Here is a 115,343-nt window from a genome sequence, read left to right as displayed (position 1 = left end):
CAGTTAAATATGTTTTTTCCAGTCTGCAGCATACTGCTGAATCAGCTGACAGGTCTCATCAAATACAGATTGATCATGCCGATAGGGATCAGCCACATTCTTACCTTGCCAGTGCCCGAGGCGGAAGGTCTTGCCTTTCGCAAATGGCCAAGCTTGTTCGATGTGCTTTTGCTGATTTTGACTCATGACCAAAATCAAATCTGCCTGTTTAATTAATTCTGCGTTCAGCTTGCGCGCAACGTGTCCAGACATGTCAATGCCTAAGCGCTGCATGCACAGCTGCGCTTTTTCATCTGCTGAATGGCCAGTAAGTCCGGAGATTCCCGCGGAATGAATGCGCAAAGCGGGATATTCCTGTTTGAAAAAATATTCCGCCATGGGGCTTCTGCAAATATTGCCAATGCAGACCACCAAAATATTATTAATCTGCATTATTGTCCCAAACGGTCCATATTATAAATCATGTTGGAGAATGGAATAACTTGGTTGATAATCCGCTGCCAGCGCGCCAAGCCTGAAGCATCTACATAAATAATATCGTTGCTGCGCAGCTTGAACTGATTGGCAAGGCCAAAATCGCCAATGCTGGTGAGATTCAAATGATAAATTTCAGTCATCGGATTGCTTGGACTGCTGCGCACCACATAAATTTTTCCGCGGCTGGCAGATAGTGGATTCAAACCTAAACTTTCACCTAAAGCATCGCTCAAAGTCATGCCTTGGTCGCGCATCGGCAGAGACTGGTTTTTGCCGGATTCGCCCATGACATAAACTTTTTGATTTTCCCGGGAATTGACGTAAATCGTGTCATTCGGCTGAATCAGCAAATTATGCAGAGAGTAGCCAGCCTTTTCCAGCTCAATACTATTTAGGTTATAGGTTTGCCCTTGGCGCACTAAAGTGATGGAGGTGTTATCGCCGTATTGGGTATTGACGCCGCCCGCCATGCCTAAAGCGCTATAAATGCTGACAGGCTGATCACTCAAAGAAAATTGCCCGCCTTTCATGACGTTGCCTTGTACCGAAAAACGCTGCCCCTGATATGATAAAACCCGTGCAACTACGTCTGGGGTTTTAAGGTAGCGTGAGAGCTGGCTGCGCAATTCCTGATTGACTTGATTTAAAGTTTTGCCGGCAGCCTTATAACGGCCGATAACCGGAAATTGAATATAGCCTTGCTGATCAATCTGGTAGCCGTTGGAATTAATGGCTTCTTCGTTGTTTATTGTATTGGTTGGCGGGGTGATTTCCGGATAGGCCCATAAATAAATGGATAAGATATCGCCAGGGCTTAAGCGGTAATTTTTATGTCCAGCATGAAATAAATTGGCATAACTTTGCTGATTGATTTGAGCTGGCTGTACAGCCGCTAAGCTCTCCTGAGTAAGCTGTACTACGTTGACTTGAGTTCCTAAGTCAGTTTGGTAAACACCTTCACTGGGCAAATCATAGGTCTGCAGGCCTGAAGTTATGGCGCAGCCCGTCATTCCTAGACTTAATGCCAACATAATGCTGTAACGGTAGTAACTCACTCGAAATCCTGTTTTATAAAAATAATAAGTTGCTTAATTAGGCTGAATATACCCAAAATATAAATTTAAAACGGTATGATTTTATACCAGCATTGTTATGGAATATACCATAAGATGCCGCTGATTCGCACGCATTTTAAGTATACAGCTTGCACTGGTTTAATTATGTATCAAAAAATAGTTGAACTGTTTATTCATAGCCTTATTGAAAAATAATATGAACTATCTTAGGCGGTTATGGAATCAGGCTTGATTCAAAATGCGGAGAATCCTCTGAATAAGCCAGTATTATAAAGTTGATTGAATGTTTGAATTAAAAAATATTAATAAAAATAATACATTAAGTGCGGTTTTGGTTTTTGTGCAGGCAGTGGGGTGGATATCTGCTGTGCTCAATCAGGATGTTTCTAAGAGCAGCGGTTATTGTATTTGTGCCGAATGCTTGGATTTTTTTATCTCCTAGATAATGAATTAAACTGTTTGCCTTCTTGTATAAATTATGTGACATAAGCTGCAATTATACTTCAGCTGGTCATTTATTTTGGATGGATTATGCAGCGGATGCCATTCAGATTGCATGGTCTGTATTGATGCAGTTAGCGGGTGGATAGAGATTTGAAATATTTGCCGCGCTTTCTAAATTTTTGAGGAAGTGTGTATTTTAGAATGGTTTTGTACAAAGCGCTTCATCATTAATTGATCGGCTTTATTATAATGAATCTGCCGGGTTCTCATTCTTTGGCGGATTTCAACAGTTTGCAGGGTTCGGGATTTTGAATTTTCATAATATTTTACAACATCATTTAGATCTGATTTCTGCTATATTATAAGGCTCTTTACAACGTAACGATGAATCACAATACATCGATGGCACAGGCTTTATATGTTACAACTATCTGAACTGAAAATAGCAATTATTGGGCTAGGTTATGTTGGTTTGCCGTTAGCGGTCGAGTTTGGAAAACAGGTGCCAGTGGTTGGCTTTGATATCCATCAAAAACGCATTGATGAGTTGCAGAGCGGACAGGACCATACTTTAGAAGTATCTCCAGAAGAATTAAAACAAGCGGCTTTTTTAAGCTATACCACTGATTTGCAGCAGCTGAGCGGCTGCAATTTTTTCATTGTGACCGTGCCAACGCCAATTGATGAATACAAGCAGCCTGATTTAAGCCCTTTGGTCAAAGCCTCAGAGAGCATTGCTAAAGTGCTGAAAAAAGGCGATATCGTGGTTTATGAGTCAACCGTCTATCCTGGCGCGACAGAAGAAGTGTGCATTCCTGTTTTAGAAAAAAACTCAGGACTTAGCTTCAATCAAGATTTTTATGCAGGCTACAGCCCTGAGCGGATCAATCCCGGTGATAAATTGCACCGTGTCACCAATATTCTGAAAATCACTTCTGGCTCAACGCCAGAAGTTGCCGAATATGTCGATCAAGTTTACAACTTGATTATTGAAGCAGGCACGCATAAAGCGGCCAGTATCAAAGTAGCAGAAGCGGCGAAAGTGATTGAGAACACGCAGCGTGATGTCAATATTGCTTTAATTAATGAGCTGGCGCTGATTTTTAATAAAATGGGCATTGATACTGAAGCCGTGTTAAATGCTGCCGGCACAAAATGGAATTTTCTGCCGTTTCGCCCCGGTTTGGTGGGCGGTCACTGTATTGGCGTTGACCCGTACTATTTAACCCATAAGGCGCAGGCCATAGGTTATAACCCGGAAATTATTTTAGCGGGCCGCCGTTTAAATGACGGCATGGGCGCTTATGTGGTGACCCAGCTGGTCAAAGCCATGCTGAAAAAACGCATTCAGGTTGAAGATGCCAAAGTCTTGATTTTAGGCTTAAGCTTTAAAGAAAACTGCCCGGATATCCGCAATACCCGCATTATTGATATTGTGAATGAACTGAAAGAATATCATGTCAATGTAGATGTGCATGACCCTTGGGTGGATGCGGCTGAAGCGGAGCATGAGTACGGCATTCAGCCGATTCAAACGGTTGAGCAAGGCCAATATGATGCTGTGATTTTAGCGGTTGCGCATGAGCAGTTTAAAGCGATGGGCGCGGCAGAAATCCGCGCTTTGGGCAAGGCTGAACATGTGCTGTATGATCTGAAATATGTCCTGTCAGAGGCTGAATCAGATATCCGTTTATAAGCGTGCTGAAAGGAAAGATCATGAATACTTTTGAAACCGTCTGCATGCAGTTGCAGCAAGCTCCTAAAACGTGGCTCGTGACAGGCGTAGCAGGCTTTATTGGTTCAAATTTGCTTGAAACCTTGCTGAAGTTGAATCAAAACGTTGTCGGTCTGGATAACTTCGCGACAGGCCATCAATATAATCTGGATGAAGTTCAAGGCTTGGTGTCGAAAGAGCAATGGGCGAAATTCAAATTCATTGAAGGCGATATCCGTCAGTTTGACACTTGCCAAAAAGCCTGCGCCGGGGTGGATTATGTGCTGCATGAGGCTGCATTGGGTTCTGTGCCGCGTTCGATTGCAGATCCTATCGCCACCAATGAAACCAATATCAGCGGTTTTCTGAATATGCTGACAGCGGCGCGTGATGCCGAAGTGAAAAGCTTTACCTATGCGGCCAGCAGTTCGACCTATGGGGATCATCCTGCATTGCCGAAAGTGGAAGAAAACATTGGCAATCCGCTGTCACCTTATGCTGTGACAAAATACGTGAATGAACTGTATGCAAGTGTTTTTGCGCGTACATACGGTTTTAAAACTATTGGCCTGCGCTACTTTAATGTCTTTGGCAAACGTCAAGACCCGAATGGGGCTTATGCCGCTGTAATTCCAAAGTGGACGGCAGCCATGATTGCCGGCGATGATGTATTTATTAATGGTGATGGTGAAACCAGCCGTGATTTCTGCTTTATTGATAACACTGTGCAAGCAAATATTTTGGCAGCCACAGCTTCAGATGATGCGAAAGATCAGGTATACAATGTCGCGGTCGGAGATCGGACCACATTGAATGAATTGTTTAATGAGATTAAATCTGCATTAAATGAAAATGGGATAGTGTATTTAAAAGACCCGGTTTATAGAGAGTTTCGCGCGGGTGATGTCCGCCACTCACAAGCAAGTATAGAAAAAATAGAGAAATATTTGCAATTTAAGCCTGATTTTAATATCAAGCAGGGCATTAAAATTGCTATGCCTTGGTATGTTAAATTTGCATAAATAAGATGAAAGAAGTAAAAAACTTGCTGGGAAAGGCAAAATGGCTTATTGGTGGAAATTTTGTATTTGCCTTTTCTCAGTGGGTTATTTTAATTCTATTCGCCCGGTTAACCAGTCAGGATAATTTGGGGCAATATTCATTGGCCTTGGCCATCGCGGCGCCATTATTTGCGATTAGCAATTTACAGCTGAGGCCTTTGTATATTTTGGATGTAAATAGCCAGAAAAAATATGCATATTCGCAATTTTATTATTTAAGAATAATCGCTTCTTTTTTAGCGTTGATTTGCTGTTTAATTTGGGGATTGGCTTCTCATCTATCCTTTTGGGTTTTGCTGCTGGTAAGCCTGCTGAAGTTTTTTGAATCATATTCAGATATCATCTATGCTTACTATAATGCTCATGATAAAACCAAATTAATAAGTAAATCATTGTTTTTTAAGGGTTTATTTTCTATTGTAGCTGTTTTTGCAGGGCTGTATTATTTTGACTTTCACACCTCTTTAGTTTTATTTTTAAGCGTTTATTTTTTTGTTTGGGTATTTTTAGATAATTTATATATATTAAAAACCAAGGAAATTCATTCTTTCAATTTAAACCTCAGCATTCTCCGTTCTGCTATTCCTATGGGAATCTCTTTGGGGATCGTGACACTGCAAAGTACAATTCCCAGATTGTTTTTAAATAAATATTCTGGAATTGAATCTGTCGGTATTTTTACTGTGCTGAGTTATTTCATCATTGTCGGCAGTATTTTTATTAATTCTATTTGCCAGTATCTTAGCCCTAAAATTACTAGCGCCTGGAATACAAACATAGCTGATTTTAAAAAATATTTAATGACCGCTTTAGCAATTGCGGGGGGGCTCGGTGTCCTCGTGATTATTGCAAGTGTAATCTTAGGCGAATACATTTTAAATTTAATCTATGGAAATGCATATGCTGTTTATGAAAGAGAATTAATCTTAATCATGTGCGCGGGCCTAGCGCTCTATCTGTCCACTGTATTGGGGTATACATTGACAGCCATCGGCATTATCAAGCAGCAGGTATACTTATTTTCAGCCTTATTAATTTTAACGCTGTTCGTTTCATACTTGTATATTCCACAGTATGGACTGACCGGTGGAATTTATACATTGATTATCAGCTATATTTTTCAGTGCCTGCTTGCATTTTCGATGATTTTCTTCCATTTAAAAGGTAAGCAAAAATGAAAGTGATGTTGCTGATTACTGGTTTAGGAATGGGAGGGGCAGAAAAAGTTGTGTGTGAACTTGCGGATAAATTATATGAATCCGGTCAGGAAGTCTGTCTGGTTTATTTCACTGGAGATATCGTAAGAAGGCCAGTTCATCAAAATATTAAGCTGTATAAAATACCGCTGAGTTCTGGAATTTCGGCTTTTAAGTCGATCTATTCATTGCTGAAGCTGGTAGATCAGGTGCAGCCTGATGTCATTCATGCGCACATGTTCCATGCCAATATTATGGCGCGTTTGGTTAAACTTTTCAGAAAAAGCGTTCGGGTTATTTGCAGCTCTCATTCCAATTTTGAAGGAGGGCGGCTGCGCATGGCCACTTACGCCTTGACGGAAAATTTATGCGATGTGCATACCAATGTAAGCGATAATGCTTCAAGGGCCTTAATGCAGGCAGGGGCGGTTAAAAATAAAAAAATCATGACCGTTTATAATGGCATTGATTCAAACCGCTATAAATATGATCCGGATTTAAGGGCAAGCACCCGCCAGCAGCTGAAAATTGCTGATGATGCAAAAATCATTATGACGATTGGACGGATAGATACTCCAAAAGATTATCCAACCTTATTAAAAGCATTTAAGATTGTTGCGGAAAAAGAAAAAAATGCATTTTTATTAATCGTAGGCGATGGTCCGAAAAAACAAGAAATGGAAAATTTGGCAAATGTCTTGGGCATAGAAAATCGCCTGCAATTTCTTGGAATCAGAAATGATATTACAGCGCTTTTAAATGCTAGTGATGTATTTGTTTCTTCATCAGCATGGGAAGGATTTGGGCTTGCAATATTAGAGGCTATGTTATGCGAGCGTCCAATTGCAGCAACTGCAACGGATGGCGCTGTTGAATTGCTTCAATCCAATTTGGTCGAAATAGGAAAACCTGAAGCGCTTGCCCAAATGATAGAAAATTCATTGCATAGTGTGCAGAAGAATTGGGTTTATCCTAAAGCGGAAAGTTTTGATTGGAAATATATTTTAACTCAATGGTTAAATCTTTATAAGGGTAATGCTGGTAAATGAATTTTCAGCAGCATTAATCCTATAGGAGGTAAATCATTTTTAGATGCTTGCTGGGGTGTTTTTAACATTTGTTGATACTTCTTTTATTTCCCCTTTTTATTATTCAGCATTCCCCGTGTGCCGCCGCTTTCAAAGCAGGGAATTGCAGTTTGCAGCTATGAAAGGGCTGATGCGGGCCTGTCTGTATAAAGTTATGCAGGCTTTTTTGTTATATAATTGATTGTCATATCTATTTTAATAAAATAAATAGTCTTCAGCATAACTCTATACTTTAGATGCTCACAATGGCTGGACGTTTTCTCTTTTTATTCGATGTATTATTTGGATTTTGTCATCTGTAACGGCTTATAATCTGAGGGGTAGAAGTCATTAATTTAGATTTTATGGTGCATGTAAAATGGTTTTTTGTATAATTTCTAGCTACCTTCCTTCAGTTTTAAATTTCCGTGGAAAGTTGTTAGAGGCTATACATGCGCAAGGCTTTGAAATTCATATCTTGTCGCCAGATTTAGAGCAGTTTGCCGCAGAGCATAAGCAACTGGAAAATTTTGGCTATTATGTGCATGCAATACCTATGCAGCGAACAGGCACGAATCCGATAGCGGACTTGAAAACACTTTGGGCTATGCGTGCAATCATTACAAAAATAAAGCCGGATTATGTGCTTGCCTATACGATCAAACCGGTTATTTACGGAACTCTTGCCGCATGGCTGGCTAAAGTTCCGCAGAGGTTCGCATTAATTACAGGCTTGGGCTATGCATTTCAAAATGTAGAAGCCGAAGGCGGCCGCAGTATTTTTCAAAAGCTGGTGCATGGTTTGTACCGGCAAGCGCTTGTCCGCAGTTCCAAAGCATTTTTTCAAAATCCTGATGACTTGGCGCTTTTTAAACAGCTGAATTTAATTACTCAGGCGACCCCAGCTGTTGTAGTAAACGGGTCTGGCGTGAATGTTTCAGATTTTAATGTTGTGCCTTTGCCCTTAGATAATACCCATCAAATTAGAATTTCTTTTTTGCTGATTGCCCGTTTATTGGGTGATAAAGGTGTCAGGGAATTTGCGGCCGCAGCGGCAATCATTAAACAGTCAAATCCTGAAGTGGAATTTAATTTGGTGGGCTGGATTGATGAAAATCCCGCTGCCATTTCTCAGCACGAGCTGGATCACTGGGTGGCCGATAAGACCATCAATTATTGGGGTAAATTGTCGGATGTCCGTCCTGCAATTGCCGAGAGTTCTATATATGTGCTGCCTTCATACCGTGAAGGCACGCCGCGTACGGTTTTAGAGGCTATGGCAATGGGCCGCGCAATTATTACCACAGATGCGCCAGGATGCCGTGAAACTGTTGTGGATGGGGAAAATGGCTATTTAGTTCCTGTCAAATCTGTTGAAAGCTTGGTTGAGGCCATGCGTAAGTTTATTGATGATCCCGAGCTTGCTGAAAAAATGGGTCAACGCTCCAGGGAAATTGCTTTGACTAAGTATGATGTGCATGAAGTGAATAAACATATGATGACGGAAATGGGATTAATCTAAATGCTTAAACGTTTATTAGACATCGTCATTGCTTCAATTGCGCTTATTCTGCTGTCACCGCTCTATGCTTTTGTTGCTTATAAGGTGAAGAAGAATTTAGGCTCACCGGTGCTGTTCCGGCAAGTGCGTCCGGGCTTAAATGGCAAGCCCTTTGAAATGATCAAATTCCGCACCATGAAAGATGCGGCGGATGAGCAAGGAAACCCGCTGCCGGACAGCGAGCGGTTAACGCCATTCGGCAAAATGCTGCGTTCCAGCAGTTTGGATGAAATGCCTGAACTGTGGAATGTGATCAAAGGCGATATGAGCGTGGTTGGCCCGCGTCCGCTCTTGATGGAATACCTGCCTTTGTATAATGAAGAGCAGGCAAAGCGCCATGATGTGCGTCCTGGGATGACCGGCCATGCGCAAGTGAATGGCCGCAATGCCATTGGCTGGGAAGAAAAATTCAAGCTGGACACATGGTATGTGGAAAATCAGTCCACTGTGCTGGATTTTAAAATCATGCTGAAAACCGTTCAGAAAGTGATTGCAAAAGAAGATATCAGTGCTGAAGGTGAGGCCACTATGACTAAGTTTACGGGCACAAAGCAGGATCAGCACCATGACTGAACTGTATGCAATTTATGGTGCATCCGGTTGCGGACGCAGTTTGATGCCTGTTGCCAGAGAACAGTTGGCGAGATTGAAAATAAAGGCTGAGATCGTTTTTATTGATGATGGTCTAAAAGCGCCGGCAATGGTGAATGGTCATCGCGCCTTAAATTATGACGATTTTAAACAGATCGCTGCGGAAAATAAATTTGTTTTAATTGCCATCGCAAACGGCAAAATCCGTGAAATGCTGGCAAATAAACTGGAACAGGACCAAATTGCACTTTGGTCAATTAAGGCAAATAATACCGTCACTATGGATGATGTCTCTGTTGGAGCCGGCGCTGCATTGAGCCCTTTTGTCATCATTACCTCCAATATCAAAATTGGTAAATGTTTCCATGCCAACTTATATAGCTATGTTGAACATGACTGTGTCATTGGCGATTATGTGACATTTGCCCCAGGCGTAAAGTGCAATGGCAATATTCATATTGAAGACCATGCTTATATTGGCACAGGCGCGGTGATTAAGCAGGGCACGCCAGACAAGCCGCTAGTCATAGGCAAAGGCGCTGTGATTGGCATGGGCGCGGTGGTGACGAAAAATGTTCCTGCAGGCGTGACGGTAGTCGGCAATCCTGCCCGAATTTTAGAGAAGAAATAAAGATTTTTAAAATCTTATCTAGGAATTGAATATGTTAAACACTGCATTTGAACCATGGCCAAGCTTTACGCAAGAAGAAGCTGATGCTGTTTCTCAAGTATTGCTGTCGAATAAGGTGAACTATTGGACGGGTCAGGAATGCCGTGAATTTGAAAAAGAATTTGCTGCATTTGCAGAGACAGAATATGCAGTGGCTTTAGCCAACGGCACTGTGGCATTGGATGCCGCATTAAAAGCTTTAGGTATTGGCGCTGGCGATGATGTGATTGTCACCTCCCGCACATTTTTAGCTTCTGCCAGCTCCATTGTGACGGCTGGCGCGAACCCTGTATTTGCCGATGTGGAATTGGACTCACAGAATATTTCTGCACGGACCATTGAAGCCGTTTTAACGCCGAACACCAAAGCCATTATCTGTGTGCATTTAGCAGGCTGGATGTGCGATATGGATCCAATCATGCAGCTGGCTGAAGAAAAAGGCATTTACGTGATTGAGGATTGCGCGCAGGCGCATGGCGCAAAATACAAAGGCAAGTCTGCGGGTTCTATTGGACATATTGGCGCATGGTCTTTTTGCCAGGATAAAATCATGACCACGGGCGGTGAAGGCGGTATGGTTACAACCGATAACGAAGCGCTGTGGAAAAAAATGTGGTCTTATAAAGACCACGGTAAAAACTTTGACAGCATTTACAACAAACAGCATCCGCCGGGATTCCGCTGGCTGCATGATTCTTTTGGCACCAACTGGCGCATGATGGAAATGCAGGCTGTCATTGGCCGCATGCAGCTGAAAAAGATGGCTGAATGGACCAAAGTCCGCAATGAAAACATGCAGCGAATTTATAAAGCGTTTGAAAATACGCCTTATGTAACGGTGTATCAGCCTACTGAAGAATACATGCATGCTGCATATAAGTGCTATGTGCAGGTGAATACGGAGCAGCTGCCGGAAGGCTGGTCGCGTGACCGCATGATGAATGAAATTTCTGCTTTAGGCGTGCCCTGCTTTAGCGGGTCGTGTTCCGAAGTTTATTTAGAGCATGCCTTTGACAATACGCCCTGGCGTCCGGCAGAGCGCCTAAAAAATGCGCAGCATATGGGCGAAACCAGTTTAATGTTTTTGGTTCATCCGACGTTAAGCAATGGCAGCTTGACGAAAACTGTTGATGCTATTCAAACCGTAATTACGCGTATATCAAACGCTGATGGCGTATAATTGCGCTTTGATGTCACTTAAACTCCCTTCGAGCCCTTTGTGAAAGACTTAATTCGATTAATCGCATCTTTGCCGCGCCGCCAAAAACAAATTGTTCTGGCGGTGATGGATCTTTGTGTCTTGCCGCTGATGATGTGGCTGGTGTATGCCATTCGCCTAGCCAAGCCCAATGTTCCGGTCATGCAAGGGCTGGATTTTTGGTACATCTATGTCGGTTTTTTTGGCGTTGCGGTTTTTGCTTTATTAAGTGTTTACAGCGCCATTGTGCGCTCGTTTAACGAAGATTATCTGCTGCGCATTTCCATTGCGGTATTCATCCAAATTGTTGGCTTATATGCCATTAAAAAGCTGGATCTGGCCTTTATTCCCATGAGTATTCCGCTCATGTACGGTTTTGTGCTGTTTTCATGGATGTGGTGGAGCCGTGCGGTGATACGTTATGCCACGCTGAAAACTTTTGCGAAAAGGCAGAACCGCAAGCGGGTTGCCATCTATGGCGCAGGCTTGGCCGGACAGCAGATTGCAGAAGCCTTAAAGCGCTCAGACGATTATTTGCCGGTGTGCTTCATCGATGACAAAGCTTCGCTGCATGGCCAGTCTTTAAGCGGATTGAAAATTTACCCGCCTAAACGCGCAGCGAATAAACTCGGCAGCTTTGGCATAGAAGAAATTTTACTGGCGATGCCTTCCGTTGGCCGTGCGCGGAAAAAAGATATTATTGAGTCTTTTGAATCCGCTGATGTCAAAATCATGGAACTGCCAGGCGTGACGCAGCTGGTGGATGGTCAGGTCAGTGTATCTGATATTAAGGAAGTGGATATTATTGACTTGCTGGGCCGTGATCCAGTTCCGCCTAAGCCTGAATTGCTTGAAAAGAATATTAAAAATAAAGTGGTGATGGTGACTGGGGCAGGGGGGTCAATTGGCTCTGAGCTTTGCCGCCAGATTGTCAAGCATCAGCCAAAAATGCTGGTGCTGTTTGAGATGTCTGAGTTTGCCCTGTATTCGATTGACCGAGAATTGCAAGACAAAGGCACTCAGGTGGTTCCTGTATTGGGTTCGGTCACAAATCAGCAAAAATTGGAACGTATATTGCAGCAGTATGCAGTACAGACTGTTTACCATGCAGCTGCGTATAAGCATGTCCCTTTGGTCGAGGCGAATCCATTTGAGGGCATTTATAATACATCCATTGGTACAGCGCGCAGTGTCGATGCGGCAGTCAGTCAAAATGTTGAAACTTTTGTTCTGATTTCTACGGATAAAGCGGTGCGCCCGACCAATATCATGGGCGCGTCTAAGCGCATGGCGGAGCTGTACTGTCAAGGATTGGCTTCTACACAGCCTAAAACCCAAATCAGCATCGTGCGTTTTGGCAATGTGCTGGGGTCTTCGGGGTCCGTCGTGCCTTTATTTAAAAAGCAGATTGCTAAAGGCGGCCCTGTAACGGTGACTCATCCTGATGTGACGCGTTACTTTATGACTATCCCTGAAGCGGCGCAGCTGGTGATTCAGGCGGGCGCAATGGGTACAGGCGGTGATGTGTTTTTGCTGGATATGGGCGAGCCGGTTAAAATTGTTGATTTAGCGAAGCAGATGATCCGTTTAAGCGGCTTCTATCCTGTTGATGATCAGGGAATAGGGGATATTGCCATTCAGTTTACAGGGCTAAGGCCAGGTGAAAAACTGTATGAAGAGTTATTAATTGATGCAGATAATGTAGAACAAACAGATCATGAACGGATTTTAAAGTCATTTGAAGTTTTTTATTCTTTTGCTGAAGTTATGAATACATTTAATGAATTAGAAAGATTGTGTTTGGATGAAAAGAATAAAGATGCATTAATTTCTATATTATTAAAATATGTTTCTGGATTTAATAGTTCATAAGCTTTTGATTTAGATGGTTAATATTTATATTTTTTTAAAATTTCTACTAGAGGTTCAGGGTGATCTTTTCAATAAATTAAATGTAATAAAATGTGTGGATTTAGCAGAATTAATAATGAGGCTTAATATTGGGTTTGATAATATTATTAGAATCTTGGTCGCTTAATTCATTTACTATAAATTTAGATAAGGATTTGACGTACAAAAAGTTCTCCGTGTTTTTGGAACACGGCCGGAAGCAATTAAAATGGCTCCTTTAGCATTAGAATTACAGCAGCAGTTGAATTTTGACACAAAAGTATGTGTAACTGGTCAGTACTGTCAAATATTAGATCAGGTATTGGAACCTTTTAATTTAAAGCTTTGATTTTAATTTGATGAAGCTTGTTCAAACACATTATTGATGTGGTTTGTGGTGTTTAAAAGGGCTAGAAACTGTATTTGCAGAGTGACTGCCGGATGTTGTTTTGGTGCATGGGGACACTGCAACGTCTTTTGCCGCTTCTTTGGAGCATATTATCATAAAGTAAAAATTGGGTATGTTGAGGCAGGCTTGCGTACGGGGGATATTTATTCGCCATGGCCTGAGGAAGCAAACCGTAAATTAACACGTGCCTTGGCAAATTATCATTTTGCACCGACACAATCATTTTATAATAATTAAATTAAAGAAAATATTAATCTTGAAAGTATTAAGATTTCAGGAAATACTGGGATTGACGCATTATTAAAAGTCAAAGAGAAAGTTGAAGAAGATCATAGAATTATTGCGAATTTTAATACGCAATTCAGTTTTTTAGATGCAAACAAAAGTTGATTTTGGTAACAGAGTATCAAAATAAAAAATGATGTTTTTACTATTAAAAAATGTAATTAATTTCTTCATGAATAGAAATAATAAAATAATATCTGTTATATTAGGCGCGGTTTTTTTATTTATTTGATTATAGACATAAATACATAACATAAGGCTTCGTGGAATGTTACAGCTTTCTGAATTGAAAATAGCAATTATTGGACTAGGTTACGTGGGTTTACCACTGGCCGTGGAATTTGGTAAAAAAATTCCAGTCGTTGGTTTTGATATCCATCAAAAACGTATAGATGAATTACAAAGTGGGCAGGACCATACTTTAGAAGTTTCACCTGATGAATTAAAGCAAGCAACACAGTTAAGCTATACTACTGATTTACAGCAACTGCATGATTGTAATTTTTTCATTGTGACTGTACCAACGCCAATTGATGAATATAAGCAACCAGATTTAACACCCTTAGTAAAAGCGTCGGAAAGTATTGCTAAAGTGTTAAAAAAAGGCGATATCGTGGTATATGAATCTACGGTATATCCAGGTGCGACTGAAGAAGTGTGCATTCCAGTTTTAGAAAAAAATTCAGAACTGGTATTTAATAAAGATTTCTATGCAGGCTATAGTCCGGAGCGTATTAACCCAGGTGACAAACTGCACCGCGTGACCAATATTCTTAAAATCACCTCAGGTTCAACACCTGAAGTGGCTGAATATGTAGACCAAGTTTATAACTTAATTATTGAAGCAGGTACGCACAAAGCAACTAGCATTAAAGTTGCTGAAGCGGCTAAAGTTATTGAGAACACACAGCGTGACGTCAACATTGCGCTGATTAATGAATTAGCATTGATCTTCAATAAAATGGGTATTGATACTGAAGCAGTACTGAAGGCTGCGGGCACCAAATGGAACTTCTTACCATTCCGTCCGGGTCTAGTGGGTGGTCACTGTATCGGTGTTGACCCGTACTACTTAACCCATAAAGCACAAGCCATTGGTTATCACCCAGAAATTATCTTAGCGGGCCGCCGTCTGAATGATGGCATGGGTGCTTATGTAGTGACTCAGCTGGTTAAAGCGATGCTGAAAAAACGCATTCAAGTTGAAGATGCTAAAGTGCTGATTTTAGGCTTAAGCTTTAAAGAAAACTGCCCAGATATTCGTAATACCCGCATCATTGATATTGTGAATGAGCTGAAAGAATACAATGCTAATGTCGATGTTTATGACCCTTGGGTAGACGCAGCTGAAGCTGAGCATGAATATGGGATTAGCCCAATTTCAAGTTTAGAAAATGACAAATATGATGCGGTGATTCTGGCCGTTGCGCATGAGCAGTTTAAAGAAATGGGTGCTGAGAAAATTCGTGCATTGGGTAAAGGAGCACATATTTTGTATGACTTGAAATATGTGTTATCTCAAGCCGAATCTGACATTCGTTTATAATTTTAAGGAAAAAGAAGAGAATGAGCCAATATCAAGCTATATGTGAGCAATTAAATCAAAAACCAAAAAATTGGTTAATCACTGGTGTTGCAGGCTTTATTGGCTCAAACCTTTTAGAAACTTTACTTAAGCTCAATCAAACCGTGATCGGTTTAGATAACTTTGCCACAGGACATCAGCATAATTTGGATGAAGTGCAAAGCTTAGTCACTGCTGAGCAATGGGCGAATTTCCATTTTATTGAAGGCGATATTCGAAATCTTGCAGACTGCCAAAAAGCCTGTGCAGGTGTGGATTATGTCTTGCATGAAGCAGCGTTGGGCTCTGTACCGCGTTCCATTGCCGATCCAATTACCACTAATGAAACCAATATCAGTGGTTTCTTAAACATGCTCACTGCGGCACGTGATGCAGGTGTTGCCAGCTTTACTTATGCAGCCAGCAGTTCAACCTATGGTGACCATCCTGCATTGCCAAAAGTGGAAGAGAATATCGGCAATCCGCTTTCACCTTATGCGGTAACAAAGTATGTGAATGAGCTTTATGCCGATGTATTTGCACGTGCATACGGATTTAAAGCAATTGGCCTGCGTTACTTTAACGTGTTTGGTCAACGCCAAGATCCAAATGGTGCTTATGCGGCAGTGATTCCGAAATGGACGGCATCGATGATTGATGGTGAAGAAGTCTTCATTAATGGTGATGGTGAAACCAGCCGTGATTTCTGCTTTATTGACAACACTGTTCAAGCCAATATTTTAGCCGCGACAGCATCGGATGAAGCAAAAAATCAGGTGTACAACGTGGCAGTGGGTGACCGTACCACGCTCAATGAGTTATACCGTGCCATTCAAGTGGCGCTTGCTGAAAATGATGTTCAATTTGACCGTGATCCTGTGTACCGTGAATTCCGTGCGGGTGATGTACGTCATTCACAAGCCAGCATTGCCAAAATTGAGCAAGGCCTGGGCTATGCGCCACAGTTTAAAATTGTCGAAGGCATTCAATTGGCCATGCGCTGGTATGTGAGTAGTGTTGAGTAATACTATTATTAATTTTTTTGAATTTGGATTAAATATTAAAAAGTAATTTGGCGTAGTTATTGATGAAATTATATAAAATAATAGCACATGTGGGAGGAAGTGTTGCATTTGCTGCAATGCAGTGGCTAATATTAGTTTTTTTATCAAAATATGTTGGGATTAATGAGGCTGGTTCGTTTTCATATTTTTTAGCATTTTTTACACCATTAGCTATATTTTGTGCATTTAATTTTAAAAGTGTGTATAGTGCGGATTTAAGTGAAAAATATCAATTAATCGAATATGAATCGCTACGAACGATTTTAAATTTATTTTACATATCAATAAGTATTATTTTTCTTATTAGTCAGAATGATTATTTTTTAATTGGATTGATGGTTTTTTTAGTTAAGTTGATTGAAGTTAATGCTGATTTAATATATGGAGAATGGGTCAGAAAAGGTGAGTCTCAGCTTTTTGGATATTCAAAATTAATTAAACTGACTTTATTTTTAATTATGTTTTATTTTTTGTATCTATATGGATATGAAAAATATTCATATTTTATTTATCCTTTGGCATTTATTTTTGGATATTCATTTTTTGATTTAAGATTAACAAAAATACAGTATAAATTCAATTGGGATAAAGTCAGACCAATTTTTATAGGTGTTTTGCCATTTGTTTTAACCTCGTTTTTGATAAGTTTTAATACGTCAATACCTAGATTTTATCTAAATTATTTTTTTGATAAGAGAATAGTCGCAGAATTTATGTATTTGACTTATTTTACAACAATAATGTTGTTGCCATTAACATCGTTATATCAAGCTATTTTACCAAAGATAAGAAAGCATACATCTAAGGTCTTTAAAATAACTATAATATATAATTTATTATTTATTACTGGTTTTTGGTTTTTATGTGATTTTGTTTTAGAGGAGATATATAATTACTATGGCGTAATTTCTAATGATATAAAAATTTTAATAATGATGTCGATGGTAATGCAAACATTAGTGGTTTTTGTAAATATGCTTTATGTGTCTAGCATGAAGTTTAAAAAAATTTTTAAAGTAACATTGATGAATACTTTTATTGTGGCGATTTTGAATTTTATTTTTATTAAGTTTTTTGGATATGTTGGTGTATATTATGCTTCAGTAATATCTTCTTTTCTTTTATTAGTGAATCTATGTGTTAATTATCTAAAGGATAAAGTAAATGAAGTTTAGGCAAGCTGTGAAATCTGATTTTATGAAGTCTTACAAGATATTCACATTATCTAATTCTATAAAATTTTTAATCAATCCTGCTACAAGAGTTACTTTATTTATTAGATGTGCCCAATTTTCGCCAGGATTTCTCTTTTGGATATTTCGAAATTTTTTAATCACATTTTTTAATATAGATTTTGGAAAAGGTTGTAAAATTGGATATGGTTTAAGAGTTCCTCACCCTATTGGAATAGTATTTGGTGGAGGTAGTATAATCGGTAATAATTTTACAATTTATCAAAATGTTACGATTGGTAATAAGAGGGATTATTACCCTAAGATAAATGACAATGTTACTATATATTGTAATAGTGTGGTGGTGGGTAAAATAGTTGTAGAAGATAATGTTATTATTGGTGCTCTATCATTTGTAGATAAATCTCTTGATATGGGAACAATCGTAAGATAATGAATATAGTAGTGCATAAAAATAATATTGTATTTGGCATAGTGTCTAGTGCATTATCTGCAATAATGGTAGGTGTAGACTTTGTGTATATTGCTATACCATTTTTTTTAGGAATGCTCAGTCTGCTAGAGGCAGTCAGTTTAGGAATGAAAAAAGGTGGTTCATTATTTCATCCCTATGTCTTTGTGTCTTTAGTGCTAGTGTGGGTGTTAATTTTATCTCCTATTGTTTCAATATATTATAAACAGTATTTATTTTATTCTCCTAAAGAAATAGATTGGAATAAGTGGGTTTATATTTGTTTTTGGTTTTATTTTTTTGTAGCTGTTTTGCATTATATATGTGGTTTAATTTTTTTAAAAAAAGTTGAGACTAGTAAAGTAGATTATAAATTAAAAAAGAAAAGTGCTTTATTTATTTGTTGCTTTTTTCTATTATTTTCAATGGCATGTCAGGTACTTGTTTATGCTAAGTTTGGCGGAATAACAGGTTACATGACAACATGGACTGAAGATAGAAGTGAGTTTGATGGTTTAGGTATGCTTTTCATGTTAGCAGAGCCTTTCCCTATTTTAGCTTTATTGTCATTGTGTTTGTTCGTAAAGAAAGAAAATTTGAAAAATCCATTATTATTTGTTATTTCTATTTTTTTAATATTTTTTATATTAAAGCTTTTATTTGGTGGTTTTAGAGGAAGCAGAAGTAATACGATTTGGGGGTTATTTTGGTTTGCAGGTGTAATTCACATTTATTATTTTAAACTTAAGAAGACTCATTTAATTGTTGGATTAGTTTTTCTAATATTATTTATGAATTTATATTCAATTTATAAGAGTTTTGGTGTAGATGCATTCTCTATGCAATATTCCTTAGAAGATACTGGACGTTTTGAGGATAATCCAACAATTACTATTCTTTTAAATGACTTTTCACGAGTTGGTCTGCATTCTTATATGCTTTATCAGTATTATGATTTTGGATTCTATGACATTAAATTTGGTCAGACATATCTATCAACAATAAATAAAATTTTACCGCTATGGGGTGAATTTGATTTATATACTAAAAACTCAGCTGGATCTGAGATTTTGTATGATAAAAAATCAAGTCTAGTTTTTCAGGATTTTTATAACTCAAGGATTTATGGTGCTTATGGTGAAGCCTTCTTAAATTTTGGACCTATAATTGCTGTATTTGTTTTTGGACTGTTTAGTACGCTTATAGCGTTCATGGATAATTTTACTAGGCGAATTAGTAAGTCAGATCCTTATTTATTATTAATTCCTTTTTTGTCAAATCTTTGCTTGATGAGTCTTTTAGCTGATTCAGATAATTTATTATTTTTCTTTTTTAAGAATGGATTTTTAGTAATTTTATTTTTATTTTTAATAAAGAATTTTGCAATGATAAAGAAATATGGTGTTTAAGTGAAAAAAATAGCTGTTAGCCTTGAACATAGGTTTTATGAATATGATGGTAAGCTTTATACAAAATTAGCTTTTCCTTATACTTATTGGTGTGATTATTTAAACTATTTTGATCAGGTTACAGTTGTTGCGCGCGTAAAAAATGTAGATACATTCACTAGTGATATGGTACGCGTAGACGGAGAAAATGTTTCTTACGAAAAGTTAGTTTATTTTAGAGGAATGAAACAATTTCTTTTAAAATCACCATTCATTATTGCAGCAATTTTTAAGGTTGCATTAAAGCATAAGTTTTTTTTATTACGTAGCGGAAACTCAACTAATTTTCTTTGGTTATTTTTATTTTTATTAAATAAACCATATTTAAGAGAGTATCCAGGTAATGTAAAAGAAGGCATGATAGGTGTTATTGGAGAAAAGCTATGGGTCAAAGCATTAGCAAATATATTAGACGGCTTGGCAAGGTTTCAAGGTAAATTTTCGAAAGCGAACAGTTTTGTTAGCCAGTATTGTAAAGATCTGTATAGCAGTAAACGACCGAGTTTTATTTTTTCAAGTTTCAAATTCAGTGAAATTAATTGTAAAAAATTGGATTATAAAGTACAAAACAAAATCAAGATCGTATCCTTAGGTCGTCTTGAAGGGGAGAAGGGACATGCATCACTTCTTCAGGCTATTCACTTGTTAAATCAGGAAAATATTGAAATACATTTAATTGGTGATGGAGCACAGAAAAAAACCTTAGAAGCGTTAGCAGAGCAACTCAGTATTAATGTTGTTTTTTATGGTGCATTAACTGATCGAGATAAGATTTTTTCTATTCTAAATCAGGGTGATATTTATGTTATTCCATCTTTAACTGAAGGAATGCCTAGATCGCTTCTAGAAGCAATGGCAATTGGTTTGCCATGCATTGGTTCTACAGCTGGAGGTATACCCGAAGTTCTGGCTAAAGATGTTACGTATGAGCCTAATAATATAAAAGAATTGGCTAGCCTAATTGAGAAATTTGGTGATGCTGAAGAGTTAAGACAATTTAATGGGTTGAAGAATCTAGAATTTGTTTCTCATGAATATGGCGAAGCTAAGTTGCTTGAACAGAAGAAATCTTTTTGGAGTAAGGTTTATGAGTAATTTACTTAAAGAAATTCATTATCAATTTAGATTTGCATTACCAATTTGGTTTTTTTTATTATTAATGAATTTCTTGCCTGATATTGGGCCAATTATTAGATTGCGAGGATTATTAATATCACTATTTTTGCCAGGCAGACCTAAAAAGTTACTTATAGGTAGGGATGTGACTTTATTATCAATAAATAAACTTAGACTTGGAAAGGATGTTTATATAGCAAAAGGCTGTTGGTTGAATGCAGTTGGCGGAATTACTTTTGAAGATGAAGTAATATTGGCTCCTTATGTTGTAATGTCATCTACAAATCATGGATTTAAGGATGGTTCAGTAAAAAGAGGTGGCTCTCATCCGGCGCCAATTGTTATTAAGTATGGGACATGGATTGCAGCCCACTCAGTTATTGCTGCAGGTACAATCGTTGGTAAGGGTAATATTATTGGGGCTAACTCGGTTGTTACTAAAAACACACCAGATAACGTTATTATGGCTGGACTTCCTGCAAAGGTTGTTAAGGATAGAGTTGATAATCCTTCTTCTATATCTTCTAAGCATGATGTGGTTGTTAAGTAATGAAAAAAATTTGTTTTATAATGACGGATTCTTCACAATTTAATATTCTATGTCGAGATCAATTAGAATATTTTACTAATGAAAAAAAAATTGATATCACATTGGTTTGTGGTAATTGGTCAAATGAATCTGAAAAATTAAAATCAAGAAATGTTGGGAGAGTAATTATTTTTCCCATAGAAAGAAATATATCTTTAGTAAAAGATATATATATGCTTTTTAGGTTAGTTTTTTTCTTTATTTTTAATCGGTTTGATGCTGTTGTTTATTCTTCTCCTAAAGGTTTATTATTGGGAAGTCTATCTTCATTTTTAGCTTTTCACCCTAATAGAATTGCATTAGTACGAGGGAGAGCGTATGAAAATTTTAAAGGGAAAAAAAGATGGTTCTTTGCATTACTAGATAAAATTTGTCTAAGAATATCAGATAAAGTAATTTTTATTTCTAATACAATGCGCATTGACTATATTGAGGAAAAAATTTTACCATTATCGCAAGCTGCTGTTATTGGGAAAGGTTCTTCAAATGGTGTAAACACTGATAAGTATTTTCCTGTAAAGAAAGATATCGATAATAATTTTAATATTTTGGTTATTGGACGAGTGTGCCGCGATAAAGGAATTTTTGATATCTATGAAGTCTTATCAAGATTGAAGTCTAGAGACAATTTAAGTGTTAAAATTGTAGGACGTGTTGAAGATATTGAATCTGAGAATATGTTAAAAAAAGTTCTTAGTGATTTTAATTGTGTAGAATATTTTTCTCATACTCAACAACCTCAAAAATATTTTCAACAGGCAGATTTACATCTTTTTTTAACGCATAGGGATGGTTTTGGCAATGTTGCAATAGAGGCTGCATGTTGTAGTGTGCCGACTTTTTGTTATGATATTAGCGGGTTGAAGGATAGTGTTGAACAAAACATATCTGGAATAAGATTTAATTTTCAAGATTTCGATGGTATCTCACAAGCAATTGATGAAGCAATGTTAAATAAAACATTATTTCTGAATAATTTTAATAATGCATCAACATGGGCTAAGACTAACTTCTGCAGTTATAAAGTATGGGATCAGTATTTGGATTTCTATTTAGATAGTTCCAAAAAATAATTTATAGTTATAAAGGATATTTTTGTGAAACGTTTTATAGATATTGTATTGTCTTTAATAGCCTTAATTGTGCTTTCTCCAATTTTTCTTATCGTTGTTTTTAAAGTGCGCAAAAATCTGGGTTCACCTGTATTTTTTTATCAGGAGCGCCCAGGGCAAGATGCCAAAATCTTTAAAATGATTAAATTCCGATCCATGCTGGATGCTGTAGATAAACATGGAAATCCATTGCCTGATGGTGAGAGGATTACGCCGTTTGGGCATAAATTGCGGTCAACAAGCCTGGATGAAATGCCTCAGTTAATCAACGTGCTGAAAGGCGATATGAGCATTGTCGGCCCGCGTCCTCAGATGAAAGATTTTCTAGATCATTATACTGCAGAGCAAATGCGCCGCCACGAAGTGAAACCCGGCATGACGGGGCTTGCACAAGTAAGCGGGCGCAATAATTTATCGTGGGAAGAGAAATTTGCTTTAGATGTGGCCTATGTTGAGAATCAGTCCATTTGGCTGGATTTTAAGATTATGTGTAAAACGGTCAAAGTCATGGTCGCTAAAGAAGGGATTAATGCGCCAGATCAAGAAGTGGGCGCCGCGCGTTTTTCTAATCAAGAAATGACAGAGACAGAGACAGGCTCTAAATAGTATCATTGAATACTTTAATTTTTAATTCAGTAAAATTAGTATGATTAAAAAAGCGGTTCTCCCTGTTGCTGGTTTGGGAACGCGTTTTCTGCCCGCCAGCAAATCCATTCCCAAAGAAATGGTGACTGTTGTGGATCGCCCCGCCATTGATTATGTGGTGAAAGAGGCTGTTGCTGCAGGCATTGAGCAAATCATTTTGGTGACGCATTCATCAAAGGCCTCTATTGAAAATTATTTTGACCGTAATTTTGAATTGGAAGCTGCTTTGGCTGCCAAACATAAATCCGAAATGCTGCACGAAATTGCCAATATGCTGCCGGCGCATGTCAGTGTGGTCAGCGTGCGCCAGCCGCAGCCATTAGGCTTGGGCCATGCTGTGCTATGCGCGAAAGAGATTGTCGGTGATGCGCCCTTTGCTGTGCTGCTGCCGGATGTTCTGGTAAAAAATACAACGGCTGAGAGTGATCTTTCTCGCATGATTCAGCGTTTTGATGTGTCGCAGGCGGCGCAAATCATGGTGGAGGCCGTTCCGGAAAATCTGGTTGATCAGTACGGCATAGTCGATGTGAGTGAGCCTCCTGCCGAAGGTCAAAGTGCCGTGATGCAGGGCATTATTGAAAAGCCCGCAGTCCATGCTGCACCTTCAAATTTAGCAGTAGTTGGGCGTTATATTTTGCCTGCAAAAATTATGCAGCTGCTGGAACAGACGCCTAAAGGCGCAGGCAATGAAATCCAGTTGACCGATGCGATTGCCATCCTGCAGCAAAGCGAGGTTGTGGAAGCTTACCGGATGAGCGGCCAGACTTTTGATTGCGGCAGTAAAATAGGCTACTTGAAAGCAGTATTGCATTATGGGGCAGATCATCCACAATTGGGAGATGCTTTCAAAGCGCTGTTGAAAGATATACCTCTATAACGCAAAAAAGGAGTGGCGATGAAAATTGCCATATTGGGAAAAACGCTGTATGCCATGGTGATGGCGGGCCTGCTGGCGGAATGCGGTCATGAGGTTTACTGTGGCCAAGCTTTCGAAACAAATGCAGAATCGCAATGCTTTCAATATGATGAAGCGGTTATCCGGCTCTTGCAGGCGCAGCATCAAAAAGGCTTTCTTCACTATTGCGATCTGGCAGGCCTCCCGATCGATATTGATATTTATCTGTTCAGTTTCAGTCCCAATGAAGAAGATCAAGCAGTCGAAATTTTACAGCAGCTGCAAAAGCGGCCCATGATTCATCCCAAATTAATGTTGAACGCCTCAACGCTAGGGCTGCATGGAACTGAAAAATTGAAACATTATATGCCGCAGGATGATTGGGTTTATATGCCTGATATTGTGCAGGAAGGCAATGCGATTCTCAGTTTAACGCAAGCCAAGCAGCTGGTGGTGGGCTGTGCGGATGAACGGGTGCAAAGTGTCGTTCGAGAGTTTTTGCGGCCTATTTTCCCAAGACAATACCAATATTTATTTATGCCGGTGCTGGATGCTGAATTTACCAAATTCAGCATATCAGGCATGCTGGCGACCCGCATCAGCTATATGAATGATATGGCGCTGGTGGCCGAAAAGCTGGGTATTGATATTGAGCATGTCCGCCAAGGCATGGCTGCAGATAGCCGCATCGGCGCTTCATATTTATATCCAGGCGCGGGCTTTGGCGGCGAAAATTTTTCTCACGATATTGTGACGCTGGCGCATACCGTGTCTACAACGGGCGTAAAAAGCCAGCTGCTGGCACAGGTTTGGGAGATTAATGAACAGCAAAAAGAGCTGCTGTTTAGAAAACTCTGGAATTATTTCCAAGGCGACTTAGCCGGCAAAATTATTGCCGTTTGGGGCGCTTCATTTAAAGAAAATACATCCAGAATTGAACAGTCGCCAATTCATACCATGCTGAAAGCCTTATGGGCGCAAGGCGCAATTGTCCAATTGCATGATCCTCAGGCATTGCCGGAAATTCAGCATCTTTATGGAACACGCGCTGACTTGATTTTATGCCAGGATCAATACGCCGCTGCGCGAAATGCAGATGCATTATGCTTACTTACTGCATGGAAGCAGTATTGGAGCCCGAATTATTCTGAATTGCTCAAAATAATGAATCATCCATTAATTTTGGATGGGCGCAATATTTATCATCCAGACTATGTGAAAGCAAAAGGCTTTGCTTATATGGGAGTTGGCCGCTAATGGCAGTACAGCCGCTTAGGGGCGCCTCAGCTGACTCAGAGCAGTCCGTTCAGCAACTGAATGCGCTGCAGGCGAATTTTCGAGAACGCCACTTATCCGAGCTTTTTGCAGAGGATGCTTTGCGGTTCAGCAAGCTTTCTTTACAGATTGATCAGATTGTGCTGGATTACAGCAAGCACCGGATCGACGCTCAGGTGATGCAGGCGCTGATCAGCTGGGCGCATTCGCAGGATCTGCAGGCATGGGTTAAAAAGCTTTTTTCCAATGCTGAAATAAACCCGACTGAACAGCGTGCGGCAATGCATTGGGCTTTGCGGCTGGACAGCGGCAGTGCTGAATATCCTGAATTATCTCGGCAAGTGCATCAGCAGCTGGACCGGATGTATGCGCTGGTAGAAAAAATTCATGCGGGGCAATACCGCGGCGCTTCGGGTGAAGTCATTCAGGATGTCGTAAATATTGGAGTTGGCGGTTCAGACTTGGGCCCGCTGATGGTGACGCATGCGCTTTCAGATTTTAAGGTGCAGACTGCGAAACCTTTAGGAATTCATTTTGTTTCGACCATGGATGGCAGCCAGCTGTCCGACCTGCTGCATAAGCTGCGCCCTGAAACGACTTTATTTATTATTTCATCAAAATCATTTGGCACGATCGATACGCTATCCAATGCGCAAACGGTTCGCCTGTGGCTGGAAAAAGCGCTGGGCAGCAGTGCGCAAATATTGAAGCATCATTTTATTGGCATTTCGACCAAAGCTGAAAAAATGACCGAGTGGGGCATTGCCGCTGAAAACCAGTTTCTGCTTTGGGACTGGGTGGGCGGCCGCTATTCACTTTGGTCATGCATCGGCCTGCCCATTGCATTAACCATAGGGGCAGAGGGCTTTAAGCAGCTGCTTGCAGGCGCGCATGCCATTGATCAGCATTTTCAGCACGCGCCGTTTGAGCAAAATATCCCGGTATTAATGGGTTTGCTGGGCGCTTGGAATAATAATTTTTTAAATATTCAGACCCATGCAGTATTGCCGTATGACGGCCGGTTAAAATATTTTGCCGCTTATTTACAGCAGCTGGAAATGGAGTCGAATGGCAAGTCGACGCAGCGCAATGGCGAAAAAGTCACTCTGGATACCTGCCCCATTGTCTGGGGAGAAGTCGGGCCGAATGCGCAGCATGCCTTTTATCAATTGCTGCATCAGGGAACGCATGCCGTCAGTTGCGACTTTATTGCGCCAGTGCGCCGCTATACGGCGCAGCAGTTTACGTATGTGGATAATGCGGAAGCTTTGGCTTTACAGCATCATCTAGCGTTATCAAACTGTTTGGCGCAGTCGCGGCTGCTGGCCTTTGGCAATCAGGCATTGGAAACAGGCGGGTTAACGGGGCTGCCAGCGTATAAGCAGTATGCCGGCAATCAGCCCAGCAGCACAATTTTACTGCAGGAACTCAGCCCATATACTTTAGGCATGCTCATCGCGCTGTATGAGCATAAAGTTTTTGTACAGTCTGTGCTTTGGGGGATTAATCCCTTTGATCAATGGGGGGTAGAAAAAGGCAAGGAGATTGCCAATCAGCTGCTTCCAGTATTAAATGGCGATCAGCAGGACGTTTCCGGTTTAGATGCTTCGACTCAAGGTCTGCTGCAGATATTATTAGGAAAGGCACATGGCTAAAATATTAGTAACCGGCGGTGCAGGCTATATTGGCTCACATACCTGCGTAGAACTGTTAAATTCAGGCCATGAAGTGATTGTTCTGGATAATCTGTGCAATAGTTCCGAAGAGTCTTTGAATCGCGTGCAGCAGATTAGCGGAAAACCCTTAACTTTTGTACAGGGCGATATTCGTGATGCGCAGGCTTTAGATCAGGTTTTTCAGCAGCATCCGATTGATGCAGTGATTCATTTTGCCGGCCTCAAAGCGGTCGGCGAAAGTCAGCAAATTCCGCTGGCCTATTTTGATAATAATATTTCCGGCTCTATTCAGCTGGTGCAGGCCATGGAGCGTGCTGGGGTATTTAATTTAGTGTTCAGCTCATCGGCAACCGTTTATGATGAGGCGAATGCAGCGCCTTTAAATGAAACCATGCCGACTGGCATGCCAAGCAATAACTATGGCTATAGCAAGCTGATGGTGGAACAGCTGTTGCAGAAATTAGCTGTGGCTGATGAACGCTGGTCGATTGCCTTGCTGCGCTATTTCAATCCAGTCGGCGCGCATAAGAGTGGCCGCATTGGTGAAGATCCGCAAGGCATTCCAAATAACCTGATGCCATATGTGACTCAAGTTGCCGTGGGCCGCCGTGAAAAACTGTCTATTTTCGGCAACGATTACGAGACTGCTGATGGCACAGGCGTACGTGATTATATTCATGTGGTCGATTTGGCGCGCGCTCATTTGTGTGCCTTGAATAATCGCCTGATGGCCAAAGGCTGCCGGGCCTGGAATATTGGTACAGGTCAAGGCTCATCTGTTCTCGATGTCGTGAAGACGTTTGAGCGGGTCAATCATGTGCCCGTTGCCTACAGTATTGAGCCGCGCCGTGAAGGAGATGTGGCGACTTCATTTGCAGACAATGCGCGCGCTGTGCAAGAGCTGGGCTGGAAGCCGCTATATGCTTTAGAAGATATGCTGGCGGACAGCTGGAATTGGCAAAAGCAGAATCCAGCGGGTTATAAAAATTGACGGCCCCAAATAAAATGGGAGCAGAAGCCCCCATTTTATTCTTCACTCAAGATTAGCCCTGAATCAATCTGGTCAATTCATCGACATAATCTTGCATTGGCTTAGGATTTTGATCTGCGCGGCTTTCAATATTCAAGCGCAGCAAAGGTTCCGTATTGGAAGCGCGCACATTGAAACGCCAAGCGCCAAAATCAAGACTCACGCCGTCTGTGTGATCAATGGCGGGCTTTTGCTCAGCATAATAATCAAAAATCTTTTGGATGGTGAGCTGCGTATCGGCCACTTTAAAGTTGATTTCACCCGAGCAAGGGAACTTTTCAATCATTCCTTCCACCAGTGAAGACAGTGTTTGCTGGGTTTCAGACAATACAGAAATGGCCAGCAACCAGGGAATCATGCCGCTGTCGCAATAGGCGAAATCACGGAAGTAATGATGGGCGCTCATCTCACCGCCGTAAACGGCATTGTGTTCACGCATTTTTTCTTTGATGAAGGAATGGCCTGATTTGGATTGAATCGCTTCGCCTTGGTATTTTTCGACAATATTGAAAGTATTCCAGACCAAACGCGGGTCATGCACAATTTTCTCACCTGACTGCTTCAGCAGGAAGGCTTGAGCCAATAAGCCGACAATATAATAGCCCTCAATGAATTGGCCCTTTTCATCAAACAGGAAGCAGCGGTCGAAGTCGCCATCCCAGGCAATACCCATGTCAGCGCCATGCTGCAGTACCGCATGACGGGTACTTTCACGGTTTTCCACTAAGATTGGATTAGGGATGCCGTTTGGAAAAGTGCCGTCTGCTTCATTATGAATTTTAATCAATTCAACAGGAATATTCAGCTGTTTAAATTTTGCTTCAATGGCATCAACCACATGGCCTGCTGCGCCGTTGCCGGCATTCATGACTAATTTCAGCGGGCGGATTTTTGCAGGGTCAATATAGGTCATCAAATGTTCAATGAACTCAGGCAAAATATTGTATTTGCCAGTTGTGCCTTTCGTCACAACATCAGCAAATTCGCCAGATTCAGCCAGAGCTTGAATCTCTTTCAGGCCAGTATCGGCACTGATGGGGCGGGCATTTTCACGCACCAGTTTCATGCCGTTATAGTCCATGGGATTGTGGCTGGCGGTGACTTCAATGCCGCCCTGCACATCCAAATGGAATGCGCCGAAATAGACTTCTTCCGTGCCTGTCATGCCAAGGTCAAGCACATTAACGCCCGCGTCATTTAAGCCTTTAATCGCCGCCTGTTTCAAATCTTCGCTGCTTAATCGGATATCGCATCCGATCACGATGGTTTTGGGCTGATAAATCTGACCATAGGCGCGGCCAATGTTATAGGCAATCTCCTCATTAAGTTCAGTGCCGAGTTTGCCCCGAATATCATAAGCTTTGAAACAGGTCAGTTGGGTCATCATTGTTCTCATCTAATAGGCATAAAAAAGGCTGGAATAACCAGCCTTTTCAGTTTTTATGGTCTGTACTTATTCTACAGTTACAGATTTGGCTAAGTTCCGAGGCTGATCCACATCAGTGCCGCGCAGGACGGCAACATGGTATGACAGCAATTGTACTGGAATACTGTAGACGATTGGAGCCAAAACAGCGCTGATATTCGGCACATGTACGACATGCTGGCGATCCTTGCCTTTAATGCCGCTGTTGACATCGGCAAAGACAAACAATTCACCGCCGCGCGCCTGAACCTCTTCCATATTGGATTTCAGCTTGTCCAGCATGTCATCTTGCGGCGCCAGAATCACCACCGGCATGTCATTGTCGACCAGCGCCAATGGGCCGTGCTTCAACTCGCCGGCAGCGTAGCCTTCGGCATGAATATAGGAAATTTCTTTCAGTTTCAGCGCGCCTTCCAATGCAATCGGGAATTGCGTGCCGCGGCCTAAGAATAAGCAATGCTGCTTTTCTTTAAACAATTCAGACAGGCGCAGAATGGCTTCATTGTTTTGCAGGGTATCCAAAATCACTTTTGGCGTATGCCACAATTCAGCGGTAATGGCTGCAATTTCTTCAGCAGAGATGGTGTTTTTGACCTGGCCAATTTTCAGGATCAGCAGCATCAATGCCGCCAATTGAGTGGTAAAGGCTTTGGTTGATGCCACCCCAATTTCAGGGCCTGCCAGAGTCAGCAGGCTGTGGTTGGTTTCACGCACCATTGATGACGTTGCCACGTTGCAGATGGTCAGGGTTGAGATGCTTAGGCCTTTGGCCGCGGCGCGCTTTTGCGTGTCGCGGAGCGCCGCTAAAGTATCTGCCGTTTCACCAGATTGGGAAATGCAGATATACAGCGTGCTGCCGACAATCACAGGTGAGCGGTAACGGAATTCGCTGGCAATCTCAACTTGCGCAGGCACATCAATCAGCTGTTCAAACCAGTATTTGGCAATCATGCCGGCATGGTAGCTGGTGCCGCAGGCAATAATTTGCACTTGCTGGATTTGGCTGAAATCCGCTTCTGCATTTTTCAGGAAGTCCGCGCGCAGGCTGTTGCCGTTGAGGGCTTGAGAAATCGTTTGCTGAATCGCTTCCGGCTGTTCATAAATTTCTTTCAGCATGTAATGCTTGTATTCGCCTTTAGAGGCGTTGCTGACAGTTGCATCCAGTTCTTTCACTGGACGCTCAACACGCTTGCCGTCAGCAAAGACTTCAATGCTGGTGCGGGTCAAGCGGGCAATATCGCCTTCTTCCAGATAGATAAAGCGGTTGGTGATCGGCAGCAGCGCCAGCTGGTCAGAGCTGATGAAGTTTTCGCCAATGCCGACGCCAATGACCAGCGGCGAGCCTTCACGGACCGTAATCAATTCATTAGGGTGGTCGGTATGCACAATACCCAGCGCATAAGCGCCTTTCAGCTGCGGCACCACTTGGCGCACAGCTTCCAGCAGGCTTGGGGTAGATTTCAGCGCATCATTGACTAAATGCGCAACCACTTCAGTATCTGTTTGTGAAGTGAAAACATAGCCCAGCGCTTCAAGATCATCTTTGAGTTCTTGATAATTTTCGATGATGCCGTTGTGCACCACAGCCACATTGCCTGAAACATGCGGATGCGCATTGTTTTCAGTCGGTTTGCCGTGCGTTGCCCAGCGGGTATGCGCTATGCCGAGCGAGCCTGCAATATGCGATTCATTCACGGCTTGTTCAAGATTGGCCACTTTCCCGACGCGGCGTTCGCGCAGCACATGGCCGCCGTTAATCAGCGCAACACCCGCTGAATCATAGCCGCGGTATTCAAGGCGCTTTAAGCCTTCAATTAAAATATTTGTAATGCTGCGTTCAGCAATGCCGCCGACAATACCACACATAGTAAAACCCTCTTATTTCTTAATCTTTTGCGGACGCGGATAATCTTCTTTGACAAATTGTTTAGAGCGTTCTACGGCTAAGCAGTTGTCAGCGACATCACGGGTAATGGTTGAACCGGCGCCGACGGTCGCGCCGTTGCCAATTTTCACAGGCGCAACCAGCGAGCTGTTGGAGCCAATAAAGGCGGCATCGCCGATAATGGTTTTGAATTTGTTGGCGCCGTCATAGTTGCAGGTAATGGTGCCTGCGCCAATGTTAGAGCCGGCGCCGACTTCAGCATCGCCTAAGTAGGTGAAGTGATTGGCTTTAGAGCCCAATCCAATGCTGGAATTTTTCACTTCAACAAAGTTGCCGATATGCACTTCATCCGCCAGTTTTGCCCCTGGGCGCAAGCGGGAGAAGGGGCCAATCTGAGTATTTTCACCCACAATGGCGCTGTCAAATACGCTGTATGGCTGCACTTTGGTGCCTGCGGCGATGGTGGTGTTTTTAATCACGCAGCCTGCGCCGATTTCAACGTTATCGCCAAATGCGCAGTCGCCTTCAATAATGACATTGATATCGATGCGCACATCTTGGCCGACAGTCAGCTGGCCGCGCAAATCGAAGCGGCTTGGGTCAATGAGATGCACGCCTTGCTGCATCAGCAGCTTGGCTTGATAGGTTTGGAATTCACGTTCTAAAGCCGCCAGCTGTACGCGGTCATTCACGCCTTCAACTTCAAAAGCGCGCTCGGGTTCTACCGAAGCCACTTCTAAGCCGTCTGCAATCGCCATCGCCACGATATCCGTCAGGTAATATTCACCTTGTGCATTGCTGTTGGATAAGTTCGGCAGCCACTCATGCAGTTTGGCATTGCTGACACAGTAAATGCCGGTATTGATTTCTTTAATTTGGCGCTGTTCATCAGAAGCGTCTTTATGCTCCACAATGGCTTGGATTTTGCCGTTTTTACGCACGATGCGGCCATAACCTGATGCATCAGGCAGGGTCAGTGTCACTAAGCCGATGCCGGTATGTTGCGCGGCATCCAGCAGTTTTTGCAGGGTTTGCTGGCTAATGCAAGGCACATCGCCGGATAAAATCAAAGCTTGGCCGTCTTTCGGCAGCACAGGCAGGGTGACTTTAACCGCATGGCCAGTGCCTAACTGCTCAGCCTGCTCCACCCACTGCACGTGTTCATGCGCAAACTCATTTTGAACGAGATTCCCGCCATGTCCGTAAATTGTAATAATATTATCAGCTTGAAGTTTTTTTGCAGTCTCGATGACATGGCCAAGCAAAGGACGGCCAGCAAGCGGCTGAAGGACTTTTGGCAAGCTGGAACGCATGCGTGTCCCTTTACCTGCTGCGAGAATGATAACGCTAGTAGACATGTCAGATCCTAGGAGTATTTATCATATAGACGTGAAATAAAAATAAATGCAGATACAGAGCGCAGCCCAAATACCGGCAATGATATCATCCAGCATAATGCCGAAACCGCCGCCAACCTGACGGTCAATCACACTGATCGGCCAAGGCTTCCAGACATCAAACAGCCTGAATAGGCCAAATCCGATGAGTGCCCAGAACCAGCTCATGCTGCCCAGATAAATCAAAGGCAAGAAGGTAATGGATTGGCCGGCAAATTCATCCCATACAATCCGGCCATCATCGTGGACACCCATGACTTTGGCCGTTTGACCGCAGATGTAGATGCCAATGAGCGACATTAGAATAATCGCAATAATGGTGCCGGAAAAGCCAATTGCAAGCCAGAGCGGAATGAACAGTAAAGCAAATGCGGAACCGAAGGTGCCCGGCGCCTTGGGCGCCAGGCCAGAACCAAAGCCAACACCGCAAAACACGATGCAGCGGTCCCGCCAGCTCATTTGCTTGAAGTTGATTGCCGGTTTATGCAAAATGTTGATACCCATGAAATTGAATGGAACAATTTACGCCATTCTGTAAATAAGTTAATCCCAAATTTTGGGTAATTTGTCCAATAATTGTAAGATTTACATCTAATTTTTGCTGCATTAGCAGCTGATAGTTGTGCGGGCTTATTGTAAAGCATAACTCATAGTCATCGCCACCGGCTAAAGCCAGCTGCCATTTTTTTTCTTGTTCTAATTTTGCAACTTCAGGAGAGACGGGAAGGCTTTCCAAATGCACAATTGCGCCCGCATTTGAGGCATCCAAAATATGCCCTAAGTCTTGCGCTAATCCATCTGAAATATCAATCATGCTGGTGGCTAAGCCTTTCAGCTGTTGACCCAGCTGGCAGCGCGGAGAGGGATAGTCCAGGCGCTTTTGCAGCGGATGGCCCAAATGCCGCAGGCCGTAAGCGGCGTCACCAACCGTGCCGCTGACGCAAATGAAATCACCGGGCTGCGCGCCTGAACGGGTCACCGCTTTGCCGGATTCAATCCAGCCGAGCGCCGTCACGGTAATTGTCAGGTGGGGGCTTTGTGTCGTATCGCCGCCAATTAAACTTACGCCAAATTGATCGCAGCAATCGTATAAGCCCTGACTGAAGCCTTTGAGCCAGCCGTGATCAATTTGGGGTAAGCTCAATGCCAATAAGATGCTGTGCGGTTTCGCGCCCATTGCGACAATATCAGATAAATTGACGGCAACAGATTTCCAGCCAATGGCATGTGGATGTGTATCGAGGGGAAAATGCCAGCCAGCAACCGAAGTATCGGCGCAAATGACCAATTGTTGCTGTGGTGGAGGGGTGAGCAGGGCTGAGTCGTCCCCAACACCTAAATCGACAGAATTTGCATTCTTGCGGTTGAAATAGGTGTCGATAATTGAGAACTCAGCCATACGCGCAAATCAACTTAAATTATTGAGCTTGCTGCTTTTCTGCTGCACGTAGAGTCGTTGCTAAACGGTCCAATACACCATTGATGTATTTATGGCTGTCTGCGCCGCCAAAATGTTTAGCCAGTTCAATCGCTTCGTCTAAAACAACGCGGTATGGAATTTCCAGATGCTCTTTCAATTCATAGGCGCCAAGACGGAGCGCCGCCCGTTCTACGCCGTCCAGCGCAGAAAGTTCGCGGTCCAGTACAGGAATTAAGAGCGCATCCAATGCTTCATGATTGGCAACCACTTGAGTCAACAATTCATGATAATAGCTTAGATCCACTTTGTGCATGGCATTTTCCACACGCGTGCGTGCTTCAATCTCATGCACTGGATTGTGGCTCATCTGCCATTCATAAATTCCTTGCACAGCAAAACGACGTGCTTTGCGTTTTGCTGCATAAGTTGCTTGAAGTGTTTGCGACATAGCGTTAAATAGCCTTTAACAAGTTAACCATTTCAATAGCAGTCAAGGCAGCTTCGCCGCCTTTATTGCCTGCTTTTGTACCCGAGCGTTCAATCGCTTGTTCAATGCTGTCCGTAGTCAATACACCATTAATCACCGGCAGGCCAGTATTTAGGCCAACCACGCCTAAACCTTTCGCGCATTCGCCAGCAACGAAATCGAAGTGAGGCGTGCTGCCGCGGATCACTGCGCCGAGCGCAATCACGGCATCAAAACGTTCAGTTTCCGCTAATTTTTTAGCCACCACTGGAAGTTCCCATGCGCCTGGTGCATGAACAACAGTGATATTATCCTCTGATACGCCATGACGTTTCAATGTATCAATTGCACCGTCCAGCAGATGTTCGACAACAAAGCTGTTAAAACGGCCAACCAGGATCGCGTAACGGCCTTCGCTCGCGAGATGTAACATACCTTCAATACGGCGAACTGCCATAGCAACCTCGATTATTTCTCTGATGTTTGGTTTGCGGTGATATATTCCACCACTTCTAAATTAAAGCCTGACAGCGCATTGAAGCGTAAAGGTGAGCTCAACAGCTTCATCTTTTCGACGCCTAAGTCACGCAGAATTTGCGCGCCCACGCCAATGGTTTGGTACTGCTGAGACAGCGCGGCGCTAGATTTGGTCGGTTTTGGCGAACACAGGCTGTCTAGGGCTGGGCCCAAGTCCTGCAAATGGCGCTGGCCAATCCAGACTAAGACGCCGCGGTCGCTGTTGGCGATTTCTTTCAGCGCTTTATCTAAATTCCAAGCGGGTTCGCCGTCTTGCTTGTTGATTTTCAGCAAGTCGCGTGCAGGGCTGAAGCCGTGTACACGGACTGTGGTGACACCTGCTTTAGGCTCACCTTTCACCAGCGCCAAATGAATATCCGGGTTGCCGATTTCACGGTAGCGGAATAATTCAAAGGTGCCGTATTCAGTATCCAGTGTTTGCTGGTCAATACGTTCAACCGTCTGCTCATTGGTCATGCGGTAATGAATCAGATCCGCAATGGTGCCGATTTTCAGGCCGTGTTTTTCTGCAAACACTTCCAAGTCAGGGCGGCGCGCCATCGTGCCGTCTTCATTGATAATTTCACAAATCACCGATGCCGGTTCTAAACCCGCCAGGCGTGACAAATCACAGCCGGCTTCGGTATGGCCTGCGCGGTGCAGTACGCCGCCCGGCTGCGCCATTAATGGGAAGATGTGGCCCGGCTGGACGATATCTGCAGGTTTGGCATGCGCAGCAACCGCTGTTTGGATGGTATGCGCGCGTTCAGCAGGAGAAATGCCTGTCGAAATGCCTTTAGCGGCTTCAATCGACAGCGTAAAGTTTGTGCCGTGCTGAGCGCCGTTGGCATCCACCATGAGCGGCAGTTTCAGCTGTTCGCAGCGTTCACGGCTGAGTGTTAAGCACACTAAACCGCGGGCATGGGTAATCATGAAGTTAATGTCTTCAGGGCGAACATGAGTCGCTGCGATGACTAAATCGCCTTCATTCTCACGGTCTTCATCATCCATGAGGATAACCATTTTACCTGCACGAATATCTGCGACGAGCTCTTCAACTGTATTGAGCGGCATCAGCCTTCACCTTCTTCTTCGTCTTCTGTGAAGACACTAAACTTGTATGGATTGCTGCATAGTCTAACGTTTTTTTACGTCCTTTGCCTATGCTTATCATTTTCCCTTTCAGGTTCATTGTTATACACAGTCCGAGCCGACTTTTAAAGTCAGCTTTATTTCAAAAGAATGCATATGTGTATAATCTTTAAACGATTGAAAAGAATGAAAAATGACAAAGTTATATCGCAGGCGCATAAAACGGCATTCAATTTGGCGGCGCAGCATTTAAAATATGCAAATTCAGCATTTTTTGATCAATTGATCCTGCATAACCGAAAAATCAGCTCTATTTAGGTCTGGATTTGCCGCCTTTATCCAGAGTCCGCTGTTAAAAATTCACGCATCATGGCTTTTTGGGACCTTAAGATCAGCAGATGGGCGTACAGATGCTGCCATATGCCGAACAGCAGGCCAGGCAGCATCCCTGAACGGCTGCTTGGCTGAAGCATGCGCTATTGATCATCGCCGATAAAACTTTTTTGCAGCTCAGCGGCAGCTTGATGCACCGCTTCATCGGCAGTTTTACTCCAAATCAAGCAAACTTTGGATGGCGCAGGCGCAGGATCAAGCGCAATCAGTTTGACGGCAGCAGGAAGCTGGCTGCGGAACTCTTCCGGCACAATGCAAATGCCGAGGCCCGCATCAACTAAATCAAGCTGGCAGGCCTTGCGTGAGCGGATGGATGATTTTTGCGGATAAAATCCATGATTGATACATAAATTTGCAGCTAAATAGCTTAATCCGCCGCGCTCCGCATGCGGTGTGGAGACAAATTGCTGTTGGCTTAATTCGGCAATACTGATGCAGTCTTTTTGCTGAAAAAAGGGATCATCCTGATGCACGGCCGCATAGAGCGGCTGCGCATACAGTTCGGCGCAGTGCACATCCTGCAAATTCCGACGGGTTGGCGGGCGAATCAAGCCCAGGTCAATCCCGCCATTCAGGACGGCTTCAATCTGCTGTTCGGAAGACAGGGTGCTGATTTCCACTTCGAGTGTGTATTTTTCGCAGAGTTTATGCAGAGACTGAATTTTGATGAAATCCATCACGATGCTGCTGGAATGCGCCAGCTGCAGGCAGCGCCCGTGTCCATGGGCAATGCTGTTCGCGGCGTCGATGGAATGTTCAATATTCAATAAATGCATTTTCAGCTTTTGATAAAAAGATGAGCCTGCCGCCGTCAGCTGAATTTTCTTGTCCGTGCGGTCAAATAAGCAGAATCCAATCTCTTCTTCCAGCATTTTAATCTGCCGGCTTAAGGCGGACTGGGCAATGAACAGCTGTTCAGAAGCGGCGGTAAAACTGCCGTGCTCGACGATAGCAATGAAATATTGAAACTGTTTCAGGGTCTTCATATCTTGAAATGAGATAGGTTGCTATAAATTTTATATTAGATTAGATCGTTTATTTTGCCTATGTTGAAGACATGATTTTTTCGGAAGTGTTCAGCATGCGTCAAATTGCAGCGGTTTGGCTGATCTTGTTTTTGCTGTGCTTAGGTGCGCAGCAATTTGATTGTTTTAAATTCGGCAGATTTTTAGAATCGGCCGATCTGAGTGAGTAAAAAGTGAAAGAAAAGCGGACTGGTGTCCGCTTTTCTTTGAGATGGATCAATGAACAGCTTAGAAGAAGCCCATTGCTTTGGTAGAGTAGCTTACCAGCAGGTTTTTGGTTTGCTGATAATGATCAAGCATCATTTTGTGGTTTTCACGGCCAATGCCTGATTTTTTATAGCCGCCAAAGGCTGCGTGCGCAGGGTAGATGTGGTAGCAGTTGGTCCATACGCGGCCCGCTTGAATTGCGCGGCCGGCGCGGTAAGAGGTATGCGCAGAGCGTGACCAAACCCCAGCGCCGAGACCGTAAATGGTGTCATTGGCGATTTTGATGGCTTCATCAAAATCTTTGAAAGTGGTGACCGACAATACGGGGCCAAAGATTTCTTCCTGGAAAATCTTCATGCTGTTGTCGCCTTTGAAAATAGTCGGCTCGATGTAGAAGCCTTCGCCTACTTCTTTGCGTTCGCCGCCGCCCGTGAGAACTTGAGCGCCTTCCCCGCGGCCTGTTGCGATACAGCCTAAGATTTTCTCCTGCTGCTCTTGAGATGCCTGCGCGCCAATCATGGTCTCAGTATCCAGCGGATGGCCTGTCTTGATGCGTTTAACGCGTTCAATGGCTTTTTCAAGGAATTTGTCTGCAATGCTTTCATGCACCAGTGCGCGTGATGGGCAGGTGCAGATTTCACCTTGGTTCAGGGCGAACATGGCAAAGCCTTCCAGCGCTTTATCCAGGAAATCATCATCCTGATCCATAATGTCTTCAAAGAAGATATTCGGTGATTTGCCGCCGAGTTCCAGCGTTACTGGAATAATATTTTCGGTGGCATATTGCATAATCTGCTGGCCAACAGCTGTAGAGCCGGTAAAGGCAATTTTCGCAATACGCGGATTGGTCGCCAGCGGGCGGCCCACTTCGACACCGTAGCCATTGACAATATTCAGTACACCCGCCGGCAATAAATCCTGAATCAGTTCAGCCAGAACCAGAATGCTGACTGGGGTTTGTTCAGCAGGCTTTAAAACAATGCAGTTGCCTGCGGCCAATGCCGGCGCCAATTTCCACGTCGCCATTAAAATAGGGAAGTTCCACGGAATAATTTGCCCGACCACGCCCAACGGCTCATGAAAATGATAGGCAATGGTGTCTTCATCAATTTCTGAAATGCCGCCTTCCTGCGCGCGGATGCAGCCTGCAAAATAGCGGAAGTGGTCAATCGCTAGAGGAATGTCCGCCGCTAAAGTTTCACGGACAGGCTTGCCATTGTCCCAAGTTTCCGCCACAGCCAGCAGTTCTAGGTTTTGCTCCAGGCGGTCTGCAATTTTCAGCAGCAGATTCGAGCGTGTGGTGGGAGAGGCGCTGTTCCACGATGCTTTGGCTGCATGGGCGGCATCCAGCGCCAATTCGATGTCAGCGGCAGAGGAGCGCGGAATTTGAGTGAATACTTTGCCATCGACAGGGGAGATGTTGCCGAAGTATTCTCCATTTACAGGCGGCACCCATTTGCCGCCAATAAAGTTTTCATATTGTGATTTAAATTGAATTTTTGAACCGGGTTGATTGGGATCGACGTAACGCATATGAAAATTCCTTTGCTTATTATGGTGTGCTTTATCTCAAAGCTTACGGCTTTGGTATAAGGTACTTTTGTACATTATTTAACTAGCATACCTAATATAAGGTTGGAAAAAGGTTGGTTGAATGACGGTTTACAACCTTTAGACAAATGGTTACAAGGATAGCAATTACAGGGAAAGATGATCAGTCATAGCTTGAGAAGCTAAAGGATGACAGTGATGCAGAATTTAGTAGAAAAAAGGAAGCAAATAGAGAAATTTAGGCAAAGCAGCAGCCTATCGCCCATGCATGCTGAACTGCTGGGGCAAAGCATACACAGTTCCTGGCAGCGCTCCAGAACCGCCGAAATTCCTCAAGGCCGTTCGGCGGCGCCTATGCTGCCTGTGGCCAAGCAGGCGCCGAATGCGCTGCAGCAGGCTTTGACACACTGCGCTGAAGATTTAAAGCATATTGCACAGCAGTCTTCGATGGTGGTGGCGGTTGGGGATGTCGGCAGCACCATTATATGGACAGCCTCCAGCCAGCAAATGCAGAGCGCAGCTGAAAGCGTGCATTTTATGGAGGGCGGGCAATGGAAAGAAGAACTGGTCGGCACCAATGCGCTGGCATTGTCTTTAAAAACCCAGCAATCCAGCTGCGTCTTTTCCAATGAACACTATATGGCGTCCATTCATGACTGGGTGTGCTATGCCGCGCCGATTATTGACCCTTATTCCAAGCAGATTCTGGGGGTGATTGATTTATCCACGACATGGAAAAATCACAATAGCTTAGGTTTGCTGGCTGCTGAGCGCTGCGCTTCGATTATTCAGTCGGCGCTGCAGGAGCAATATAAGCAGCAGCTGTATATTCGGGCATTTTCGGCCTCGCAAGTACTGTTTAACGGCAAAGTGCTGGTCATGACTCCGCGGCAGATTGAAATTTTAACGATTTTGGCGCTGTGCCCGCAGGGCATGACCTTAGATACTTTGCATCAGGCGCTCTATGGCGAGCGCAAGGTCAGCATCGGCACCTTAAAAGCGGAAATGTCGCAGCTGCGCGATGTATTGGGTGGCATGCTGGGATCCCGGCCTTATCGGATTTTAGCCAACGTTGAAGCGGACTTCCTGCTGGCGGAGCAGGCGCTGGACGCCGGCTATACCGAATCTGCGCTGAAATTGTGTTCAGGCGTTTTCCTGGCGAAAACGGAAAGTCCATTTTTATGCGCTTGGCGGGACTGTTTAGAGTCGCGCCTCAGCGATGCGATTTTTAAGGCCAATGAAACCGATGTGCTGCTGCGCCATGTGGCGCGGTTTCCTGAAGCCATTGATGCGGTGGAGCGGCTGATTGAGCTGATGCCCAAGCAGCATCCGATTCATCAAACGCTGCTGAAGCAGAAGCTCTACGGCAGCAGCTGATGGACACGCTACAGGCCTTTATCGGCCAGCCATTGAAACAGCTGCTGATAAACGCTGTCGCGGACAGACTTCTGGGACAGCACTAAATCATGCAGGCCATTTGGTATGCTTTGCACCGTGACATCTCCCTGAATTTTTTTGGCATATTTTTGAATATCCTTAACCCCTAAAATCACATCGCTGGTCTGGGCGTCTTTGCCCCATTTGCGCGGATTTTTAGTTTGATTCGAGTGCATCACCAGCACCGGCACATCAATTTTAACGCCTCGGTGAATCTCTTTTTGCGCTTCAAAAATCGCCCTGACAAAGCTTAAGCGCACCTTTGGATACGCTGTTTTTTTCCAGTCCAGGCTGAAGTCCCATTCGCCCTTTAAATCTTTATGCAGGCTGGCGGTATACCATTTATTCAGTTCGCTGGGGAACTGCAGGTCGGGAAAGATCTTGCCGATCCGGCTCAGGTTCGGCAGCCCTAATTTGCGCTTAACCGGATTCATGTTGAAATCGTAAAAAGGGCTGTTGACCCATAGCGCTTTAATCAGCGGATGATTGGGATGATGCGCCGCATACAGTGTAGTGGTCAGGCCGCCGGTTGAGTGGCCGCACAGCAATACCGAATCGTGGCCTTCAGCGCCAATAATCTCTAAAGCTTGGGTAATTTCAGCATCATATTCCGCAATATCACGCACGTTGTAATATTTTTGATGCGGCAAAATGGAGCGGCCGTATTTTCTTAAATCCAGCGCGTAAAAGTCAAAACCGTGCTGATTGAACTGTTCCGCCATTTCCGTTTGAAAAAAATAGTCAATAAAGCCATGAATATACAGTACGGCTTTTGGTGTGCTTTGCGGGGCTTTTTTGCGAATTAGGGTGGCAATGACTTTGCCTTCATAATCATCGGGGAAGTGCAGCGCGGCTTGTTCATAGCCTGCGCCGAGGATATCCGGCTGGTATGCGACAGGGGGCTGAGTTGCTGACATAATTTGCTCTGGTTGTTATTGTCATGAAGCTTCTTATCCTTGATGAAGTCCAAAATTTTGTCAACCGCAAACAAAAAAAGACAATTTAAGTGCACGGGCCAGACAGGATGAGGCAGCCCCGAATGAAACAGTATGGACATCTGTTTCATTCCACTTAAATTGTCAAAGCAAACAAAAGGCGCAGCAGGGATTAGACGGCCGCTTTAAAATCCAGCACGGATGCATTTGATTTGAGCGCAGCTTTGAAGATGTCGACTACTTGAGCATGCGTCGCTTTACGCGGGTTGGTCAGCATGCAGGCATCTTTTTGCGCATTTTCAGACATAACGGCCAAATCCTGCTCTTTCACCCCCAGTTCTGAAAGGCTGGATGGAATGCCAATCGATGCGGATAATTCGCGAATCGCGTCAATGGCGGCATATGCGGCTTCTGTCACAGTTAAACCGTCAGTGTTCACCCCCATCAGTTCAGCAATGCGCGCATAGCGGTCAGGACAGGCAATCAGATTGAATTCACAGACGTGCGGCAATAATACTGCATTGCAGACCCCATGCGGCAGGTTGTAGAAACCGCCGAGCTGATGGGCCATGGCATGCACATAACCCAAAGATGCATTGTTGAAGGCCATGCCCGCTAAATATTGCGCATAGCTCATGGCATCGCGCGCTTCGAGGTTTTCGCCATTGGCCACTGCCGGGCTGAGCCATTCGCTGATCATTGAAATCGCTTTTTCTGCGCAGGCATCGGTAATTGGCGTTGCCGCAGTTGAGACGTATGCTTCAACAGCATGGGTTAATGCATCCATACCTGTAGCTGCTGTTAATGCGGCCGGTTTGGCAACCATCAGTTTCGGGTCGTCAATCGCAATCAGCGGGGTGCAGCGCCAGTCGACAATCGCCATTTTGACATGCGTGTCAGTATTGGTAATGATGCAGAAGCGGGTCATTTCTGAAGCTGTGCCTGCTGTGGTGTTAATGGCAATCAGCGGGGTCATCGGCACCGTGCTTTTATCAATGCCTTCATAGTCACGGATGTGGCCGCCGCCAGCTGTGACTAAGCCAATGCCTTTAGCGCAGTCATGGGAAGAGCCGCCGCCCAGAGATACAATAAAATCACAGCCTTGTTCGTTATAAGCAGCAACGCCGTTGTGGACATTGATGTCGGTCGGGTTCGGCTCTGCGCCGGGGAAGATGTGGCTGTCTACGCCGGCTTCTTTTAAATAGCCCGCAATGGTGTCTGCAACACCAAATTTAAATAAACCGGCATCTGTCACAATCAGCGCTTTCTTCGCGCCCAGATTTTGCGCTTTGCCGCCGATTTCTTTGGCGCAGCCTGGGCCAAAGAGCGATACGCAAGGGATGTAAAAACCGTTCGTTTGATCTGCAATATTTTTAAAAGCCATGGTGCGATTCCTTCTACCATTCATTGTCGTCATTGTTATGGGTGATGCTCACCGTAAAATGAGTATTGAATAGCGGTTCTGAAAATTACACCTACCAAAGACCTACCAAAGATAAGGGATTGCTGGCACGCTATCAGATTTCATTTTTAAGAATTTGATATTTATTTAATTTTTTGGTTTTTAAAAAATTTTAAGCGCGCTTTTCATGCCACTAAGGTCGATATAACCCGAGTCGGCTAGAACACATCAGCCATGGCTTGAGCGCTGTAACAATATTTTGCTATGAAAAGCGGTTTCATCTTGTGCGGAAACTTAATATATTCATTAAACTCATCTCAAAGGATTTGCATGATGAATGAACGTAGAAATTTGACGAACTTTCTTGATCTGGTTGCGCTGATGGGACATCCGCAATTTGATTCGTCTTTATTGGCCTGCCTTGCAGAGTGGGTGCAAGCGAAGCACTTTTCTATTTTGAGGGTGGAAGATCAGTCTCCAGCCCTATTGTTATGCGGCACATATAATGATCATCACAGCGTCCCTTTGCGCTGCGGCCAGTCGTATGTACAGCGCTTTCATGCTTATGATGATTTATATCAAAATTTAGTGAATCAAGAGCTTCAGCAGCATCAAATACTGACTGGGCAGGTGTGTGCGGATGATATTGTTTTTTCACCCTATCGGCGTGAAATTTACGAACAAAACAATTTAATTCAGCGCTTGTGCGGTTTTTATCGAGATGAAAATAATCATCCGATTTTATTTAATTTATACCGCCATAAAGAGCAGGGCTTTTATTCGGATCATGAAATTGCCAATTTTGAACAGATGATTCCTGCATTGTCTAAGCTGATGCATGGTCATTTAGCATTACAAGCCCAACCTGATTTTAAAGTCCAGCTATTGAAAAGACAGCCTTTGCTGGCACCGCAAGAAATTGAAGTCTGCGCTTTGGTTTTAAAGGGAATGAGCTATGCCGGCATTGCGGTTACGATGGGGCTGAAAGAGTCGACGGTCAAAACCTACCGCAACCGCGCCTTTGATAAATTGGGGATTCATTTCAAAAACCAGCTGTTTGCAATGTTTATGCACGCTTAAATATATTGAGCGAGTCTTTCAGGCCATGGACGTCCTCTTTTTGGGGGACAAGGCCGCGTAAGGATGTTGTATATATTTCAGAACATATAGGGAATATATGGAATGGAAGCCTTCGCTATGGAACGTTCAGCATTCGAACTGCGCATTACTGACTTCAAGTCAGAAGCTAAAGATATTGTGGTGCTGGAACTGCAGCATCCGGAAAAAAAGCCATTAAGCCCTTTTACCGCAGGTTCACATTTGGAAGTGTATTTGCAAAACGGCTGTATCCGGCATTATTCATTGCTGAATTGTCCCAGTGAAACGCATCGTTATGTGATTGCTGTTGGACTTGCGCCAAATGGGCGCGGCGGTTCACAAAATATTCATCAGGCTTTGCGTATGGGGGATTTGCTGAAAGTGAGTCCGCCGCGAAACAATTTTAGTTTAGTCGATGCGCCTGAATATTGCTTTATTGCCGGCGGCATAGGCATTACGCCGATTTTGTCTATGCTCCGCAGATGCATAGCGCAAGGGAAAAAATGGCGGTTATTTTACAGCGTGCGCAATAAACAGCGCGCTGGGTTTTATGAAGAACTGCAGCAGTTATCGGAGAGCAATATTCATTTTCATTTCAATGATGAGCATGAAGGGTGTCAGCTCGATATCAGCAAGGTGGTTGCTTCATTGTCTCCAGAAGAACATCTCTATTGCTGCGGCCCTGAGGCTTTAATGCAAAGCGTGAAGGATGCTGCCGGCCATCTCCCTGCGCAGCATGTGCATTTTGAATGGTTCAGTGCGCCAGCCTCAGTACCGGCAGCAACCGATAGCGGAGGATTTCGGGTCAAATTAAAACGCTCCGGGCAAGAAATACCGGTGATGGTGGACCAGTCAATCTTAGATGCCTTAGAGCAAGCCGGAATGGATTTGCCATTTTCATGCCGTGCCGGGATCTGCCGCACCTGTGAAGTCACGGTATGTTCAGGAACGCCGGATCATCTAGACATGATTTTAAGTGATGAAGAAAAAGCTGCAAATACATCGATGCTGATTTGTGTGTCTCGCGCCAAAAGCGCAATGATTGAGCTTGATCTTTGACTGTGAAATAAATATTCAAATCAAAAAAATAGGGAAATAACATGACGATTCCAGTAGTGAATATTATTGAAGCTTGCCGTAAAGCCAGCGATAAAATGGCCAATAAAGATACGCCATTAATTTTAAATGAATGGTATGTGGCTGCGTTTAAAGATGAGGTCGGCCGTGAACTCTTAGCGCGGAAAATTTTAAATAAGCGTGTGGTGATGTACCGTACTTTGGACGGGGCGCCAATTGCGCTGGAAGACCGCTGCGCACACCGGTCATTCCCGCTGTCTAAAAGCCATTTAGACGGTGACAATATTATCTGCGGCTATCATGGCTTTAAATATAGCTGCACGGGTGACCTGGTTGAAATTCCGTCACAAAGCAAATGCCCGCATGGGATTGGCATTAAAACCTATAAACTGGCAGAAACTGGGCCATTGGTTTGGATTTGGCTGGGGGATCAAAGTCTTGCGGATGAGTCGAAGATTCCGCATTTGCCTTGGTTGGAGAACCCAAATTGGGCATGTACATCGGGCTATTTTTTCCATCCAGGAAATTATGTCAGCATGCATGAAAACCTGATGGATTTAACCCATTTAACCTTTTTGCATGCTGCCACAATTGGCACGCCAGACTATGCCAGCGCGCCGTATAAGACCGAATTAAAGGATGGGCATTACAAACTCATTCGTGAAGTTGTACCCACGACTTTATCGCCAGTTTGGGGGCAAACAACAGGCTTGGCGGGAAAAGATACCGCTGCGCGCATTGCAACCTCAGAATTTTTGTCTCCAGGCTTACATCAGGTCAGTGTGAAATTTTATGATTCGGCACTGGATGAAGAAACGCGTGAAAATTATAAAATTCATACCGCGCATATTTTGACCCCGGAAACCAACAATACCATGCATTATTTTATTGTTCACGGCCGCGATTTTGCCTTAAATGATGAACACATTGAACGTTTTATGCATGAGCAATTATTTGCAGCCTTTCAAGAGGATGTTGAGGGTTTAGGCGCATTGGAAGCGATTTTAGATGATCAGGATGAGCATCATTTTGAAATTTCTGTCGCCAGTGACTCACCCGCAGTTGCAACACGCATTTATTTAAAAAAACGTGCCGAACAAGAGAAAGGCTAAATTAAAGTTAAAGGCATATTTAAATTAAATTGAAATACGCCTTTAGTCGGGGTATGATTTTAAAAAAATAGTTAATATATTAATTAAAGTTGAAAGTGTGTAAATGGACTTCACCTCGGAAAATGGAAAATGATGATGAGATCAAAAAAAATCAAGCTTTTGAGCTTGGCGATATTAAGCATAGGGCTTTCTCAAAATGCGCTTGCAGAAGATCATTGGAAGCTTTTTTTGAAAAATGCATATATTGATCGTGATTTTGATAATGATGCAGTTAAAGATACCGGCAGTTGGTCGCAAGCCATTTCATTATTTTATGATTCAAAATTTCAAGATACGCCAATCGATCAGCTGCAAATTGGCCTGGATGCAAATGTGCAATATGCAGTGCGTTTGAGCAATGATAAGCATGCCGCTGATTCGGTGCTGCCTTTCGATGCGCAGAGCCAAAAGCAGGCCTCTGACTATGCTAAATTTGGGGGCGCAGTAAAACTCAAATATAAAGAGAATGTGCTGAAGGTCGGTGAGATTTGGTCTGACTCGCCGGTTGCAAATATTGATGCGAGCCGCCAGTTGGTCGGTACGTATTTGGGGGGAACTCTAAGCAGTACCGTCAATGATCATTTGAGTCTTGAGCTGGGTGTGCTCAGCAAATATTCAGCACGCAATGATGATCAGTTCAGAAAGCTATCCTATACCCAAAATGGCAATAAAATTCAGTCAGATGGGATGAGCTATATCGATCTTAAATATCGCGTGAATGATCAGCTGAAAGCAGCGTATTCATTTGCGCATTTAGAAAATATTTTCAATAAACACTATGTGGGTTTAGAGCATAACTATGCTTTGAATGCGGATACCCAGCTCAATTCTAAAGTGCGTTATTTCAATGTGCAAGACACCGGCTCAATTGCAGCTATTGACAGCCAAAATATTGGTGTGATTGAAACCGTAAAATATAAAAATCATACCGTGGCTGCCGGCGTGCAAAAAATAGTGGGAGATGCATTCCCTGCGCTGGATGGCTACATTCCAGAGCTTTACTTTGTGAACTGGAATGTCACCGGGTTTTTCAAAAAGAATGAACAAACGTATCATTTCATCTATGGTTATAATTTTAAAGATTATGTGCCAGGCCTAAATGCCTTGGTTAAATACTCATACGGTGAAAAAATTAAACTTGCGGATGGTATTGAAAATAATGAATCAGAGCTGAATCTCATCGGTGCCTATAATTTTCAGCATGATTATTTGAAAGGTATGGGTTTGCAATATTTATTTGCAAAATATGACACTAAATATGGCAATGATTTTGATGAAAACCGTTTTTTTGTCACCTATACAAAGAAATTTTAATCACTAAATCAACTGAGTATGATGCGAAATTAATGGTTTAAATTTTTTTTACCATTTAGTTAATATATTAACAAATAAGCAGTCAAAAAACATTCTATTATATGGAGATAGAGATGGAATTAACTTCTGCAGCAGTGTCAGGCAAGGACCGCATGACCAGGGATGAGCGAAAAGTCGCCTATGCCACCATTGTGGGAACGACGGTTGAATGGTATGACTTTTTTATCTATGCGGCAGCGGCAGGCCTGATCTTTAAAGACCTGTTCTTTGCGCCGGCAGGCAATACTTTAGGAACATTGCTGGCCTTTGCCACCGTTGGCATCAGCTTTTTATTTCGTCCTTTTGGCGCCTTTTTAGCAGGGTATTTAGGGGATAAATATGGGCGCCGGATTGTTTTAGTCACGACATTGGTATTGATGGGTTTAGCCACAACATGTATTGGCTTATTGCCAACCTATGCCAGTATTGGCGTGATGGCGCCTATTTTGCTGCTGGTGCTGCGTATTTTTCAAGGGATTGCCGCTGGTGGTGAATGGGGCGGCGCTGTACTGATGGCGGTCGAGCATGCACCCAAGCATAAGCGTGGCCGTTTTGGCGCATTCCCGCAAATTGGTGTGCCCTTAGGTTTGATCCTTGCTTCGGGCATGTTTGCGCTGATGACCGGTGTGATTGCTCCAGGAGATGCTTTTGTAGAGTGGGGATGGCGCATTCCATTTTTATTCAGCGTCGTGCTGCTGTTCATTGGCCATTGGATTCGCCGTACGGTTGAAGAAAGCCCTGTTTTTGAAGAAATCAAAGAGCGTAAAAGCGCATCTCAAACACCGATTCGCGATTTATTTAAAAACCATAGCCTTGTTGTATTGTTAGCGGCCTTGGTCTTTGCAGGGAACAGTGCAAGCGGTTATATGACCACGGGCGGATTTATTCAAAACTATGCGACAAATCCTGATGGCCCTTTAGCTATGGCGCGTACGCCAGTATTGATTGCTGTCACGATGGCATCTTTCTGCTGGCTGATTACCACTTATATTTCAGGGGCCTTGTCTGACAAAATTGGGCGTAAAAAGACCTATGTCTTGGGCTGGATTGTGCAGCTTGTCGGTATTTTTGCTTTATTTCCCTTGGTAAATACAGGGATTTTCCAGCTTTTTGCGCTGGGTTTATGTTTCTTGGCAAGCGGCATTGGCTTAACGTATGGCGTGCAGTCTTCTTATTATGCTGAGCTTTTTCCTGCTTCAATTCGTTTTTCAGGCATCTCAATTTCATATGCGCTGGGTGCAATTTTAGGCGGGGCATTTGCGCCAATGATTGGTACTTGGCTTGTAAGTGTGACGGGTTCAACCGTTGCGGTTTCATACTATTTAGCATTCATGGCGACTGTTGCACTGCTTTCGACCTTGGCTATTCGTGACCGCACGGGCATTCCATTGGGGCCTGATCATGAAGCTGAACAAAACAAGTCACCGCTGGTATGGCGCAAATAATTTTGGTGATGTGATATTGATTTAAATTAAAAGCTCCAATGTGTTTGGGGCTTTTTTCATGCCTGTGGCTAAGAAGATAGGTGGCCGTAAAGATCAGGTGATTTCAATTTAGTACTTCAATTGGGATTTACGTATTTTTGAGCAGAGTCAGGGGAGGGCAATGTTAAGCTGACGTAGGCGGTATTTGGCTGCTGGCTGCTCATAAAATCGTAAAAGATTTCGTTCTACGCCAATCGCTGAGAAAAAGACAATAAAAAAGCCCCAATCTTTCGATCAGGGCTTTTTGAATTTGGAGCGGGAAAGGAGACTCGAACTCCCGACCCCAACCTTGGCAAGGTTATGCTCTACCAACTGAGCTATTCCCGCGGAGTCTATCCTGTTTTTTTACTAAAAAACTGAATCGAAAAAAATTTGGAGCGGGAAAGGAGACTCGAACTCCCGACCCCAACCTTGGCAAGGTTATGCTCTACCAACTGAGCTATTCCCGCGGAGTCTATCCAATTTTTTAAATAAAAAACCGAATGAAAAAATTTTGAGCGGGAAAGGAGACTCGAACTCCCGACCCCAACCTTGGCAAGGTTATGCTCTACCAACTGAGCTATTCCCGCATAGCCACGTATAATACAGTAAGCAGTTTCAAGGTCAATAACTTTATGCAAAACCTTGGTTCAATTGCATAAAATAAAAACAATTTTAAGATGGTTGCTAAATATTTAAACAAAACGCTTTGATTTTAGGTGCTGCAGGCAGTGTTCTGCTGAGTTAAATTTGCTCATGACAGCGGAACCGGCGGTGAGAACACGCTATACTGAAAGCAGTTTTTTTAATTTTGGAGCGCAGCTTTGAGCTTGGAACAGCAACTCATCGAACGTTTACAGCAGTTATCGCCAAGCCATTTAGACGTGGTGAATGAATCTGCAGGCCATGGCGGCTATTTCCCAGGCAAAGAATCACATTTTAAAGCGGTGATCGTCAGTGAGGCTTTTGCTGGCTTGCGTTTGGTGCAGCGTCATCAAAAAGTCTACGCAGCGGCAGGCGATTTATTAGGCCCGGGCAGTATTCATGCGCTGGCGATTCACGCCTATTTGCCTGAAGAATGGAAAGGGCAGGATACCTCCAGCCCTGACTGCGCGCACGCTCCAAAGCCTTAACGGACATTGAATGAATATGGAAACTCAATTGCTGATTAAAATCATTCATATGTCCGCGGTTACATTGGCTGTTTTGGCCATTTTCATCCGGGCCTTTACGCTGTTTAAGGGGGTGCAGGGCAATCAGCCGAACCCAGCAGGCCGAAAGCTGTTTGTGGCGCTGCAGCATTTATCCATGACGCTGATTGCAGCGACAGGTATTGCGCTATTAGTGATGAAAAACTTTGATGTGCAGCCATGGTTTTATGCCAAAGTAGTACTGTTTTTAGTCATGTTGTCGTCATTAAGCAAGGCCTACCGTAAAACTGATACTGTACAGCTGCAGCAGCGCCGCGCAGGCTTATTCTTGGCGGCTGTGGCCTTGCTTGCCATTATTGGCTTGGTCATGATTAAGCCGAACTTTGGCTGATCTTCAGGCAGGGATGCTTTAGGATGCATAAATTGTCAGACATAATAAATTGCACATAAACTGTTCTCAGGTAGACTGAGAACAGTTTAAATAATAATGAGATAGAGGGGTTTTATGCGTACACGAGTGGTGTTTAACCAAAAAGGCGGTGTGGGGAAATCCAGCATTACAGTAAATTTGGCGGCCATCAGCGCGCATCAGGGCTTAAAAACGCTGGTGATTGATTTGGACCCGCAGGCCAATTCCAGCCAGTATTTGCTGGGGGATGACGCGACGTATTCGGCCGATAAGCCTGCATTGGAACCCAATATTGAAAATTATTTTGAAGAAGTGCTGGGCACGCAGCAAAGCAAAGGCTTGCTGGGCAATGCCATTGGTTCAATTTTAAAAAACCGTTCTAAAGGATTGGACAGTTATGTGCACCAATCGCCGTTTAAGAATTTAGATGTCATTCCTGCCAGCCCAAGCCTAGGCGCTTTGGCTTATGCGCTCGAGTCTAAGCATAAAATTTATAAGCTGCGCGATGCGCTGCAGCAGCTGAGCGGAAAATATGAGCGTGTGTTTATCGACACGCCGCCTGCGTTTAACTTTTTTACGCTGTCGGCATTGATTGCCTCCGACCGGGTACTGATTCCGTTTGATTGTGATGTTTTTTCAAAACGCGCACTGCAAACACTGATTGAAAATGTGATTGAAACGCAGGATGACCACAATGACGGTTTGGAAATCGAAGGCATTGTGGTGAATCAATTTCAGGCGCAGGCCAAGCTGCCGCGTGAAGTGGTGCAGCAGCTGAAGGATGAAGGATTGCCGGTGCTTGAAAATATGCTGCCGCCGTCAGTTTTGATGAAAGAATCGCATCATAAAAATCAGCCGTTGGTGCATTTGGCAGCAGATCATAAATTGACGCAGGCCTATCAATCATTGTTCAATGAAATTGAGCAAAAATAAGATCGAGACATTTATGAAAGCAAGCACATTCAGCCTTCTCAAGTTAAGCCTTTTGGCCGCCAGTTCACTGCTGTTGGGCGCATGCGCCACGGCGGTAAAGCCAACCTATGTTTCACCGACACAGTACCAGTCACTGAATTGTTTTCAATTGCAAAGCGAATATAACCGCATTCAGGAATATTTGAATAATGGCGTACAGCCTGCCAAGCGTACAGGCATGGGAGTAGGTGTCGGTTTAGGCGGCGGCTGGAGCAATCACGGCGGCTGGGGCATTGGCCCTAGTGTTTCGGTCAATATGGGCCAGTCTTCCAATACCAAAAAGACAGAAATTGCCCGTTTGATGGGCGAACAGGAAGCCGTGCTTCAAGCCGCTAAATTTAAAGGCTGTCCGATGATTCCACGGACAGCCGCTGCGCAATAATAGCATTTCATGCATGCACCCTCATGCTCAGCCTGCTTCTGCAAAATAGGCTGAGCATGAGAAAAGTGTAATAAAACTTGTCGATGTATCCCTGCATTTTCAAATATCTGCTCCGTGCTTATGGGGAAGATGATTTTTTGATGTTAAATATTTGAAAAATATAAAATAAAATTAACATTGATTTTATGTGCAAAACTGTTCCAGTGCTCTCAATTCTGCATTTATTTCCTGTGATGCCGGCCGTAAAATTCTTTTTTAGCCTGATCTGTACTTGTTTTTATAAATTATTTTCAGCTAAGGTGTGCCCACTTTTGCATAGTTCCGGGTTTTTATGATTGAGAGTTGGCTTTTTGTTTTAGCAATGATTGCGGTACTGATGACGCCAGGCCCGACCAATGCATTGCTGGCAAGCTCAGCGCATCAACAGGGCATCGCGAAAACCAGCTTATTTATTCCTGCAGAATTTTTTGGCTATTTTTATGCCATTAATCTTTGGGCTTTATTGATTCATTTAAGTGCGCCCATTTGGCCAAATTTAATTCATATTCTGCATTTTTTGAGTATGGCCTATGTGTTTTGGCTGGCTTTCCGTCTGTGGAAGTCTTCAGACTTGCATAAGCACAATCAGCGTTTCACGTCTATCCGTCCGCGCCAGCTGTTTTTTTCAACGCTTAAGAATCCGAAAGCGCTGCTGTTCGCTGCCGGCATTTTGCCGCTGGAAACATGGGGAAATTCCACCAATTTTATCTTGGTTTTTGCGGTATTCAGTCTGGTGCTGCTGCCGTGCGCCTTGTTTTGGATGTCTTTTGGGCGCGCAATTCTGTCTGGCGATACCAAGCAGATCAAAGCCGATCTTTTATATAAGGGATCGGCCATGATGCTGGTGCTGTGCATGCTGCCTGTGCTGATCCGCTTTTTTTCTTGAGCGGAAAGCGCAGATGGCCGCGGCGCCGAAGAATCAGTTTTTCTTCATTTTTTGGCGGATAAAGCCAATAATGCCCGGCAAGACGCTGATAATGATAATGCCGAAAATTAAATGCGTGAAGTTGTCTTTCACAATAGGCATGTTGCCGAACAGATAGCCCAGCAGAATGAATGAACCTGTCCAGCACAGCGCGCCAATGACATTGTAGCTCAGGAAAAATTTATAATTCATGCTGCCGGCGCCAGCCACAAAAGGCGCAAAAGTGCGGGCAAAAGGGATAAAGCGGGCAAAAATAATGGTTTTACCGCCATGCTTGGCAAAAAAGTTTTGTGTCGCAATTAAATGCTGCTTATTGATAAAGCGGGATTCAATTTCAAATACCCGAGGGCCGATGTACTTGCCGATATGATAATTCAGCGTGTCACCTAAAACTGCGGCGAGAAACAGCAAGATAAATAAAATCCAAGGATCCATTGCCCCTGTAGATGCAGCCAATGCGCCAGCGGCAAAAAGCAGGCTGTCACCCGGCAAAAACGGCATCACCACTAAACCTGTTTCGACAAAAATAATCAGGAACAGAATGCCGTAAATCCAGACACCGTAATTGGCAATGAATTCCAGCAGGTGGTCATCTACATGTAATATAAAATCAATAAGTTCCATGAGTGAAAAACAAGCAAAAATGTAATGGAATGCTATCAGCACAGTCTTGTAAAGTCAGTATTAAAACGTAATTAATTTCATTCCACATTGTTTTAAATACGGAACGCTGGGTGTTGATAATCTATATTTATTAGATAAAAGCAACGACGTACCATTGACCCATCTTCAAAATAGAATTCAAAAGGTGTCACCATGTTTAATCCAAATACTGTTGTTAAAAATCTTGTCAATCAACCCGCCGCCAATGCGGCTGTTGCACTGATTGCCCGTATTCTTATGGCGTACATTTTTCTTGTTGCCGGTTGGGGGAAAATCACGGCCTACAGTGCAACAGTCGGTTATATGGAGTCTATGGGGGTGCCGGGCGCCATGCTGCCTTTAACGATTCTGGTAGAGTTCGGCGGCGGTTTGGCATTGCTGTTTGGTTTTCAGGCACGCTTTGCGGCATTGGGCTTGGCAGTGTTTAGCCTTATCACGGCATTTTTATTTCATGGCGGCGCAGAGGACAGCATCAATTTTATGAAAAATTTTGCCATGACCGGCGGCCTGCTGTTCTTAATGCTGCAGGGCGCAGGAAAATTCAGTATTGATCAGGCTATTGAAAAATAATCCGCAGATTGAGAGCTTTTTTGCCCAGCTGTAAAATAAAGAAGCCGCTTTCAGCGGCTTCCTGCTGTTGAAAGCCAGCCGATGTGTGTCTTTTTTTGAGGAATGTGCGCCGTCAATGCCACTGGAATCGGCCAATTTAGGGGTCTGTCCGAATAGTGTGCGCATTGCGTGGAAAAATGCTAGAATACCGCGCTTATATTCGTTGCCTGCATAGTTGTTTGCCATGACTACCAATACCCAAATTACTGAAGACCGCATCCTGATTTTGGATTTCGGTTCTCAATATAGCCAGCTGATTGCACGCCGTGTACGTGAAGCTGGTGTTTATTCAGAAATGTACGCATTTGATATGTCTGAAGAAGACATTCGTGCATTTAACCCAAACGGGATCATCCTTTCAGGCGGTCCAGAAAGTGTTCATGAAGAAGGTAGTCCGCGCGCGCCAGAAGTTGTATTCAGCTTAGGCGTGCCTGTTCTTGGCATTTGCTATGGCCTGCAAACCATGTCAGAGCAGCTGGGCGGCAAAGTCGAGCCGGGTACAGTGCATGAATTTGGCTATGCTGAAGTCAATATTCAAGTTCGTGACAAATTAATTGGCGATTTAGAAGATACTAAAGACCAGTTAAAAGTGTGGATGAGCCATGGCGACAAAGTAACGCGTATTCCTGAAGGATTCCAGGTTACTGCAAGCACGCCAAGCTGTCCGTATGCGATGGTTTCTGATGAAGCCCGCCGTTTTTACGGGATTCAGTTCCACCCTGAAGTAACGCACACTGCAAAAGGCGCAGAGCTGCTGTCTAACTTCGTTCACGGCATCTGCGGCTGCCGTAACCTTTGGAACTCTGAAAACATTATTGATTTGCGCGTAGAACAGCTGCGTGAGCAAATTGGTGATCAAAAAGTTCTGTTAGGCCTTTCAGGCGGTGTGGACTCATCTGTCGTGGCTGCGCTTTTGCACCGCGCGATTGGCGATCAATTGACATGTGTATTCGTGGACAACGGCTTGCTTCGTTTGAACGAAGGCGAGCAAGTGATGGACATGTTTGCGAAAAACATGGGTATCCGTGTGATCCGTGCCGATGCTGAAAACCGTTTCTTAACTGCGCTTGCGGGCGAAGTTGATCCTGAGAAAAAACGTAAAATCATTGGCCGTGAATTTATTGAAGTTTTTGCTGAAGAAGCGCGTAAGCTTGATGGCGTGAACTTCCTTGCGCAAGGCACAATTTACCCTGACGTAATTGAATCTGCTGCCACTAAAAACGGCAAAGCGCACGTGATTAAATCGCACCATAACGTGGGCGGCTTACCGGAAGATTTAGCGTTTGAATTGGTTGAGCCAATCCGTGACTTGTTTAAAGACGAAGTTCGCCGTTTAGGGACAACTTTAGGCTTGCCGTTTGAAATGCTTTACCGTCATCCATTCCCAGGTCCAGGTTTGGGCGTGCGTATTTTGGGTGAAGTGAAAAAAGAATATGCGGACATTTTACGTCTAGCAGATGACATCTTTATGCAGGAACTTCGTGCAAGCGGCTGGTATGACAAAACTGCGCAAGCATTTGCGGTATTCCAACCTGTTAAATCTGTTGGCGTAGTGGGTGATGGCCGCCGTTATGCATGGGTAATCGCGCTTCGTGCTGTAGAAACTGTGGACTTTATGACTGCACGTTTTGCACACCTTCCTTATGATCTTGTAGACAAAATCTCTACACGCATCATGAACGAAATTGCAGACGTTTCTCGTGTTGTTTATGACGTTTCGTCTAAACCACCAGCTACGATTGAATGGGAATAATTTAGGGATTTCAAGAAGCGAAGCTTCTTGCCTAAATTACGGCAAAGGCTATGCCTGCGCCAGTTAGGGCTTTCAAATGAAAATCTCTAATTTTCAATAAAAAAGAGCGCTTCGGCGCTCTTTTTTATGGTGACTGATGACTAGGATGAAGTGAGTCATTCTGAATTGAAATATCTATACTTTCTAATAAAGCATCATATTGATGGATGTCTTCTTTTACCTTCTGAATAATTGCTTTAGCAACTCTATGCATTTCAGGTACATCCATTAGAGACATACCACGCTCTAAAACACCGGCACAATGAGAGTATTCATTATTTACTCTTCCTATAAATAATCTATAAATTTCGTCATTCCAAAAGGTCTTTAATCTTTCATCATCGTGTTTGAAATAGGTTGGAAATTTGAAGAACGAGTATATTTCTATAAATTTTCTAGCATTATTACTAAAATTATAGAAAACAGAATGATTTTCATCACTGAGAATGTTGGTGCTTGCACATGTATGAATTTGTTTGAACAAATAATTAAATTCAGTTGAATATTCACTTAAGTATTTTGGCATTTTAGATATTTTAGAAGAATTCTCATCTCTAGATATGAAATATTTAGAAACTTGTAATTCTTTATTTTGTCCATTCTGTATAACTCGAATGTTTAATCTTTTTAAATATTTAAGAAAATCTAGATTATGCGTACTAATAAATAACTGCGAAAATTTGCCGTGTAAGCAAATTTTTTCATTAATTAAACTATACACAAAGAAAATATGATTACTATCTAAACTACAAATTGGGTCATCTATCCAAATAATTGGTTCTTCACCGCTGTTTAAAGATTCTTGTACTTTTGCTAAGAAATAACAAAATGAAATTAAGCTACATTCACCCTCGCTTAAATTGTGAGCTTTGGTTTTACTAGTATCTTTAATTCTTTGTATTTCAAATTTAATTTGCTTTCCGTTAGTAGTATCAACTTCAATTGGTTCTAAACTTAAAGTGGGATGTCCAAATTCATGATTTAGAAGATCTTTAATGCGTTTACAAGCTTCCTCTTCGGAGCTTAATTTAGCTTTCTTAATTTCAATGTCTGACAGAATTGTAGCTTTTCGAGTTTTTAGTGTAGTTAGGGCAGTTTCTAAAGGAGCTATGACTTGGAAAGCCTGAGCGATATCTGTGGTTAATTGATTGTAATTAATAAGTTGTAAAAAGTTATAAACGTGGTCTAAACGCAATGCAATTTTAGCTTCTTTTTGTTGATTATTTAAGTTGCTATTTAATTGAATACACTCATCTCTGATAGAAGAAATTTGTTCAAGAATAGCTTTAATACGATCTGAATAGTCAATTGGATATTCAGCTTTTAATTCAGTAAATGGTTGTCTATTTTTTTGTTCGAGTAATTTTATAATTTGTTCAAGCGATTTCTTTTGTAGATCTATATTCGCATGAAGATTTGCCCTTAACTCGGTTAGAAGGACATGATGTTGTTGGTAGTAATGATTTATATCAAAACTTATTTTAAAACTTTGGCTCTCTAATAATTTATTTATCTGTTCTATACCATCTGCAATGCGATTTTGAAGTATCTGGGTTTCTTGATCAAAATGTTGTCTTAACTCTATTTGTCTTTGTTCAGTAATTTTATTAGTACAAAAGGCGCAACTAGATCGATCCTTATGTAGGTGTTGGCCTTTCTGTACCCATAAATTAAGCTCACTATCTTTGACTAACTCCTCAATTTTCTGAGAACCACCAACAACAGTTTTTAAAATTTGCGAGGTTGAATTTATGAGAGATGAGAAATTTAAAGTATAAGGTAAGAGTTCAGGGGGAGCAGATAGCTCACGCTGTTGGATAATGCTTTCAAATAATTCTATTTGCGTTCGGGTTAGTTGTTGATAGTTATTGTTCAGTACTTTAGAAATGTCCGCTTCTAAATTTCGTTTATCATAGCGAATCTCACCAAAACGTTCATGATTGTCTTTTATAGATTCTGAGCCACGAGTTGCTTTATCTGATAATTTTTTATCTAAGTCACGTACTTTATTTTGATGATCCGTGTTAGCACACCTTACTTCATTATCTTTATTCTGAATATCGAGATAAAGACCAGATTTTGTGCTGTCTTCATTTGAACCTAATTCATCTTTCAATTCTTGAATTCGATCTATTATCAGCTGATTGTCACCACCCAAAGTTACTGAGAAAGACTCAATATTTGCATTTTCATCATGGATGAATTTTAGATTTTCTTTAACGAAATCTGAATTATAAACATGAATTGGATGAGTGAATGCATATAAATTATTTTGAGAAATGATAGAGTTATCTAAGAGTTCAATCTGAAAATTAGGGTTATCGTATTTAGCTGGAATACCTTGTTTTTCTAAAGATCTAATAATTTTAGAAAGGCTAGTTTTGCCTGAGTAGTTACGTCCATAAAAGATGTTGATATCTTTAAAGTCATAGGTTTGATTGTTTCCAAGACTTAAATTTTGACCCCAATCAAAATTTTTAAAAATTCCAAAATTATCAATTTTTGATATACGCTTAATTTTCATTTTATACCAACTTAATTTTTAATATTCAAATATTTATTGATTTCTTAAATATACTTTTTGGTTGTTAATTATTCAATAAAAAAGAGCGCTTAGGCGCTCTTTTTTATACTCTAAACGTTATCCCGCCTTTCTCTGCTTTGGCATTTCATTCAAGTCCAGCACTTTTAAAATCTGTTCGCCAATGCGCTGAACCAGCGGCATGGTTACCGAGTTGCCTGCCTGTGTATATAAAGCGCAATTGGCCATTTTTTTAGGAAAATGCATTTGATCGACAGGATAGCCCTGAAAAGCAAAACACTCTTTGGGGGTTAATTTGCGAATACCGTAATCATCTTTAATGATCGGCACATTATGCCCGCCAGAACCCATGTTCGCAGTCAGTGTGGGGCAAACATTGCGCTTATTTTCACGCACATACACCCGGCGCCATTGATAAACTTTGTCCATTGAGATTACGGATTCCGCCATCTTCGCATAGTATTTATGATTTGGCCCATAGTAATATTTCTGATCCACTTTGCCTTTTTCCAGCAAGCTGCGGATGGAGGCAGTCAAAGGGATTTCTTCAGGGAAATTGAATTCTTGATATCTCGGCACTTGTACAGGATCTAAGGCCACAATAAAAATGCGCTGACGGTATTGCGGCACATTGGCATGCGTCATGCTGTTTAAGACTTGATGAAAGACGGTATAGCCCAGCTCTTCCAGCGTATTGCAGATGACCTGAAAGGTATTGCCGTGATCATGCGTCATCAGATTTCTGACATTTTCTAAAAAAAGCGCTTTGGGGCGATGCTTTTTGGCAATATTGGCCACATCAAAAAATAAGGTGCCTCGGGTCTCTTGAAAGCCCTTGCGGTGACCGGCAATAGAAAAGGCTTGGCAGGGAAAACCGCCGCAGAGAATATCAAATGTTTCTGGAATTTCCGCTTTGGTGCTTTCTAATGTGATATCGCCTTCAGGCAACTCACCATAATTGCACAAGTAGGTCTGCTGGGCGCGTTTATTCAACTCACTGGAAAATTCACAGCGTCCCTCAAGGTTCTGCAAGGCCATCCGGAAACCGCCAACACCCGCAAAGAGATCTATAAATGTAAATTTATAATCTTTAGGCTGTAGAAATGGGGGAGTAATCGGATCAGACAGCATTAAAAACTCAATCTCAGGGGATAAAAACTCACTTTCATTGTAATTAAAAACAGCAAAATAAAAAGGGTCAATCCGTTATTTAATGCGTTCCTAAAATGACTGCATATGCGGGTTGGCGCTGCCGAAAGTGAAGCCAAACCTGTGTTTGACACAGATTTACATAATGGACCAGGTGCGTGAGGCAGGATCCTTGCACGGATTAGGCAGCTGGATTGCATTCAAGGGCTTTTTATTTTTTGCTGGCGTTAATTTTGAGCGGGCGCTCATGGCGGGTTCGTAACGCACAACGCAGTTCCGGCCATTTTCTTTGGCCTGATAGAGCGCAAGATCGGCCTGTTTGACCAGTTCATCCAAATCCTGCCGATGCGATTTTAATTCTGCAACGCCAATTGAGACAGTAAAGCTCAAGCTTCTTTCTTTTAAATGCAAGCATTCATTCTGGATGCGCTCACGGATACGGTCGGCTATCAGCAATGCATCCTGAATGCTGGTTTCTGCGAGCAGGGCAATAAATTCTTCACCGCCAAAACGCGCCAAGACATCTTTTTGACGCATTTCTTTGCGCGTGGTGTCCGCGATGATCTGCAAAACACGGTCACCGATGTCGTGCCCGTAGCTGTCATTGATTTTTTTAAAATAATCCACATCAAACATCAGCAGGCAGGTGCTGGCAGGCGTTGGCCATTCATGAATGCGCCGTTCAGCGACATGCACAAATTGGCGCCGGTTAAATAACTGCGTCAGTTCATCTGTATGCGCCATGTTTTTGAAACTGTGCAGATTCCAGTCATCCAGCAGGGAACGCAAGAAATTCCGGCGGCCATGTAAAGTGCTGTTCCAGCTGATATACAGGCTGAATAAAAGAATGGGGAAAAAGGTGAGAAAAAATACAATCGCTTCCTGCACATGCATCAGCTGCTGCACACCGATGAGCGCAAAAATAGAGATGAACATTGTGCTGTAAAGGGCGGGTTTAAAACGGACCTGTATGCAGAGATTTGCAATTAATACAAAAATAACTGAAGCGTAAATATAAGAGTTGACCCACGGGCTGGAGGACTGCAGCAGCAAAAAGATCCAAAGCCCCATGCTGCAGGCGGTGCTGACCGGCAAGATCAGATCCAGCAGAAGAATATCTTTTTTATATTTGAACAGATAGAACCCGGCAAGCAGTGATGCGGCGACGCAGCCGACCCGCAGAAAAGCCGACAGGTTATACATATCCGGCATAATGAAATAATCTGCAAAAAAATAGATTAAAAAAACCAGCTGGGCAATATAGTTGATACGGCGCAGGAAAAAGCGCTGCTGCTGGTACTGGAAATCTAAAAAGGCCTGCTGAAAATGTGCTGGAATGGGCGCGTTATGATTTGCCAGCGCCTGTTCAATGGCGCTGCGGTTTTTCAGGCTGCATTCCGAAGGCTTCAGTAAATGCTGCTGAGGCTTGTGCTGTGCGGTTATACTGGAATGGCTTTTTTCACCAATCCTCAAATCTGCAGTCATGCGCTGATCCTTTTGATTACAGCAGGAATGAAGAGGAATGTATTATGGATAAATTGGTTAAAAAATAAACTCACCAGATTTGGGTATTTTTTCGCATAAAGTATGACAAAATGTGTAGATATCGACTGATTTAAAATTCTGACACTTTTACGCGCTTTCTGCGGCGGGAACAGCATGCTAGATTAAAGGCAAAGCTCTGCAGGGCATTGGGCCGAATAAAAACCGCTATTGTCCTATTTATAGCATTCACCGTATTGCCGGATGCATGGGCTTCACCCTCAGAATTGACTAAGATGCATGTATTCCATGCCGTGATTCAGCTATACGCCATTTCGGCTGTACATTTCTTTCAGCATCAACCGTGTTTGCAGCAAGACTTCGCCAGATTCAGGATAGCAATATGACCAATACCAATTACACAGAACTGTCATCTTCAGACGATTGCGAAAAATATATCAATCAATTTGTACAGGAATTCCCGCTGCGCAGCGCTGAAATTGGACAGGGAACCGTGATCAAGCGCGCTTTGCCCAGCCGCCATAAGCGCATGATTGGCGCATGGTGCTTTCTGGATCACGCCGGGCCTGCAGTGTTTCCGCAGGGAGAGGGGCTGGATGTTGGCCCGCATCCGCATATTGGCCTGCAGACCTTCACGTGGATGATTGAAGGCACCATGATGCATACCGACAGCCTGGGCACAAAACAGCTGATCCGCCCGCATCAGGTGAATTTGATGACGGCCGGCTACGGCATTTCACATACCGAAGTGGCGCCGGAGACCGAAACGCATATGCACGCCGCTCAGCTGTGGATTGCTTTGCCGGATGACAAAATCAATATGGCGCCGCGTTTTGATCATTACCCTGAACTGCCTGTGGTCAGCCAGGATGGTGTTGATTTTACTGTGCTGGTGGGCGAATTTATGGGGGTCAAGTCGCCGGTTGCCGTACATACTGAGCTTTTGGGCGTAGATTTGCAGGCGCAGGAAAGCACCCGCACCCGCATTGGATTGAATCCGAAATTTGAATATGGCTTTATGGCTTTAGAAGGCACGGCATCCATCAATGGCCATGAATTGACCGAAGACAATATGGTGGTTTTAGAGCCTGGGCTGGAGCGCGTTGACATTGAAATTCATGCCCATAGCCGGGTCCTGCTGCTGGGCGGTGAACCGTTTGAATCACCTATTTTACTGTGGTGGAACTTTGTGGGGCGGACGCAGGAAGAGTTGAATGTAGCGCGCGATCAGTGGATTAACCATGATGAACGCTTTGGCAATATTCCAGACTATGAAGGGCCGCGTTTAGAAGCGCCGGCTTTTCCTGACAAGATGCGCGCCTCCAAGTAAACCGGCTGGATTGTTCAGGCGCTGCCGCATGCGGCGCCTGACGGCTAAATGAAGTGCGCTGGCATCACAATAATACAAGATGAATAAGGACAAAAAATGGCTGTTATTGCAAATGCAAAAGTAGAGACCCTGCCTGAACCGTGGTCAGGCGCAATCCGCAGCGGCAGGCATCAGCTGATTACGGACAAGCCGGAATCTTTCGGCGGTCAGGATCAGGGCTTGGCGCCCTATGATTTGATCTGCTCAGGGCTGATTTCCTGCACCATGATTACCTTGCGCATGTATGCGCAGCATAAGGGCATTGATTTGGGCGCATTTCAGGTTGAAGCCGATTTCTGCACCAATAAAGAGGGCAGGGAATGGATTGAACGCCGTGTGCATTTTCAGAGCCCCCCAGATGAGGCGCTGCAGCATAAGGTGCTGGATATTTGCAGTAAAACTCCAGTCACGAAAACGCTGCTGCGCAGTTTAGAAATTAACACTCAATTGGTTTAATCCGCTTAAGCCGTGCGGGACAGCACGGCTTTTTACAGCGCTGCGTTAATCTCATTCAATTCATGATCAGTTAAATAATAAGGATAAACCATGCTGACACTGCATCACTTAGAACAGTCCCGTTCATTCCGCATTTTATGGGCGCTGGAAGAATTAGGCCTGGAGTATCAGATTCAGTTCTACAAACGCCTTCCGAATTTTGCAGGCCCGCCGGAGCTGCTGGCCGTGCATCCCTTGGGCAAAGCGCCTGTGCTGACCGATGATGATCAGAGCATTGCAGAATCTGCGGTGATTTTAGAATATCTGCAGGAACAGTTTGACGAATCAGGGCAGTTTGCGCCGAAAACACCGATAGACCGCCAGCAATACCGCTACTGGATGCACTATGCGGAAGGGTCACTGATGCCGCTGCTGGTGATGCAGCTGGTGATGTCCAATGTGCCGAAGCATGTCCCTTGGCTGATTAAGCCGATTGCGCAGAAAATCAGTGATGGCGTGAAAGCGGGTTTTGTGCAGGCGCGCTTAAAAGACCATATTGCTTTTTTAGAACATTATCTGTCAGCGCATGATTATTTTGCCGGCCAATTCAGCTTTGCTGATATTCAGATGAGCTTTCCTCTGCAGGCCTTGCAGTCGCGCACGCAAGGGCGATATCCGCATATTCAGGCTTTCTTGCAGCGCATCAGCAGCCGTCCAGCCTTTCAGCGCGCGCAGCAAAAAGAGCAGGCGCTGAACTGAGCGCGCACACGCGCCGATATTAAAAAAGCCTGCTCAGTCAGCAGGCTTTTTAATCGTTTTTGATTTGACAGTCAGACGGATCAGCTGACGTGATACAGGCGTTCTTTCGGAAACACCACTTTGAAAATCGAGCCGCGGTTTTCTTTCGACTCAATTTCTAAATGCGCCTGATGCTGCATCAGCACGTGTTTGACAATCGCTAAGCCCAAGCCTGTGCCGCCAGTTTGCCGGCTGCGGTCACTGTCGACACGGTAAAAGCGCTCGGTGAGGCGCGGCAGATGCTTCGGGTCAATGCCGATGCCGGTATCTTCAACCGTAAAATAGCCTTGCTCGCCGTCGTCATGCCAGCCTATGGTCACTGTGCCGCCTTTGGGGGTGTATTTGATGGCATTGGTAATCAGGTTGCTGAAGGCGCTGGCCAGTTCGGTGTCGGAACCGATTAAATCGCAGTGGCTGTCAATGTCTAAATTCAGCTCATGGCCATAATCGACATTGTAGGCATGCGCATCGTCATACAGCTGGTTCATCAGGCTGGGCATATCAATAATTTGATTTTTGGCAATTTTTTTATCATTTTCTAAGCGTGACAGCAGCAGCAGGTCATTCACTAAAGCATTCATGCGCCGTGTCTGTGACTGCATCTGGTCAAAAGCGCGTTTCCAGCGCGGGTTCAAATCTTCCTGATCGGTAAAGGTTTCGATATAGCCGCTGAGCACCGTGAGCGGCGTGCGCAGTTCATGAGAAATATTGTCGACAAAGTCTTTGCGCATCTGTTCCAGATTGTGCATGCGGGTCACATCATAGGCGACCAGCAGGCGGCTCTCGCCGCCAAACCGGGTCATTTTGACTTGCACATAATGTTCATCAAAACCTGTCGATTTCATTTTCAGGCCATCGGGCGCCTGATCAATATTGTTGAAATACTCAATAAAGCTCGGCTGGCGCAGCAGAGTCAAAATATTGCGCCCGCGGTCGGCGGCTTGAATGCCCAGCAGCTTTTCCGCAGCCGGGTTCCACCACTCAATTTGATGGCTTTCATCAATAAGGACTACGGCTTCGGCCAGCGCCACCAGTGAGGACTGCGCGCGGTCAATTAAGCCGACCATTTCCGCCTGAACAATGCGCTCCTGGCGCTGCGCGCGGTAGACATTGAACAGCAGCGCGCCCCAGATGCCGTCTAAATTCGGCGGCACATCATAAGGGCGGTTGGAAATCCATTCATTGACTAAATACAGCGAACGCAGCTGCAGGGCAAAGAAGATGCTGAAGGCCGCAAAAATGCAAATCCAGAAATACCCGGTCCCAAGGCCAATGCAGCCGCCGATAATCAGCAGAAAAGCCAGCAGGCGCAAATCCTGCTTGGCAAAGGTCCATAAGCTGCTGTAGCGGAACTTCTTATGCTCTCGCGCCAGCTCAGGGACAGGGTAGGGTTCGTACATAAAATACTGCTAACCTAAAAAAGCTTGATCTTGAATGATATCAGCCAAGCGCAACATCTGCGCGGGTAGAAAAACGGTAGCCTGTGCCGCGCACGGTCTGCACATAGCGGTCTGCGCCGTAAGGCTCTAGAACTTTGCGCAGGCGGCGGATATGCACGTCAATCGTGCGGTCTTCAATATACACGTTTCCGCCCCAAACTTGATCCAGCAATTGCGCGCGGGTGTAGGCGCGTTCAGGATGGGTCATGAAAAAAGCCAGCAGGCGGTATTCGGTCGGCCCCATTTCTAAAATACTGTCGCCATGGCTGACGCGCTGGCTGACCGGATCTAAAATCAAGCCATTGGCATCAATGGTTTTCTCGCCGCCCAAGGCATTTGAACGGCGCAATACCGCCTTAATGCGTGAGACCAGCTCGCGGGTCGAAAACGGTTTGGTCATGTAGTCATCTGCGCCGGCATCCAGGCCTTGCACTTTATGGTCTTCTTCGCCGCGGGCGGTCAGCATGATGACGGGGATCTCAGATAAGTTCTCGTCGCGCTTCAAGCGGCGGCATAAATCGACGCCGCTGACGCCGCCAGGCATCATCCAGTCCAGCAGGACGAGAGCAGGGCGCTGGTCGACAATCATCTGATGCGCCTGTTTGGCATCTTCGGCTTGCTGGCATTGAAAGCCCGCCATATCTAAAGAGGTATGGATCATTTCCCGGATCGGGAGTTCGTCGTCGACAATCAAAATGTAGTCATCTTTCACAGCGCAATACCCTATTTCATGTAAACGGTGGACCGTTTTATATTTATGACAGGCTTATTACAAAGATTAATTATGACAGTATCATTGCAAAAAAGTATGAGCAGCCCGTTTTTGAAAGATTTTGTGACAAATATCTGCGTAAAATAGCCGTTCAATTTAAAAATAAGCTTATGTTTTTTAAAAATAATAAGATTTTTTCAACACTGTAAAATAAGTTTCATTATTTTTTCACTGAGGGCTCATGCTGAGAGAAAGTCTGCAGCAGGGAGAGGAACACAATGCTGCAGGACGATAGAATTTCATCCATCGACTGCTTAAATCCGCTCATCACCCAGCGGATGGCGATTTGTGTGACATAGCCATTCAGCCCGGTTGCCACCAGCGAAATTTCCCGCTCTGAGCGTCCAATATTCGGCATCATCAGCATGACAAAGGCATGAATCATCCGGTCAAAGCGTGACATGGTTTCGTGAATGGTGGCTTGATTATGCAGTTCCTGCACCAGCATGGCATCAATGTAAATGATGCGGGCCATTTGCGGATTGTCTTTTAATGTGGTCAGCAGGGCTGTGAGGCCGGCTTCAATCATTTTTTTCGGATCTGAAGAGGCTTGCATAATCGCCTGCATGACATTCTGCTGCAGTTCATCAATCAGCTTTAAGAATATGGTTTGAAAAAGATTTTCGCTTTTTTTAAAGGATTCATAAAAATAGCGTTCGGTCAGTTTGGCTTCATTGCAAATGTCTTTGACCGTCACTGAAAAAAAGCCGTGCGTGCCATAGGCTTCAATGCCGGCTTCAATCAGTTTTTCGCGGCGCAGCTGTTTGCGCTCTGTCAGTGACAGGCCTTTGAATTGGCGTTCCTTGCTGTTTTTGGCGGGCTGCTTTTCTTCTGCCGCTGGCTGCTCTGTCATCATCATCATTTTAAGTTGAAACGGATCATTGTCATATCTTATCAATAAATCAGCCGAACACCTATGCCCATCCACCTTATCCGCAAGTGCAACAGAGCGTCCCAAGATGATATTGACAATATGTATTGTCAAACCTATATTGAAGCAATGAGCTGAGACGAGGCTGCACAAATACAAGCAGCTGATGCCCCGTTGGGTAGAGTGCAAAAGCTTTAAGCTCAGAACCGTTTAAGCAAAGGAAACAGAATGAAAAATTTTAAAAATAAAGTCGCTGCCATTACGGGAGCAGGTTCAGGGATTGGCCAGCAACTGGCGGTACTGCTGGCAAAGCAAGGCTGCCATTTATCTTTAAGTGATGTAAATGAGCAGGGGCTGGCGCAAACGGCGGCGCTGCTGACAGACAGCAATGTGCGTATCACCACCCAAAAAGTCAATGTCGCGAAGCTGGATGAGGTCCGCGCCTGGGCGCAGGACACCGTGCAGAATCATGGTTCGGTCAATATGATCTTCAATAATGCCGGCGTGGCTTTGGGCTCTACGGTGGAAGGCGCCAGCTATGAAGAGCTGGAATGGATTGTCGATATCAATTTTTGGGGCGTGGTGTACGGCACCAAAGAGTTTTTGCCGCTGATCAAGAAATCGGGCGAGGGCCATATCATTAATATCTCCAGCCTTTTTGGCCTGACCGCGCAGCCGACGCAGTCGGCCTATAATGCCACTAAATTTGCTGTGCGCGGCTTTACCGAGTCGCTGCGCCAGGAGCTGGATATGGAAAACAGCGGTGTCAGCGCGCTGTGTGTGCATCCGGGCGGCATCCGCACCAATATTGCCAATGCGGCAAAAATGAATGACAGCCTGCGCAGTTTAGGCATGAATCCGGAAAAGTCGGCGCAAACCTTCAATAAGCTGCTGCGCTGCCCGCCTGAAGAAGCCGCCCGCCAGATTTTAGAGGCTGTGCAGAAGGACAAGCGCCGCCTGCTGATCGGCAATGATGCTAAAGCGCTGGATTTAATCCAGCGCATCCTGCCGACGGGCTATCAGAAAATTACCGCCATGGCGACCAAGCTGGGCCAAGGCAAATAAAGACAATGCAGCAGAACAGCCCGCAGATTGCGGGCTTTTTTACGGGGGTAAAGCATTTTTTAGTTTTTATATAGCAGAAATGCAGTATAGAAATGTCAATTTATTGACAGATTTGCCTCAGCCAATTCGGCATGATGATTTCACAGGCCCAGTGTCCTATAACAATTTTAAAGAGGAAATTTTCATGTCACAGCAATATCAGCATATTCAAGTCCGCCCGATCGGCGGCCGCATTGGCGCAGAAATTCAAGGCGTTCAGCTGTCTGCAGACTTAGCGGACGAAGTGGTGCAAGAGATCAATCAGGCTTTGCTGAAGCACAAAGCGATCTTTTTTAAAGGCCAGCAGCATTTAGATGATGTGGCGCAAGAGGCATTTGCCGCCCGCTTAGGCACGCCGCTGAATCATCCGACTGTTCCTGTGAAAGATGGCTCAGCGCATATTTTGGAAATTGATTCACGCGGAGCGCGTGCAGATGCATGGCATACTGACATTAGCTTTATTGATGCCTATCCTAAAGCCTCAATTTTACGCAGCGTGGTGGCGCCAGAAGTGGGCGGCAATACGGTTTGGGCCAATACCGCAGCGGCTTATGCAGATCTGCCTGAGCAGCTGCAAACTTTAGCGGACAGCCTGCGCACGGTGCACAGCAACAATTATGACTATGCGGCCAAGGCCAGCATTCCGCCAGAAGTTTTGGCGAAATATAAAAACTACTTTAACTCTACAGAATATGAAACAGAGCATCCGCTGGTGCGCGTACACCCGGAAACAGGCGAGAAATCGCTGCTGTTAGGCAGCTTCTTCAAAAACTTTGTCGGCTACAGTCAGGCAGAATCGCGCAGTTTGTATGCGCTGTTTCAGGCGTATGTCGAAAAGCTGGAAAATATTGTCAGCTGGCGCTGGGATGCAGGTGATGTTGCCATCTGGGATAACCGCGCGACACAGCATCGGGCCATTAATGACTACGGCGACCAGCACCGCGTTGTGCGCCGTGTCACGCTGGAAGGTGATATTCCTGTTGGCGCAGATGGGCTGCCAAGCAAAGTCTTGCGTAAGGAAGTGAAAGAAGACCCTGCAAATTTCCGCTATAACAGCGAGCAGGGCATATATGAAAAAGCTTCATAAGAAATGCTGTTTTATTCGCAAACTTTGCATATAAAACGCTAAAGTTGGAAGAATAAATGATTCGCCAGTGCCGATTAATCCATCTAGTATATTTTTCTCTCATCAAAAGATTAAAATAATAGGATGGATTAATCATGGCAGCGCATGCAGATTTATCTACATTTTATAAGCGTGAAGTTTATGAGGTTTTAAAGAGGGTATTTAAAAATATATCGGATTATAAAATTCAATCTATTCTAGAAAATTCTAATATTAAAAAATATCAAAAAAATGATTTAATTTTAAGTCAAGAAAATAGCAGTGATGCACTGTATATTTTGCTCGATGGAATTATCCAAATTGGATATTTAAGCCCGTCGGGCCGTTTTCACGCCTTTAGTTATTATTCGGAAAAGCATTTGATTAATTTGCTGCCTTGCCTGAACTCGCAAGCGATTGACTATGATTATTATGCTTTTAATCAAGTGCGCATTTTGCAGATTCCCAAAGCTGTTTTTATTGAAGAAATCAGTCATAGCAATGCTTTGAAGCAGGATGTGCTGGATATCTTAAGCCTGCGCATGCACTATTTAATTCAGCAGGTGAAGTTCTTGCAAGTGGCCAATTTACATCAAAAAGTTTGCAAAATACTGCTGGATTTGTCGATGCAGTATGGCGAAGCGCATGCGCTTGGGACAGAAATCCGCTTAAAAATTTCACAGCATGATTTAGCTGACCTGCTGTCATCTTCACGGCAAACGATTAATAAGGAAATTAAAATCCTTGCACAGCAGGGTGTGGTTTTTTGGCAGTATGAAAATATTATTATAAAGAATAAAGATTATTTATCGAAGCAGATTTTATTAATTTAGTATTATTTTAATAAAACCGATATAAAAATCATTTTATATTATTTTTTAATTTTTTATAAATGCGTCATTATTAATTTCAAGCAAATAACAGGAATTAAAAATGACCATTCAATCTATTAATGTGCGCAATCAATTAAAAGGCACGATTCAGGAAATCGTGAAAGGCGACGTTGTTTCAGAAGTCGATGTGGTTACGGCCTCCGGCGTATTTACTTCAGTCATTACCACCCGTTCTGTGATCGAACTGGATTTGCAGATCGGCAGTCAGGTGATTGTGCTGATTAAGTCCACTGATGTGTCACTTGCGAAGCTTTAGGTGACGGTTCAGCATGAAACGAATTTATTTAAAACAAGGGGTAGCAGCGCTGACGCTGTTGAGTGCAAGTATTGCTTTAAGCCATGCAGATACGGATGTTGCGCAGCTGCAGCAGCAGGTTGCGCAGCTGGAGCAGTCATTAAAACAATTAAAAACTGAGCTTAGCCGCATTCAAAGCGCAGACCAGGCTAAAGCGGGCGGCGCAGAAGCGGCTGATGAAAATTTAACCGCAGATGCGGGCGCTGAAGCTGGATCAGAAAGCAGTCTTGAGGCTGAGGATGATCAAAGCTTTGTGACCCGTGCAGAGCTGCAGGGCCTGCAAAGCGATTTGGAAAATTATAAATATCAGGTGCAGCGTGAACGCGATACGAAAACGGCGCTGTCTACCCGCCAGCTGCTGATTAATGGCGTGGTCCAGACCAAAGCATCTTATATCGATGAGCCGCAAGTCACGCCGCCGCAGGGCGCAAATACAGGCAATGCGGTGAACAGCCGCCGCTCTTCCTTTGATTTGGGCGCGGTGCAGATTGGCTTTTCCGGCAACTTATTTAAAGATTATGAGCAGGGCAAAAACCTCGACTTTAACCTGCGCTTTGGCACGTCACCGCAGTCGGGCACCAATAACAGCTATTTGAACTTGCTGGATGCGCAGCTGATTTATAACGTGCTGCCGACATTAAGCCCGGATACAGGCCGTTTGTCGGTCACTTTGGGTCAGCAGCTGCTGCCCTTTGGCCAAGAGGTGCAGGCGACTGAAGATTTGAAGCCAACCATCAACAATGCCTTATTCAGTTTGCCGGGCTATGGCTACGGCTTGGCTTTGCGTGAGGTGGGGCTGATTGTGCGCGGCGATGCGCTGCCGACGGTTGATTATGGCTACAACTACCGTTCTCCAATGATCAGCTATGCCTTTGGGATTGTGAATGGCAATGGCGCAAATAAGTCCGATGACAATGATGACAAAAACTTTGTCGGACGCCTGCGCTACACCTTGCCTGCCGAATACAACTCGTGGCTGCGTGAACTGAGCTTTGGCGTGTCGTGGTATCAGGGCAGGAGCAATTTATTTGAAACCAGCGGCGCCAGCGCATCCTTTGCCGGCAAAGGCGATGTGCTGCGCAAAGGCTTTGATATTTATTACAACCACCATCCATTTGGCGTGACGTATGAATATGTGCAGGGCGAAGACGATACCTATAGCAGCCAAAGCGCTTCTGTGTATAAACGCGAAAGCGAGTCACATACGGGCACGCTGTTTTGGAACTTTGGTGAGCAGTTTGTCAAGGGCTTCCGCAATCAGGGGCGTTATGACGACTGGTGGCCAAAGTCCTATCAGGCCTTTTACCGCTTTGACAGCATAGACCGCGACACCAATGCGGACAATCAGCTGATTGACATACACAGCCTCGGGCTCAATGCATTTTTTGCAGAAACCACCAAATTTCAAATCAATGTGAATCATGTGAATAACGAACTAATCAACAAGAGCTACAACGAGCTGGTCGCCCAGTTCCAGTACGGCTTTTAAACCTTATTTAAATTATTAGAGGAATTCCGCATGTCTTCATGGACCAAAATTTTATTCAGCAGCGTGATTGCTGTTTCTACACTCGTACCGGCGGTGCAGGCCTTTGCAGCTGAGGCTAAGCCAGCGGTCATCCGTTTTGCTTCACCATTGGTGGGCACCGGCAACCGCCCTGTCGGCTACGGCAGCTACTATGCAACGGTGCAGACTCAAGGCCTCATTGAAAAAGAATTCCAAAAAGACGGCATTAAAATCCAGTGGAACAACTTCAAAGGCGCAGGCCCTGCAATTAATGAATCCTATGCCAATGGCTTGATCGACATTACTTGGCTCGGTGATCTGCCGGCCCTGATTGGTAAAGCCAGCCGTTTAGATACCAAACTGATTGCGGTGGCAGGTTCAAATGACAATACCTATTTAATTGTACCGCCGGGATCAACCGCCAAATCATGGGCAGATTTAAAAGGCAAAAGAATCGGCTTTTTCCGCGGCACCAGTGTGCATTTAGCATTAAATCAAATTATTAAAAAATATGGTTTTACGGAAAAGGACTTTAGATTTGTCAACGTAGACGGCCCTGTCGGCTACGCGGCTTTGGCCAGCGGCGATCTGGATGCATTATTCAGCAATCAGTCGGTATTTCCTGTGATTGACCGCGGTGTGGCGAAGCTGATTTACAGCTCTAAAAAAGAGCCTGCGCAGCTGCAAAGTTCTGGCTACGTACTCGTAAACTCAAAGTTCGAGCAGAAATATCCTGAAACCGTACAGCGCGTGGTCAATGTGCTGGTGAAAGAAGCTGCTTGGGAGAGTAACCCAAACAACAAACCGGCTTTATTTAAAACTTGGGCCAAATCCGGCTTGCCGTATAGCGCATTTGTCCGCGCCAATGACGGTGTGAATTTAAAAAGCCACAGCGCGCCAGTCTTCAATAGCGCCAGTATTTCCTTAATTAAGCAGAAACTCAAAGCAGGCCAGGACTTAAAGCTGATCCGCGGCAATATTGATGTCGATCAGTGGATTGAGCCTAAATACCTCAACAACGCGCTGAAGAGTCAAAATTTACAGAATTTCTGGACGCCTTGAGTGCTGGATCAATAAGCCTTGGTTTCTGAAAGGAGAGATCTGATGCTGCAAGAATTAGAGCTGGATAGCGCAAAACCGATTGCGAAGCCTGAACCGCTGCTGGCGCTGAAACGCCTGCTGCAGCCTGTGCTTCAGAGTAAAGCAGCATTGTGGAGTGTCGGCCTGATTTTCCCTTTGCTGCTGCTGTACACATGGCAAATCGCGGTGGAGCGCAATTGGGTCAATACCTTATTGCTGCCGCCGCCAGAGCTGGTCTGGACAGCGCTGAAAGACCTGTACAGCAGCGGTGAGCTGTGGAGCAATCTCAGTATCAGCCTGAGCCGCATTGGCTATGGCTTTAGCGCTGGGATTGTTATAGCGCTAGCGCTTGGCCTAGCCATGGGGCTGTCCCGTACAGCCGAAGCCTATATTTGGCCAACGTTTAAAGTCATTAATTTGGTGCCAGTGGTGGGCTGGATTCCGTTATTAATTCTCTTGGTCGGTATTGATGAAGCGCTGAAAATTATTCTTATTGCCAAAGCCGCTTTAGTCCCGATGACCATCAACGTTTTTAAGGGCGTGCGCAATATATCGCCGCAGCTGATTGAGGTTGCAGATGTCTATCAGCTGGGCACGTGGTCCAAGTTTAAAAATCTGGTGCTGCCGGGCGCTTTCCTCAGCTTTATTGGCGGCCTGCGCTTATCGCTGGCCAGCGCATGGGGCGCATTGGTGGCCGTTGAGCTGCTGGCATCCAGCGAGGGCATTGGCTACATCATGGTCTATGGACGGCAAATTTTTCAGCTGGATGTGGTATTGGCGACTGTTGTGGTGATTGGACTGGTGGGCTTTGCTTTTGATGTCTTCATCCGCCTGCTGCAAAAGCAATTCCGCGGCTGGGATCAGGCCAATTAACCGGAGCAAGAAGAATGAAAAATATTGATTATCGCGGCTGGATCATCCCGCTGGTGCTTTTGATTGCATGGTCGGCTGCGGCCGCTTGGAAATGGGTCGATCCAGCTTTGCTGCCTGCGCCGAAAGAGGTGGGCAAGGTGCTGCTGGAGTCGGCGCAGTCCGGTGAGCTGTATGAAAATGTCATCGCCAGTTTGCTGCGCAATACGGCGGGCTTTATTGCAGGCGGCGTGATTGGCGCTGGTTTTGGATTGCTGCTCGGGCTGAATGTCTGGCTGGACCGATTTTTTTCGCCCACTTTAAATGCCATCAAGCATGTCGCAGTTTTTGCATGGATTCCGCTGATGATTATGTGGTTTGGCCATGGCGAAGTTTCCAAAGTGATTTTTATCAGTCTGGTGGTGTTTTATCCGGTGTTTTTTAACACTTATGACGGCGTCAGAAATGTGCCTGTGAAAGTTAAAGAAGTGGCGCAAATTTTCCAGCTCAATCCGCTGCAGACTTTTTTTAAAGTGATTTTGCCGGCTGCTGCGCCCAGTATTTTTGCGGGCCTGAATATCGCCTTGGTTTTTTCATGGGTGGCGACCGTGGGCGCGGAGTATTTCTTTGTTTCAGCTGTGGGCGTGGTCAACCCGATTATGGACGGCCAGAACTTATTTAAAATGGAAGTGGTGCTGTACGGCATGCTGATCATTGGCGCAGTCGGCCTAGTCTTTTCCAAAGTCGCGCAATTTTTTGAACAATACAATTTACGCTGGCGTCAGGCTGCGCAGAAATAACAAGAAGCGAGAACATTATGAATCAAGCAGTACAGCATCAGCCGCATGTGCAAATCCGGCAGCTGGATAAATACTTTCCCAAAGACGGGCAGGACTTAAAAGTTTTAGAACAGATTCAGCTGAATATTCAGCATGGCGAGTTCATCAGCATTGTCGGCAACAGCGGCTGTGGCAAGTCTACGCTGCTGCGCCTCTTGGTCGGATTGGATGCATCTTTTGATGGCCAAATTTTAATTGACGGTCAGCCTGTTAAAGGCACCAGTTTAGAACGCGGCATTGTGTTTCAGGATCACCGCCTGTTTCCATGGCTGAATGTCGAACAAAACGTGGCTTTGGCCTTAGAAAAAAGCGCCTTAAGCAAGGCTGAAAAGCAGGCGCTGATTGATTATCACCTTGAGCTGGTGCAGTTAAGCGCATTTAAAAAGGCTTATCCGAGCCAGCTGTCAGGCGGCATGAGCCAGCGCGTTGCCATTGCGCGCAGCTTGGTCAACCGTCCGCAAATTTTATTGCTGGATGAGCCTTTTGGTGCATTGGATGCATTGACCCGCGCGAATTTGCAACAAGAGCTGCAGCGGATTTGGCAGTCTGAAAAAATCACCACCATTTTGGTGACGCATGATGTGGAAGAGGCAGTGCTGCTGGGTGACCGTGTAGTGGTGATGCAGCCGCATCCAGGGCGGATTAAACGCATTGTGCCTGTAGAGCTTGAGCGTCCGCGCAAGCGTGAGGACTACCGCATCGCCGCGATTAAAAATGACATTCTGCTGGATTTCCAAGAACAGCCTGAATTGGCGCTGCCGCATGAGCTGGAGCAGTTTAAGCTGGCGTGGTAAGCGCGTGATCTAGGTTAAAGCGTGAAGCATAAAAAAGCCCCATCTGGGGCTTTTTTGGGGCTTGCTGCTTATGAGGCGTGTTCCGTATAGCGGCGCGCCAAAACATATTGGTTTTCAGGGCGTTTCAGGCCTAAATTGTCACGTAAAGTCTTTCCTTCATAGGCCGTGCGGAATAGGCCGCGGCGCTGCAGTTCAGGCACGACTGAATCGACAAAATCATCTAAGCTGGCCGGTGTGGTCGGCGGTAAAATATTAAAGCCGTCCGCAGCATCATTTTCAAACCATTGCTGCAGCTGATCTGCGATTTGCGCAGGGGTGCCAATCAGTGTCCAGTGGCCGCGCGCGCTGGCAATCCATTGGTACAGCTGGCGGATGCTGAAGTTGTTTTTACGGGCAATGTCTAAAATCAGCTGCTGGCGGCTGGCGCCATGACTGAGCTGGCCGATATGCGCCGGCAGCGGCTGATCCAGATCATATTGGCTGAGGTCTTCGGTAAATCCGCCTAAGGCATGCAGCAGCATCAGCCCGACGGAAGGATGAATATAGCTGTTCAGCTCATCATATTTGGCGCGGGCTTCGGCCTCCGTTGCTGCCACAAAGATAGATACGCCGGGCATGATTTTGACATCATCGGCATGGCGGCCATATTTGCTTAGACGCTGTTTGACATCGCGGTAAAAGCTTTGCGCATCACTTAAATTCTGCTGTGCAGTAAAAATGACTTCGGCATATTTAGCGGCCAGTTCGCGGCCATCTTCAGACTGGCCTGCCTGCACAATCACCGGATAGCCCTGCGGCGGGCGGGCGATATTCAACGCGCCGTCTACGGCAATATGCTTGCCCTTAAACCGCGGCGCATGCACTTTGCTGCCGTCAAAAAACTCTCCGGATGCTTTGTCATAGCTGAAAGCATCATCTTCCCAAGAGTCCCAGAGTTTTTGCGCTACGTTAATAAACTCATCCGCGCGTTCATAGCGCGCTTGCGGCAAAGGCGCCTGTTCTAGGCCATAATTTTTGGCAGCTTCAGGCTGGGCCGTGGTGACCACATTCCATGCGGCGCGGCCTTGCGACAGATGATCTAAGGAGGCGAACTTGCGCGCCAAACTATAAGGCTGCTCATAGGTGCTGGATGCCGTCGCAATAAAGCCAATATGCTGAGTCACTGCAGACAGCGCTGAAAAGAGGGTAATCGGTTCTAAACCCGTGTTATTGGCATTGAGGCCTAAGTTAGCTGTGCGGTCCGGGTCGACACTGACAGGGATATCAGCAAGGAAATAGGCATCAAATAAACCGCGTTCTGCCGTTTTGGCCAGTTCTACAAAATAAGCGAGGCTGTGGTTGTCCTGAGGGCGTGCTTGCGGGTGGCGCCAGCCTGCCAAATGCTGAGAAATGCCGGGTACAAAAGCGCCTAATTTAATTTTTCGTTTTGACATGGTAATAACCTATTTTTATCAGATGCGCTTTGGTTATAACAAGGAACACATTTGTATAAAAATAGGATTAATTTCAAAGGTTATCAGTTTTCAAGCTGAGCTGCTAAATCAGTGCTTGAATCGTTTTCTTTTTCCAGACCAAGTGGTAATACAGCCCTTGCATCAGGCACAGGCAGACAAAGGCCAGCGCATAGGCATACCAAATGCCTTTGAGCCCCCACCGTTCACTGAATAAATAAGCGCAAGGCACTTCAATCAGCAAAATGGCTGCAATATTGATGATCATCGGCACAGTCACGGTTCCGCTGGCGCGCATGATGGAGGAAAAGATTGCGCTGGCGCCAAAAAATACGATCGACCACAGCACAATAAACAGCAGTTCCTGACCCAGCACAACGACCTGCGGGTCAGTGATGAACAGCGCCATCAAATACTTGGAGAATAAATAGGCCAGAATAACCAGTGTGCCGGTAAACAGAATATTCATGGTCAGCGCGGTGCGGTTGACTTTGTTCAGCAAATCGGACTTGCCGGCGCCAATCGCTTGCGCGGCAAAGATTGAAGCCGCGATGGCAATGGATAATGCCGGAAACTGAATGTAGTTCAGCACCTGATTCACTGCGCCGTAGGCGGCGGTGGCATCTGCGCCGTAGCGGTTGACCAGCCCGACAATCACCAGCCCAGCCACAGAGGTGGTCACCATTTGAATGCCCGTTGGAATGCCCAGCCGCAGAATGATTTTACTCAGTTCCGGCTCATAGCGGATATGGCGGAGCAATGCTGCATCTGGGCGCAGCGGGTGATTTTTTTTATTTAAATAGAAATATAAAAAGATCAGCGCAATGCTGAAACCGATGATTGTCGCAATGGCTGGCCCGACAATGCCCAGCTTGGGCAGGCCAAATTTTCCCGCAATCAGTACAGGGGTAATGATCAAGCCCGTGGCAATTGTCATGCCGGATGCAATCAGCGGGGTCGTGCTGTCGCCGACTCCGCGCAGAATCGAGGTGTAAATAATGTAGATGAACAGCAGCGGGCTGCCCGCCAGCATCCATTGCACATAAGGGATAGACAGATGCAGCACCTCTGAATCTGTGCCCAGCGCCAGCAGTATATATTTGGCAAAAAACACTCCAAGAAAAGCAATCACACTGCCGCCAATCAGCGTCATAAACAGTGTTGAACCCACCACGCTGTGCACTTTCTCAATGTTTTTAGCGCCCCAGGCCTGTCCAACCAAAACGGTAGCGCCTGCCGAAAGGCCAATCACAAAGGCCATCAGGCAGAACAAGATTGGAAAAAAGACGGACACCGCCGCAATTGCATGAACGCCCAGCATTTGGCCGACAAATACGGTATTCACTGTCCCTGAAAGGTTTTGCAGAATATTGGTGGCGATCAGCGGCACAAGGAAAATCAGAAAGGATTTCCAAAGTTTTTGTTGACTGTTGAAAGGCTGATGCTCCGTCATATGCAATCCTAGGCAGTGTACTTATAATATTGATTGACTCATGCTGACATTAGCAGGAATGGCTTAAAAAAGCCTTAGCTCTACAGTAACTCAGGCTTGAATTTAATTAGCCAAAATGGCGATTCAGCGAATTGTTAGACCTGCGATAAAATGGCTCCCGCTTTTTGCAGCGTTTCATCTTTTTTCGCAAAGCAAAAGCGGATTAAGCGTAAATTTTCCGGCGGCTGCTGATAAAAAACAGAGACCGGTATGGCCACGATGCCATGCTGTTCCGCCAGATGCTGGCACATTGCGCTGTCATTCAAATCAGGGCGGATGGCGCTGTAATCTAAATTTTGAAAATAGGTGCCGGGTGACGGTGTAAATTGAAAACGTGAATTTTTCAGTCCGGCATTAAATAAGTCACGCTTGGCCTGATAAAAACCAGCCAGTTCTGCAATATGTTCAGGGTGATGCGTCATGAAATTGGCCAGCGCCATTTGCACCGGCGTCACACCGCAGAAATTGGTAAATTGATAGACTTGGCGGAACAGCGCCATCAAATGAGCTGGCGCCGCACAGTAGCCGGTTTTCCAGCCGGTGACATGAAAGGTTTTGCCAAATGAGCCGATCACCAAGCTGCGCTCCCGCAGCTCTGGAAAAGACAGCGCGGAATAATGGCGCTGGCCGTCATAAATCAGATGTTCATAAACTTCATCCGACAGCACGGCAATATTTGTATCCTGAATCAGCTCAATCAGCTGCTGCCAATCCTGTTTTGACCAAATGGCGCCCGTCGGGTTGTGCGGCGTGTTGACAATGATCATACGGGTTTTGGCATTGACCGCATCTTTCACCGCTTGCCAATCCACATGGAAACCGGGAGCGGTGAGGCGGATATGCACAGGAATGCCGCCGGCTAACTTTACACTGGGCGCATAGCTGTCATAGCTGGGATCAAAAATAATGATTTCATCGCCTGCATGCACAATGGCTTGAATGGCGCTGAACAGGCCAATGGTTGCGCCCGGGGTAATGGTGATTTCAGCCGCAGGATCGAGGTGCAACTGGTCGCGCTGCCAAAAAAGCTGTGCCAGCTGTTCTCGCAAACTCAATAGGCCATCGCCCGGCGCATATTGATTAAATCCATCTTGTGCAGCTTGCGCCAAGGCGTCCAGCAGTGCGGGCGGCGCAGGAAAATCAGGAAAGCCTTGAGACATGTTCAACGCATTTAAACGCTGCGCCATGGCGCTCATGGTGCTGAAAATGGTCACGCCTTGCGCAGGGAGTTTGGATTCAATCTGGAGCATCTTTTTAGCATGATTAAATTAAAGAGAATCAGCAGTGTAACAGTCCATTTTCCGTCCCGAAAGTTGAATGCGGTATAATTTTACGCATTTTTCAATGAGGGGGATGGGCAATGAAATTGAGCAGCTGCTGAAAAAATAGCTGGACTAAAAAAACAACATTTTCTAGAATGCGCGCACAAATAAAATAAATTAATTAAAAAAAAGAACATGATTAAAAATATTTATAGCCTAATTGAGAGTTTTGGCCTCAGTGTGCAGCAGCGCGCTTTGCATATCCATTTTTCAAATGAAATCCTGAATACTCAAGTCTTTATTCAGCGTATTGAAGGCGAGCACCGCATTAATCAGGGGCTGCGCGCCGAGCTGATTTGTCTGTCCGCGCATGCGCATATTCCGCTCAAGCAATTTATTGGCGGGCGTGCCGCCATTGATCAGGTGACCGATCTAGGCCAGCTGCAGCGCATCACCGGGGTGATTACGGGCGCCAGTCAGGGGCAAAGCGATGGCGCGCTGACGGTTTATAAGCTGGTCATTGAAGATGCCACCGCGCTTTGGCATAAGCGCCGCAATAGCCGGGTGTTTATGAATAAAAGCGTGCGTGAGGTCACTGAGGTTTTATTCAGTGAATGGCAGCAGAAAAGCGCGTTATTCGCATCCAGTTTAAGTTTGAATTTAGAAGGCCTCAGCCGAGATTATGCCGTACGGCCATTTGTCATGCAGGCCAATGAAAGTGACTATGGCTTTTTAACGCGTTTGTGGCGCAGTGAAGGCATCAATTGGCTGATTGATGAAGCTGAACTGACCGTTGCTGCATCCGCTGCACCCATGCAGGCGCAGCAGTTGCGCTTGATTGATCATAATCAGGCGTTTAACGCGCTGAGCCGCCGCTCCATCCGGTTTCACCGCAGCCATGCAGCCGAGCGTCTGGATAGCATCACCAGTTTTATTGGCCAGCGCCAGCTGCAGGCGACAGCAGTTCAAACTCAGCGCTGGCAGGCGCAGTCTTTGGCTCAGGACCAGTCTCAGCCTTTGCTCAGCACGCATGTGCACAGTGAGCAGCAGGATAATGAAAGCCTCGGCCTGGAACAGGTCTGGTCACTCAGCCCTGCATGGACAGCGGATTTAAGCGGTGAAGATCAAGCGACGCCTGCGGGCAGTGCGCAGCTGGAACAGCTGAATCAGCAGCTGAATCAGCATCAGATTCTGCAGTCGAAATTTTTTACGGCCCGCAGCAGTGTCCGCAATGCGCAAGCCGGCTATTGGTTCCAGCTGACCGATCATCCTGACATTAACCCGCATGAAGGCTCAGACTGTGAATTCCTGATTTTAGGCAAAGCATTCTATAACCAAAATAACCTGCCGAAAGACATTCTGATGCAGCTGGAATCGCTGCTCAGCGCCAGCCGCTGGCCATCTTTAGGCGATGAGCGCCAAGCCAATGAATTGTATGTGATGCGGCGCAGCATTGCTGTAGTTCCTGAATATGACCCGCTGCAGCATCGTCCTGCCGCGCATCCGCAGCGGGCTAAAGTGGTGGGCCCAGAAGGGGAAAGCATTCATGTGGATGCCTGGGGGCGCATTAAAGTCCGTTTCAGCTTTACCCGCAATGAAGACCATGCTCATGATGGCGGTGCCGGCAGCAATGACAGTGATGCCGATTCTGCTTGGGTCGATGTGCTGACCCCGTGGGCGGGTGAGGGCTATGGCGCGCGTTTTCATCCGCGGATTGGTGAAATCGTGGTGATTGACTTCTTCGAAGGCGACGTCGACCGGCCCTTTGTGGTGGGGCGCATACATGAAGCGGAACGGCATCAGACCATGTTTGATGCCAAAGGCCAGCTGCCTGAGACTAAAAAACTCAGCGGCATCCGTTCGCAGGAGGTGGATGGCGCTGGCTTTAATCAATTGCGTTTTGATGATACGGCAGGACAGATCAGCACGCAGCTGCAAAGCAGCCATGGCGCCAGCCAGCTGAATTTAGGCAATCTCAGCCATCCGAAAGATAAAGAACAAAGCAATGGACGCGGTGAGGGGTTTGAGCTGAGAACCGATGCTTTTGGCGCCGTGCGTGCAGGCAAAGGCATGCTGATTTCGACCTATGCGCAGGAAAATGCCATCGCCGATCATTTGGAGGCTGCTAAAGCGCAGGCCTTGCTGAGCCAAGGTCAGGAAAGCATGAAAATGCTCAGCAGTATTGCTGTGAAACAGCAAACAGATGCGCTGAATGTGATTGGCCGTTTGCCCAAATTAATTCAATCCCTTGAAATTAAAAGCACCTCGCAAGCCTTGATGACGACAGTCAGCCTCTTTAAAGATGAATTGTCGCAAGATCCGTTAAATGCTTTAAAAAATTGCAAAGGCTTTATTCAGGATATGGGCGCAATTACCAAAGATGTCAAAGGCACAGTGCAGCAGTTCCAAGCCTATTTTGAAGATGCTGAAGAGGCTTTTGACAATTTAAAAGAAGTGATTCAAAACCTTGAAGATCATGGTTCTGAACAGCTGCAGGCACGAATTGGCAATTTAAAAAACCAGCTGAAGAATGATCCGCTGAAGGTTTTGAAAGAGGTGGGTAAAATTGTTGAAGAAATCAAAATCAAGCCTGATGAAATGATCATGGATGGTGGTTTCGGCAAGCCTGAAATATTCACACCTACTAAGGCTTTGGAACATGTTAAAGGCTTCATGGAAGGCTATACCCAAAATTTGGAAAGTTCATCAGACCCGCAACAGCAGGAGCAAGGTAAATTGTTTAGGCAGGCGCTTATGTTATTGGCGTCTCCAAATGGCATTGCATTGACCACGCCAGAAGATATTGTGCTGCAGGCCTCTCAAGACATTGCTTCAAGTGCTCAGGGTTCTGTAAATATCAGCGCGCAGAAGAATTTGGTGGCGCATGCACAGGACAAAATCAGCCTGTTTGCAGCGCAAAAGGGGCTAAGTGCTTATGCTGCTAAAGGCAAAGTGGAATTGCAGGCACAAGATGATGCGATAGAAGCGATTGCCCGTAAGGTAATTAAGCTGATTTCAACGGAAGATAAGATTGAAATTACCAGTCCGAAAGAGATTGTGCTGACGGCGGGTGGGTCACAGCTGAAGATTAATGGGGCTGGAATATTTACCACAACGGGCGGAAAGTTTGAAAGTAAGGCAGGGCAGCATAGTTTTGTGGCGGGTGCGACTGTGAATGCTCAATTACCTAAGATGCCTGAGAGTGGAATATTTAGCCGAAGGTTTGATTTTGGTGAACTATTTGATAAAGATCAAATAAATCAAAAAATTAAATTTAAATTTTTAAATCATGCCAAAAAAACTGAATTTAATGGGTTTTTAGACGAGTTCGGTCGTACTCAACGCTTTTTCAGCGATAGTGCTGATAATGTTGAAGTAATTATTTTAGGACATGATAGTCAGAATCATGATGAGCTTTTTGTTATCAAAAATGACTTGAATAGCACAGAAAATCAGGATTCTAGTGAAGATTGCTGTGGTGGTGATGACGATGATCATTATCACAACACGGAAGAATTATATGATTATAGTGAATTAGAAGCTGATTTTAAAAGTTTTGGATTGTGAGAAGTTTTATGAAAAATAAAATCCTTTTTATGTTGTTTATGTGTCTAATGCCTTTTACTCATGCAGAGATATTGAAATCATATCCATATGAAATATTGGATGGTGAAAAAGTTAGCTTCAATTATATCGAATCAGATAAATGTAATTTTCAGAGAAAAGATTTAAAAAGTTCAATAAATCGTATTCTAAAAATAAATAAGATAGATCTTGGGTCTGGAGATTGGATGCATATCCCTTATGAATGCTGGGATATCAAAAATTCAAAGGAAAACATTCTGCTTATCTCATTTATAAATAAAAACAAACCTTTAGAGTTTTATGTGATTGTTGATGACATTAAAAGTTTAGGAAGTGTTATGTTTAATTTAAAGAAAGATAGAAGCTTTGATTTTAATAAAAATATGATTATATTTTCAAAAAGTATAAATGATAATAATAAAAATAAAATATTAATATTATTTAAAAAAATTGATTTTGAATCTAAGGGGCTATAATGAGTTTTGTTTCGCTTGAAAATGGACCTTCTTTTGGAGAAGATCGACTAGCCTATATATATGCTATTTCCCGTAGAGAATCGTCATCAGACCTCTCATTATCTGATACAGTTAGACCAAATTTACAAGCCAGAAATGTTCATAACGGTAAAACTGCTGGGTATGGATTTATAGGCTATTTTCAATTTGGTGAAAGTGCACTATATGATTTGGGTTATTTTAAGCCGCCTTTTGAATTTAATAGTAAGTCTTCGAGTAGTTTTCAAAAATCCCTACAAGTCAATGATTGGAATGGTACTTGGACGGGGTTAGATGGCGTCACCTCAAAAAGTATTTTTTTAAAAGATAGAACTATTCAAATAAAGGCTTTTAATAAATGGATTAATACTTTGTGTAATAGACTAAATAGTCAAAATTTAAATGAATTTTATGGTGTTAGGGTTGGTGGTGTTGAAATAACTGAATCTGGCTGTATAGCAGGAGCACATTTAAAAGGACCTAAATATGTTCTAGAATTTGTTCAAGGCTTAGGTAATAGTACAGATGCTTTTGGTACGAAAGTCGGTGAATATATATCCTTATTCGCTCATTACGATTTGGAAAGTTGTTGTAATCGTAAAGTATATATTAATCTAATAGATGAGGGTGGTAATCCTGTTTTAGGTAAAAAAGTTATAATTGAGTCGGAATATAAAGAAGGTAAATATTACAGTAAAATCGGAAAAATTTCGAATGATTATAAGACAAACAATGAAGGGGAAATTCCAGTTATTGTTAGACATCCAAATACTAAAATTAAAATAATCGTTGATGGTAAGAAATTAGAAATTACACAGCAAAAAGATAAAAAAGAAAGCTATACAATTAAATTAACAAAAGAAATATCTGTACCTGTTGTGTTAGAGCAAAATAGTACTCCTCAGCCAAAACCTCAATCAGATAAGACTCCTCAAGAAGTAAGAAATGAGCAAAATTCATCTGAAGAAAAAAAAGAGGTAGTTGCTGGCAATACAAAAGAAGTGAGTTTTAATGTTCAAATTATAGAAGAGGATACAAGGAAGGCTATTTCTAATATGGGTTTTTACTTAACTTATAAAGGGAATATAAAAAAGCATACGGCTGATTCGTCAGGGACAAAAAAAGGAATAGTGGCTGAAGTAGGTGAAGATATCGAGGTTACAGTATCTGGAGCTGGTCAACCTCAAAAAATACATCATTTTAAAGTTGAACAGTCTTTATCTAATCAGACTATTAAAATTAAATTACCTGTATGTTCTTTTAAAATCAATGTTAAAGAAAATAATAAAAATGTAAAAAATACCTTGGTAAGTATTTTCTATAGAAATAAGCAAATTGTAAAAAGAACAGATAGTAATGGAGATGTCAGTGTAAAAATGCTTCTGGGTTTTGTTTTTGGCTTTGGTGTAAAAAATAAAGAGTTGCAGAAGCTTCGTGTTTTGAAAGGAATACCAATTAGGTATTTTAAAGTTAATGAAGGATTTGTAAAAGCTTCTAAGCTGTATGAAATTGCCGATCAAAAGCGTAAGGAAGCAGATCAACTTAAGAAAAAATCTGAACAAATGCGGCAAAAGCAGCAACAAGATGCTCATGAAAAAAAAGCAAAAGAACAGGCTGAAAAAGCAAAATTGGAATCAGAAAAACATCAGCCTATTCAAGATAATACATACACCGAAAATGGTGGTCAGCCACTAACAACGGCTAGCAATCAGTCTCCATCTACGAGTGATACAACACGTTATCATATTTACCATGATGGAAAAATTAAAAGAGAAAACAGAGCTGCTACTGGCTATGCTCAGTATATATATTACGATTCTACAGGGGCTGTTCATAATTTAGGTAAATCAAAATATGTTGTCGCAAAAAGATGGTCTTCCAAGAACGTCTTGGGTAGTGGTAATGTTTATTTAGTAGATGTAAGACATTTTGAGAAATATCGTTCAGGTGTAGTAGGTTATAAAATTTTAATGAATTCTGGACAGCAACGATATTATTTAGGTGGTATTGAGTTAGCTGCATTTTTAGGAGCTTTGTGTAAATCTGGGTATGATGACATTTGTTTTAATGGTTTTAGCAGAGTCAATGGTGATCCAGGTGAGAGTAAAAGTCATATTAATGGTGAAGCAGGAGATCTAAGATATTTAAGAACTGATAAACAGCCTCTAGCAGTTATATTGCAAGATGCTATTTATGATCATGAAAGGACTTTGAATTTGATCAATAACTTTATAAGATTTGGTTGGGGGAAGTCAAAAAAAATGCTCAGTGAGTATTTTACTAACTCTAAGGCTGGTGTTAAAAGTAATTATATTTTTCCAAATTGTAAGCATTTGTCAGATCCACGGCATAATAATCACCTTCATTTACAAGGGTTGTCTCCAGATCTAGAGGATATTTGATTTATGAAAAAAAAATATTTTATTTTTTTTATTTTATTTTTGTGTGGTTGTTTCAATAGTTATAATAATTTATCAGACTTAAATGGAAATAAAAATAAAGAAAATGAATTAAATTATATTAAAATAGGAGATAATTTAGAAATATTAATGGAGAGGTTTAAGGGGGATATAATTATTCAAAACTATAGTGATATTACTGATTTAAAAGAATGTCAAAATAGAAAAAATATTTTAGTTAATAACACTCTGACAAGTGCTGATATTGATGATTATGGAGTAGTCACATCTATTCATACTCGAGATTTGAAAGTAGTTGATGCTAACAATATAAGTGTTGGTAAGCTGGGAAATAGTATTAAGAAATTAAATAGAAATATCAAGCCAGAAAGATTTTCTAGTGGGGATGATTCAATAGACCTATTTGTATATAAGATTCCTATGAAGGAGAATAAAGGCTATTTTATATATAATATTGGGAATGGCAGTAAAATAGAGTCTATCTCGATTGAAAGTTTGGATCACATTTCCTGTAACTTAGAGTGATTTGGAATTAATCTCAGGAAATTAAAATCTAGTTGAGAGATTTAAAATAAACTAATATCACAAATTCAAATCTTAAAAAGCCGACTTTCGTCGGCTTTATTTATTTAACCTTCCAGCACTTCTTCCAACAGCTCTTCACTCGGTGCAAAGTAATATGCGCCATCCATGGGAGTGACAAAATGCAGCAGGCGGTCATGAATGCCGTCACCGCTGGTGCCAAACATACGCAATAACATGCTGTCGATAATGCTTAAATCGTTGGTGTAAGCAACGAAAAATAAGCCTTGATCACCGCGGCCATCTCCATAAGGCAAAGAATGACGCAGAATGGCCAGCTCTTCACCTTCACCATCTTCAACCACAGTGCGTGATACATGCGAGTTTTCAGGCTGTTCAGCCTCACTCAGTTCAATCGATTCCAGCTTGGTGCGGCCAATCACATGCTCTTGCGCATCCACTTTCAACTTTTTCCATTTTTCTAGGTTGTGTGCATAACGCTGAGCGAAAATGAAAGAACCATCTGCAAAAACACCAGCATCTTCAGGCAGCAATGCGGTTTCAGCGCGGTCATCTGGAAATTGCGGGTTTTCAGTGCCATCAATAAAGCCAGTGAGGTCGCGGCCATCAAAATTGCGGAAGCAGACGCGCTCATCTAAAACGTCTACTTTATCTTGAATGCCGTCAAAAAAAGCCTGGCTTAAAGCAAAGCAGATATCGGTACGCTGTGCGGCGATATGAATCAGCACATCTGCGGGAACCACAGGCATTTGAAATGAGCCTTCAATCGGCGCCAGCTGTTTAAAGCCTGCAGGCGCTTCAGCATGCAGGTTTGCCCAAAGCTCGGGGCCAAAAGCGACAGCTGTTTTAATCTGGGAGTGCGGATGCTGTGTAATTAAGCGGTCACGGGTATCAAATAAATTCCCAAGTTTTTCTTTCAGTTCTTCAAGGGTTAAATCTTTTAAGCGAAGAACAATAAAACGCGCATGATCTGATGGCAAAGGTAAAATTACAGATTGGGCGGTCATTCATGGCTCCTAAATTTTGATATTTTCTGCGTAGCTTTCTCTATTGTGCCCTAATGGCTGTACAGTGGGTAGCCTAGAAGTATATTTAAATCCGCATGGCTTTAATCCGCCTAATAAATAGTAAATGTCATATAATTGCGCTTCTATTTGTAAAACTACCTTTGATATGTCCTTCCAAATTTGGCTGGCCTATATGCTGGCCTGCTGGGTGATCAGTATTTCTCCAGGCGCAGGCGCGATTGCTTCTATGTCGAGCGGCCTCAATTACGGTTTTAAGCATGGCTATTGGAATGCGCTTGGACTGCAGCTGGCGCTATTGGTGCAAATTGGCGTTGTGGCGGCAGGAGCAGGAGTGTTGTTTGCGACTACACCTTGGGCATTTCAAATTGTGAAATGGTTTGGGGTTTTATATTTGCTGTATTTGGCTTTTTTGCAGTGGACAGCGCCTGTACAGTCCATCGAAATTCAGCAGAATCTGCCGGATAAATCACGCGGAAAATTGGTGCTGCATGGCTTTCTGGTGAATATGAGCAATCCCAAGGCCATTGTGTTTTTATTGGCAGTCTTGCCGCAATTTTTAGACTTGTCCAAACCGCAGTGGATTCAATATGTAATCATGGCTGTGACGATGATCAGTATCGATTTAATTGTCATGGCAGGCTATACAGGGCTGGCATCAAAAGTGCTGCGGCTTTTAAAATCACCCAAACAGCAAAAGTATATGAATCGGACCTTTGCAGTGCTGTTTGCCTGCGCAGCCAGCTTGCTGAGCTTGGTGCATCAGTGATTTATACGTATAAGCTTTAATAATAATGTGTTTTTATCTTATTGGCTGATCTGATATGTTTGAGATATAGTTAATAAAATAAGTAGAAAAAACAATGTCTACAGCGCTATGGATTTTGATTTATGCCTTAGAGTGCATCGTGACAAAATGGATTATATCGTGGGGCGGTGCATCGTATATTCAGGGCTGGAAGACATGGCTTCTCTTTAGCTCCTCACAATCTGAAGAGTGGACGAAAGGCCAAATCATTATGATGGCATGGTTCTTTTGGATCGCATTTTCAATCGTATTTTTAATTGGGCTGTTTAATCCAGAGTTTCGGTTCTATAAATTAAAAAATAGCCTTTAAAACAGTCCATTCATTATTTTGGATCGCTCTTTGTTTGCTCTAAGAGCATATAAATCAAATCCAGTTCAGGGCAGTCATAGCCCATGGCGCTAAGTGCCGCTGTAATTTGTCCGCGGTGATGGGTGCCGTGATTAAACACATGCAGCAGCGTACCGGCAAAGGGGACAGAAATCTCTTGGCCTTTAGAGGTCTGGTAATGAAAGAGTCCGCTGAGCAGCGCAGGATCCAGATCATGCAGATAGTTCTGCCAATCAAAGGACTTTTCCAGCAGCGTCTGAGTCAGCACATAACGGTCCTGTTCAATAATGCTGTTCAAGGTTATCTTCGGTGAATGGCCTTGGCTGAAGCGCGGAAACCATAAGACATGTTCACCCAGCAGCAAATGATTCAGTGTGCCGAAAATGCTCTGAAAAAATAAGCCGCTGTCTCTGTAAAAGTCTTCATCCGAAACTTGATCTAAAATCAGGTTCAAACGCTGCGTGGCCCAGCTGTTATAGCGGGCCATCAATTGAAAGCTGTCCAGCTCCATAATCTGATTTTTTTCATAATGCTGATATTCAACATATATCAGAGGATACAGAAAAAGAACATCATAAAAAACTGCCCGCAGGCAGTTCAGTGTTTGTATAGCATGGTTTTAGATTGCAATATTGGACTGCTTAAGCCATTTTTTTGATTTTCTGCACGGCAAAAATCACGGCAAACAAAATCGACATGGTCAGCACAATGCTCAGGCCTGTCGATACATTCAGGCCAGCGCTGGACCATAGGCCTACGCTAATGCCGATTTGTGCAAATACAAAAGACCAGAGCACCATCTGTTGAGGTGAATTTGCCATCAGGCGCGCAGTTAATGCAGGAATCACCAGCAAAGCGCCCATTAATAATGAACCGACCGCGCGCAGCGCCAAAACCGTAAACAAGGCCAGCAGCAGCATGAAAATCAGGCGCTGCCATTTGGCATTGATGCCTTCGCTGACCGCAATATCCGGATCAATCGCAATCTGAATCTGCGCCTGCCAATATTTATACAGTATGGCCAGCGCGCCTATAATCACCAGGCTAAAGACAGGCAAATCTGACCATGAAATCGTCAGCAGGTCGCCAAATAAATAGCTGAGCAGTTCAGGGCGCAGCTCAGGCAAGTGCTGAATCAGCAGCAGGCCGGAGCAGAGCAGTGTGGCGGAACACAGCGCCAGCAGCGCATCATTCGGCAGCCGCGGGTCATGCAGAATCCATAAAATGCCCACCAGCATGACAGCAAGCAAGGTCACGCCTACCCAGAGGGGGAGGGCTAAAGCGCCGGCAATCGCCACACCCAGTAAGGTGCCATGCGCCATGGTGTCGGCAAAAAACGACATGCGGCGCCACAGCATTAAACAGCCGAGCGGGGCTGTGAGGAACACCAATAAGGTGCCCATGATCCATGCAGGCAGCAGCAGTTGTAACCATTCCATCATGGCTTAAGCTTCCGGTTCGGGGTGAATGTGCGGGCGAGAATCGTGCGGGCACGGTGCCGCAGAATCTCCATGGCCGCAATGATCATGATGGTGCTGATAGAACACGCGGTTGGTGCCGAAAATCGCTTGATATTCAGGATGCTGCTGTACGCTTTCAGGCAGGCCGCTGCAGCAGATGTGCTTATTCAGGCAGACCACGCGGTGTGTGCCCTGCATGACCCACTGCAAATCATGCGATACCATCAGTACCGTACAGCCGTATTTTTCCGGCAGGCTGCGCACATAATCATACAGTTCCGCTTCGGACTGGATATCCAGGCCTTGCATCGGCTCATCTAAAACCAGCACATCCGGCTGACGCAGCAGCGCCCGGGCAATCAGCACCCGCTGGCGCTCGCCGCCGGACAGCTGCTGCACTTTGGCGTCCTGCAGCTTGGCAATGCCTGTATCACGGATAACCTCTGCCTTTATAGAGGCTTCACATTTTTCTAAAGCCAGCAAATCACAGACCCGCAGCGGCAAGCTGTGGGATGGGTTGAATTTTTGCGGCACATAGGAGAATTTTAAATTCTTGGCTGCGATGACCTGTCCGGACTTGGGCTTCAGAATGCCAAGCAGGACTTTGATCAGGGTTGATTTGCCTGCGCCGTTCGGGCCGATGAGCGTGACAATTTCACGGTCGTGCAGGGTGAAATCGACATTTTTCAGAATATCGCGTTCATCAATCCGCACATGGATGTTTTTCAGCTCAATCAGAGGAGCTGTGCTTAGGGTTTGCTGCACTGCTGACAGATTCCTGAAATTTCAATAATGCTGTGGTGCGCGGTGAAATGGTCAGATGCAGACAATTCATCCAGCTGCTGCAGCAGGCCTTGCGCAGAAGCTTCTTTCACCGTTTTGCATTCGGTGCAGATTAAAAAGGCGGCCTGATGACCCTCACGCGGGTGGCAGCAGGGAATATAGGCATTAATTGAGGTTAAACGGTGAATTAAGCCTTTTTCCAATAAAAAGTCTAAAGTGCGGTACACCGTTGGCGGGGCAGCAGGGCGGTCAGAATCACTTTTGATTTTTGCCAAAAGGTCATAAGCGCCCATGGGGCCTGCAGCATTTAAAATCAGCTCCAGCACTTCCTTGCGCAAAGGGGTGAGGCGCGCGCCTGAAGCCGAACACATGCTTTCAGCGTCTGCAAGCCGCTGCGCCACATTCGGGTGGTCGTGCACGCCATGCAATGCATTATGATGTTCGTGCGAACAAGAGCTCATGATTAACCTCAAGTGCGAAACTATAAAAGAAAAAGACTTTAAATCTTAGCATGAAGCGAGGCAAGTTTCGATCAGGCATAGGTATTTTTGAGAATTTGTTATATTATAACACTATTCTATTTTTTAGTGATTCTCCCTATGTCCCGTATCTTGGCATTCTGTGCTTTTGCATTTTTCAGCTCAGTGAGCTGGGCGCAAGGATTAGTGGTTTCAACGCACCCAATCTATTTAATTGCACAGGAAGTGACGAAGGGCGTAGAGCAGCCGACACTGCTGCTGCAGAATCAATCCGGGCACGATGTCAGCTTGACGCCCATGCACCGCAAAATTGTGCAGGATGCCAGCTTGGTGATCTGGCTGGGCAAGGCGCATGAGGCGCCTTTGGACAAGCTGCTGTCCGGCAACCGCAAAAGCGTTGCGCTTTTAAACTCCGGCCTGCTCTCCACACTGCCGCTGCGCAGTCCGCGCGGGAAAGCGCTGCCGAATACTGTAGATACGCATGTTTGGCTGGAGCCGAACAATGCTGTGCGTATCGGTTTTTTCATTGCCGCCTTGCGTTCACAGCAAGTGCCTGCGCACCGCGAACAGTACTGGGCTAATGCCAGAAATTTCGCGCATCAAATGCTGATGGCTTCTCGCCAGCTGAGCAGCGGCAATAATGCACAGCCTTATTGGTCTTACCATGACGCATACCAGTATCTGGAGCGTTCATTGAATTTAAAGTTTGCGGGCGCCTTGACGGATGACCCGCATATTGCGCCAACCATCGCGCAGATTAAATACCTGCAGGACAGCCGTCCGCAAGCCAAAATGTGCCTGCTGGCGGAAGGGCAGGCCAGTAAAAACCAGTATCAAAAACTCAATCCCATCATTTTTCAGCATGTGGATGAAAGCATGAACGCAGAGGCCAGTTTTATCCATGCCTGGAAAACTTTGGCCGAGCAAACCCGCAGCTGTGTGCTAAATGCGCGGAAATAATGCAAAAAACAAACAGCAGTTGTTTAATTTGACAGCAATCCAAACATGCAAAAAAACCAGACTTAGGTCGGGAAAAGATTGCATGTTCAGGGGTGTAACTCTATAATGCCTGCGATTAAAAATAATCATCAGCTAAACTTGTCAAGCATAATTGCTGTGAGTGTACAAAAATGAGCCGAACTAGTCGCTTGATTGATCGACGATTAGCGAAAGCTTTGATCATCTTGCAAGCATTAATGATTCCTGTTTCAGCCTTGATTGGATGGGTCTTAAAAGATTCAGCTGCAGCATTGAGTGCGGCCTTAGGCGCACTGGTATGCTGGCTGGCAAGCTGCTATTTTACATGGCAGTCGTTTCGGGCCGCTGGCGCCCGCGCCACCAAACAAGTGCTGTCCAACATGTATCGTGGCATGATGGGCAAGTTTGCAATTGTGATTGTTGGATTCATTTTAATTTTAAGCAATGTAAAGCCGCTGTCACCGGCTGCATTATTTTGCGGCTTTATCCTCGTTCAGGCCATGACGTGGGTCGCTCCATTTTGGGCGTCACGTCTGCAGAAGCGGGTTTAAGCGCAGCTGAAATTGAAAAGTTTTTTCAGGAGCTGGCGAGATATCAAGCAGCACGCGATATTCGTGAGTTCCATTTAGTTTTTTGACATTGACCAGGTGTGATTTATGGCTGCTGAAGAACATGCCCTTACTTCGACCGAGTATATCAAGCACCATTTGACCAATTTGACTTATGGCAAAATGCCAGACGGTTCATGGAAATTGGCTGAGACTGCTGATGAAGCTCAACAGATGGGGTTCACTGCTATTCACTTGGATTCAATGGGTTGGTCTATCACGCTAGGTGTGATTTTCTGTTTGCTGTTCTGGTGCGTAGCGAAAGCTGCAAACTCTGGTGTTCCAACCAAGTTCCAGTCTGCAATTGAAATGATCATCGAGTTTGTTGACTCAAGTGTCCGCGACACTTTTCATGGCAAATCACGTTTAATTGCGCCTTTAGCCCTCACAATTTTTGTGTGGATTTTCCTGATGAATGCGATGGATTTACTTCCTGTAGATTTCATTCCGCATCTTGCAGGAATTATTGGTTCTAATGTGTTTGGCATGGACCCGCATCACGTTTACTTCAAAATCGTTCCATCTACTGACCCTAACATTACCCTTGGTATGTCATTGTCGGTATTTGCGCTGATCTTGTTCTACAGCATTCGTGAAAAAGGCATCGGCGGTTTTGTCGGTGAGTTGGCGCTTAACCCATTTAACCCAAGTAACCCAGTTGCAAAAGCGTTATTGATTCCAGTGAACTTGATTCTTGAATTGGTAACTTTCCTTGCACGTCCAGTTTCATTGGCTCTGCGACTATTCGGTAATATGTATGCGGGTGAGTTAATCTTCATCTTAATCGCGTTATTGCCGTTCTGGATCCAGTGGGCGTTATCTGTGCCTTGGGCTATTTTCCATATTCTCGTTATTACGCTGCAGGCATTCATTTTTATGATGCTGACTATCGTATACTTGAGCATGGCAAGCGAAAAGCATTAATGGTATTGCCTAACTGTCGATGGACGGTTGGGCGCACAATTTTTTAATTTAATTTGGTATAAACCTAACCTCTGAGGAATTATCATGGAACTCACTTTAGGTCTAGTTGCAATTGCATCTGCTATCTTGATCGCTTTTGGTGCTTTAGGTACTGCGATTGGTTTTGGTCTTTTAGGCGGCCGTTTCCTTGAAGCTGTTGCTCGTCAACCAGAATTGGCTCCACAACTTCAAACTCGCATGTTCTTAATCGCGGGTCTTCTTGATGCTGTGCCTATGATCGGTGTTGGTATTGGCTTGTTCTTCATCTTCGCTAATCCATTTGTAGGTTAATCAGCTTAATTCCTAAATTAAACTATTGAGGAATAGCAATGAATATCAACCTCACATTGATAGGCCAAGCAATTGCATTTGCGATCTTTGTCGCATTCTGCATGAAGTTTGTATGGCCACCACTAATCAATGCGATTAGTGAGCGTCAGCGTAAAATCGCTGATGGCTTAAACGCTGCTGAAAAAGCAAAAGCTGACCTTGCGGATGCGCAAGCTCAAGTGAAAGCTGAATTAGACGCAGCGAAAGCGCAAGCGGCTCAATTGATCGAACAAGCGAACCGTCGCGGTGCGCAATTGGTAGAAGAAGCGCGCACTCAGGCATCTGCTGAAGGTGAGCGTATCCGTCAACAGGCTAAAGAAGCTGTTGATACCGAGATCAATACAGCTCGCGAAGAATTACGTCAACAAGTGGCTGCTCTTGCAGTGACTGGCGCTGAGAAAATTCTTAGCCAGCAAGTTGATGCAGAAGCTCACAATGCCATGCTGACTCAGCTGGCTGCTAAACTTTAAGAGAGGCGGATTATGGCTGAACTCTTGACGTTGGCACGCCCATACGCTAAAGCAGCATTTGCTTACGCTTCTGAGCAAAGTGCAACTGACTCATGGTCAAAAGTGCTTGAATTGCTCAGTGCTGCGGTGCAAGACGAAGCATTTTCAGCTTACTTAAATCGCCCTGAGCTTACTCCTGCAGAGCAGGTAAGTGTTTTTGCCAAAATTTTAGGCGAAGATCAGACCGCAGCAGTGTCAAACTTTTTGACATTGCTGGCCGATAATGGCCGTCTGGCGCTTCTACCTGAGATTTCTGCAGAATATGAGCAGCTCAAATCACAGAATAACAACTCTGTGGATGTTGTGATTGAATCAGCATTCCCATTGACTTCTGTACAGGAACAGCTACTTACGCATGCATTAGAGAAGAAATTCGAAGCTGCGGTAAATGTTTCTGTAGAAGTGAAACCAGAACTAATTGCTGGTGTTGTTATTCGTGCAGGCGACCAAGTGATAGATGATTCTGCGCTTAATAAGCTTGAAAAAATGCGGACTCGTCTTCTTGCTTAATTGCATATAAGAAGACTGAACTTTAAAAAGATTGAGGTATAGCGCAATGCAACAACTGAATCCATCCGAGATCAGTGCGCTCATTAAACAGCGTATCGGCGATCTGGACACCAGCGCGACCGCTAAGAACGAAGGGACCATTGTTATGGTTTCCGACGGTATTGTGCGTATTCACGGCCTTGCTGATGCAATGTACGGTGAAATGATCGAATTCGACGGCGGCTTATACGGTATGGCACTGAACCTAGAACAGGATTCAGTGGGCGTCGTTGTTTTAGGTAACTACTTAAGCCTGCAAGAAGGTCAAAAAGCTCGCTGCACAGGCCGCGTATTAGAAGTTCCGGTTGGTCCAGAACTTTTAGGCCGTGTCGTAGATGCTTTGGGTAACCCAATTGATGGTAAAGGCCCAATTGATGCAAAATTAACTGATGCTGTTGAAAAAGTAGCACCAGGCGTAATTTGGCGTCAATCAGTGGATCAGCCTGTACAAACTGGTTATAAATCAGTAGATACAATGATCCCTGTAGGCCGTGGTCAGCGTGAGCTGATCATTGGTGACCGTCAAACTGGTAAAACAGCTATGGCGATCGATGCGATCATCGCTCAGAAAAACTCTGGCATTAAATGTGTATACGTAGCTATTGGTCAAAAACAATCGACTATCGCTAACGTTGTGCGCAAGCTGGAAGAAACTGGCGCTATGGCGTATACCACTGTTGTAGCAGCAGCTGCAGCCGATCCAGCAGCAATGCTGTACTTGGCTCCATACTCTGGCTGTACAATGGGTGAATACTTCCGTGACCGCGGTGAAGACGCTTTGATCATTTATGATGACTTGTCTAAGCAAGCAGTTGCTTACCGTCAAATTTCATTGCTTTTACGCCGTCCACCAGGCCGTGAAGCGTATCCAGGTGACGTATTCTATCTTCACTCTCGTCTTCTTGAGCGTGCTTCGCGCGTTTCTGCTGACTATGTTGAGAAATTCACGAATGGTGAAGTTAAAGGCCAAACTGGTTCTTTGACTGCATTGCCAATCATTGAAACTCAAGCGGGTGACGTATCTGCATTCGTACCAACGAACGTAATTTCGATCACTGATGGTCAGATCTTCCTAGAAACATCATTATTCAACGCAGGTATCCGTCCTGCTGTGAACGCGGGTATCTCTGTATCTCGTGTTGGTGGTTCAGCGCAGACTAAGATCATCAAAAAATTGTCTGGTGGTATCCGTACCGCTTTGGCGCAATACCGTGAATTGGCAGCGTTCGCTCAGTTTGCTTCTGACCTTGATGAAGCAACACGTAAGCAGTTAGAACACGGTCAGCGCGTAACTGAATTAATGAAGCAAAAGCAATATGCTCCATATTCAATCGCTGACCAAGCTGTTTCAATTTATGCATCTAACGAAGGCTACATGGCTGACGTAGAAGTGAAGAAAATCGTTGCATTTGATGCTGCGCTAATCTCTTACTTCCGTTCAGAGCATGCTGCGTTAATGCAAAAAATCGATGAAACTGGTGATTACAACAAAGACATCGAAGCTGAATTTAAAGCAGGTATTGAGAAGTTCAAAGCGACTCAAACTTACTAATATTCAACCCAGTTGGATTTAGTGTCGGTTTGGTTCACGGATCAACCTTCGAAAGCTCGAAAGGGCTTTCGAATACTAGGTTAAGCGTATGGCAAATTTAAAAGAAATTCGCGCCAAAGTAGCTAGTATCAAAAGCACGCAGAAAATTACTCGCGCGATGCAGATGGTAGCAGCTTCTAAGATGCGTCGTGCGCAAGAGCGCATGGCTCAAGGCCGTCCGTATGCCGAAAATATGCACCGTGTAATTGCTCATTTGGTACAAGCGAATCCTGAATACAAGCACCGTTATATGGTTGAACGCCCAGTTAAGCGCGTTGGCTATATCATTGTGTCTTCAGATCGCGGCCTTGCTGGCGGTTTGAACATTAACCTGTTCAAAAAAGTGGTAAAACACGTACAGCAGCAACAAGAGCAGTCAATTGAAGTTCAATTTGCTTTGATTGGTCAAAAAGCGGTTTCGTTTTTTAAAAACTACGGCGGTAAAGTGCTGGGTGCTACGACAAATGTCGGTGATGCGCCGAGTCTTGAACAGTTAACTGGTTCTGTACAGGTGATGTTGGACGCATTTGATAAAGGCGAATTAGACCGCATTTATCTTGTGTCAAACGGCTTTGTCAATGCCATGACTCAAAATCAAAAGATCGAACAGCTTGTTCCTTTAGCAGCAGCTGAAACAAGTGAAGGCCTGAACCGTCAATACGGTTGGGACTACATCTATGAGCCAGAAGCTGAAGAGCTTCTCAATGGCTTATTGGTTCGTTACATCGAGTCTATGGTATATCAAGGCGTGATTGAAAACATCGCGTGTGAGCAGTCTGCGCGTATGGTTGCAATGAAAGCTGCAACAGATAACGCGGGTGACCTCATCAAGAGCCTGCAACTTATTTATAACAAGCTGCGTCAAGCCGCGATTACTCAGGAAATTTCTGAGATCGTTGGTGGTGCCGCTGCCGTTTAACATTATTTTGAATTGAGGAGACAGCAATGAGTAGCGGTCGTATCATTCAGATCATCGGCGCGGTTATCGACGTCGAGTTTGAACGCAACAGCGTTCCTAAGATCTATGACGCTCTTCACGTTGATGGAACTGAAACTACTTTAGAAGTTCAGCAACAACTTGGTGATGGCGTAGTTCGTACTATTGCAATGGGTTCTACTGAAGGCCTTAAGCGTGGTTTGAACGTAACTAACACTGGCGCTCCAATCTCTGTACCTGTAGGTACTGCATGTTTGGGCCGTATCATGGACGTTCTTGGTCGCCCGATCGATGAAGCTGGTCCTGTTGGTACTGAAGCGCGTTTGCCGATTCACCGTCAAGCGCCTTCTTATGCTGAACAAGCGGCTTCTACTGACCTTTTAGAAACTGGTATTAAAGTCATCGACTTGCTTTGCCCGTTTGCGAAAGGCGGTAAAGTTGGTCTGTTCGGTGGTGCCGGTGTTGGTAAAACTGTAAACATGATGGAGTTGATCAACAACATCGCGAAAGCTCACTCAGGTTTATCTGTGTTTGCTGGTGTTGGTGAGCGTACTCGTGAAGGTAACGACTTCTATCACGAAATGAAAGACTCAAACGTTCTAGACAAAGTAGCAATGGTCTACGGTCAGATGAATGAGCCACCAGGTAACCGTTTACGCGTAGCGTTGACTGGTTTGACTATGGCTGAGTACTTCCGTGACGAGAAAGACGAAAACGGCAAAGGCCGTGACGTACTATTGTTCGTTGACAACATCTACCGTTATACACTAGCGGGTACTGAAGTATCAGCACTTCTAGGCCGTATGCCGTCTGCAGTAGGTTACCAGCCGACTCTTGCAGAAGAGATGGGTGTTCTTCAAGAACGTATTACATCGACTAAGTCTGGTTCTATTACGTCAATCCAAGCGGTATACGTACCTGCCGATGACTTAACAGATCCATCGCCTGCAACTACGTTCGCTCACTTGGACGCAACTGTTGTATTGAGCCGTGACATCGCATCTTCTGGTATTTACCCAGCAATCGATCCACTTGACTCAACTTCACGTCAGTTAGATCCGCTTGTAGTAGGTGCTGAGCATTACGAAATCGCTCGTTCAGTTCAAAACGTTCTTCAACGTTATAAAGAATTGAAAGACATTATCGCAATTCTTGGTATGGACGAATTGGCTGAAGAAGACAAACTTACTGTATACCGTGCACGTAAGATCCAACGTTTCTTCTCTCAACCGTTCCACGTAGCTGAAGTGTTTACTGGCGCGCCTGGTAAACTTGTACCGCTTAAAGAAACAATCCGTGGCTTTAAAGGTCTTCTAGCTGGTGAATACGACCACATCCCAGAACAAGCGTTCTACATGGTTGGTGGTATTGACGAAGTAATTGCTAAAGCTGAGAAACTTTAATTAGTTACCTAATTTAGGAGATTCTCATGTCGACTATGCAATGTGATGTTGTAAGTGTAAAAGAGTCTTTGTACTCTGGCGCTGTAACGATGCTAATTGCGAAAGGTGCTGGCGGTGAGTTGGGTATTATGCCTGGCCATGCGCCGCTGGTAACTTTGCTCAAGCCGGGCGCGATCCGCGTTCTGCTTGAAAACGGTACAGAAGAGTTGATCTATGTATCTGGCGGTGTTTTAGAAGTTCAGCCGCATGTTGTTACGATTCTTGCAGATACTGCAGTTCGTGCAGAAAACTTAGATGAAGCGGCAATTATTGAAGCGCGTAAACACGCTGAACAATTGCTTGCAAATCAAAAGAGCGACTTGGACGCTGCTGCTGCTTTGGCTGCTCTTGCAGAAACTGCTGCTCAGCTGGAAACCATCCGCAAAATCAAAAACCGCGCTCAATAAGAGACGGTTCGAGATTGAAAAAACCACCCGCAAGGGTGGTTTTTTTATGGCTGAAATTCAGAAAATAAGAATTGCTGAAAGATGATTTAATTGCTATTTTTCATGTGCTTATAAAATTTATACCAATGGGCTTTTTCATGTCAAAAAAAATTATATTCACATTATTGCTATCTTTAGGTTTTGTGGGGTGTGCATCAGTGCCGAAGGCGGATCAGCATGCTTCTGATACAGTGAAACAATTCACAGCTCCGCAAAACGGCAATGCAGGGATTTATGTATACCGTTCAGCTTCAGTGAAAGGCGCTGCGCTAAAGAAAGATGTTTGGGTCGATGGCGAATGCTTAGGAGAAACATCACGCGGTGTGTTTTTTTATAAAGAAGTCTTAGGAAACCGTAACCATACTATTTCTACGGAATCTGAGTTTTCACCAAACCACCTTGAAATTCAAACTGAAGCGGGTAAGCAATATTTTGTTCAGCAATTTATTAAAATGGGTGCATTTACTGGCGGAGCAAATTTAAAACAGGTTGATGAGCAAACCGGAAAGCAGGCGGTTAGTGAATATGCATTTGCTAAAGGCGGAAATTGCAGCAAGGCAACGCTTGCATTGAAATAATGGCCAATCCAAAGATAAAAACATTAAAACCGCCTAAATTGGCGGTTTTAATGTTTTGCTGCCAGCAGAACTTAATTTTCGCTATCTAAAGTGGCATATATTTTATTCATCCCATGCATTAAGTTAAATTCATTATTTTCACAAAGTGTCTCTCATGAACCTTATTGCCTTTGAACCGCACTTTTGGGAACTGTACCAAGACTTCGACCACTATTATTTAAGCATTGCTGTTGATATGAGCTCAGTGGTGTCATGCTGGGATGTTGAACTGACCCATGAAGAAGTACAGCAATATGAACACCGTGGACGAGTCAGTATTCAAGAGCTGGCAAAAACGATGGTAGCCGCTGCATATAAAGGCGATTTTTCAGCGATGGAAAGCCGATTGGTAAAATCGTATGAACGTCAAGCGATGCATGCCGCGTACAGAACATGGCGGCACAGCCTAAAGGCGGAATAAACTCTGAGGCCAATTCGAGAATTTCCCATTGCCCGCCATGCGGGTTCTAAAAGCTTTATTCAAGCCTTTATCTAAACTGGATGATTCTAGCTTTGCTGAGTTGCACGTGCATTCCCTTTAGAAAGGCCACCTTCACTATTCGAAAGCCGTTTTATATTTAAGACACTGTTTAAGCTGAATTTTTAATCATAATTAATCACGTCAAAACAATGCATTCGAATACGCTGCATATAATTTCACCTTGTTTGGGTGTTGAGCAAGGGCGATCAATGATGCTGTAGTTTCTAAAGCTGAGCAGACTTTAAAAGTCCTAATTTTAAATTGTGCTGCGGTGACAATGAGGCTTGTAAAGGAATTGCAAGAGGAGGCATCTAAAATCATCAAATCCGCTACAAATCCGCCACTTTTGATAATTTATATATTCTATATAGTTGAAAAACGGTTCTTAAAAAAAGAACTTTCTTGATATTTTGAATATGGAGAACAGCATAATGGCGAATACGATGAAAGCAGCGGTAGTCACTGAATTTAATCAGCCGTTGCAAATACAAGAGGTCGAAATTCCTAAAATCAGTCCGGGAAAAGTACTGGTCAAGATGATTGCCACAGGGGTTTGCCATACCGATCTGCATGCGATGCATGGCGATTGGCCAGTGAAACCGACGTTGCCTTTTATTCCGGGACATGAAGGTGTGGGCGAAGTCATTGAGGTTGGTGACGGGATTGAGCACTTAACAGCCGGTGATATTGTGGGGATTCCATGGCTTTATTCAGCCTGCGGCCATTGCGATCATTGCTATGCAGGCTGGGAAACGTTATGTAAAAAACAACAAAATTCAGGTTATTCCGTCAACGGCAGTTTTGCCGAATATTGCTTGGCAGATGGTGATTATGTCGGGGTGATTCCTGAAGGTGTGGATCTGCTGGAAATAGCGCCGATTTTATGCGCAGGCGTGACGGTCTATAAAGGCTTAAAAATGACGGAAGCCAAAACAGGGGATTGGGTTGCCATTTCCGGAATTGGCGGTTTGGGCCATGTGGCTATTCAGTATGCCAAAACCATGGGCTTTAATGTGGTCGCCATTGATGTTGATGACAGCAAAATTGAGCTGGCCAAAAACTTGGGTGCTGATGTTGCCATTAATGCGCTGAAAGCGGATGTGAAAGAAGAAGTGCTCAAAGCTACAGGCGGCGAGGGGTGTCATGGCGTGCTGGTCACTGCCGTGTCCCCGAAAGCATTTGAACAGGCCGTTGCCATTGTGCGCCGCGGCGGCACGATGGTCTTGAATGGTCTGCCGCCTGGCACATTCGACTTGTCTATTTTTAATATGGTGCTTGAAGGAATTACGGTACGCGGCTCAATTGTCGGAACACGTTTGGACTTGAAAGAGGCGCTGGATATTGCGGCGCGCGGTAAGGTGAAAGCGCATATTCATGTCGAAGCATTAGACAATATTAATGATATTTTCCACCGCATGGAGCAGGGCAAAATTGATGGCCGCATTGTCATTGATATGAGGCTTTAACCGTAAATTTCACTCAGGCCAATTCAGTGTTCATGAATTGGCCTGAGTAGCTTGGAATGCTAGCTTTCCTGAGCTTGCTTATCCTGTCCTTGTGAAATCAGCATGCCGGCCAATTTAACCATTTCAGATTGGATTGAAACCATTTGCTGCTCAATTTTTTTCAAATCTACTTTGCTTAAATCCATTTGACCGTTCAGGAAAGGCGAATTCAGCACGTTCTCATTGGCGGAAAGAATATTTTTGCGGATATCAGAGATTTCCTGCGTTTTTAAATCAACACTGTTTAAGGCTTGATTGAATCCAGTGAGCTGTTTTTGCAGCTGGGCGGCGCTGTGCTGCAGTTTTTCATGATCCTTTAGATCGACAGCGCTTTGAAGTTCTGCTTGAGTCTGCTGCAGCTGTTCCACATAGCCGCCGGCTTTCAGCTGCAGGTCTGCCACATCGCGGATAAGATAGAACATATTGCCGCTTTTCAGCTCAGTTTGCTGAGCAGGCGCATCGTCATCCGCAGCGGACTGAATGCCTTGGGATTGTTCAGTTTCAATTTGAGTCTGCTCAGCGCGGGTATTTTCAGGTGAAGCGGCTTGATCGCAGCCCAGCAATGCCATGCCGGCTGCAAAAATACTGAAAGGTAGGATGGCGCCTTGCAGGAATTTCTTCATTCGCTTTTAAACTCTTTATCAATTTATTGGGTCTTAGGCTGAATATAGGGATGAAATGTGGATTCAAAATAGATTGCTGCAAAGCGATAACAAAAAAGAGCGCTGAAGCGCTCTTGGGCAATCCCGTGATGGCGATTAACCGCCAATAATTTTGATGATTGAATGAGTCATAGCATTGATTAAAATATAGTCGCCATTTACTTTAATCCATTGCTGGTTTTTGCCAGGCTTGGCTAATTTTTTATACTTGCTGTGGTCAACTTTGTAACTATTGCCGCGGTACTGGCTTGGAACTTTTTGCCCTGCATGCCAGTCATGCGATGGGTTCACCGCGTTTTTATGCTGCTGCGCCTGATGTTTTACAGGCGCTTCGTGATTATGCGCGGCCTGAGGCTGATGGTTTTGGCTATTTTGCGGTGCAGCCATTGCAGGTGCAGCCACGAACGCTGTTGAAATCGACAGTACAATTGCTTTTATTAATGTATTCATAGGTTCACCTGTTTTTTACTGCGTCTGTTTCTCGATAGCTTCAGCATATAACTGATTTGCAGATAAAAATGGAATGAACTGTTGCTGCTTGATTAAAATAATGAATAAAATGTGTATTTTATCTTATTGTGATAATTCAAAAATTATATTGAGGTTTATATCTTTGATACAGCCTTATTAAAGTCTTTAATTGATAACTTTAACAAGGCTGTCTGCGGTTTATTTATTTTGCCAATTCTGCATTGACGGCATCCACAATGCGGGCATCATCCGCTTTGATATCTGGCGCAAAGCGCGCAACAATCTCACCTTGCTTATTCACTAGGAATTTTTCAAAGTTCCACAGCACTTCTGGCGGCTCATTGGGCGTCAGGCCGTAATCAATCAAGTCTTTTTTCCACGGGCCTTCACCGGTGCGATCTGGAATGGCAGCCGTTAAGGCTTGATACAGCGGGTGCTTGTCTTCACCAGCGACTGAAATTTTTGAGAAAAGCGGAAAATCAACCTGATAATTTAAAGAACAGAATTGCTGAATTTCTTCATCTGACCCAGGCTCCTGCGCTAAAAAGTTGTTTGCCGGAAAGCCTAAAATTTCCAAGCCTTCCGCTTTTTTGTCCTTATACAGCTGTTCCAAGCCTTCATATTGCGGGGTTAAGCCGCATTTAGACGCGACATTCACAATCAGCAGCACTTTGCCTTGATATTGATTGAGTGTGGTTTCTGCGCCGTCAATGGTTTTGATAGGGATGTTGTAAACTGAAGCGGCCATGCAATGATCCTGATTATTTGCGTTTTGATTGCAATGTTTTAACTGGAAAACTTGCAGGCGGCAAGTGTTGAAGCCTCAGGTTTTGATAATTTTTGTATGTGCAGCGCCGAACTGCCGTAAAATTCATAAAATCAGGCAGTTAATATCGTGATGTATGATTTGAATCGGGCTTTAAGTGCGTCAATAATAAGAAGCAGATGCAACATAGCGGAATAATCTGCATATTTTATAGGGGCTTACAGTGTTCCTATGATGCCGGCGCTGATTTGGGTGCTGAATAGGGTGGCTACCCGATATGCAGCGGAGTGATGAATGGCCTATTATGCCTGTGCCGCGCTTATGGCAATTTCTGGAGCGGCTTTGGCGCAGCGCAAGATTTGAACTGAGCCGGTGTCTGGCCTGTATAACGTTTAAAAAATTCAATAAAATTGGAACTATGCTGATATCCCAGTTCAAAACTGAGGGCTTTAATGGATTTTCCCTGCCGCAGCTGCATGATGGCATACAGCAGTTTGGCGCGGCTGCGCCATTCCGATAAGCTGAGCTGCAGCTCTGCCTGGCTGATACGGTGAAGCTGCCTTTCGCTTATGGCAAAAGGCTCTAATACCTGCCGCAGGCTTTTCTGAAATAAAGCAGGAGCGGCTAAGTCCTCTAAGATGGGCTTGAGTGCCGGATGATGGGTTTGCGGCAGATAATGATGATGCTTTGGCGCACTGCTCAGCTGATCTAAAATAACCTGCAGCAGGTGGCGAAAATAATGCAAATGGCCCTGCTGCTGTACATGAAACGCTTCTAAAATCAATTGCCTGAAAAATACCGATACACTGAGCATTTCAGGCTTTATAGAAAAATTTTCACATAATTCAGGGTCTAAGCGGATTACGGCATAATGGGTAGTGTGCTGATCAACAGCAATGGAATGATGCGCTACGCGGGGTGGAATCCAAATGCCGTAACTAGGCGGAGACCATAATTTTCTGCCATTGACTTCATATTCCAAAATTCCATCGAGGCTCATGTTAAAATCGCCCCAGATGCAGCTATGAGGATGAACTTCTTCATATTTTTCATAAAAAGACTGGCTGATCTCAATATGCTGTTCAATCTGCTCAATCATGTTCTAGAGTCCGGGCGCGGTGCGGAAGAATGTCGCTTTAACAATATCATTGTCTGAACTTCAATATTTCATTTATATGCGACATTGCGCACAATAAAAAACAGAAATTGCTGAAAGAATGATTCTATGCAACACAATCCTAAAATGATGCGCTGGGCAGTCTTGCTGCCGCTGCTTTCCGTGTTTATTTGGTCGCTGAATATTGCGGTTACCCGTTATGTGACGGAGTATATTTCTCCAGTCAGCATCAGTTTTTACCGCTGGCTGGTGGCGTTTATTATGCTAACGCCCTTTATGCTGCCGCAGCTGTATAAAAACCGCGCTTTAATTCAGCAGCACTGGAAGCAGCTTGCGGTACTGGCCGCTTTTGGAATGGTGCTGTATCAGGGGCTCAGCTACAGCGCTGCGCATTATACCACTGCAACCAATATGGGCATTATCAATGCCTTTATTCCCGTCTTTACGATTTTAGTGTCCGTTTTTCTTTTAAAAGAATGGCCAAACCGCTTTGCCTTGCTGGGCTGCCTGATTTCTTTTTCTGGCTTGCTGCTGGTTATTGCAAAAGGGCATTGGGCAAATCTGCTGTCTTTAGGCGGCCATGCGGGCGATGCGATTATGCTGGCTGCTGTTTTTTTCTATGCTTTTTATGGGGTGCTTCTAAAGAAATGGCAGCTTAAAATTCCTTTATTTATCAGTGTCTATGTTCAGATCTTTTTTGCCTTGCTGTACCATTTGCCGTTTGTGCTGTACTTTGGGCTGGATGCCATAAATGCGCAGAATGTCTGGAGCGTACTGTACGCGGGGATGTTCCCCTCGCTGGCAGCGCCATTGCTTTGGATGCTTTCGATTCAATATTTGGGGCCGAATCAAACCAGCATCTTTATGAACCTGATGCCGATTGTAACGGCGGGGATTGCTTATTGCTGGCTGGCGGAGCAGTGGACGGCTTATCACAGTATAGGGACCGCTTTGGCCATTCTGGGCGTGCTGTTGGCGCAGAAAAAGGCGCCGGCAAGGGTTAAGTCGATTACTAAATAGAGGCAATGACAGAAAAAATTAAATATTTTTTGTAACTGTTCAGCAGAAGCAAGATATAAAATATAGCGGTACAAAGATTAAAATTGTCTTTGTTTTTCTAATAATATGATCAAAAATAGGCATATATTTTGAATAAACTGCTGTTTTTCATCTTAAATTAATAACTTTAAGCTTTTTATTAATAGAAAAAATCTATTTGTTTGGCAGAAGGCTTTATCACATAATAATGCCACTGAAAACGGTGCCCGATGTTGACTGTTTTTTGCTAGATTTTCCAGACCCTCTGGATGTGATTTTTTGCACATCCTTTTTTATGCTCAGCCATTTCTATATGGCTGAGCTTTTTTTTGCCTGACAAGGCCTGCTGCCATCATCGGCATTTATGCGCGGATGATTTCACCGGTTTCTGCATCAATAATTTTGCTGGGCTCCTGACTTAAGCCTAAATCGCCGTTCAAATAATTCAGCTCATTGGCAAAATATTGGCTGGCTTCCTGCAAGGAGCGCGCTGGCTCAAGCCCTGCGGGATTGGCGCTGGTTGATACAATAAAGCCATTAAAGGCATGACATAAGGCTGCGCAGAGCGAGTGGGTGGTGACGCGAACCGCGACTTTAGAATGGCTGCCTTTAATCCAGCTGGGAATATGCCCGCCTGCCGGCAGCAGCCATGTGGTGGCGCGTTCAGCTGGTGAGCGGCGGCTCCATGATGCAATGACTTCTTCCTTTATTTCAGGGCTGAGTCCTGTCAGTAAATGTTCAACTTGCGCAACATTGGCGGCCAGTAAAATCACGCCTTTTTCAATCGGGCGCTGTTTCAGCCTTAAAATTTCACGGAATGCCTTTTCGTTAAACGGGTCACAGCCTAAGCCCCAAACTGCCTCTGTAGGATATGCCAAGACCTGCCCTTTTTTTAGACAATCGGCTGCTTCGGCCACAGAGGTGGTAATCATGAGAATTTAACCTTAATGAAAATAATGAGGCTATTGTGAACCCTATTTTCCGGAACGGCAACGCAGATAGCATCCTGCCTGCTGCATCGCGAGCCCCAATAATTCTAATTCCATGAGTTGGCTGGTCAGTGCAGCCGCATCCAGCTGGGTTAAAAGCGCGAGCTGATCCAAAGTTTGTCCAGCCCAATCCAGCTGCTGGTATAAGGCCTGCAGATGTTCAGGGATGCCAATCGGTTCCTGCATGTTTTCGGGTGCCGCAGGGTTCTTTTTTGCAGATTGCCATTGTGTCGGCAGGGCAAGGTCTTCAATGACCTGCAGAGGATGGTCAATGAGAATTGCGCCTTCGCGGATCAGCTGATGGCAGCCTTGATGGAAGTCGCCGTAAATATGTCCTGGAATGGCAAAAACAGCTTTGCCTTGTTCGGCGGCTATTTTTGCTGTGATCAGTGAGCCGCTTTTCAAGGTGGCTTCAGCCACAATAACGCCTAAGCTGAGGCCGCTGACAATGCGGTTGCGCCGCGGGAAATGATGCTGCAAGGGAGGAGTATTCGGCAGGAATTCGGAAATAACGGCGCCGCCATTGCTCAGGATATCCTGTCTTAAGGCCTGATGCTGAGAAGGATAGGTTTGATCCAGCCCTGTTCCCATTACGGCAATGGTGCGCTGATGCTTTAAAGCGGCTTGGTGGGCGGCTTCATCGATGCCTTGCGCGAGTCCGCTGTTGATATAAAAGCCTTGTTCGCTTAAGTAAAAAGCAAAATCATAAGCCACCTGCCGGCCATGCGGGCTGGGCTTGCGGCTGCCGACAATGGCGACTTGAGGCTGATGCAGTGCTTGTATATCGCCTTGTCCAAAAAGAATAGGCGGTTTATCGCTGTAGGGCTGCAGCTGCTGCGGATAATCTGTTTCTGTATGGGTGATAAGAAAATCACAGCTGTATTCAATCGCATGCAGGCACTGCTGAAACTTTTTCTGGCCTTCTGCCGTATGAAATTCCTGAAAGCGCTGCAGATGATTTTTATGAATGCCTAAGGCTTGCCATGTGGGAAATTGATTGGATCGAAGCGCTTCAGAAAGCTGAGGATAGTGCGAGTGAATTTTGTAGAAGCTGGACAGCGAATGCTGAACCAGATACCACAAGGTGAGTGTTTCAAGTTGCACTTGTGATAACGGATTCAGCATATTGTTAACCTATGGCGGATTATTCATCCAAAAGCGGAGGCTGAATGCTGGCGCCGACTTTGATTGGCAAATCACTGTCTAAGACATAAGCATAGCTAAGGTTGTCAAAAGTTTTGAAAACCATAATTGTTCCAACCCGCTGGCCTGGGAGCTGAATACGTTCCTTGGTTTTTGGATCAGTCACAATCTCGCCTTTTTGGTTTGCGCTGAACACCTGGCCAGCTTCAACGCCTTGCAGCGCGCCGCGGTCAATCGTTACGACGCTGTTGACTGCTGCAGTGCTGATTGAGCCCATAACACGGATTATGCTGCCGCCTGCTGTAATGTTTTCAGCATTGGTTGGATAGAACAAGGTTGGCAGCATTGGGTCATATTCAGGCAGAACGCGGTCACCGCGGCGGACTTCGCCATTATAAGTATCGGTCAGTTCCAGTGTGACGATGTCATTTTCACCGCGTACAGCAATGCCTGAAGCCACTTGATTTAACTCTAGGCCGGCATTGAATTTTTTGCCATTTGCATCAGTCAAGTTATACGGTTCGCCTTCACGGTAGATTGCATAGCGCTGGCCTACAGCCATGCCATTGCCGCGAGCATAAACAGTCTGGCCTTTCGCCGCCAGTACGCGCTGATCGGCAGTGCCTAAAATATAGGGCGTATTTTCCAGCGTTTCAGGTGCGACTACCATGCTGCGTTCCAGCCATTGCTTGATATATTCCAAAGGAATGACGGGAATCGCATTATTTAATGATTCGATGCGCACCTGAGGCTGCATTTTAGTGCCGCCCGTATAGCGGCGGATGATGCCTTCACAGCCATCGCCTTCATCTTTGCCGATGAGTGGCTTGCCGTTATGAGTGCACATCAATAAACGGTCACCAGGGAAAATCCAGTGCGGGTTTTTGACGTGTTTATTGCTTGCCCAAATTTCAGGCCAGCGGACTGGATTTTTCAAGAATTTTTTGGAAATATCCCACAGCGTATCGCCTTTTTTCACCACATACACTTGCGGCGCGCCAGCTTTCAATGCGGGCGGATTGACATTGCGGGCAGGCGCTGCTTCAGCAACGCTGGCGATGCCAGCCCCAATGCTTAGGCAGACGGCAAGCGCTAATAATTGTTTTTTAAACCCCAAGGCACTAAAAGTTGGCATGCCCTTCAAAACCTTTTTCATTATCATAATTCCTAAAATTATGTATGCAGTTGCGTTATAATAACGATATTACACACAATTTTTTGATGAAGCATTCCTTCATTTTGTTTTTTGATCAATGGCATAAGTGAGGACGTCGTATGGCCTTATTACCTATTTTAAGTTTCCCTGATCCCCGTCTTCGTACCATTGCAAAACCAGTCGAAGAAGTTACTGATGAAATTCGTCAGTTGGCAGCAGATATGTTTGAAACCATGTATGAAGCGCCAGGCATTGGCTTGGCAGCAACTCAAGTGGATCAGCATATTCAGCTGATTGTCATGGATTTATCTGAAAATAAAGATGAGCCCATGGTATTTATTAACCCCAAAATTACGCCATTGACGCAAGAGACGCAGCCGTATGAAGAGGGCTGCCTGTCAGTGCCTCAAATATACGATAAAGTTTCGCGTCCGTCACGTGTAAAAATAGATGCAGTAGATTTGAATGGCGAGTCTTTTGAGCTGGAAGCTGACGGACTTCTCGCAGTTTGCATTCAGCATGAAATGGATCACTTAAACGGCAAACTGTTTGTGGATTATCTGTCTCCGCTCAAACGCCAGCGCGCCCGTGAAAAAGTGGAAAAAACGGTTCGCCAGCGCCAAAAAGATCAGGTTGCCGTAAAACGCTAAATTTTCCATTCGATTTTTCTTTAAAAAAAGACAGTATAAAGCCCAATTTTAATTGGGCTTTGCTATAATTATCGCCGACAAATTTTAGGATTTGCCTTTGTTTCTGCGTAGCGGCCTGCTGCTGTCCTTTGCAGCGGTATTTTTACAGATTGCTGTTTTTCTACAGCCTTTGCTTCCGACGCAATATCAAATTGCGCCGGTCTGTGAAACCATCACGCGTGCACTTTTATTAGATTCCCCGCATCAGCACTCTTCGCAGACCTCATCGGCGCATCATGCTGCCCATCACATGGCTGTACAGGCAGACCATGCCGAGATTTCTCAATCTGCTGGCCATGATCATGATGCGGGCCATCAATGCCAGTACTGTACGGTATACGGCAATCTGGTTTTACCGCCTGAACTGGATATCAAAGAAGTCTTAGACCGCATTCAAATCCGTTTAGCGGCTTTCCAGCAGGCATTTGCGCATGTCTGGTTTGCGCTACAGCGCCTGTTCCTGCTGCCTCAAGGCAGAGCGCCGCCGCTTTTTGCATAAATCAACGTTTTAAAAATTTAAGGGTCTTGGTTGGCTCCAGCCCAGTTGTATTTATGTTTTAAGTGAGATTTTAAAATGGCTCAGCCACAATTTTTTTTACAGCCTTTGGCGGCTGCAATTGCTGTCGCGTGTACTTCTGCTGCATGGGCAAATTCATCTGACAATAAAATGGAAGCACACGCCGTGCAAACGCTGGCACCAATCGTGGTGACATCACAGCAGGGCAGTGATGCCAATGGATTGATTGTGATTGCCGATCCCAAGCAGCCGATTCAGCCTGTGCCAGCGACTGATGGGGCGGATTATCTGCAAAGCATTATGGGGTTCAGCGCGATTAAAAATGGCGGCACCAACAGTGATGTGACCTTCCGCGGCATGTTCGGTTCGCGCATTAAAGTATTGGCGGATGGCTCTGAGAATTTAGGTGCTTGTCCAAACCGCATGGATGCGCCAACGTCTTATATTTCCCCTGAAAGCTATGACCGGATTTCGGTGATTAAAGGCCCGCAAACGGTGCAATATGCCAATACGGGTTCTGCAGCGACAGTTATTTTTGAACGGCAAAAACCGGAGCTGAGCACTGCAAAGCCTTATCAAGGTCAAGCCAGCGTGCTGATAGGCTCTTTTGGGCGCTTGGATCATAATGTAGAAACAACGCTTGGGGATGAAAAGAAATATATCCGTTTAAATGCCAATCGTTCTGAATCGGATAGTTATCAAGATGGCGATGGCAATACAGTGCCTTCCGCTTGGGAGCGCTGGAATGCAGATGTCGCACTGGGCTGGACACCCGATGAAAATACGTGGCTGGAGCTGACGGGCGGAAAGTCGGATGGTGAGGCTTTATATGCAGGCCGTTCTATGGATGGCTCACAATTTGCCCGTGAAAGCTTGGGACTGCGTTTTGAAAAGAAAAACCTGACGGATGTCATTCAAAAAGTTGAAGGGCAGGTGAACTATAGTTATAACGATCATGTCATGGATAACTTTAGATTAAGAACGCCACCAATGACACACGATATGATGACGCATCAAATGGTAGCAAATCCATCAGAGATGCAAGTCACCCGCCGTACTTTGAATGCCCGTTTCGCCATGACCAGTGAGTGGGATAAGCTGAATCTAATTACAGGAATTGACTCTCAGCAGAATCATCACGCAGGAGGCATGAAATCTTTGATGATGGATATGCCATTGGCCACCAATATGAAATTCCAGTCCTATGGTGCATTTGGTGAACTCGGCTATCAATGGAGTGAAAATTCAAAGCTGGTGACAGGCGCTCGACTTGACCAAGTCAAAATCGAGGCGCTGAAGCTCAATGATGACCGTTCAGAAACGTTGCCGAGTGGCTTTATTCGCCTGGAAAATCAACATCCTGAACATGATGCCAAAAGCTATATTGGCTTAGGTTATGTTGAGCGTGTTCCTGATTATTGGGAGCTGTTCAGTACAGCGCATGGGAATTCAGGCATGTCAAAACCGACTTTTAATGATTTGGATACGGAAAAAACCTTGCAGCTGGATATGGGCTATCAGCATCAGCATGGCGCATTCAATTCATGGGTTTCAGCGTATGCCGGTTTGATTAATGACTATATTTTAATGAGCTATCATGATCATCCAACCTCAGGCGGGCATGGTCATGGCTCAAGCTTCAGTGCCGGGGCGAAAAATATCGATGCCACCATTGCAGGGGCGGAAGCCGGATTGGGCTATCAATTTAGCGATGCCGTTCAGGCGGATGTGAGCGCCATGTATGCATGGGGTGAAAACACCACAGATAACAAAGCATTGCCGCAAATCGCGCCGTTAGAAGGGCGCTTTAATCTGCGCTATGTTCAAGATAAATATACCTTGGGCCTGCTGTGGCGCGTGGTGGCGAAGCAAGACCGCATTAGCTTGAATCAAGGCAATATCGTGGGCTATGACATGAATGAGAGCAAAGCGTTTAGCACGCTGGCGCTAAATGCTTCTTACAACTTAATGCAAGATGTTGATGTCGCCGTTGGCGTGGATAACGTTTTAGATAAAACCTACACCGAACATTTAAATAAAGCCGGAAGTTCAGGTTTTGGTTTTGCCAGCAATGAACAATTCAATAATATTGGGCGCAATTATTGGGCGCGGATTTCGATGAAATTCTAAGTTCATTATATTTTGAAAAATTAAAAAAAGCAGGGTATCCGCCCTGCTTTTTTGATCATGCTGCGCGCTATTGATGCATGCTGGCCAGCTGTTTGGCTTTGCTTTGATATAAGGCCAAGCCCAGCTTTTGTATTTCGCGGCCTTTCTTGATTAATTTTTGCTGCAGGGCGGGCAATCGTTTTGCGCCGCTGTACAGCACCACATTCCGCGCAATCAGATAGTAAGAAAACCAGGAAGCCGTTTGCGGTTTCAAGCCTAAACATTGCATACGTTTTTTGCCAATGAAAAACTGAGTCAATTCTAAATGCTGCCGATAGGCCAGTTTTTGCTGCAAAGGGCGCAAATAGCGGTACTGCCGTTCAAAAGGCTCTTTAGACAGGCTGGTGCCCAGCGCACAGCTGCTGTCATCCGATTTAGGGTGGGCAAACTGCATCCAGTACAGCAAGCGCCAGCCTTCACTTTCTTTGGCAATCAGCCATTGCTCATCCACCCCCATCAGCCAGCCGATATAGCGCCAAAAATGCAAAAAGTTTTCACTATCCTGCTGAGAAGGAAAGATGCCCAGCGCCCGAATGCCAATCAAGACCACACTGCTGAACGCTAAATTGGTCATCGCAAGGTCAAATTGATTGATCGGCAGCCCCCAAGTGTCAGCATCCCATTTGGGATTTTTTTTCAGATGAGCCCGCACCAGCGCATGGATAAAGCGGACATAAATCGTCGATGTGAACCCCGCGCCATATCGCTTCAATCCGTCAGGTTCGGTAATGTCGATCCACCATTTTGTGGTTTCGGCTAAGCGCGTGCCTGCCTGTTTGTTTAAAGCGCCCGTCATCATTAACGGTTGATTGAACCCGGGAAATAAATAGCCAGCCATCAGGGACAAATCCCTCAGTACAAAGCCATTGTTGATTCCCAGCTGATGGGTGAATTGCAGGGCGCGATCCATTTTTTCCTCATCCAGCCAATCGGGCTTGTGCGCCGCATGCTGGAAGAAATCGGTCAGTTCGGGAATGGATTCTGGAAGCTGCGCCAGGCCTTGAAACAAAGCGGCCTCAAACAATGGACGGTTGCGTTTCGGGTTCTGCATTACCCAATCCACAACAGCATCCATAGCCGCATCGCCAGAATTGAGGGCTTTATTCAGGCGCAGATATTCTGCATAAGAGGGCGCTAAAGGCTTTGCTGTAAAATGGTTCAGCAGCTGAGTCAGCGCATCACTCCTTTGCATTTGCTGAAATGTCGCCAAGCGCTTAGGTATTTGAAGGGTCATTGCAGATAGCCTTATTGCTGTTGTTTAATTCAACAGTAATATGAATATTTATTCGCATTCAATTCGCATTCCATTTCAGGCGGCGCAGGTCATAATGATGAGAAAACAACCGCAGCAGCAGAGAGCTAAAATAATTGTGGAGCATGTCTTGCAGGCAGCGCAGCAGTGCATTGCGCAAGAGGGGCTGATTTATCTGACCACGCCCAAAATTGCAGAGCGCTCTGGGGTGAGTGTGGGATCGATCTATCAATATTTTGAAAATAAAGAGCAGATTGTTGAGGAGCTGCTGCTCCGCAAATCAGAACAGCTGGGCATAGCGCTGAAGCAGGCGGTGGTTGAGCAGGGTGATCAGGAAATTCATGACATCATTCCGCTGACCATTCAATTCGGTTTTGACATGCTCAAAGCAGATCAGGGTTTTTTAATTGAAATATTGAAACATTGGCATGTGTATAGTCATTCAGGTGCATCTCAGGTTTTGGAAAAGCACTTTTTTGAAGTTGGCATGTACTTATTTAACCGCTATTACCGGCACTGGGACTTTGAAACTTTGAAAAACCGCTCTTTTGTGATTATCAACAGTACCCTGTTTACTATGATGCGCTATGTCAGCAATAATAACTTTCTTATTACAGAACAGCAGCTTAAGTTGGAGTTATCGATGATGATTCTGGCTTATTTAGATGCAAAAGCGATTGGTGAAAACTAATTTTAATTAATTTATGCATAATTATCAGCAGTTTATTGTTTTTATGGTTTGAAATTTAAGCACTCAATCAAGCAAATTAAAAAATAGGGTTGCATGGGGTAAGAAATGCTGTAGAATGCACATCCATCGGCGGTGATGAAGATTAAAACTTCTGATAAAACAGCAACTTAGCACGAAGTGTTGAAATTGGGTTTTAGAAAGAAAGTTTAAAATAATTTGAATTGCCAGTTGACTTTCTAGAGATAGAGAGTAATATAGCCGACCTAGCTTGCTGGTGACGAATCAGCAAGAAGATCATTAAGAGATTATGAAGAACAACT

The 115,343-nt window shown here is 44.4% G+C and carries 108 protein-coding genes, 3 tRNA genes and 1 pseudogene; 71 read left to right on the top strand and 41 right to left on the bottom strand.

All coding sequences use genetic code 11. The features are described 5' to 3' along the window. Positions 1–3: 3 nt before the first annotated feature. Positions 4–432, bottom strand: coding sequence for a low molecular weight protein-tyrosine-phosphatase (locus F941_RS13425; protein WP_005012263.1), 429 nt, complete (start codon positions 430–432; stop codon positions 4–6). Continuing rightward, positions 432–1,508 (bottom strand): polysaccharide biosynthesis/export family protein, encoded by a 1,077-nt coding sequence (locus tag F941_RS13420; RefSeq protein ID WP_081400547.1) that lies wholly within the window; start codon positions 1,506–1,508, stop codon positions 432–434. Before F941_RS13420 ends, F941_RS13425 begins: the two co-directional genes overlap by 1 nt. 907 nt (positions 1,509–2,415) lie before the next feature. Here F941_RS13420 and tviB (F941_RS13415) point away from each other — a divergent pair. From tviB (F941_RS13415) to galE, 23 genes and pseudogenes are all read left to right on the top strand, one after another. Further along, positions 2,416–3,693 carry a Vi polysaccharide biosynthesis UDP-N-acetylglucosamine C-6 dehydrogenase TviB gene (gene tviB / locus F941_RS13415; RefSeq protein WP_005012260.1) on the top strand — a complete coding sequence of 426 codons (1,278 nt, stop codon included), beginning with the start codon at positions 2,416–2,418 and terminating at the stop codon, positions 3,691–3,693. A gap of 20 nt (positions 3,694–3,713) precedes the next feature. After that, positions 3,714–4,733 carry an NAD-dependent epimerase/dehydratase family protein gene (locus tag F941_RS13410; RefSeq protein ID WP_005012259.1) on the top strand — a complete coding sequence of 340 codons (1,020 nt, stop codon included), beginning with the start codon at positions 3,714–3,716 and terminating at the stop codon, positions 4,731–4,733. A 5-nt stretch (positions 4,734–4,738) separates the two neighbouring features. Next, positions 4,739–5,950, top strand: coding sequence for an MATE family efflux transporter (locus F941_RS13405; protein ID WP_005012258.1), 1,212 nt, complete (start codon positions 4,739–4,741; stop codon positions 5,948–5,950). Beyond that, positions 5,947–7,017 (top strand): glycosyltransferase, encoded by a 1,071-nt coding sequence (locus F941_RS13400; RefSeq protein ID WP_005012254.1) that lies wholly within the window; start codon positions 5,947–5,949, stop codon positions 7,015–7,017. Before F941_RS13405 ends, F941_RS13400 begins: the two co-directional genes overlap by 4 nt. 397 nt (positions 7,018–7,414) lie before the next feature. Further along, a complete protein-coding gene (locus F941_RS13395; RefSeq protein WP_005012253.1) occupies positions 7,415–8,557 on the top strand; it encodes a glycosyltransferase family 4 protein in 1,143 nt (380 codons plus the stop codon). Next, positions 8,558–9,169 carry a sugar transferase gene (locus F941_RS13390; protein ID WP_005012251.1) on the top strand — a complete coding sequence of 204 codons (612 nt, stop codon included), beginning with the start codon at positions 8,558–8,560 and terminating at the stop codon, positions 9,167–9,169. Further along, a complete protein-coding gene (locus tag F941_RS13385) occupies positions 9,162–9,818 on the top strand; it encodes a NeuD/PglB/VioB family sugar acetyltransferase (RefSeq protein WP_005012246.1) in 657 nt (218 codons plus the stop codon). Before F941_RS13390 ends, F941_RS13385 begins: the two co-directional genes overlap by 8 nt. Before the next feature lie 31 nt (positions 9,819–9,849). Next, positions 9,850–11,037, top strand: a complete 1,188-nt coding sequence (locus tag F941_RS13380) for a DegT/DnrJ/EryC1/StrS family aminotransferase (RefSeq protein ID WP_005012245.1) — start codon at positions 9,850–9,852, stop codon at positions 11,035–11,037. 39 nt (positions 11,038–11,076) lie between these two features. Continuing rightward, complete coding sequence (locus F941_RS13375) at positions 11,077–12,927, top strand: polysaccharide biosynthesis protein (RefSeq protein WP_005012243.1); 1,851 nt, start codon at positions 11,077–11,079, stop codon at positions 12,925–12,927. A gap of 247 nt (positions 12,928–13,174) precedes the next feature. Continuing rightward, positions 13,175–13,738: pseudogene (locus tag F941_RS16295) on the top strand (UDP-N-acetylglucosamine 2-epimerase); the annotation flags it as partial. Positions 13,739–13,907: 169 nt separating this feature from the next. Then, positions 13,908–15,185 (top strand): Vi polysaccharide biosynthesis UDP-N-acetylglucosamine C-6 dehydrogenase TviB, encoded by a 1,278-nt coding sequence (tviB, locus tag F941_RS13365; RefSeq protein WP_005012242.1) that lies wholly within the window; start codon positions 13,908–13,910, stop codon positions 15,183–15,185. A gap of 20 nt (positions 15,186–15,205) precedes the next feature. After that, positions 15,206–16,228 carry an NAD-dependent epimerase/dehydratase family protein gene (locus F941_RS13360; protein WP_005012239.1) on the top strand — a complete coding sequence of 341 codons (1,023 nt, stop codon included), beginning with the start codon at positions 15,206–15,208 and terminating at the stop codon, positions 16,226–16,228. A gap of 62 nt (positions 16,229–16,290) precedes the next feature. Next, positions 16,291–17,442, top strand: coding sequence for a lipopolysaccharide biosynthesis protein (locus tag F941_RS13355; RefSeq protein ID WP_005012236.1), 1,152 nt, complete (start codon positions 16,291–16,293; stop codon positions 17,440–17,442). Further along, positions 17,432–17,893 carry an LbetaH domain-containing protein gene (locus tag F941_RS13350; RefSeq protein ID WP_005012235.1) on the top strand — a complete coding sequence of 154 codons (462 nt, stop codon included), beginning with the start codon at positions 17,432–17,434 and terminating at the stop codon, positions 17,891–17,893. The genes F941_RS13355 and F941_RS13350 overlap by 11 nt, the downstream gene beginning before the upstream one ends. Further along, on the top strand, positions 17,893–19,320 hold the full coding sequence (locus tag F941_RS13345) for an O-antigen polymerase (RefSeq protein ID WP_005012234.1): 1,428 nt from the start codon (positions 17,893–17,895) through the stop codon (positions 19,318–19,320). The genes F941_RS13350 and F941_RS13345 overlap by 1 nt, the downstream gene beginning before the upstream one ends. Beyond that, positions 19,321–20,454 carry a glycosyltransferase gene (locus F941_RS13340; RefSeq protein ID WP_005012233.1) on the top strand — a complete coding sequence of 378 codons (1,134 nt, stop codon included), beginning with the start codon at positions 19,321–19,323 and terminating at the stop codon, positions 20,452–20,454. Then, positions 20,447–21,025, top strand: coding sequence for an acyltransferase (locus F941_RS13335; protein WP_005012232.1), 579 nt, complete (start codon positions 20,447–20,449; stop codon positions 21,023–21,025). Before F941_RS13340 ends, F941_RS13335 begins: the two co-directional genes overlap by 8 nt. A gap of 20 nt (positions 21,026–21,045) precedes the next feature. Then, positions 21,046–22,137: a glycosyltransferase gene (locus tag F941_RS13330; RefSeq protein WP_228128353.1), complete on the top strand. Its 1,092-nt coding sequence runs from the start codon at positions 21,046–21,048 to the stop codon at positions 22,135–22,137. Positions 22,138–22,161: 24 nt separating this feature from the next. Then, a complete protein-coding gene (locus tag F941_RS13325) occupies positions 22,162–22,782 on the top strand; it encodes a sugar transferase (RefSeq protein WP_005012226.1) in 621 nt (206 codons plus the stop codon). 40 nt (positions 22,783–22,822) lie between these two features. Further along, positions 22,823–23,698, top strand: a complete 876-nt coding sequence (gene galU, locus F941_RS13320; RefSeq protein ID WP_005012224.1) for a UTP--glucose-1-phosphate uridylyltransferase GalU — start codon at positions 22,823–22,825, stop codon at positions 23,696–23,698. 18 nt (positions 23,699–23,716) lie between these two features. Further along, on the top strand, positions 23,717–24,973 hold the full coding sequence (locus tag F941_RS13315; RefSeq protein ID WP_005012222.1) for a UDP binding domain-containing protein: 1,257 nt from the start codon (positions 23,717–23,719) through the stop codon (positions 24,971–24,973). Next, on the top strand, positions 24,973–26,646 hold the full coding sequence (gene pgi / locus F941_RS13310) for a glucose-6-phosphate isomerase (protein ID WP_005012221.1): 1,674 nt from the start codon (positions 24,973–24,975) through the stop codon (positions 26,644–26,646). The genes F941_RS13315 and pgi overlap by 1 nt, the downstream gene beginning before the upstream one ends. Beyond that, positions 26,639–27,658, top strand: a complete 1,020-nt coding sequence (gene galE, locus F941_RS13305; protein WP_005012218.1) for a UDP-glucose 4-epimerase GalE — start codon at positions 26,639–26,641, stop codon at positions 27,656–27,658. Before pgi ends, galE begins: the two co-directional genes overlap by 8 nt. Positions 27,659–27,710: 52 nt before the next feature. On the opposite strand, the gene F941_RS13300 is transcribed toward galE, so the two are convergent. The 11 genes from F941_RS13300 to exaC all read right to left on the bottom strand — a co-directional run bounded on the left by F941_RS13300 (position 27,711) and on the right by exaC (position 39,057). Continuing rightward, a complete protein-coding gene (locus F941_RS13300) occupies positions 27,711–29,081 on the bottom strand; it encodes a phosphohexomutase domain-containing protein (protein ID WP_005012217.1) in 1,371 nt (456 codons plus the stop codon). A 69-nt stretch (positions 29,082–29,150) separates the two neighbouring features. Further along, positions 29,151–30,989, bottom strand: coding sequence for a glutamine--fructose-6-phosphate transaminase (isomerizing) (glmS, locus tag F941_RS13295; protein WP_005012215.1), 1,839 nt, complete (start codon positions 30,987–30,989; stop codon positions 29,151–29,153). Positions 30,990–31,001: 12 nt separating this feature from the next. Then, positions 31,002–32,366, bottom strand: coding sequence for a bifunctional UDP-N-acetylglucosamine diphosphorylase/glucosamine-1-phosphate N-acetyltransferase GlmU (glmU, locus tag F941_RS13290; RefSeq protein ID WP_005012214.1), 1,365 nt, complete (start codon positions 32,364–32,366; stop codon positions 31,002–31,004). 21 nt (positions 32,367–32,387) lie between these two features. Then, positions 32,388–32,909: a phosphatidylglycerophosphatase A family protein gene (locus F941_RS13285; RefSeq protein ID WP_005012213.1), complete on the bottom strand. Its 522-nt coding sequence runs from the start codon at positions 32,907–32,909 to the stop codon at positions 32,388–32,390. After that, the gene (thiL, locus tag F941_RS13280; protein WP_005012211.1) at positions 32,887–33,804 is read right to left on the bottom strand and encodes a thiamine-phosphate kinase; all 918 of its coding nucleotides are present in this window, start codon (positions 33,802–33,804) and stop codon (positions 32,887–32,889) included. Before thiL ends, F941_RS13285 begins: the two co-directional genes overlap by 23 nt. Before the next feature lie 19 nt (positions 33,805–33,823). Continuing rightward, a complete protein-coding gene (nusB, locus tag F941_RS13275; protein WP_005012209.1) occupies positions 33,824–34,273 on the bottom strand; it encodes a transcription antitermination factor NusB in 450 nt (149 codons plus the stop codon). Positions 34,274–34,277: 4 nt separating this feature from the next. Further along, positions 34,278–34,748 carry a 6,7-dimethyl-8-ribityllumazine synthase gene (ribH, locus tag F941_RS13270; RefSeq protein WP_005012203.1) on the bottom strand — a complete coding sequence of 157 codons (471 nt, stop codon included), beginning with the start codon at positions 34,746–34,748 and terminating at the stop codon, positions 34,278–34,280. Positions 34,749–34,759: 11 nt separating this feature from the next. Continuing rightward, a complete protein-coding gene (gene ribBA, locus F941_RS13265) occupies positions 34,760–35,881 on the bottom strand; it encodes a bifunctional 3,4-dihydroxy-2-butanone-4-phosphate synthase/GTP cyclohydrolase II (RefSeq protein ID WP_005012202.1) in 1,122 nt (373 codons plus the stop codon). 353 nt (positions 35,882–36,234) lie between these two features. Further along, entirely contained in the window at positions 36,235–36,372 is a 138-nt protein-coding gene (locus tag F941_RS16575) for a hypothetical protein (RefSeq protein ID WP_018573171.1), read from the bottom strand. A 3-nt stretch (positions 36,373–36,375) separates the two neighbouring features. After that, positions 36,376–37,278 carry a LysR family transcriptional regulator gene (locus F941_RS13260; protein ID WP_005012201.1) on the bottom strand — a complete coding sequence of 301 codons (903 nt, stop codon included), beginning with the start codon at positions 37,276–37,278 and terminating at the stop codon, positions 36,376–36,378. Between the two features lie 267 nt (positions 37,279–37,545). Then, a complete protein-coding gene (gene exaC, locus F941_RS13255) occupies positions 37,546–39,057 on the bottom strand; it encodes an acetaldehyde dehydrogenase ExaC (protein ID WP_005012199.1) in 1,512 nt (503 codons plus the stop codon). 207 nt (positions 39,058–39,264) lie between these two features. Here exaC and F941_RS13250 point away from each other — a divergent pair, with 207 nt between their 5' ends. Next, the gene (locus tag F941_RS13250) at positions 39,265–40,452 is read left to right on the top strand and encodes a sigma-54-dependent transcriptional regulator family protein (RefSeq protein WP_026253474.1); all 1,188 of its coding nucleotides are present in this window, start codon (positions 39,265–39,267) and stop codon (positions 40,450–40,452) included. Positions 40,453–40,460: 8 nt separating this feature from the next. Here F941_RS13250 and F941_RS13245 read toward each other — a convergent pair whose 3' ends face one another. Together F941_RS13245 and mdh are read right to left on the bottom strand one after the other, a co-directional pair. After that, on the bottom strand, positions 40,461–41,429 hold the full coding sequence (locus F941_RS13245) for an alpha/beta hydrolase (protein ID WP_005012196.1): 969 nt from the start codon (positions 41,427–41,429) through the stop codon (positions 40,461–40,463). A gap of 190 nt (positions 41,430–41,619) precedes the next feature. Next, positions 41,620–42,831, bottom strand: a complete 1,212-nt coding sequence (mdh, locus tag F941_RS13240; protein ID WP_005012190.1) for an iron-dependent methanol dehydrogenase — start codon at positions 42,829–42,831, stop codon at positions 41,620–41,622. A gap of 351 nt (positions 42,832–43,182) precedes the next feature. On the opposite strand from mdh, the gene F941_RS13235 reads away from it, so the two are divergent. From F941_RS13235 to F941_RS13215, 5 genes are all read left to right on the top strand, one after another. Further along, entirely contained in the window at positions 43,183–43,929 is a 747-nt protein-coding gene (locus F941_RS13235; protein ID WP_018573174.1) for a helix-turn-helix domain-containing protein, read from the top strand. Positions 43,930–44,046: 117 nt separating this feature from the next. Further along, positions 44,047–45,006, top strand: coding sequence for a PDR/VanB family oxidoreductase (locus F941_RS16845; protein WP_026253475.1), 960 nt, complete (start codon positions 44,047–44,049; stop codon positions 45,004–45,006). Positions 45,007–45,047: 41 nt separating this feature from the next. Further along, positions 45,048–46,136: an aromatic ring-hydroxylating oxygenase subunit alpha gene (locus F941_RS13225; protein ID WP_005012184.1), complete on the top strand. Its 1,089-nt coding sequence runs from the start codon at positions 45,048–45,050 to the stop codon at positions 46,134–46,136. A 129-nt stretch (positions 46,137–46,265) separates the two neighbouring features. Then, positions 46,266–47,489 carry an OprD family outer membrane porin gene (locus tag F941_RS13220; protein ID WP_005012181.1) on the top strand — a complete coding sequence of 408 codons (1,224 nt, stop codon included), beginning with the start codon at positions 46,266–46,268 and terminating at the stop codon, positions 47,487–47,489. Positions 47,490–47,602: 113 nt separating this feature from the next. Continuing rightward, positions 47,603–48,973, top strand: a complete 1,371-nt coding sequence (locus F941_RS13215) for an MFS transporter (RefSeq protein ID WP_005012180.1) — start codon at positions 47,603–47,605, stop codon at positions 48,971–48,973. 290 nt (positions 48,974–49,263) lie between these two features. On the opposite strand, the gene F941_RS13210 is transcribed toward F941_RS13215, so the two are convergent. The 3 genes from F941_RS13210 to F941_RS13200 all read right to left on the bottom strand — a co-directional run bounded on the left by F941_RS13210 (position 49,264) and on the right by F941_RS13200 (position 49,581). Beyond that, a tRNA-Gly gene (locus F941_RS13210) sits at positions 49,264–49,339 on the bottom strand. A 46-nt stretch (positions 49,340–49,385) separates the two neighbouring features. Next, positions 49,386–49,461 (bottom strand) — tRNA-Gly (locus F941_RS13205). A 47-nt stretch (positions 49,462–49,508) separates the two neighbouring features. Further along, positions 49,509–49,581, bottom strand: a tRNA-Gly gene (locus F941_RS13200). 234 nt (positions 49,582–49,815) lie between these two features. On the opposite strand from F941_RS13200, the gene F941_RS13195 reads away from it, so the two are divergent. From F941_RS13195 to F941_RS13175, 5 genes are all read left to right on the top strand, one after another. After that, positions 49,816–50,124: a BolA family protein gene (locus F941_RS13195; protein WP_005012178.1), complete on the top strand. Its 309-nt coding sequence runs from the start codon at positions 49,816–49,818 to the stop codon at positions 50,122–50,124. Between the two features lie 16 nt (positions 50,125–50,140). Next, positions 50,141–50,533 carry a SirB2 family protein gene (locus tag F941_RS13190; RefSeq protein WP_026253476.1) on the top strand — a complete coding sequence of 131 codons (393 nt, stop codon included), beginning with the start codon at positions 50,141–50,143 and terminating at the stop codon, positions 50,531–50,533. Between the two features lie 114 nt (positions 50,534–50,647). Beyond that, on the top strand, positions 50,648–51,484 hold the full coding sequence (locus tag F941_RS13185; protein WP_005012175.1) for a ParA family protein: 837 nt from the start codon (positions 50,648–50,650) through the stop codon (positions 51,482–51,484). A 13-nt stretch (positions 51,485–51,497) separates the two neighbouring features. Continuing rightward, a complete protein-coding gene (locus F941_RS13180) occupies positions 51,498–51,905 on the top strand; it encodes a hypothetical protein (RefSeq protein WP_005012173.1) in 408 nt (135 codons plus the stop codon). Between the two features lie 331 nt (positions 51,906–52,236). Then, on the top strand, positions 52,237–52,830 hold the full coding sequence (locus F941_RS13175) for a LysE family translocator (protein WP_005012172.1): 594 nt from the start codon (positions 52,237–52,239) through the stop codon (positions 52,828–52,830). A 33-nt stretch (positions 52,831–52,863) separates the two neighbouring features. Here the strand turns inward: F941_RS13175 and F941_RS13170 are convergent, their stop codons facing one another. Beyond that, positions 52,864–53,493, bottom strand: coding sequence for a DedA family protein (locus tag F941_RS13170; RefSeq protein ID WP_005012171.1), 630 nt, complete (start codon positions 53,491–53,493; stop codon positions 52,864–52,866). A 192-nt stretch (positions 53,494–53,685) separates the two neighbouring features. On the opposite strand from F941_RS13170, the gene F941_RS13165 reads away from it, so the two are divergent. After that, entirely contained in the window at positions 53,686–54,102 is a 417-nt protein-coding gene (locus tag F941_RS13165; protein WP_005012170.1) for a DoxX family protein, read from the top strand. 223 nt (positions 54,103–54,325) lie between these two features. Continuing rightward, positions 54,326–55,894, top strand: a complete 1,569-nt coding sequence (gene guaA, locus F941_RS13155; protein ID WP_005012168.1) for a glutamine-hydrolyzing GMP synthase — start codon at positions 54,326–54,328, stop codon at positions 55,892–55,894. A gap of 124 nt (positions 55,895–56,018) precedes the next feature. Here the strand turns inward: guaA and F941_RS13150 are convergent, their stop codons facing one another. The 3 genes from F941_RS13150 to F941_RS13140 form a co-directional block, all read right to left on the bottom strand. Next, positions 56,019–58,457 carry an AAA family ATPase gene (locus tag F941_RS13150; RefSeq protein ID WP_005012165.1) on the bottom strand — a complete coding sequence of 813 codons (2,439 nt, stop codon included), beginning with the start codon at positions 58,455–58,457 and terminating at the stop codon, positions 56,019–56,021. 117 nt (positions 58,458–58,574) lie between these two features. Then, positions 58,575–59,606, bottom strand: coding sequence for a DNA (cytosine-5-)-methyltransferase (gene dcm, locus F941_RS13145; RefSeq protein WP_005012161.1), 1,032 nt, complete (start codon positions 59,604–59,606; stop codon positions 58,575–58,577). Between the two features lie 156 nt (positions 59,607–59,762). After that, positions 59,763–61,109 carry a GGDEF domain-containing protein gene (locus tag F941_RS13140; protein ID WP_005012159.1) on the bottom strand — a complete coding sequence of 449 codons (1,347 nt, stop codon included), beginning with the start codon at positions 61,107–61,109 and terminating at the stop codon, positions 59,763–59,765. A 400-nt stretch (positions 61,110–61,509) separates the two neighbouring features. Between F941_RS13140 and F941_RS13130 the strand changes: the two genes are divergently transcribed. From F941_RS13130 to F941_RS13120, 3 genes are all read left to right on the top strand, one after another. After that, positions 61,510–62,457: a pirin family protein gene (locus F941_RS13130; RefSeq protein ID WP_005012157.1), complete on the top strand. Its 948-nt coding sequence runs from the start codon at positions 61,510–61,512 to the stop codon at positions 62,455–62,457. Between the two features lie 96 nt (positions 62,458–62,553). Beyond that, positions 62,554–62,952, top strand: coding sequence for an OsmC family protein (locus tag F941_RS13125; protein WP_005012156.1), 399 nt, complete (start codon positions 62,554–62,556; stop codon positions 62,950–62,952). Between the two features lie 90 nt (positions 62,953–63,042). Then, a complete protein-coding gene (locus tag F941_RS13120) occupies positions 63,043–63,690 on the top strand; it encodes a glutathione S-transferase family protein (protein WP_005012155.1) in 648 nt (215 codons plus the stop codon). An 80-nt stretch (positions 63,691–63,770) separates the two neighbouring features. Here the strand turns inward: F941_RS13120 and phoR are convergent, their stop codons facing one another. From phoR to F941_RS13105, 3 genes are all read right to left on the bottom strand, one after another. Next, positions 63,771–65,129 (bottom strand): phosphate regulon sensor histidine kinase PhoR, encoded by a 1,359-nt coding sequence (gene phoR / locus F941_RS13115; protein WP_005012154.1) that lies wholly within the window; start codon positions 65,127–65,129, stop codon positions 63,771–63,773. Positions 65,130–65,169: 40 nt separating this feature from the next. Then, positions 65,170–65,880, bottom strand: a complete 711-nt coding sequence (gene phoB / locus F941_RS13110) for a phosphate regulon transcriptional regulator PhoB (protein ID WP_005012153.1) — start codon at positions 65,878–65,880, stop codon at positions 65,170–65,172. 220 nt (positions 65,881–66,100) lie between these two features. Further along, on the bottom strand, positions 66,101–66,793 hold the full coding sequence (locus F941_RS13105) for a TetR/AcrR family transcriptional regulator (protein WP_026253477.1): 693 nt from the start codon (positions 66,791–66,793) through the stop codon (positions 66,101–66,103). Positions 66,794–67,039: 246 nt separating this feature from the next. Between F941_RS13105 and F941_RS13100 the strand changes: the two genes are divergently transcribed. From F941_RS13100 to F941_RS13060, 9 genes are all read left to right on the top strand, one after another. After that, positions 67,040–67,876, top strand: coding sequence for an SDR family NAD(P)-dependent oxidoreductase (locus F941_RS13100; RefSeq protein ID WP_005012149.1), 837 nt, complete (start codon positions 67,040–67,042; stop codon positions 67,874–67,876). A gap of 184 nt (positions 67,877–68,060) precedes the next feature. Beyond that, on the top strand, positions 68,061–69,002 hold the full coding sequence (locus tag F941_RS13095; RefSeq protein ID WP_228128354.1) for a TauD/TfdA dioxygenase family protein: 942 nt from the start codon (positions 68,061–68,063) through the stop codon (positions 69,000–69,002). 134 nt (positions 69,003–69,136) lie between these two features. Continuing rightward, positions 69,137–69,853, top strand: a complete 717-nt coding sequence (locus F941_RS13090) for a Crp/Fnr family transcriptional regulator (protein WP_005012145.1) — start codon at positions 69,137–69,139, stop codon at positions 69,851–69,853. Positions 69,854–69,953: 100 nt separating this feature from the next. After that, positions 69,954–70,169: a TOBE domain-containing protein gene (locus F941_RS13085; RefSeq protein WP_005012141.1), complete on the top strand. Its 216-nt coding sequence runs from the start codon at positions 69,954–69,956 to the stop codon at positions 70,167–70,169. 13 nt (positions 70,170–70,182) lie between these two features. Next, entirely contained in the window at positions 70,183–71,697 is a 1,515-nt protein-coding gene (locus F941_RS13080; RefSeq protein WP_005012139.1) for a porin family protein, read from the top strand. Between the two features lie 30 nt (positions 71,698–71,727). Next, positions 71,728–72,777, top strand: a complete 1,050-nt coding sequence (locus F941_RS13075; protein WP_005012136.1) for a PhnD/SsuA/transferrin family substrate-binding protein — start codon at positions 71,728–71,730, stop codon at positions 72,775–72,777. A gap of 42 nt (positions 72,778–72,819) precedes the next feature. Continuing rightward, positions 72,820–73,668 (top strand): ABC transporter permease, encoded by an 849-nt coding sequence (locus tag F941_RS13070; RefSeq protein WP_005012134.1) that lies wholly within the window; start codon positions 72,820–72,822, stop codon positions 73,666–73,668. A 14-nt stretch (positions 73,669–73,682) separates the two neighbouring features. Then, positions 73,683–74,444 (top strand): ABC transporter permease, encoded by a 762-nt coding sequence (locus tag F941_RS13065; protein WP_005012131.1) that lies wholly within the window; start codon positions 73,683–73,685, stop codon positions 74,442–74,444. A 17-nt stretch (positions 74,445–74,461) separates the two neighbouring features. After that, positions 74,462–75,277, top strand: a complete 816-nt coding sequence (locus F941_RS13060) for an ABC transporter ATP-binding protein (protein ID WP_005012128.1) — start codon at positions 74,462–74,464, stop codon at positions 75,275–75,277. Positions 75,278–75,345: 68 nt separating this feature from the next. On the opposite strand, the gene F941_RS13055 is transcribed toward F941_RS13060, so the two are convergent. The 3 genes from F941_RS13055 to F941_RS13045 all read right to left on the bottom strand — a co-directional run bounded on the left by F941_RS13055 (position 75,346) and on the right by F941_RS13045 (position 79,470). Further along, positions 75,346–76,710 (bottom strand): LLM class flavin-dependent oxidoreductase, encoded by a 1,365-nt coding sequence (locus F941_RS13055; RefSeq protein WP_005012125.1) that lies wholly within the window; start codon positions 76,708–76,710, stop codon positions 75,346–75,348. Between the two features lie 103 nt (positions 76,711–76,813). After that, on the bottom strand, positions 76,814–78,181 hold the full coding sequence (locus tag F941_RS13050; RefSeq protein WP_005012123.1) for an MATE family efflux transporter: 1,368 nt from the start codon (positions 78,179–78,181) through the stop codon (positions 76,814–76,816). A gap of 134 nt (positions 78,182–78,315) precedes the next feature. Further along, positions 78,316–79,470, bottom strand: coding sequence for a methionine aminotransferase (locus tag F941_RS13045; protein WP_005012121.1), 1,155 nt, complete (start codon positions 79,468–79,470; stop codon positions 78,316–78,318). 207 nt (positions 79,471–79,677) lie between these two features. Between F941_RS13045 and F941_RS13040 the strand changes: the two genes are divergently transcribed. From F941_RS13040 to F941_RS13025, 4 genes are read left to right on the top strand one after another with little or no spacing between them, the layout of a single operon-like run. Then, a complete protein-coding gene (locus F941_RS13040) occupies positions 79,678–83,049 on the top strand; it encodes a type VI secretion system Vgr family protein (RefSeq protein ID WP_005012116.1) in 3,372 nt (1,123 codons plus the stop codon). 8 nt (positions 83,050–83,057) lie between these two features. Further along, a complete protein-coding gene (locus F941_RS13035; RefSeq protein ID WP_018573178.1) occupies positions 83,058–83,543 on the top strand; it encodes a hypothetical protein in 486 nt (161 codons plus the stop codon). After that, a complete protein-coding gene (locus tag F941_RS13030) occupies positions 83,543–85,963 on the top strand; it encodes a hypothetical protein (RefSeq protein WP_005012110.1) in 2,421 nt (806 codons plus the stop codon). The genes F941_RS13035 and F941_RS13030 overlap by 1 nt, the downstream gene beginning before the upstream one ends. A 3-nt stretch (positions 85,964–85,966) precedes the next feature. Continuing rightward, positions 85,967–86,506 (top strand): hypothetical protein, encoded by a 540-nt coding sequence (locus tag F941_RS13025; protein WP_005012107.1) that lies wholly within the window; start codon positions 85,967–85,969, stop codon positions 86,504–86,506. Between the two features lie 104 nt (positions 86,507–86,610). On the opposite strand, the gene F941_RS13020 is transcribed toward F941_RS13025, so the two are convergent. Further along, entirely contained in the window at positions 86,611–87,531 is a 921-nt protein-coding gene (locus F941_RS13020; protein ID WP_005012104.1) for a Dyp-type peroxidase, read from the bottom strand. 166 nt (positions 87,532–87,697) lie between these two features. Between F941_RS13020 and F941_RS13015 the strand changes: the two genes are divergently transcribed. Next, positions 87,698–88,318 carry a LysE family transporter gene (locus tag F941_RS13015; protein ID WP_005012102.1) on the top strand — a complete coding sequence of 207 codons (621 nt, stop codon included), beginning with the start codon at positions 87,698–87,700 and terminating at the stop codon, positions 88,316–88,318. A 362-nt stretch (positions 88,319–88,680) separates the two neighbouring features. On the opposite strand, the gene F941_RS13005 is transcribed toward F941_RS13015, so the two are convergent. The 4 genes from F941_RS13005 to F941_RS12990 all read right to left on the bottom strand — a co-directional run bounded on the left by F941_RS13005 (position 88,681) and on the right by F941_RS12990 (position 91,389). Then, positions 88,681–89,196 (bottom strand): DinB family protein, encoded by a 516-nt coding sequence (locus F941_RS13005; RefSeq protein WP_005012098.1) that lies wholly within the window; start codon positions 89,194–89,196, stop codon positions 88,681–88,683. 130 nt (positions 89,197–89,326) lie between these two features. Beyond that, positions 89,327–90,127, bottom strand: a complete 801-nt coding sequence (gene znuB, locus F941_RS13000) for a zinc ABC transporter permease subunit ZnuB (protein WP_005012096.1) — start codon at positions 90,125–90,127, stop codon at positions 89,327–89,329. Positions 90,128–90,130: 3 nt separating this feature from the next. Next, positions 90,131–90,910 (bottom strand): zinc ABC transporter ATP-binding protein ZnuC, encoded by a 780-nt coding sequence (znuC, locus tag F941_RS12995; protein ID WP_005012092.1) that lies wholly within the window; start codon positions 90,908–90,910, stop codon positions 90,131–90,133. After that, a complete protein-coding gene (locus F941_RS12990; protein WP_005012089.1) occupies positions 90,895–91,389 on the bottom strand; it encodes a transcriptional repressor in 495 nt (164 codons plus the stop codon). The genes znuC and F941_RS12990 overlap by 16 nt, the downstream gene beginning before the upstream one ends. A 138-nt stretch (positions 91,390–91,527) precedes the next feature. On the opposite strand from F941_RS12990, the gene F941_RS12985 reads away from it, so the two are divergent. The 13 genes from F941_RS12985 (at position 91,528) to adhP (ending at position 102,324) form a co-directional block, all read left to right on the top strand. Beyond that, complete coding sequence (locus F941_RS12985) at positions 91,528–92,367, top strand: metal ABC transporter solute-binding protein, Zn/Mn family (RefSeq protein ID WP_005012087.1); 840 nt, start codon at positions 91,528–91,530, stop codon at positions 92,365–92,367. A gap of 170 nt (positions 92,368–92,537) precedes the next feature. Continuing rightward, a complete protein-coding gene (locus tag F941_RS12980) occupies positions 92,538–92,936 on the top strand; it encodes an ATP synthase subunit I (RefSeq protein WP_005012085.1) in 399 nt (132 codons plus the stop codon). A gap of 105 nt (positions 92,937–93,041) precedes the next feature. Then, complete coding sequence (gene atpB, locus F941_RS12975) at positions 93,042–93,917, top strand: F0F1 ATP synthase subunit A (protein WP_005012082.1); 876 nt, start codon at positions 93,042–93,044, stop codon at positions 93,915–93,917. An 84-nt stretch (positions 93,918–94,001) separates the two neighbouring features. Beyond that, entirely contained in the window at positions 94,002–94,247 is a 246-nt protein-coding gene (atpE, locus tag F941_RS12970; protein ID WP_000424060.1) for a F0F1 ATP synthase subunit C, read from the top strand. Between the two features lie 38 nt (positions 94,248–94,285). Further along, a complete protein-coding gene (locus F941_RS12965; RefSeq protein WP_005012078.1) occupies positions 94,286–94,756 on the top strand; it encodes a F0F1 ATP synthase subunit B in 471 nt (156 codons plus the stop codon). Positions 94,757–94,768: 12 nt separating this feature from the next. Further along, positions 94,769–95,305 (top strand): F0F1 ATP synthase subunit delta, encoded by a 537-nt coding sequence (locus F941_RS12960; RefSeq protein WP_005012070.1) that lies wholly within the window; start codon positions 94,769–94,771, stop codon positions 95,303–95,305. Between the two features lie 46 nt (positions 95,306–95,351). Continuing rightward, positions 95,352–96,896, top strand: coding sequence for a F0F1 ATP synthase subunit alpha (gene atpA, locus F941_RS12955; RefSeq protein WP_005012068.1), 1,545 nt, complete (start codon positions 95,352–95,354; stop codon positions 96,894–96,896). A gap of 88 nt (positions 96,897–96,984) precedes the next feature. Beyond that, a complete protein-coding gene (atpG, locus tag F941_RS12950) occupies positions 96,985–97,854 on the top strand; it encodes a F0F1 ATP synthase subunit gamma (RefSeq protein WP_005012066.1) in 870 nt (289 codons plus the stop codon). Positions 97,855–97,880: 26 nt separating this feature from the next. Continuing rightward, the gene (atpD, locus tag F941_RS12945) at positions 97,881–99,275 is read left to right on the top strand and encodes a F0F1 ATP synthase subunit beta (RefSeq protein WP_005012065.1); all 1,395 of its coding nucleotides are present in this window, start codon (positions 97,881–97,883) and stop codon (positions 99,273–99,275) included. A gap of 26 nt (positions 99,276–99,301) precedes the next feature. Further along, positions 99,302–99,721 (top strand): F0F1 ATP synthase subunit epsilon, encoded by a 420-nt coding sequence (locus tag F941_RS12940; RefSeq protein ID WP_005012064.1) that lies wholly within the window; start codon positions 99,302–99,304, stop codon positions 99,719–99,721. 137 nt (positions 99,722–99,858) lie between these two features. Further along, entirely contained in the window at positions 99,859–100,338 is a 480-nt protein-coding gene (locus tag F941_RS12935; RefSeq protein ID WP_005012061.1) for a DUF2846 domain-containing protein, read from the top strand. Between the two features lie 154 nt (positions 100,339–100,492). Then, positions 100,493–100,798, top strand: coding sequence for a hypothetical protein (locus F941_RS12930; protein WP_005012058.1), 306 nt, complete (start codon positions 100,493–100,495; stop codon positions 100,796–100,798). Positions 100,799–101,289: 491 nt separating this feature from the next. Next, on the top strand, positions 101,290–102,324 hold the full coding sequence (adhP, locus tag F941_RS12925) for an alcohol dehydrogenase AdhP (RefSeq protein ID WP_005012056.1): 1,035 nt from the start codon (positions 101,290–101,292) through the stop codon (positions 102,322–102,324). Positions 102,325–102,383: 59 nt separating this feature from the next. Here the strand turns inward: adhP and F941_RS12920 are convergent, their stop codons facing one another. The 4 genes from F941_RS12920 to F941_RS12905 form a co-directional block, all read right to left on the bottom strand. Beyond that, complete coding sequence (locus F941_RS12920) at positions 102,384–102,986, bottom strand: hypothetical protein (protein ID WP_005012054.1); 603 nt, start codon at positions 102,984–102,986, stop codon at positions 102,384–102,386. Between the two features lie 135 nt (positions 102,987–103,121). After that, complete coding sequence (locus tag F941_RS12915) at positions 103,122–103,475, bottom strand: RcnB family protein (RefSeq protein WP_005012052.1); 354 nt, start codon at positions 103,473–103,475, stop codon at positions 103,122–103,124. Between the two features lie 223 nt (positions 103,476–103,698). Then, positions 103,699–104,244 (bottom strand): glutathione peroxidase, encoded by a 546-nt coding sequence (locus F941_RS12910; protein ID WP_005012049.1) that lies wholly within the window; start codon positions 104,242–104,244, stop codon positions 103,699–103,701. A gap of 337 nt (positions 104,245–104,581) precedes the next feature. Then, a complete protein-coding gene (locus tag F941_RS12905) occupies positions 104,582–105,361 on the bottom strand; it encodes a helix-turn-helix transcriptional regulator (protein WP_005012048.1) in 780 nt (259 codons plus the stop codon). 126 nt (positions 105,362–105,487) lie between these two features. Here F941_RS12905 and F941_RS12900 point away from each other — a divergent pair, with 126 nt between their 5' ends. Further along, entirely contained in the window at positions 105,488–106,399 is a 912-nt protein-coding gene (locus F941_RS12900) for a DMT family transporter (RefSeq protein ID WP_005012047.1), read from the top strand. 380 nt (positions 106,400–106,779) lie between these two features. Here the strand turns inward: F941_RS12900 and F941_RS12895 are convergent, their stop codons facing one another. The 3 genes from F941_RS12895 to F941_RS12885 are packed head-to-tail and all read right to left on the bottom strand — an operon-like array spanning position 106,780 to position 109,705. Next, positions 106,780–107,349, bottom strand: a complete 570-nt coding sequence (locus F941_RS12895; protein WP_005012046.1) for an L-threonylcarbamoyladenylate synthase type 1 TsaC — start codon at positions 107,347–107,349, stop codon at positions 106,780–106,782. A gap of 42 nt (positions 107,350–107,391) precedes the next feature. Further along, complete coding sequence (gene dprA, locus F941_RS12890; RefSeq protein WP_005012044.1) at positions 107,392–108,531, bottom strand: DNA-processing protein DprA; 1,140 nt, start codon at positions 108,529–108,531, stop codon at positions 107,392–107,394. Between the two features lie 19 nt (positions 108,532–108,550). Further along, entirely contained in the window at positions 108,551–109,705 is a 1,155-nt protein-coding gene (locus F941_RS12885) for a LysM peptidoglycan-binding domain-containing protein (protein WP_005012043.1), read from the bottom strand. 119 nt (positions 109,706–109,824) lie between these two features. Here F941_RS12885 and def point away from each other — a divergent pair, with 119 nt between their 5' ends. From def to F941_RS12870, 3 genes are all read left to right on the top strand, one after another. Then, positions 109,825–110,355, top strand: coding sequence for a peptide deformylase (gene def / locus F941_RS12880; RefSeq protein ID WP_005012041.1), 531 nt, complete (start codon positions 109,825–109,827; stop codon positions 110,353–110,355). A gap of 97 nt (positions 110,356–110,452) precedes the next feature. After that, positions 110,453–110,893, top strand: a complete 441-nt coding sequence (locus F941_RS12875; protein ID WP_005012039.1) for a DUF2946 family protein — start codon at positions 110,453–110,455, stop codon at positions 110,891–110,893. 75 nt (positions 110,894–110,968) lie between these two features. Next, complete coding sequence (locus tag F941_RS12870; RefSeq protein ID WP_005012036.1) at positions 110,969–113,041, top strand: TonB-dependent copper receptor; 2,073 nt, start codon at positions 110,969–110,971, stop codon at positions 113,039–113,041. A gap of 67 nt (positions 113,042–113,108) precedes the next feature. On the opposite strand, the gene F941_RS12865 is transcribed toward F941_RS12870, so the two are convergent. Continuing rightward, positions 113,109–114,314, bottom strand: a complete 1,206-nt coding sequence (locus tag F941_RS12865; RefSeq protein ID WP_005012033.1) for an oxygenase MpaB family protein — start codon at positions 114,312–114,314, stop codon at positions 113,109–113,111. Positions 114,315–114,411: 97 nt separating this feature from the next. On the opposite strand from F941_RS12865, the gene F941_RS12860 reads away from it, so the two are divergent. Next, positions 114,412–115,023, top strand: a complete 612-nt coding sequence (locus F941_RS12860) for a TetR/AcrR family transcriptional regulator (RefSeq protein WP_026253479.1) — start codon at positions 114,412–114,414, stop codon at positions 115,021–115,023. Positions 115,024–115,343: the final 320 nt, after the last annotated feature.

Source organism: Acinetobacter bouvetii DSM 14964 = CIP 107468 (genome assembly GCF_000368865.1).
Lineage (GTDB): Bacteria > Pseudomonadota > Gammaproteobacteria > Pseudomonadales > Moraxellaceae > Acinetobacter > Acinetobacter bouvetii.
The sequence above is the reverse complement of the archived record's forward strand: the minus strand, read 5'-3'. Positions and strand labels throughout refer to the sequence as shown.

Bases quoted from the DNA above. Each gene is read 5' to 3' on its own strand.
- F941_RS13250 (WP_026253474.1), top strand. From the start codon at position 39,265: ATGACAGTGATGCAGAATTTAGTAGAAAAAAGGAAGCAAATAGAGAAA.
- nusB (WP_005012209.1), bottom strand. From the start codon at position 34,273: ATGTCGCAAACACTTCAAGCAACTTATGCAGCAAAACGCAAAGCACGT.
- def (WP_005012041.1), top strand. From the start codon at position 109,825: ATGGCCTTATTACCTATTTTAAGTTTCCCTGATCCCCGTCTTCGTACC.
- F941_RS13355 (WP_005012236.1), top strand. From the start codon at position 16,291: ATGAAATTATATAAAATAATAGCACATGTGGGAGGAAGTGTTGCATTT.
- F941_RS13090 (WP_005012145.1), top strand. From the start codon at position 69,137: ATGGCAGCGCATGCAGATTTATCTACATTTTATAAGCGTGAAGTTTAT.
- F941_RS13030 (WP_005012110.1), top strand. From the start codon at position 83,543: ATGAGTTTTGTTTCGCTTGAAAATGGACCTTCTTTTGGAGAAGATCGA.
- znuB (WP_005012096.1), bottom strand. From the start codon at position 90,127: ATGATGGAATGGTTACAACTGCTGCTGCCTGCATGGATCATGGGCACC.
- F941_RS12900 (WP_005012047.1), top strand. From the start codon at position 105,488: ATGCAACACAATCCTAAAATGATGCGCTGGGCAGTCTTGCTGCCGCTG.
- ribBA (WP_005012202.1), bottom strand. From the start codon at position 35,881: ATGCCGCTCAATACAGTTGAAGAGCTCGTCGCAGATATTCGTGCAGGT.
- F941_RS13395 (WP_005012253.1), top strand. From the start codon at position 7,415: ATGGTTTTTTGTATAATTTCTAGCTACCTTCCTTCAGTTTTAAATTTC.
- F941_RS13420 (WP_081400547.1), bottom strand. From the start codon at position 1,508: ATGTTGGCATTAAGTCTAGGAATGACGGGCTGCGCCATAACTTCAGGC.
- F941_RS13215 (WP_005012180.1), top strand. From the start codon at position 47,603: ATGGAATTAACTTCTGCAGCAGTGTCAGGCAAGGACCGCATGACCAGG.
- F941_RS16575 (WP_018573171.1), bottom strand. From the start codon at position 36,372: ATGCTTCAGCCAAGCAGCCGTTCAGGGATGCTGCCTGGCCTGCTGTTC.
- F941_RS13260 (WP_005012201.1), bottom strand. From the start codon at position 37,278: ATGAAGACCCTGAAACAGTTTCAATATTTCATTGCTATCGTCGAGCAC.
- F941_RS12965 (WP_005012078.1), top strand. From the start codon at position 94,286: ATGAATATCAACCTCACATTGATAGGCCAAGCAATTGCATTTGCGATC.
- F941_RS13330 (WP_228128353.1), top strand. From the start codon at position 21,046: ATGACGGATTCTTCACAATTTAATATTCTATGTCGAGATCAATTAGAA.
- F941_RS13245 (WP_005012196.1), bottom strand. From the start codon at position 41,429: ATGTCAGCAACTCAGCCCCCTGTCGCATACCAGCCGGATATCCTCGGC.
- F941_RS12985 (WP_005012087.1), top strand. From the start codon at position 91,528: ATGTCCCGTATCTTGGCATTCTGTGCTTTTGCATTTTTCAGCTCAGTG.
- F941_RS13190 (WP_026253476.1), top strand. From the start codon at position 50,141: ATGGAAACTCAATTGCTGATTAAAATCATTCATATGTCCGCGGTTACA.
- phoR (WP_005012154.1), bottom strand. From the start codon at position 65,129: ATGTACGAACCCTACCCTGTCCCTGAGCTGGCGCGAGAGCATAAGAAG.
- F941_RS12940 (WP_005012064.1), top strand. From the start codon at position 99,302: ATGTCGACTATGCAATGTGATGTTGTAAGTGTAAAAGAGTCTTTGTAC.
- F941_RS13140 (WP_005012159.1), bottom strand. From the start codon at position 61,109: ATGACTGCAGATTTGAGGATTGGTGAAAAAAGCCATTCCAGTATAACC.
- tviB (WP_005012260.1), top strand. From the start codon at position 2,416: ATGTTACAACTATCTGAACTGAAAATAGCAATTATTGGGCTAGGTTAT.
- F941_RS12980 (WP_005012085.1), top strand. From the start codon at position 92,538: ATGAGCCGAACTAGTCGCTTGATTGATCGACGATTAGCGAAAGCTTTG.
- pgi (WP_005012221.1), top strand. From the start codon at position 24,973: ATGGCAGTACAGCCGCTTAGGGGCGCCTCAGCTGACTCAGAGCAGTCC.
- F941_RS13005 (WP_005012098.1), bottom strand. From the start codon at position 89,196: ATGGAGCTGGACAGCTTTCAATTGATGGCCCGCTATAACAGCTGGGCC.
- F941_RS13055 (WP_005012125.1), bottom strand. From the start codon at position 76,710: ATGTCAAAACGAAAAATTAAATTAGGCGCTTTTGTACCCGGCATTTCT.
- atpG (WP_005012066.1), top strand. From the start codon at position 96,985: ATGGCAAATTTAAAAGAAATTCGCGCCAAAGTAGCTAGTATCAAAAGC.
- F941_RS13165 (WP_005012170.1), top strand. From the start codon at position 53,686: ATGTTTAATCCAAATACTGTTGTTAAAAATCTTGTCAATCAACCCGCC.
- F941_RS13020 (WP_005012104.1), bottom strand. From the start codon at position 87,531: ATGACCGCCCAATCTGTAATTTTACCTTTGCCATCAGATCATGCGCGT.
- galU (WP_005012224.1), top strand. From the start codon at position 22,823: ATGATTAAAAAAGCGGTTCTCCCTGTTGCTGGTTTGGGAACGCGTTTT.
- F941_RS13095 (WP_228128354.1), top strand. From the start codon at position 68,061: ATGTCACAGCAATATCAGCATATTCAAGTCCGCCCGATCGGCGGCCGC.
- F941_RS13130 (WP_005012157.1), top strand. From the start codon at position 61,510: ATGACCAATACCAATTACACAGAACTGTCATCTTCAGACGATTGCGAA.
- F941_RS13060 (WP_005012128.1), top strand. From the start codon at position 74,462: ATGAATCAAGCAGTACAGCATCAGCCGCATGTGCAAATCCGGCAGCTG.
- glmU (WP_005012214.1), bottom strand. From the start codon at position 32,366: ATGTCTACTAGCGTTATCATTCTCGCAGCAGGTAAAGGGACACGCATG.
- F941_RS13170 (WP_005012171.1), bottom strand. From the start codon at position 53,493: ATGGAACTTATTGATTTTATATTACATGTAGATGACCACCTGCTGGAA.
- F941_RS12870 (WP_005012036.1), top strand. From the start codon at position 110,969: ATGGCTCAGCCACAATTTTTTTTACAGCCTTTGGCGGCTGCAATTGCT.
- adhP (WP_005012056.1), top strand. From the start codon at position 101,290: ATGGCGAATACGATGAAAGCAGCGGTAGTCACTGAATTTAATCAGCCG.
- F941_RS13120 (WP_005012155.1), top strand. From the start codon at position 63,043: ATGCTGACACTGCATCACTTAGAACAGTCCCGTTCATTCCGCATTTTA.
- F941_RS13380 (WP_005012245.1), top strand. From the start codon at position 9,850: ATGTTAAACACTGCATTTGAACCATGGCCAAGCTTTACGCAAGAAGAA.
- F941_RS13085 (WP_005012141.1), top strand. From the start codon at position 69,954: ATGACCATTCAATCTATTAATGTGCGCAATCAATTAAAAGGCACGATT.
- F941_RS13080 (WP_005012139.1), top strand. From the start codon at position 70,183: ATGAAACGAATTTATTTAAAACAAGGGGTAGCAGCGCTGACGCTGTTG.
- F941_RS12905 (WP_005012048.1), bottom strand. From the start codon at position 105,361: ATGATTGAGCAGATTGAACAGCATATTGAGATCAGCCAGTCTTTTTAT.
- F941_RS13150 (WP_005012165.1), bottom strand. From the start codon at position 58,457: ATGAAAATTAAGCGTATATCAAAAATTGATAATTTTGGAATTTTTAAA.
- exaC (WP_005012199.1), bottom strand. From the start codon at position 39,057: ATGCGTTACGTCGATCCCAATCAACCCGGTTCAAAAATTCAATTTAAA.
- F941_RS13175 (WP_005012172.1), top strand. From the start codon at position 52,237: ATGATTGAGAGTTGGCTTTTTGTTTTAGCAATGATTGCGGTACTGATG.
- F941_RS12885 (WP_005012043.1), bottom strand. From the start codon at position 109,705: ATGAAAAAGGTTTTGAAGGGCATGCCAACTTTTAGTGCCTTGGGGTTT.
- F941_RS13105 (WP_026253477.1), bottom strand. From the start codon at position 66,793: ATGACAGAGCAGCCAGCGGCAGAAGAAAAGCAGCCCGCCAAAAACAGC.
- F941_RS12930 (WP_005012058.1), top strand. From the start codon at position 100,493: ATGAACCTTATTGCCTTTGAACCGCACTTTTGGGAACTGTACCAAGAC.
- atpD (WP_005012065.1), top strand. From the start codon at position 97,881: ATGAGTAGCGGTCGTATCATTCAGATCATCGGCGCGGTTATCGACGTC.
- F941_RS13045 (WP_005012121.1), bottom strand. From the start codon at position 79,470: ATGCTCCAGATTGAATCCAAACTCCCTGCGCAAGGCGTGACCATTTTC.
- F941_RS12915 (WP_005012052.1), bottom strand. From the start codon at position 103,475: ATGAATACATTAATAAAAGCAATTGTACTGTCGATTTCAACAGCGTTC.
- F941_RS13065 (WP_005012131.1), top strand. From the start codon at position 73,683: ATGAAAAATATTGATTATCGCGGCTGGATCATCCCGCTGGTGCTTTTG.
- F941_RS12910 (WP_005012049.1), bottom strand. From the start codon at position 104,244: ATGGCCGCTTCAGTTTACAACATCCCTATCAAAACCATTGACGGCGCA.
- F941_RS13015 (WP_005012102.1), top strand. From the start codon at position 87,698: ATGTCCTTCCAAATTTGGCTGGCCTATATGCTGGCCTGCTGGGTGATC.
- F941_RS13035 (WP_018573178.1), top strand. From the start codon at position 83,058: ATGAAAAATAAAATCCTTTTTATGTTGTTTATGTGTCTAATGCCTTTT.
- dcm (WP_005012161.1), bottom strand. From the start codon at position 59,606: ATGCTGTCTGATCCGATTACTCCCCCATTTCTACAGCCTAAAGATTAT.
- F941_RS13235 (WP_018573174.1), top strand. From the start codon at position 43,183: ATGAATGAACGTAGAAATTTGACGAACTTTCTTGATCTGGTTGCGCTG.
- F941_RS12935 (WP_005012061.1), top strand. From the start codon at position 99,859: ATGTCAAAAAAAATTATATTCACATTATTGCTATCTTTAGGTTTTGTG.
- F941_RS12865 (WP_005012033.1), bottom strand. From the start codon at position 114,314: ATGACCCTTCAAATACCTAAGCGCTTGGCGACATTTCAGCAAATGCAA.
- F941_RS13180 (WP_005012173.1), top strand. From the start codon at position 51,498: ATGAAAGCAAGCACATTCAGCCTTCTCAAGTTAAGCCTTTTGGCCGCC.
- F941_RS13350 (WP_005012235.1), top strand. From the start codon at position 17,432: ATGAAGTTTAGGCAAGCTGTGAAATCTGATTTTATGAAGTCTTACAAG.
- mdh (WP_005012190.1), bottom strand. From the start codon at position 42,831: ATGGCTTTTAAAAATATTGCAGATCAAACGAACGGTTTTTACATCCCT.
- F941_RS13400 (WP_005012254.1), top strand. From the start codon at position 5,947: ATGAAAGTGATGTTGCTGATTACTGGTTTAGGAATGGGAGGGGCAGAA.
- galE (WP_005012218.1), top strand. From the start codon at position 26,639: ATGGCTAAAATATTAGTAACCGGCGGTGCAGGCTATATTGGCTCACAT.
- F941_RS12895 (WP_005012046.1), bottom strand. From the start codon at position 107,349: ATGATTACCACCTCTGTGGCCGAAGCAGCCGATTGTCTAAAAAAAGGG.
- F941_RS13125 (WP_005012156.1), top strand. From the start codon at position 62,554: ATGGCTGTTATTGCAAATGCAAAAGTAGAGACCCTGCCTGAACCGTGG.
- thiL (WP_005012211.1), bottom strand. From the start codon at position 33,804: ATGGCTGAGTTCTCAATTATCGACACCTATTTCAACCGCAAGAATGCA.
- F941_RS12960 (WP_005012070.1), top strand. From the start codon at position 94,769: ATGGCTGAACTCTTGACGTTGGCACGCCCATACGCTAAAGCAGCATTT.
- F941_RS13405 (WP_005012258.1), top strand. From the start codon at position 4,739: ATGAAAGAAGTAAAAAACTTGCTGGGAAAGGCAAAATGGCTTATTGGT.
- F941_RS12990 (WP_005012089.1), bottom strand. From the start codon at position 91,389: ATGAGCTCTTGTTCGCACGAACATCATAATGCATTGCATGGCGTGCAC.
- atpB (WP_005012082.1), top strand. From the start codon at position 93,042: ATGGCTGCTGAAGAACATGCCCTTACTTCGACCGAGTATATCAAGCAC.
- F941_RS13070 (WP_005012134.1), top strand. From the start codon at position 72,820: ATGCTGCAAGAATTAGAGCTGGATAGCGCAAAACCGATTGCGAAGCCT.
- F941_RS13025 (WP_005012107.1), top strand. From the start codon at position 85,967: ATGAAAAAAAAATATTTTATTTTTTTTATTTTATTTTTGTGTGGTTGT.
- F941_RS13360 (WP_005012239.1), top strand. From the start codon at position 15,206: ATGAGCCAATATCAAGCTATATGTGAGCAATTAAATCAAAAACCAAAA.
- F941_RS13285 (WP_005012213.1), bottom strand. From the start codon at position 32,909: ATGGGTATCAACATTTTGCATAAACCGGCAATCAACTTCAAGCAAATG.
- F941_RS13425 (WP_005012263.1), bottom strand. From the start codon at position 432: ATGCAGATTAATAATATTTTGGTGGTCTGCATTGGCAATATTTGCAGA.
- ribH (WP_005012203.1), bottom strand. From the start codon at position 34,748: ATGGCAGTTCGCCGTATTGAAGGTATGTTACATCTCGCGAGCGAAGGC.
- F941_RS13040 (WP_005012116.1), top strand. From the start codon at position 79,678: ATGATTAAAAATATTTATAGCCTAATTGAGAGTTTTGGCCTCAGTGTG.
- F941_RS12860 (WP_026253479.1), top strand. From the start codon at position 114,412: ATGAGAAAACAACCGCAGCAGCAGAGAGCTAAAATAATTGTGGAGCAT.
- F941_RS13300 (WP_005012217.1), bottom strand. From the start codon at position 29,081: ATGACCCAACTGACCTGTTTCAAAGCTTATGATATTCGGGGCAAACTC.
- atpA (WP_005012068.1), top strand. From the start codon at position 95,352: ATGCAACAACTGAATCCATCCGAGATCAGTGCGCTCATTAAACAGCGT.
- F941_RS13100 (WP_005012149.1), top strand. From the start codon at position 67,040: ATGAAAAATTTTAAAAATAAAGTCGCTGCCATTACGGGAGCAGGTTCA.
- F941_RS16845 (WP_026253475.1), top strand. From the start codon at position 44,047: ATGGAACGTTCAGCATTCGAACTGCGCATTACTGACTTCAAGTCAGAA.
- dprA (WP_005012044.1), bottom strand. From the start codon at position 108,531: ATGCTGAATCCGTTATCACAAGTGCAACTTGAAACACTCACCTTGTGG.
- glmS (WP_005012215.1), bottom strand. From the start codon at position 30,989: ATGTGTGGTATTGTCGGCGGCATTGCTGAACGCAGCATTACAAATATT.
- F941_RS12920 (WP_005012054.1), bottom strand. From the start codon at position 102,986: ATGAAGAAATTCCTGCAAGGCGCCATCCTACCTTTCAGTATTTTTGCA.
- F941_RS13075 (WP_005012136.1), top strand. From the start codon at position 71,728: ATGTCTTCATGGACCAAAATTTTATTCAGCAGCGTGATTGCTGTTTCT.
- F941_RS13185 (WP_005012175.1), top strand. From the start codon at position 50,648: ATGCGTACACGAGTGGTGTTTAACCAAAAAGGCGGTGTGGGGAAATCC.
- atpE (WP_000424060.1), top strand. From the start codon at position 94,002: ATGGAACTCACTTTAGGTCTAGTTGCAATTGCATCTGCTATCTTGATC.
- guaA (WP_005012168.1), top strand. From the start codon at position 54,326: ATGACTACCAATACCCAAATTACTGAAGACCGCATCCTGATTTTGGAT.
- F941_RS13410 (WP_005012259.1), top strand. From the start codon at position 3,714: ATGAATACTTTTGAAACCGTCTGCATGCAGTTGCAGCAAGCTCCTAAA.
- tviB (WP_005012242.1), top strand. From the start codon at position 13,908: ATGTTACAGCTTTCTGAATTGAAAATAGCAATTATTGGACTAGGTTAC.
- F941_RS13220 (WP_005012181.1), top strand. From the start codon at position 46,266: ATGATGATGAGATCAAAAAAAATCAAGCTTTTGAGCTTGGCGATATTA.
- F941_RS13050 (WP_005012123.1), bottom strand. From the start codon at position 78,181: ATGACGGAGCATCAGCCTTTCAACAGTCAACAAAAACTTTGGAAATCC.
- F941_RS13225 (WP_005012184.1), top strand. From the start codon at position 45,048: ATGACGATTCCAGTAGTGAATATTATTGAAGCTTGCCGTAAAGCCAGC.
- F941_RS13335 (WP_005012232.1), top strand. From the start codon at position 20,447: ATGAGTAATTTACTTAAAGAAATTCATTATCAATTTAGATTTGCATTA.
- F941_RS13385 (WP_005012246.1), top strand. From the start codon at position 9,162: ATGACTGAACTGTATGCAATTTATGGTGCATCCGGTTGCGGACGCAGT.
- F941_RS13315 (WP_005012222.1), top strand. From the start codon at position 23,717: ATGAAAATTGCCATATTGGGAAAAACGCTGTATGCCATGGTGATGGCG.
- F941_RS13390 (WP_005012251.1), top strand. From the start codon at position 8,558: ATGCTTAAACGTTTATTAGACATCGTCATTGCTTCAATTGCGCTTATT.
- F941_RS13345 (WP_005012234.1), top strand. From the start codon at position 17,893: ATGAATATAGTAGTGCATAAAAATAATATTGTATTTGGCATAGTGTCT.